This is a genomic window from Colwellia psychrerythraea, assembly GCF_000764225.1.
Classification (GTDB): Bacteria; Pseudomonadota; Gammaproteobacteria; order Enterobacterales; family Alteromonadaceae; genus Colwellia; species Colwellia psychrerythraea_D.
Window position 1 is genome coordinate 346030 of the sequence record NZ_JQED01000015.1, and the last position, 86162, is coordinate 432191.

Genomic DNA, 86162 nt, shown 5'->3' on the forward strand with positions numbered 1-86162 from the left:
TAATTATATGGAAAATTGCGGCTACTGCCGCAAGTTCAGTATCGAGACCCAATAATAAAGTAATCAAACCCAAATGGCTGATAGTTGAATAGGCTAACAAGCCTTTTAAATCATGCTTAAATAAGGCGATATAGGCGCCAAATAATAAGGTCGATAGCCCGGTTAAACTGACCAGAAGAAACCATAGTTCTGTACCGGCTAAAGCGGGATAAAAACGTGCTAATAAAAAGATACCTGCCTTTACCATTGTAGCTGAGTGTAGATAAGCACTAACTGGCGTTGGCGCAGCCATCGCATGTGGTAACCAAAAATGAAAAGGGAATTGCGCTGACTTAGTGAATGCACCAAGTAATATTAAGATTAAGGTAACTTCATACCAAGCATGGGCTTGTATAATTTCTCTACTCGCTAAAATAATATCTAAATTATAACTTCCAACGATATTCCCCAATAAGAGCAAACCAGCAAGTAAAGCTAAACCTCCGCCTCCCGTAATGGTTAAGGCCATTATTGCGCCCTTACGAGCTTCAGCTTTTTGCCACCAATAGCTAATCAATAAAAACGAGCTAATACTGGTCAGTTCCCAAAAAAACCACAGCTGTATGACATTGTTTGACATAACGATACCCAGCATCGCAGTCATGAATAACATTAAATAAGCATAAAGTTTCGGCATAGAATCATTACTGCTTAGATAATAACGAGCATAAAAAATAACTAATATACCAATGCCTAATATCATGAAAACAAACAGAAGGGCTAAACCATCCAAACGAAATGCGATATCTACACCGAGTAAAGGGATCCAAGAAATGGTTTCACGTATAGCATCACCAGAGAAAACTGCCGGAGCGAAGCTAATAGCCAAACCTAATGCAATGATCGGCGTTATCAATGTCAAGGCAGTCGATTGATTACGTGATAATTTACCCGTCATTGAGGAGATAATACTGCCAAGTAAGGATAACAGGGGTATCCAAAGCAAAGTCATAGAGTAAACCTTTTTATTTTTATAATGAGAAGTAATCGTATTGAGAGATATAGCCATAATATGTCAGATTACATAGTACTGGCAAACATTATCAACGTGAAAATTTGTAACGACTTTATCACGATATAACACAACTTTCTCGACTAAAGTCTAAAATTAATTCGGATAATTTAAAAATTAACGTCAAAAATTCAAATAATCTGATTATTTCACTAGTCTCAACACCTGTATTAAGTGTACTATTTAACCTAATGAAGCGGCAATAAATTTACAGGTGACAAATGAAGAAGCTCGATAGCATCGATTTACAAGTATTAACCATATTATATGATGATGCAGATATTACAAATAAGGAACTTGCAGCCAAAATAGGAATTGCCCCATCAACTTGTTTAGAGCGAGTTAAGCGCTTGAAGCTTAGTGGTGTTATTAAAGGCGCATTTATCGATGTAAACTTACAAACTATTGGCGGTAATATAGAAGCTATTGCAGCAATTCGTTTACAACCTTATTCAGAAGAGATTGTAAATGGCCTGCGTGATGACTTATTAAAACATCCTGAGATATTAAATTTGTATCATATGGGAGGCAGCTATGATTACTACATACATATGTCAGTTAAAGATAGCGAGCATTTACGCCAGTTTGTTTTTAAAAATATAACCTCTCGTGATGAAGTCACAACAGTTGAAACATCACTGGTATTTGAACACAGCCGCAGCGGTATTTTACCCAATTTCGACGAGTAATTTTTCTTACGAGCTCTAACAAATAAACTGTAAATCACAGTCATAAAAAATCCCGCAGTTATCGTTAAATAACGCGGGATTTTTGAATCTGACATTAATCAGCTATACGTATTAGCTTTTAAGATCATCAAAGAATTTCTTAACACCATCAAAGAAGCCTGTTTCTTTTGGGCTATGCTTCTTATTACTGCTGGCCATTTTTTCTTCTAATTGACGTAATAAGTCAGCTTGATCACCTGATAGGTTAACTGGTGTTTCAATGACAACTTTACACATCAAGTCACCCGTAGAAGAACTACGTACCGACTTAACACCTTTACCACGTAGGCGGAACATTTTACCTGTCTGGGTTTCTTTAGGCACTTTAAGCTTAACTTTGCCCCCTAAAGTTGGTACTTCAATTTCCCCACCAAGAGCAGCTGTTACAAAACTAATAGGCACTTCACAATATAGGTGGTTTTCATCACGTACAAAGATGTCATGATCTCGTACATTCACTTGAACATATAAATCGCCTGCTGGTGCACCATGCTCGCCGGCTTCACCTTCACCAGACAAACGAATTCTATCGCCAGTATCAACGCCTGCTGGAATTTTAACTGACAACGTTTTCGTCTTCTCAACACGTCCTTGACCACGACATGAAGTACATTTATCAGCAATAACTTTACCTTTACCGCTACACGTAGGACAAGTTTGTTGAACAGCAAATAGCCCTTGGCGCATTTGTACTTGGCCATGACCATGACAAGTGCTACAGGTTTTTGCTGAAGTACCAGGTTTAGCACCAGAGCCATCACAAGGTTCACAGCTTACATAAGTCGGTACTTTGATTTCTAAGCTCTTACCTTTAACCGCATCTTCCAAGGTTAAATCTACGTTATAGCGTAAATCGCTACCGCGTTGCTGACGTTGACGTCCGCGACCACCGCCGCCACCAAAAATATCGCCAAAGATATCACCGAAGTCTTGGCCAAAGCCACCGCCGCCGCCAAATCCACCGCCACCACCGTGACCACCTTGTTCAAAAGCAGCATGACCATATTGGTCGTAAGCAGCACGTTTTTGATCGTCATTGAGCACTTCATAAGCCTCTTTAACTTCTTTAAACGTTTCTTCTTTAGCCTTATCACCTGCAGTACGATCAGGATGATACTTCATGGCTAACTTTTTATAAGCTTTTTTAACTTCTTTCTCAGAGGCGTCTTGGCTAACCCCTAATACTTCATAATAATCACGTTTTGACATAAATTTGTTTCTTTACTTCAAGTTGATTGAGACTAATTTTCTTCATTTTTTAGAAGTAGTCCGAAAAAAATCAAGAAAATCAGCACCAATTTTAAAATTAATTACTGATTTCTTATACACAAAAAGCGCCGAGTAATATCGACGCTTTTCAAAGATGACAAAGTTTAACTTCTTTGAATGCTAAGGTTAGGTTAAATTACTTTAGTTCAAGAAGAAGGTACGGAGCGTATGACTATACGTAAGTACCTTCGACGTAGAAATTAAGTAATATAACGACAGCTTAGCTGTTCAAAAATAATTATTTGTCGTCTTTAACTTCTTCAAACTCTGCATCTACTACGTCATCTGCTGGCGCAGCACCTTCAGCTTCAGGAGCAGCACCTTCTGGCGCGCCTTGAGCTTGTTGCTTAGCTTGAGCAATTTCCATTAATTTAGCTGATGCTTCCATAAGCGCTTGAGTTTTAGCTTCAATTGCTTCTTTATCATCGCCTTTAACAGCTTCTTCAAGCTCTTTAACAGCCGCTTCGATTTTCTCTTTTTCGTCTTCAGGTAACTCATCGCCAGCTTCTTCAACTTGCTTGCGAGTAGCATGAACCATGCCGTCACCTTGGTTACGCGCTTGAACAAGTTCTTCAAACTTAGCATCGGCATCAGCGTTAGCTTCAGCGTCACGTACCATTTGCTCTACTTCATCATCAGATAAACCAGAAGAAGCTTTGATAGTGATTTTTTGCTCTTTACCTGTGTTCTTATCTTTAGCAGTAACATGCAAGATACCATCAGCATCGATATCGAAAGTTACTTCGATTTGAGGCGTACCACGTGGTGCTGGTTCAATACCTTCAAGGTTAAATTGACCTAAAGACTTGTTTGCTGAAGCTTGCTTACGCTCACCTTGACATACATGAACAGTTACAGCAGCTTGATTATCGTCAGCCGTTGAGAATGTTTGAGATTGCTTAGTTGGGATAGTTGTGTTTTTGTCGATAACTTTAGTCATCACACCACCCATAGTCTCGATACCTAATGATAATGGCGTTACATCTAAAAGAAGAACGTCAGTAACATCACCAGAAAGAACACCTGCTTGTACCGCAGCACCAGAAGCAACCGCTTCATCAGGGTTAACATCTTTACGTGGCTCTTTACCGAAGAAATCAGTTACCGCTGATTGAACTAGTGGCATACGAGTTTGACCACCAACTAAGATAACATCATCGATGTCACTTACTGATAAATCAGCATCTTTAAGCGCAACTTTAAGCGGCTCTAATGTCGCTTTAACCATATCTTCTACTAAAGATTCTAACTTAGCACGAGTCACTTTGATGTTCATGTGCTTAGGACCAGAAGCGTCAGCAGTGATGTAAGGTAAGTTAACATCTGTTTGTTGTGCTGAAGAAAGCTCACATTTTGCTTTTTCTGCTGCTTCTTTAAGACGCTGCATCGCAAGAGGATCAGCCGTTAAGTCCATGCCTTGGTCTTTTTTGAATTCAGCTACTAGGTAGTTGATTAGACGGTTATCAAAATCTTCACCACCTAAGTGAGTATCACCGTTAGTCGCTAATACTTCAAACGTGTGCTCACCATCCATCTCATCAATTTCGATGATAGAGATATCAAAAGTACCACCACCTAAATCGTAAACAGCAACAACTTTATCGCCTTTTGCTTTATCCATACCGTAAGCAAGAGCAGCAGCCGTTGGTTCGTTGATGATACGTTTAACATCAAGACCCGCAATACGACCAGCATCTTTAGTTGCTTGACGTTGTGAATCGTTGAAGTAAGCAGGAACCGTAATTACAGCTTCAGTTACTGTTTCACCTAAGAAATCTTCAGCAGTTTTCTTCATTTTCTTAAGAACTTCTGCAGAAACTTGAGGTGGAGCAATTTTTTCGTCTTTAACTTTAACCCAAGCATCACCGTTGTCAGCTTTAACAATACCAAAAGGCATAATTTCGATATCGCGTTGTGTTTCTTTGTCTTCGAAACGACGACCGATTAAACGCTTGATAGCGAATAAAGTATTTTCAGGGTTAGTCACTGATTGACGCTTAGCAGGTTGACCTACTAATGTTTCACCTTCAGCGGTATAACCGATGATAGAAGGAGTTGTACGATCGCCTTCAGCATTTTCAATAACACGTACACTGTCGCCATCTAAAACAGCAACACATGAGTTAGTTGTTCCTAGGTCAATACCAATAATTTTGCCCATCTTGGGAGCTCCTATTCATTATTCTTGCTTACAAAAAGCAAAAAAATATTAATTAAATTGTTTGTTGAATAGTAAGTGGGGTCGGCAAAATGCTTTTCAATAGAAAAATTTAAAAAAATTGGCTTTTTGTTTGGAATAAGCAAAAAACAGTCGAAAAAAGGTAATTTTGCTCGAAAAAATTACCTTTAATACCCGTTTTAAGGAAGGAAGTACTCTTTTTACTTTTTAATAATTTCTTGTAGCGCTAGCTCAAAACGTGGGTCAGCTTTGTCTGAACTCGACGTTTTCCAAATTATTTCATTTTTTCTATTAATAAAGAATGTTGTTGGCGTTCCTCTTACGCCATAACGCCGAGCGACATCTTCTCCCTTCACAGCAGTTAAAAAAGAGTAACCCCTTCGATGTATTTCATCTTGTGGCAAAGCACCTTCGTCTTCATTAAAACTAATTGAGATAAGTTCAACACCTTGTGCTTGATATTTTTTTTGCAACGCGACCAAAGTTGGCTGTAGTTTTTTACAATAAGGACACCACGTTGCCCAAAAATGCAGAATCACTGGCTTATTGGCATATTGCTCTAAACTAATTATTTCACCACTTTGTGTTTTCAATTGCCAAGCTTTTGCCATTTCACTTGCGTTTACCGTAAAACTGGCCGTCATAAAAAGGCTAACAAGAACAACTAGCAGGGGTTTAAAAATATGATGCATGATAGACAAAGAGTGTTTAAAGGAATGGTATTGTAAAAGACCTAGTTTCCACGAAGATATTTCAGAAATAACTGCTTTTTTTCAAACAGCACAAAATTCAGGCAAAAAAAAAGTAAAGAGCTAGGCTCTTTACTTTTTTAGTTAATCACTGTTAGTTTGAGGCGTGTAGTTTATTACGCTGTAGCATCAACACTTGGTGCGGCTTTAGATACCATTACCATTGCAGGTCGAATCAAACGACCATTTAACTCGTAACCTTTTTGCATGACGGCAATAACCGTATTTGGCGCTACACCTGGCACTTCTTGCATTGACATAGCTTGGTGAAGTTCAGGATTAAATGGTTGATCTTGAGGATCTACCGCTTTAACACCAAATTTATCTAAAGAAGTAATTAAACCTTGTAACGTTAATTCAACGCCTTCAATTATACCTTTATTACTTTCATCTTCTTTATCAATATTTTGAAGTGCTCTCTCTAAATTATCAACACTCGTTAGCATTTCACCCGCAAATTTTTCCAAAGCAAATTTACGTGCTTTTTCAACGTCTTGAGCAGCGCGTCGACGAATATTGTCTACTTCTGCTTTAGCACGGATAACGGAGTCTTTTTGATCAGCAACTGTAGACTGTGCTGTAGCTAAGGCTAACTCTAATTCATTGATCTTTTCTTGTTCAGCACTAATCACTTCATGAGCGTGTTCATGCTGCTCTTCTACTTGCTCTTCAGCTTCTTTTACTATGTCATCAGCTAATTGCTCTGCAGATAACTCTTCATTTAACTCTTCATTGTTTTTTGTTGATTCAGTTGTCATGGAAAGACCTTAATTTTATAACTATTGGTGACATTATGGGGACTCTCTAAAATGATTCAAGCATGATTTAAAAACATTTTGTAAAAAGTGAACTTTACAAGTGAACAAATTCCAGCGAAACTGCCCTTAATCCCAGCAAACAAAGTAAATAACCGTTATGGCTCAACACTATAAAACTATTGGCCTTATTGGCAAGCCAAATCATGATGGCGCCAGTGCCACAATCGAAACATTACACAAATATTTATTAGCAAATAAGTATCAAGTTATTGTAGAGGCGTCAGTCGCACAATCACTTGATATAAAAAAGATGAAAACCGGCACATTAACCGATATTGGCGAAATTGCAGACCTAGCCATTGTTATTGGTGGCGATGGTTATATGCTTGGCGCAGCACGCGTTTTGGCTTGTTTTGATATTGGTGTAATTGGCGTAAACCGTGGCAACTTAGGGTTTTTAACCGATCTTTCTCCTTCTGAAATCATTGAGCCGTTAGAGCAAATATTGGCGGGTAAGTCACGCAGTGAACAACGTTTTATTATTGAAGCCGAAGTTTATCGCCATGGAAAACTTAAAAGTTCTAATAGCGCAGTGAACGAAGCCGTACTCCATGCGGGCAAAGTCGCCAGCATGATTGAGTTTGAAGTTTATATTGACGGCATCTTTATGTTTAGTCAGCGCTCTGATGGATTAATCATTTCAACACCAACGGGTTCAACGGCCTACTCAATGTCTGCGGGTGGACCTATTTTAACGCCCAACTTAAATGCATTATCACTGGTACCAATGTTTCCGCATACGTTAACCAGTCGTCCTATTGTTGTTGATGGTAATAGTGAAATTAAGCTAATACTAGCCAACGATAACCACGAGAATTTGCAAGTGAGTTGCGATGGTCATGTTATTTTAACAGTAATGCCTGGTGATGAAGTTATTATCAAAAAGAGTGAATGCAGTATTCGCTTAATTCACCCTTTAGATCATGATTACTTCAATGTTTTACGAAATAAATTAAGCTGGGGTAACAAGCTTTATTAGTCTCGTTATGCTACTTAGTCATAAAAAGTAACCTGTATTAGTCTCAACATATTTGGGTTCCAAGTTTACTTTAAACTAGAACCCAATGATCTACGTGATGCTAGACCAATCAAAGCTAATACAAAAATAGCAAAGGTTGATGGCTCAGGAACGTCAGAGTGATCTGTAAGTATGTCAATATGAAGAAACATATTAGAATTAACTGTTGTTTCTGGTAATGCAAAATGAACACTGTGGTCATTAAATCCTGTTTGAACTCCTGTCATATTGGTAACCACATTTATACCGGTAATGAAACCAGATGGCATACTTACCCAATCTAAATCAGTAAGCCAAAATTCCAAGAAACCTTGCCCGTCACAAGTAAACCAACCACAATAGGGACCATTTTCAAAAGTAACGTCAATAGAGTCAGCGTTGACGTTAATTGATAATGAGTTTTCAAAGCCGAAGTAATCAGGATACTCTATACCAGCACTGACGATAGAAGGAAATGCTCCATTATCTTCACAAAGCTCGTGATCGGAACCAGAACTTTGCATACATGTAAGAAAAACCTCATCTCCTATTAATGATGCGAATGTATTAAAACTAAATAATGTAAATGTTACTAGGATGATCGATATAAATTTACTCATAATGACCTCATAATTATTTAAATAACAAATTAAAAATATAGATTTACCAAGTTTACGTAGCATAATGAATGCCAGAGCATAAATATTAAACAATTTCAAAATGATACATATTCATTTAAACCTGACCATCATAGACTTTGTAAAATAACCCGACATAGCAAATAAAAATAATTACAAATAAACTTGAATAAAAACCAGTTACTGTATAAATTAACAGTTACTGGTTTTTTACTCATGCTTATTGCCAAGGGTTAACTATGCTGCTGCAACTTAACATTCAAAATTTTGCTATTGTCCGTTCATTAGATATTGATTGGCAATCCGGAATGACAACCATTACCGGTGAAACTGGTGCAGGGAAATCAATTGCTATTGATGCACTGGGCTTATGTTTAGGTGATAGGGCAACAACCAATGTTGTTAGACCAAACTGCAAAAAAGCTGATTTAGCCGCAACCTTTGAAATAAAGAAAAACAAAATGGCTCGCGCTTGGTTGAAGCAGCATGAACTTGTTTCTGAACAGGCGAATGAATGCATACTACGCCGTGTTATCTCAGTGGAAGGACGTTCAAAATCTTTTATCAATGGCAGCCAAGTTCCTTTAGTGCAATTAAAAGAGATTGGCCAATTATTAATTAATATCCACGGTCAGCATGATCATCAACTTATCGTTAAAGCCAATCAGCAATGTCGTTTACTAGACAACTATGCCAATCATGCCCCTTTGCTTAGTGCGGTAAAGCACTATGCCCAGCAGTGGAATAAACTTAATAAAGAGTTGGAGATGCTGCATCAAAGTAAACAGCAGCGTGAAGCTGAGCAGCAACTTATTCAGTATCAAGTGACTGAACTTGATGAATTTTCATTACAACCCGATGAGTTTGCTACTCTAGAGAAAGATTATAAACGCCACAGTAATGCACAAGATTTATTAGACTCCACGCTCAGTACATTACAGAGTTTATCTGAAAATGATAATTTTAATATCTTAGATTCACTCAGAGAGTGCAGTGAAAATATTAATTCGATTGCCCGCGTTGATAATCAATTGAGTAATGTTGCTACTATATTGTCAGATACCCTCATCCAATTAGACGAAGCAAATAACGATTTAACGCATTACTATCAACAGTTAGAACTAGACCCTCAAAGTTACGCTATTATTGAAGAGCGATACTCTACCGCAGTACAGTTAGCTAAAAAGCACCAGATTTCACCAGAAAACTTAGTTAACTTCCATAATGAATTAAAACAGCAACTCGCTTCAATATCCTCTGATGAAACGCGAATTAACACAATTATTGAAGAATTGGAGCAGACTAAGCTGCACTACAATGAAAGTGCTGAAGTTTTATCAACGTCACGACAAAAATCAGCTAAAAAATTGAGCAAATTGATTAGTAAAAGCATGCAAGAATTGAATATGCCCCACGGACAATTTGTTATTGATGTCGGCAATAATAAAAAGCAAGACGACAGCAAAGATGTAATCAATACCAATGGCATAGATGCTATTAGCTTTCAAGTCAGTATTAACCCTGGACAAGCCCTTGAGGCAATGCATAAAGTTGCCTCTGGCGGGGAATTATCACGTATTAGCTTAGCAATGCAGGTTATTCTCGCTGATAAAGTGATCACACCAACACTGATATTTGATGAAGTCGACGTCGGTATCAGTGGCCCTACAGCGGCTATGGTCGGTAAAAAACTCAAGCAACTATCGAAAAATACCCAAGTTATTTGTGTTACCCATTTGCCACAAGTGGCATGTAAGGGTCATCAACAACTCTTTGTTAGCAAGTTAACGGATGGTGAACTAACAGAAACCCAAGTAAGTGAACTAAATGAATCTAATCGGGTCAAAGAAATTGCTCGCTTGCTTGCAGGAGATAAAATATCTCAACACAGTTTAGCAAATGCGCAAGAGCTACTAGCCAGTTAGGCTCATTTATATACCATCACTTTAGTAAAAAGGGATCTGAACAGGTGAACCACTTACTTTCATTAAGGTGGTGTAAATAGAGTTTTTTTCACTGATGTAATAAATAGCTTTGAATCCATGCTGGGCTTGGGTATTATCCCTGCTCACACTTTTAGCCTGTTTTATTGAGCTACTTAAAGGTAAATAAATTTTATGTATTTTCGTGTTGCCATTATTATCACTGCCCTATCGTTATCTGCTTGTTCTAGTTGGGTTTTCCGTTACGACGTTCCACAAGGTAATTACCTTGAACAAAAGAGCATTGATAAATTACAAGTAGGTATGACCAAAGAGCAGGTTAAATTTATATTAGGTAGCCCTGTTGTTGTGGATGCTTTTGATAATGATACTTGGAATTATGTTTACAAGTTGAAGTCTGGTCGCAGCAGAGACTTCGACATGAAAAAACAATTTATCATTAACTTTTCTAATGATAAATTAATCTCAGCTTCAGGTGATTTTGATTTATCTGATAAGTTTAACATCCCTTTCAATGCTCCAACGGTTCAAGCTGAACCAGCCAATGCAAATAACGCTGGCGTAGAGCAAAACTCTGAAGTGAAAAAGAAACCTACAGATGGGAAGTAGATAACTCATATCAATTCATAAAAAAACGGCTTTGATGCCGTTTTTTTATGTTCGGTAGAATTAATTGATTTAAGCCTATTTATTTGAATCGACCCTCAAAGGGTTTACTCGCCCACCGGTAGTTTTATCTGCACGACCTTCTAACTTAGCTTTTTCCGCACGACGTTTTCTCACATCTTTAGGGTCAGCTATTAGTGGACGGTATACTTCTATCCTATCTAAATCATTTACGACCTCAGATAGTTTTGCCGCTTTATTCCAAATCCCGACTTTGTTAACCTTTAAATCAATTTCAGGAAACAAATCTATCACGCCAGAGGCTAAAATGGCTTGCTCAACGGTAGAGCCTGCTGCGAGTATTAAGGTGAGTATTTTTTGTTTGTGCGGAACACCATAAACAACCTCAATTGTGACTTTTTCGTCGTTTAACGAACAATCCAATTGATTTAATTCACTGTTATCTGTGGCCATAATTATGCATTAACTCCGTAAATGTCTTTTGCTCGCTGGGTAAAAACCTGCACCAAACTATTACTAAAGTGCCCAAACACTTTACCGAACGCTAAAGAAACGATCTTATTGGAAAACTCATACTCTAGCTCTAAACTCACTTTACAAGCGTCATCAGCTAAAGGCGTTAGTAACCAATAACCTTCTAGTTTTTTAAAAGGACCATCAACAAGCGACAAATGAATCTTTTCATTTGATATCAAGGTGTTTTTGGTAGTAAACCACTTACTCAATCCCCCCTTTGAAACAAGTAACGCGGCAGTTACCGACTGCTCATTTTCGTCTATAACCTTACTGTCATTACAATCTGGCAAGAATGTAGGATAGGCTGGAATATCATTTATTAATTGGTACATCTGATCAACACTGTACATCACTAAAGCACTTCGACTTATGGTTGGCATTACTACTCCACATGTTGCCCCCATTCAATGCCCGACATAATAGCAAAACATCACTAAAAGCGCAGTATTCTGTAAATTTTTATGCTAAATATAATTTTCTTATGCAAAAGCAATTTATTCTCAGTATAATCACCGCGCTTGCTGCTTATTGTGGCAAAGGAATGGATGATAAAGATGGCTAAGAAAAAATCTAAAAACAAATCTAACAGCAATACCATCGCTTTAAATAAAAAGGCTAGGCACAACTATGCACTAACCGAAAAATTTGAAGGCGGCATGAGTTTGCAAGGTTGGGAAATTAAAAGTATCAGAAGTGGCAAAGTTAATATTTCTGATTGTTACGTACATATCAAAGACCGAGAAGCCTATTTACTAGGTGCAGAAATAATGCCGCTTAATGCAGCCTCTAGTCATGTAGTATGTGATCCAAATCGCGATAGAAAATTATTACTTAATCGTAAAGAGCTTGATAAACTTATTGGTGCAGTTGAACGCAATGGTTACTCTATGATTGCAACCGCCATGTATTGGAAGCAATGTTGGGTAAAATTAGAGTTCTATTTAGGTAAAGGTAAAAAAGATCACGATAAACGTGCCGATATTAAAGACCGAGAATGGGCCGTTGATAAAGGCCGCTTAATGAAAAACAAAAATTTAGATCGTTAACTTAGTAGGTAAGTGGTTAAAAAATACCACGTTGTCTAATTAAGGTAAGCGCGGTATAATGCGCTTTATAGGCTTATCGAACTTGTCTATAAGAAAACATAAACTTTGGGGCGGATCTAGGATTCGACAAGATTCACGAAACTCAAGGTGCATGCCCAGGGGCGGTTGGCCTGGTAAAAAGCCGCAAAACTATAATTGCTAACGACGATACGTTCGCACTAGCCGCTTAGGCTAGCCATCACCTTGAAATCTCACCTATTGGTTAGAGGATTGATGGTCACCTCAAATAGGTTAGCGAGGGAAGTTTGCTTGAGACTGAACCGCGAAATAGTATCAAGCTCACCATGACGAAGCCTGTCGCTTGGCGTCTAATTGGTTAAATAAATGAGCGACTAAGCATGTAGTACCGAGAATGTAGGCTTTTTGGACGGGGGTTCGATTCCCCCCCGCTCCACCAAAGAAACCATTTGCAATTCAATAGATTACAAACGAATAATTTATCGATGTCCCATTTACGTCCCTAGCGTATATGGGAATACATAAAAAATAGAGAAAAATAAAAGGATACTTTTGCATCCTTTTTTATTGCCTGAAATAACTCGTGCAGGACACTATTTCAAAGGCGTAGGGTAGGTCAGCCTATAATCTGGAATAGTAAAATACCCAAAAAGTACCTTCTACTATCATAATTTAAGACGAAAGGGGGCTTCTAGGTTATTTGAGAAAGGTTATAGTATTGAAGAGATGGCACAAGTTACAGGCCATAGAAATTTAAATATATTATGGCAAGTATATACTCAATTATTTCCTCATAAGCTTCATGATAAGTTTGACCAATAACGCTTACATAAGCATAAAAAAGCCCCAGTTAGTACTGAGGCTTAATAATAATCTTAATTAAATTTTTAGTGATTAATTTTCTTTTTTCTTGAATAACCTAAACCTACCAAAACAAGACCAAATAATGCTAATGATGTTGGCTCTGGAACTGCATTACTAACTGTATTAAAGGAAGTAAATCTTGTATTACAACCGTTTGATGTATTACAAGACCATCCACGGTTATCAAATGTCATGAAAGCAACATCTGCAGTTCCGTTCCAAGCTATACCGTTCGGAATCCAAGTCTGATTTGCTATATCAATATCACCAATATCAAATAATGTGCTAAGATTGTGGTTGTTACGATTTTCTACAATGCTTGTTAATTCATCAAAACGTAAAAAGCCATCGTTATCTACATCTTCACCAGAAAAGTTTCCTGTAAAGCTGAAATCTCCTCTCCAACCAAACTCAAAAGTTGTATCAACAATTAGACCTGCAGATGCATTAAAAGAAAGAACTAAGCTAAGTAAAAAGAATATTTTTTTCATAAAACCTCAAATCATTATAAAATTATAGTATTCATATAAAGCATAATACATGCCAATCACGTATCGCTTTGTTTTTAATGGCTATTGTTGTTAAGGGAATAGATGAATGTAAATAGTGTAAAAACATTAGACAGCTATTTTAGGAAACGTCTAACAATTTTTTATTGATATTATTCAGTAATATGAATAAAGAGCATATTACTGAATAATCATCCATGAAGTAAATTTTAAGGCGCATAAACTAGTAGAATCGTCACTAGTAATACATGAAGAGGATTATTTTAGTTAAAGCTTATTACGAAAATAATATTTAGTTAATTATCATTAGTAAGAATATTAACCTTCTGAATTAGTAGTGTAAGAGGATAGAAGCAAATTATATTCTGTTGATATATTCCACATCGTTAGAAGTTTATTGAGTTCAACAAGTTCACTATGGGTGGGGGCGCCATTAATAGCTTTTTCTGATAAAAAATTTAAACGTTTAAATTCATCACGACTCATAATAATCATCCTTGATTTGTATTAACTAAAATATAGTAAATTTTCTGTTTTATACAAATATTCATGAGTATTCGCTACGCGATGAAGTACAGAAAAGATTAGAGACTAGAAGTTTAATGAATCGCTCCGCTCGCTTAGTACAGGTAGTTATTTTTTCTTAACGCTTCGCTAAAAAAAAGAACAAACGCAAAACTGACAAATCACTGTAGGCCTTGGCACTTAACGCACACAGAGGAACTCCGAAAAAACTTTACCCCCGTATTACTACACGGGAGTAAATTTCACATTAGAGCTAGTAAAAAATAAACCTACTCAAGTGCTTTCATTGTCCTACCCTACACTGCTACTGCTTGAAAAGTAAGCTCAGCTCACCCCCTTTAAAGCGCCCCAGTTTGATGTAATCGATACCCTGGTTATTTATAAGCACTCAAGCAGTACACTATTTTACTTTGTCGGGTTATAATCCCCCCTTAATTTATAATTTGTTAACAAGGTTTCCTCGGCATGGAAAAACGTTTTATTACCGCGCAAGAATTATTAGAAGATTCTTTTCGTGTAGCCGCTAAAGTATTTGAAGATGGCTTTCGCCCTCAGTTTATTGTTGGTATTTGGCGAGGCGGTGCACCAATTGGTATCGCTGTTCAAGAATATTTCGATTTCAAAAAAATAGAAACCGATCACATTGCTGTTCGTACTTCTTCTTATTACGGTATTAACCAGCAAAGTAAAGAGATTAAAGTACACGGTTTACATTACATCATTGAAAATGCGAACGCTGGTGATGGCTTATTAATCGTGGATGATGTGTTTGATTCAGGTCGCAGTATCGATGCCTTAATTAAGCAGTTAAAGCAAAATATGCGTAACAATATGCCAGAAGATGTACGTGTTGCTTGTCCTTGGTATAAACCACAAAATTCAAAAGTTGATTTTGAGCCTGATTACTTTATTCATACCTCTGATGAATGGTTAGTATTCCCGCATGAATTATCTGGATTAACACCGGATGAAATCATCAACGGCAAAAAAGATTTAGCCAATATTCACGATATATTAGTATAACAATTACATATAATCTGCATTTTGATGAAAAGCATGTCTTGATGACATGCTTTTTTTTGGGGGCTAAAACGCCATGAGTGTCAGCTCTCATTGATTCATAGCACTGACGTTAACTACTGCAATAACGAATGCATATTCACCTTACTTCTTCGAAAACAACAAATATAAAGCAAGAACACTCAGTATGATATTTTTCATACATAGCAAATTCCCCCCCTGCCAATTGATGCTAAATAAAAATTAATACAATTAAAACTTGATCTATATCAATATAAGTTTAAACTTTCAGAAATTACTGAAATTTCAGAACACTTATTATGATACTGACTTCAAAAATAGAATCCTTTGTAATGCATTGTGGCGAAATGGGCAGCCGTTGGGGCTTTAACCGTACTGTTGGTCAAATGTATGGCTTACTCATTATTCATCAAGAGCCGTTAACTGCTGTCGATATTTCTGAAGCACTTAATATTTCTCGTGGCAATGTCAGCATGGGAATTAAAGAGCTGCAATCATGGCGTTTGGTGCAAGTTCAGCACAAGCCTAAAGATAGAAAAGAATACTACTCGCCAGCTGGTTCCATTTGGGAGATGGCGACGCGTGTCTTTGAAGAGCGTCGCAAACGCGAAGTGGATCCTACCCTTTCGCTCTTACGCGATAATTTACTCGATGATCCTGCCAATGACAAAGAAGTGTACGCACAAGAAAAGATGCATGAAATTCATGATCTATTAGAAACTGTCACTCATTGGGCGGGTGAATTACAAAGCATGAGCCCAGACAAGCTCAATACCCTAATGAAGTTAGGTGCAGGGGTGACTAAAGTCATCAACCTGAAAGACAAATTAATTAATAAAAGTTAAGTGAGTGCTTTTCTTTATTACCATCAATTACACAACATTCTCAATTTAAAGCCTAACCTTATAAATCGGTAAGTAGTGGGCTAACGGAGTCCATTATGCTTGAAACGCTAATGCTGTCACGCATTCAGTTTGCCGCTAATATTAGTTTTCATATTCTCTTTCCAACCATCACCATAGCGTTAAGTTGGTTTTTATTTTTTTTCAAATTACGTTTTGATCAAACGGGCAATCCTGTTTGGATGCGCGCTTATCGATTTTGGGTAAAAATATTTGCAATCACCTTTGCCATAGGGGTTGTCACTGGCATTACCATGTCATTTCAGTTTGGTACTAATTGGCCTAAATTCATGGAAACAGTAGGGAATATTGCTGGGCCGCTATTGGGCTATGAAGTATTAACGGCCTTTTTCCTCGAGGCTGGCTTTCTCGGTATTATGTTATTTGGTATGAATAGGGTTTCCGCCAGAGTTCACACTTTATCCACCCTTATCGTCGCCATAGGCACAACCTTATCTGCCTTTTGGATCTTAGCGCTTAATTCGTGGATGCAAACGCCACAGGGTCATGAAATGCGAGATGGTGTTGCCTTTCCTGTTGATTGGTTAGCCATTATTTTTAACCCTTCATTTCCCTATCGATTATCACATATGGTTGTTGCGTCGGGCTTAACCGCTGCCTTTTTAGTTGCTGGTATCAGCGCTTATCGATTACTAAAAGGTGATGATAAAAAAGCGCCAAAACTGACCTTAAAAATAGCATTAACCGTGGCAATGATTCTAACCCCATTGCAAATATTTATTGGTGATATGCACGGACTAAATACCCTTGAGCACCAACCACAAAAAATTGCCGCGATGGAAGGCGTTTGGCATACCGAAAAAGGTGCCCCGCTACTACTTTTCGCAGTGCCAGATGAACAAGAAAAAACCAACCATTTCGAACTAGCAATACCTAATATGGCAAGTTTCATTTTAACCCATGACCTGCAGGGCGAGATCAAAGGCTTAAATGAATTTGAAGGTGATCATCCACCAGTAGCCCCAGTATTTTATGCCTTTCGAATAATGGTTGGCGTTGGTATGTTAATGCTATTTATTTCGTGGACAGGTCGCATACAACTTTGGCGGAATAAACCGTTGCCACGGTGGTTATTAGTAGGGTTAGTTGCCATGAGTTTCTCAGGATGGATTGCAACCCTAGCAGGCTGGTATGTTACTGAAATAGGAAGACAGCCTTGGCTAGTCACGGGGATTTTAACGGTGAAAGATGCCGCTACCGATATTGCACCAGGCAATGTTGCCTTATCACTATCCCTTTATCTTATTTTATATGTCGTGATAATGACTGCTTATTTACACACGCTATTTACCATGGCAAACCGTGCGGTTGAAATTGAAGAAATAACAGAAGACGAAAAAGTTAAAGCTGTGATTAATTCGGTGACAACGAAGGAGAATAATTATGTTTGAAGCTAATTCATTGGCGGTAATTTTTGTTGCATTGATGGGCTTTTCTATCTTGTTATACGCCATTTTAGATGGTTATGACTTGGGTGTTGGCATATTGCTACCTCTGACACAAAAAGACGATAGCGATACAATGATAGCGTCTATAGGGCCTTTTTGGGATGCCAACGAAACTTGGCTCGTATTAGCCATTGGTTTGTTATTAATTGCTTTTCCAGCGGCTCATAGTCATATATTTAAAGAGCTCTATCTACCGACGGCTGTTTTATTAATTAGCTTAGTATTGCGTGGCGTGGCATTTGATTTTAGAGCTAAAGCTGCCTTTAGCCATAAAGCGACATGGAACAAAGTATTTAAAGTGGGTTCATTACTTGCTGCAATGAGTCAAGGTTATATGCTTGGCATGTACGTGATGGGCTTTGAAGATACCTTAGCTGCTTATATTTTTAGCTTACTCAGTGCATTTGGCGTCGCTGCGGCATATGCTTATATCGGTGCTTGTTGGTTGATCATGAAAACAGAGGGCGCCTTACAAGTCCAAGCAGTTAACTGGGCTAAAAAGACCGGTATTTTATGCTTTATTGGCATAGTAGCGGTTTCGGCAGTTAACCCTTTAATTAACCCCGATGTTTACGCTAAATGGTTTGCTTGGCCTACGACCCTATATATTTTACCCTTGCCGATACTGTGTTTTGCCTTATTTATTTACAGCTTGATGCAACTAAAACGTTTACCTGCAAAACATGATAAAGGTTGCTGGCGTCCGTTTGTGGCTGCTGTGGTAATTTTTGCCTTATGCTTCTTCGGTTTAGCTTTTAGCTTCTTCCCTTACATTGTGCCGGGTAAGTTAACTATATGGCAATCTGCTGCAGCACCAGAGTCATTGAGCTTTATTTTTTGGGGAGCGATTATAGTAGTCCCTGTGATAATCAGTTATACCATTTTTTCTTATCGTGTATTTTGGGGAAAGGTGCAAGAGTTAAGATACCATTAACACACAGGTCATTAGAGAATAATATGATGACCTAAGAGAAAAATGAAAATTAAAAAGTGAGTGCATAACCAAGTTATTCAATACTCTTGGTTGTACACTCACTTACTTTCAATGCTCATTTAACAATACAGAGCATTAACTTAATTTAAATTGAGCAACTAACGCTTTCAGATTAACATTAGCATTAGCTAATTCTATCGTTTGATCAAGACTGTTATTACCATTAACCACGAGCTCATTTGCCATATCGCTAATAGCTGTCATATTTCGGGCTATTTCATCAGAAACACAACTTTGCTCTTCAGCCGCTGTAGCAATTTGTAAGTTAAGATCGTTAATTTGGCTTACTGAATCATTAATCGAGCCTAAATCACTCGCAACCACCTCGGTAGATTGAGCAACTTCCAAACAGGTAGATTTAGTTGATCCCATGGTAGAAATGGCAGAACTAGAGCCTTCTCGTAATTGCAATAAGGTCTGTTCTATTTCTGTAGTGCTATCTTGAGTCTTAGCAGCAAGTGCCCTAACCTCATCGGCAACTACCGCAAATCCTCTGCCATATTCCCCAGCCCGGGCAGCTTCAATAGCAGCATTTAAAGCGAGTAAGTTAGTTTGGTCTGCAATGTCACCAATGACTTTTAATACGTTATTAATATCAGAAGTATTTCGTTCAATTTCTGAAATGCTATCAGAGGTATGTTCTACTTCATTAACTAATCTCGCGACTATTGAAGTCGCTTCGCCAACTGACTCTTTCGACTTAGACGCTTGTGCATTGGTTGTTTGCGTAAAGGCCGCCGTATCGTTACTATTTTGCGCAACATCTTTAGCCGTCACACTCATCTCTTCGATAGCAGAAACTATTTGATCTGTTTCCACCATATGCGCATTAAGGATAGTGCCATTCGAATCAACCTCGTCTCTGAGTTTTTTTATACTGTCGTCAATTTCACTGCTAGATTGCTGAACATCAAGCATTAAGCGTTGTAACTTTTCTATAAATAGATTTATATTCTCAGAGATAACTCCAAGATCATCATTGTTCTTAACGGGTAAGCGAGAGGTTAAATCACCATTACCTTTTGACAGGTCAAATACCATTTCTTTAAGTAATAAAATAGGTCGATACAGTGCTTGCAAAATCAATAACAGCACCGCTATTCCAATAATAATCATAACAATAGAGGAGAAAATAGCCTGATTTAATGCCGTATCTAAAGATGCATAAGCAACCGATTTATCAATGCCGACAAACAAATACCACTTTTTACCATTCACCAGCTTTATTGACTTAGTAAAAGCAATTTTATCAACACCATTTAAGGTGTAATCTTGCATCATTTCATCTTGAGACAACATTGCTCTTTCAAGATCTGCCATACCAGCATTGCGAAAAGGTGTGCCCACGACGACCACTTTAGACGTTGAAGCCAATACATTTCCTTTTTCATCTGTAATAACAGATATCGCGCCTGGTTGATTAATGCCTTTTACGGTATCACCTAAAATGGTGAGTTCAATATCTGCTAAAGCGACACCATCATTCATCACCTTAATAATTGATACAACATCATTGCCCGTGGTTGCATCAGGGTAAACTTCAGTGATATCTAATACATTACTGGCTTTTGCTTGACTATACCAAGGGCGCTTTGTTGGATCATATAACTCAAGCTTTGCAACACCATCTACCCAAGCATCACCAACCGACGTAGAATATGCTCTTCCATCATCAAAACCGATATATATGGCGGTAACATCCCCTGCAGTTTTAGCTAATCTTGCAATACCAACAAAGTTATCTTGATACGAACCGTTCACATAATTGTTAGCCAATTCATCAATTAATTTAGCTTTAGACTGGAACCATGTTTCAACTTTATCAGCTTCATAACGGATCATATCTTTCGATAATTCATTGACATCTGCAACTGTGTTATCACGAATTTCATTATAAGACATCCAATTGGACACTAATAAACAGCAGATAATCAAGCCACTCATGGAGGTAATCAACGCACTTCTAAATCCAAGCATTTTTTTCATATTATAACTCTCGGTTAAGTTTTTTTATTAACGACATTCAGGCAGGACGGCAATTTACTCCTGAATGTACTTATTCCATATAGGTTGTAACTTCCCCTTTTTATTCAGTATTGCTAGCTCATTTGCAAACATATCGATGACACAATTCGAGGTATCTTTGTGAAAAACAAAATTAACATCTGAATCATCTTTGAGTAAATAAAGAGAACTAACAGTACTTTTTTCAACGCCTAATTTTTGCAGTTGGTAATAGGTAACATCTTCTGAATACGCAACGGCATCTACACGTTTTCTTAGCAGCATTTCCAACATACTGATAGCAGATATGGTTTCGACCTGCATCGCTGGATTATTCTGTATATTTAATAATTTTTGACCTATATCACCTCTTACCACAGCAATAGTTAGTTCATTAAAAGGTTTATCTTTCAGCGTTTCAACATTGCTCTGCAAAGCCATAATAGATATTTTTGTTGTAATGGGGAGCGGAACAAGCCTAAATTTCTTTTCTCGCTCAGAGGTGGTAACCATAGAAAATGCTGCATAGTCAGCGTAACGTTCCATATACATTATCAACCTAGCCCAAGGTAAAACGATGATGTTATTACCTCTTTTTTTTATCCTAAGTTCATTGTAAATCATCGCTAAAATATCAGGTACCGCCCCAACTAAATGACCAGAGCTATCTAAGTAGTTATAAGGTGGGTAGTCTTCGGTTACCCACTGAAGTTTAGATAAAAACAACTTACTATTACTTTCTGTACAGGCGAAGGTTGATGAGCTAATTAACAGCAGTATTAAACCAGTTAAAAATTTTATCATTTATCATTACCTGTGTGTCATACCCGTCGGACTGATTTATTGATCCATTCGGTAAAAGGTATCTGTAGGCTCAATAAGTGTCCTAGCTAAACAATCAATTGATATCTTATTTTTTCTTTTCTTTAAAATACATCCTAATGTACTAGGCAAAATACAATTGAATCTATAATTTCGAATAAAGTATAGTCAAAGATTACCTATAGTTAAGTATAAATCACCCTATATTCTCTTACGTACCATGAGTGCTAGATCTAATGGTTTTAAGTAGTGGAAACAAAGGTAATGTGAAGTTCTTAAACGTGATTGGTTTAACAGGTATGACAAAAAATCACAGAGTTAAATGATAGATTTCATCTAACTCTGTTAAGGGCATGACTCAAGGTAGGCTAACTGAGTTGCTAACTTGCGCCATTAATTTCAGCCTCTAAAATAGCGTTGCTCAACAAATGGCATTTTTTGAATAAGCATAGGTAATTTTTTACCTCGTACTTCGGCAAAAATCTCAGTATCTAGTACCGCATATTGCGTTTGTACATAACCCATAGCAATAGGAGAGCCTTTTGTTGGGCCCGCAGTACCGCTGGTTACCACACCAATTTCATCTCCATCGGCATTGAATAACTTAGTGCCTTCTCGAACTGGTGCCTTACCTAAACCGACCATGCCAATGCGTTTACGGTTTACATCTTTAGTCGCAATTTGATCCAAAATGATCTCAGCACCGGGGAAGCCACCTGCACGTGCGCCATCAGTACGTCTTATCTTACTAATAGCCCACAATAAACTTGCCTCAACAGGTGTCGTTGTTTGGTCAATATCATGGCCATATAAACATAAACCTGACTCTAACCGAAGAGAATCTCTTGCGCCTAAACCAATCCACTCAACTTCTTCTTCAGCTAACATTAAGCGAGTAATACGCTCAGCGTGTTCACCTGGAATTGAGATTTCAAAGCCATCTTCACCGGTATAACCAGCACGACCTATAATGCATTGAGCGCCAGCAAAATCTACCACACGAGAATCCATAAACACCATATCAGCAGACTCAGGTAATAAACGTTTTAATACCTCACCTGCTTTAGGACCCTGTAAAGCGAGTAAAGCTCGGCCTTCAAGTATTTCTATTTCAACATCTGCAGGGAGATGTTTTTGTATGTGCGCAATATCTTGTGCTTTACATGCGGCATTAACGACAACAAATAAATGTTCACCAAAGTTACTTACCATTAAGTCATCAAGTAAACCGCCTTGATCATTGGTAAATAATGCATAGCGTTGTTTGCCTTGCGGCAAGTCGATAATATCCACTGGCACTAATGTTTCTAGTGCAGCCGCAGCATTTTTACCAACTAATTTCAATTGTCCCATGTGAGAGACATCGAACAATCCTGCTTGAGCACGCGTATGTAAGTGCTCTTTCTTAACACCCATGTCGTACTGTACCGGCATATCATAGCCAGCAAATGGTACCATTTTACCACCAGCTTCAATATGAAGGTCATAACAGGGAGTTTTCAGCAGATCTTGATTTGATTCAGTCATAATATCTCCGTAAACCGCCCAGAAAGGGCGGCCCAAAGTATAGTTTGAAATAGCAGGTAATTAGTCTGCTTGTTTTGTCATTTCAGCAGGAGCTTCGCCGCCACTAACAAAGTATTCACGAGTTAATTTAATAACCATAGGACTTAGTAATACTATAGCGATTAAGTTAGGAATTGCCATTAACGCATTCATCGTATCAGCAAGTAACCAAATGAATTCTAATGAACCAATAGCACCAACTGGTACCACTAAAATCCAAAGAATACGGAAAGGCATAATCGCTTTAACACCAAAGAAGTACTGTACACATTTCTCACCGTATACACTCCAACCTAGAACAGTAGTAAATGCAAAAACAGATAAAGAAATAGCTACGATATAGTTACCGTAAGGTATCGCTGTAGCAAAAGCATTAGATGTTAATTCTGCACCCGTTGAACCCGATGTCCACTCACCAGAAACAACAATCGCTAAACCAGTAATTGAACAAACAACTAAAGTATCAATGAACGTACCTAACATGCCCACAAGACCTTGAGCTACTGGGTTGTTAGTTTTAGCTGCAGCATGAGCAATTGGAGCACTACCTAAACCAGCTTCATTTGAGAATACACCACGTGCCACACCGAAACGAATAGCAGCCCATACAGCAGCACCTGCGAATCCACCTTCAGCAGCGGTTGCCGTAAAGGCACTTTCAAAAATTAACGAAACAGCAGCAGGAAGTTCTGAAGCATGAACGATTAATACAACAACACCACAACTGATGTAGAAAATAGCCATTAGAGGAACAAGCTTACCTGCAACATCACCAATACGTTTAATACCACCCATAAGCACTAAGCCTACAAGAACCATTAATATAATACCGGTAGCAACTGGCGGTACACCAAAACTACTTTCAAGTGCATTGGCAACTGAGTTTGTTTGTACTGTATTACCAATACCGAAAGCGGCAATAGAACCGAACAGTGCGAATGCACCTCCTAACCAGCCCCATCTACTTGATAAACCATTTTTGATGTAGTACATCGGACCACCAATGTGGTTTCCGTTGGCATCTACTTCACGATAGCGTACAGCAAGAACCGCTTCAGCGAATTTAGTTGCCATACCTACTAAAGCAGTACACCACATCCAAAATAGAGCACCTGGGCCACCTAGGAATATAGCAGTTGCAACACCAGCGATGTTACCCGTACCGATTGTTGCTGATAGTGAGGTCATTAGAGCATTAAAAGGGCTTATCTCACCTTTAGCACTTTTATCTTCATCTGGGATACGGCCAGTCCAAAGTAATTTAAAACCTGTACCTAATTTAATAATAGGCATAAATCGTAAGCCGACCATTAAGAATAAACCGACACCAAGTATCAACACTAACATGGGAACACCCCATACCAAGCTATTGAGACTGGAAATTAAACCCGTTAAAAATTCCATAATAATTTCTCTCTGTTGTAATAATTTGTTTATATTTATGTATCAACTAGCGTTGATTTTATTATTTAGTAACTAATCGAAGACTTTCAAAAGAAGAAGAACAAAAGTTTCCAATAGGAAACAAGCTAGCTAATAATATGAGGAATTGCAAGTTTTAAATTGGAATTTATGAGCTTTATTTTTTGTAATTATAGTGACTATAAAATAAAACACTTGTTCTAAATCAATGATTAAAAACAACAAATACAATAGATTACAAAAAATTACATGTTGGATTTAATTGCCTTTACTCGCAGATAAAGGCAATTAAGTTTATCTGGCGCTAAAACGTTATTCGGCAGTAATCCACAATATCAACGCATCCTCTTTACTCGTTGATATGACAAGGTGCCCCATAGTGGCGTCATAGTACGCACTATCCCCCACAACCAAGGTCGCAGGCTCATAAAACTCAGTCAGCAGCTGTACTTCCCCTTCTAAGACTAGCAGAAATTCTTCACCTTCATGGCGAACCCACTCACCAAAGTGTTCAAAGTTTCTCGCGTGAACTCTACTCTTGTATGGCATCATCTTTTTATTGCGAAGTTGAGTAGCTAACAACTCATGCTCGTAGGTTAACGTAGCATGCGGTCTACCTTGCCCGCCTAAGGTTACATCTCGGCGACCAGTGACTTTCGTTTCTTTAGGCTTAGTAAACAATTGAGGTAACTCAATATTAAGTCCTGAAGCCAGTTTTTGCATAACACTAAAGGTTGGTGATATTTGCTCATTTTCAATCTTAGATAAGGTAGAGCGCGCCAACCCCGTGCGTTTGCTCGCTTCTTCAAGCGTCAATTTATTTTCAGTACGAATAGCTTTAAGCTGTACGCCTATACTCGCTTTTTCTACTACTCGTTTATTATTTTCATTGTCCCCAAGAGTCATTGAAGGATACTTATCAACCTGATCTTGTTCACTCATCGTACCACCTAACTAAAATAATTCGTTTAAACAATAGTGGCACATTAACAAGCTATACAGAACTCTTTTAGGCAAAAATCAAGGTGATACCATTATATCGTCCTCATAAAATCGAAAAAAAGTTTCCTATAGGAAACTTTTATTTGCTTTTATAAATTTTGCCTGTTATGTTTTATACGTGTTCGATTTTCAAGCAATAGAAAAATCATTACCAACAAGGCGAAGATAAAAAATAATTTTGATTAACAGACCATGAGGCTCTGTTCGCTAATTATTCAAGCTGTTAGCCGTATTAAATCGGTTAAGCAATCTATTCAAAATGAGCTTTAATGAATAGTTTAGAAAACAAAAATTAAATCGAGTCACTTTGTATGGTTCATGAACATAAATAGATAAAAGGTATAGTACCGACAATATTTCTGCTCTTTGTGACGCAATATCAGATTGCTTCAAACAGGCACAGATATGACAAATAAATATAAAAAATGTCTCAAGGTGGTTTAGCGATAAACGCAGTAACCTATATATGAAGACTATCAAACATAATCATTAGGTTACTGAATGCAAATTCATAACGCTTAACTATTGAGGAATACAACAATGAAAAACACTTACACATCAGGTGAACTAGCGCAATTTTTTTCAAGTGAACTCTCTTCTACTGATGGCGCTGTTCAAATGGCTATTGATCTTGAAGAAGCACGTCAAAACCAACAAATTGAACTTATCGCTTCAGAAAACATTGTTTCAAAAGCTGTTATGGAAGCTCAAGGCACCGTTTTAACGAACAAGTACGCTGAAGGTTACCCTGGTCGTCGTTACTACGGTGGTTGTGAGCATGTAGATCTAGTTGAAACATTAGCCATTGATCGCGCTAAACTTATTTTCAAAGCGGAATACGTTAATGTACAACCTCATTCTGGTGCACAAGCTAATGGCGCAGTAATGCTTGCCTTAGTTAAGCCCGGCGATACTATTTTAGGTATGTCACTTGATGCTGGCGGTCATTTAACTCACGGCGCTAGACCTGCCCAGTCAGGTAAATGGTTTAATGCGATTCATTATGGTGTTCGTAAAGATGACATGCGTATCGACTATGATCAAGTACTAGAACTTGCTAAAGAACATAAGCCCAAAATGATCATTGCGGGTGGTTCAGCAATTCCTCGTCAAATCGATTTTGCTAAGTTCCGTGAAATTGCCGATGAAGTTGGCGCACTATTAATGGTTGATATGGCTCACATTGCAGGTTTAGTTGCTGCTGGTGCACATCAAAACCCACTGCCTTTCGCCGATGTTGTTACTACAACAACACATAAAACATTACGCGGCCCTCGTGGTGGCTTAATTTTGACGAACAATCGCGATGTCGCTAAGAAAATTAACTCGGCAGTATTCCCTGGTTTGCAAGGTGGTCCACTAATGCATGTTATTGCTGCAAAAGCGGTCGCATTAGGTGAAGTACTTGAACCATCTTTTGGTGCTTATATAAAGCAAGTATTAAGTAATGCCAGAGTATTAGCTAGCACACTACAACAACGTGGTTGTGACATTGTTACTGATGGCACTGACACGCATTTAATGTTGGTTGACCTACGTCCTAAAGGACTGAAAGGCAATGCGACAGAAGAAAGTTTAGAGCGAGCAGGTATTACCTGTAACAAAAATGGTATTCCATTCGACTCAGAAAAACCTATGGTTACTTCAGGCATTCGTCTAGGAACGCCCGCAGGTACTAGCCGTGGTTTTGGTAATGAAGAGTTTGAATTAATTGGACAGTGGATTGGTGATGTTCTTGATGGGTTAGTTGCAAACCCAGAAGATAATAGTGCTATAGAAAATGAGGTCTTAGAGAAAGTTCAAGCGCTTTGTCTGAAATTCCCACTTTATAGCTAAATCATCGACAACCTTAACGATTAATAAAGGAACATTATCATGAGCACAGTAGAAAATGATTATCAGTTTGCCCCTAGTCATGAGTGGGTAAAAAATAACAACGACGGTACAGTTACCATCGGTATTTCGAATCATGCACAAGAATTATTAGGCGATGTTGTATTTATTGAATTGCCAGAAGAAGGCGATGAAGTAACCGCAGGCGAGCAATTCACACTAGTAGAGTCCGTTAAAGCGGCTTCAGATGTATATGCACCTGTTTCTGGTGAGATAATTGAAGTTAATGAAGCGTTAGAAGATGCACCCGAGTCAATTAACCAATCAGCATTTGTTGAAGGTTGGATAGCTAAAGTGAAACTTTCAGAGCCTGAACAATTAGAAAGTTTACTCAGTTATGAGGCATATAATGCCGGTATCGAAGATTAATTTGATACCAGTAATGCTTAACAATTACTAGACGTTACACTGGAGTTTTCATGACTAACAACAATTTATTAGCACAACTGAACGATAATGTAGACTTTATTAGTCGACATAATGGTCCTGACCAAGTTCAGCAACAACATATGTTGAAAGCGCTTGGTTTGGATTCAGTCGAACAAATGATTGATAAAACAGTGCCCGATAATATTCGACTTTTGCAGCCAATGGCATTAGCAAAACCGCAAAGCGAAGTTGAAATGTTGTCAACTCTCAAGGGGATAGCGTCAAAAAACAAGGTAAATCGCAGTTATATTGGACAAGGGTATTACGATACCCATGTACCTAACGTTATTTTACGTAATGTCTTTGAAAATCCTGGTTGGTATACCGCTTATACGCCTTATCAACCAGAAATATCACAAGGTCGTTTAGAAGCGTTACTGAATTATCAGCAAATGATTACTGATCTAACCGCAATGGAGTTATCCAATGCGTCCTTGCTTGATGAAGCCACCGCTGCTGCAGAAGCCATGAGCTTGTGTAAGCGTGCCGGTAAAAACAAAAGTAACACCTTCTTTGTCAGTGACGATGTACACCCGCAAACATTAGATGTACTCAAGACCCGAGCAAAATACTTTGCTTTTGATCTTGTTGTCGCGCCCTACTCAGAATTAGAAAATCATGATGTGTTTGGTGCCTTACTGCAATACCCAGGCACAACAGGACAAGTACATAACTTAGAAGCTATAATAGAAAAAGCTCATAGTAAAAAGACCTTGGTGGCTGTAGCTGCTGATTTATTGGCCTTAACTGTCCTAAAAGCTCCCGGCGAAATGGGAGCAGATGTGGTGATCGGTAGCGCGCAACGTTTTGGTGTACCAATGGGTTACGGTGGTCCACACGCTGCTTTCATGGCGACTAAAGAAAAGTATAAACGTACTATCCCTGGTCGAGTTATTGGTGTTTCAATTGACTCAAAGGGTAAACCAGCTTTGCGTATGGCGATGCAAACACGAGAGCAACATATTAGACGAGAAAAAGCCAATTCGAATATTTGTACCGCACAAGCATTGCTTGCCAATATGGCATCATTTTATGCCGTTTATCATGGCCCACAGGGGCTTAGAAAAATAGGTCGACGCGTCAATCGTTTAACTTCAGTGCTTGCAGCAGGCTTACAAAAAGCAGGAATTGAACTGGCGCATAATGATTTCTTTGACACCATTACCTTGCAGACAAATGAACAAACTGATGAGATTTATCAACGCGCACTAGCTGCAGATCTTAATTTACGCTTATTACCAAATCAACTTGGTATCAGTCTAGATGAAACCACTACCTCTGCTGATATTGAAGCATTGTGGTTAGCGATTACTGAACAATCACTAAATGTTGATGATATTGAACAAACCCTTAGTGCTGAATTTTGCAACATACCGACAACCTGCCAACGTACTAGTGATTATTTAAGCCATCCAGTATTTAACAGTTATCATAGTGAAACGCGCATGTTGCGTTATTTAAAAAGTCTTGAAAACAAAGATTTTTCATTAACACACGGCATGATACCACTGGGATCATGCACAATGAAACTGAATGCCACCGCACAAATGATTCCTGTGACTTGGCCAGAATTTTCACAAATGCACCCTTTTGCCCCTAGTGATCAATGTGTCGGGTATGAAGCTTTAGCTGAGAGTTTTAGCGACATGCTTATTGAAGTAACCGGTTATGATGCATTTTCATTACAACCGAACTCTGGTGCACAAGGTGAGTATGCGGGGCTTATCGCCATTCAACGCTATCATGCCTCTCGTGGTGAAGATTATCGTAATATCTGCCTAATCCCTAGTTCTGCTCACGGTACTAACCCTGCCAGTGCTTCAATGGTATCAATGCGCATTGTGCTTGTTAGCTGTGACAAAGAAGGTAATGTTGATATAGAGGACTTGAAGGAAAAAATAAACCTTCATCGTGATCAACTCTCTGCCATGATGATCACCTACCCTTCTACACACGGTGTTTATGAAGAAAGCATCAAAGAGATTTGTGAGCTTATTCATGAAGGTGGTGGTCAAGTGTATCTTGATGGCGCCAATATGAATGCTCAAGTAGGGTTAACTTCACCGGGTTTTATTGGTGCTGATGTTTCTCATCTAAACCTACATAAAACATTTTGTATCCCGCACGGTGGTGGTGGACCAGGTATGGGCCCCATAGGTGTTAAGTCACACTTAGCACCATTTTTACCAGGCCATAGTGTTACTAACACAGAAGGGGCGGTATCAGCGACAGCGTTAGGTAGTGCTTCCATTTTGCCTATTTCTTGGGCTTACATTGCCTTAATGGGCGCCGAAGGACTTAAATCAGCCACAGAGCTCGCTATTTTAAATGCGAACTACATTATGGAAAAACTTAGCCCGCATTACCCTGTTCTATTTAGAGGTGATCAGGGACGTGTTGCTCATGAATGTATTATCGATATTAGACCACTAAAAGAATCATCTGGTATCAGCGAGGAAGATGTGGCTAAACGGTTAATGGACTTTGGTTTTCATGCGCCAACCATGTCATTTCCTGTTGCTGGCACCTTGATGATTGAACCTACCGAAAGTGAGTCGTTAGAAGAATTAGATAAGTTTATTGATGCACTCATTACTATTCGTCATGAGATAGCGAAAGTAGAAGATGGTACTTGGACGCTTGCCGACAACCCATTAGTCAATGCACCTCACACATTAAATGATCTAACGGACAGTGATTGGCCTCGCGCTTATTCACGCTTAACCGCTTGTTATCCGAGTAGTTGCCCAAGCCAAGCTAAATTCTGGCCAACCACTAATCGTATAGACAATGTCTATGGAGATCGAAACCTAATTTGTAGCTGTCCTCCGATTGAGAGCTACCAATCAAATGATACATAAGTATCTATAACAAACTAGCGTTTAATTTATGAAATAAAATTATCCGCTTAAAAAATATAACTACAACAACATGAATACGGGGAAAACCATGAATAACATTAAATTTAAAAAGTCATTAATTACTTTAGCTCTTGTTTTACCAGCCTTTGCTTCTTATGCTGAAACGTCTGAAGAGAGCTTGAAAAAACAGCTTACTGAAATTCAAACGCGTTTAGCACAATTAGAAGAGTCTAAAAAGCCAGCGGCTACTTCAGACAATACTGCTATTAACTTTTACGGTTCTTTACGTCCTACTTTTGGTTTAACAAGCAGCGACTCTAAGGATAGCTGGGATGTTGGTGATGCATTATCACGTATCGGTATCGCTGCAGAGCATAAGTTAAGCAATGGCATGACTGGTTTTGCTAAAGGTGAGTTTAAAGTTCAAATACAAGGTGATGCTCACTTTGGCGATGCACGTAAAGCATATGTTGGGATAAAGGGCGATTTTGGTCGTGTTGCCATCGGTAAACAAGATACTACTCAATATGCCATCATCGGTGATCCAGTAGATATTTTTAACCGCGCGTCAACACCACTTGCCTATGATGACGCTAGCCCATTCCGTCAACAAGAAATGGTTAGCTACAGAAAAAGTTTTGGTAACTTAGAGTTTCGCATTGAAGGTCAATTTAAAGGCGAAACTGATGTTGAAGGTAGTGATTTAGTTAACGGTGGTTTTAAATATACTGGTGATAGTTTTACCGTAGCTGCCGCTTACTTAACTAAAGATCTTGCTGGTACTGATGAAAATACCGTAGGTATATCTGGTTCAAAATCATTTGGTGACTTGTATATTGCTGCAGCATATCAAGATATTGACCGTGGTGGTAATGGCCAAGATAGAACCACTATTGATATTGCAGGCGCATATAAAATTAATAATACCTACAAAGTTAAAATGGGCTACTCTGTATTTTCAGACGATTTAATGCCTGTAGACAGTACTGAAATCACGCGTATCAATGCCACAGTTGAATGGCATGGTAGCCCAGATTTCTACTTATTTGCTGAAGTTCAAAACAACAACTATGAAGATGAAATTGAAGGTAGCAGAGAAGACAACAATCAATTTACCGTTGGTATGCGTTACAACTTTGATTACAGCTTCTAAGTTAGTTTAAGCAGTCTTATGCTATAACTTAATAATTAGCTAGCTTATTAAATACCTCTGTTTTAGTAAGCTAACTAATCAATAAAGCTCTGTCATAAAAAAAGTCATTGTTAAGTTACATTAACATTGACTTTTTTTATACTTATCTTGGGTAGGAGACACTACCTCATACAATAAACGCTACCGAACAGCTTAATCTATTGCTAACAATTCAACATCAAAAATTAATAATGAACCTGGTCCAATCTTACCTGCGGCGCTATCACCATAAGCTAAATTTGATGGAATATAAAAACGTGTTTTTTCACCAACAACCATCAATTGAACACCTTCAGTCCAGCCTTTGATAACTTGATTCAAGCCAAAGCCGATGGGTTTGCCTCTATCTACAGAGCTATCAAAAACAGTGCCGTCAAGTAAAGTCCCATGGTAATGCACTGTAACTTTCGAAGAAGCACTTGGATGCTCAGCGCCACTGCCCTCAGTTAAGACCTTATATTGTAAGCCAGAAGCAGTTTCTAAAACTCCTTCTTCACTTTTATTCGCGACAAGAAATTCACTTCCTAATATTGCATTTAATTCGGCCGCCTTTTTGTTGCTATTTTGTCGCATGAAGGAGAACACAACAATACCAACAACGATTGCCAATAATATAAATTTACTCATTTAATAACACCTTTATTACTCCTTTATTAACTCCTTTATAGAGTCACTTATGTAAGATGCATGCTACTGAATTCTTCGCTAATTTACTAGTTCAAAGGCAAACAAGTTTCCTTATTAACTTGTTTGCTTTTCTATTGATTAAGGTCAACCTTAGTCGTTTGCTTAATACTGCAAGATGCCCTAAATTAATGGGCTTAAATGTAAGGTTTTAATGGATTAAATAAGATGAAGTATAAAATGATTACACTGATGGTAACGTTATTATTCAGTTGTAGCAGCCCCCCTAATGTTCCTAGGATAGATGACCCTAGCCTTGAGTTAATAAGTATCAAAAAACAGTATGCTGATGAATTAACCAATATACACGTGGGTGATTACATCGACTATGTTGCAAAGCAATTTCCCGAGATGTTTGTCGCTTCAGACAATATGAAAAATACGATTTATGAGTTTACTTATCAGCAGCAATACCTTTTAGCGGCTAATAATGATGTTGAAACAAAAACCTATACCCAAACATTGCGTTTTTATTTTATCAATCAAAAGCTTGTGCATTGGAAGGTAAAATAGTCGAAAAATCAAAGCCATAAATAGCAAGTATTCTCTTGACTCTTTATGGCGTTAAATTGGCTTAACTGTGTAACGTTAATTAGAATTGATATTGCTCTGCAACAGCTAATAATTTTTTAGCCGTTAATTTACTGTTGGCGCAATCATTAATATCTTTTTTATTAAATACGAGTATTCTATCTTTGAAACCTCGGCCCTGTTGTTTGCCAGCACCTTTAATGATGAAACTAACGTACTCTTCTTTCGGCACATCTCTTAATCCCTTACCGTATAGGCATAATGTTTCAACTAACGCATTATTAACGGCCAAAAAATGTTGCTTTCGCGCTTTGCTTTGAGCTATTTTTTGCGTTTCTCGCTGTTTATTTAATTTAGTCACTTTTTGCTCAAGCTTAATTTTATTTTTATTGAGAGAGACGCGCTCAAGCTCAAGTTCTTTCAGCTCCGCTTTTAGTTCCTCTTTGTTTTTTTTCTCTGCATGTTGTAATTGGTACTCAATATCTTTACGTTGTCGGTCAATGTCACGTATTTCGTAAGCAATTTCTCTTTGCTCACTCCGAAGCTCTCGTGCGCCTTCACGTTGTTGCTCAAAAACTTCAATGACTCGTTCAATTTCATTTTCATGTTGTTCAAAATCAACAACCAAATCATCCTCATTTGAAATAATAACTCTTTCAACTTCACTCAATGGTGCTAAAGCATCTAGTTCGGCTAAAGGATCTAAAGCAGCTATTGGATCCAATGGCCTCACAGTTTGAAAAAACTGGCGATGTGAAGAGCCTCCATGAGCTGACTTGATAGTAAAAATAGCCCCCTGGCCTCGCAAATATACACTTTCAATTGAACGAATTAATGATTGATTAGCATGTTTAGTCGATTTAGCCGATGACAGAATAATGTCATTCATTATCGTTAATTGCTTGTGCAAATTATCATAATTTTTTTCAGTGCTATGCGCGCCAAAAGCAATGAATAAGGCAGTGCTTATAGCTGCAATTTTTACTGTTAGGTTTGCTACATTGCTTCGAAATTTTGACGCGGGAAAAACTATTGTTGATGTTTTCATAAATTGCCTCTCTATAGATAGTACTTATATCTGTTTTATATCCCTTAGTTGGCCAAAGCTAACTTAGTTCTAATGAACGATAACTTTATAAATCAAACCCTTACCCCAATAACATTACAAGGTACGGGCTTGAAGTTACCTAACCTTTTGTTTTCACTGGTGTAGTTAAGTTATTATTAACCCTGCTCTTTTGCTCTAGACCAATATTTTGAAAACTAATTTCTCGTTCAAGTTGCTGGAATTTAATTTTCTGTGCTAATTGCTCGTCTTGTCGCTGCGCATTAATAAAGTTGATAAAGTCACTCATGTCTTCTTTACGTTCCTTTCTCGACGCGTCAATTACGTAGCCAGCCAAGGCAAGGTTATTACTTTGTTGTTGCTGACTAATATCGGTTCGGTAATTGGCTAATATTACTTGTTGTTCAGCAGCAAATTCACGTAACTTCAAATTCACTAACCTTTCGATGTCGCTGTTATCTCTGTTTGCTAAACTACTGGTTAATTGGGCAGCTACTTTTTGCTTAACTTGTTGATCAATCAAAGCTGTTACTTGCTTATCAAACGCTTGCTGGTCAAAGCCTTTATCCTGCATAAAAGTCATTACCATGGTAATCGCAAATACTGAACACGCCATTGATAAAGAAGGTACTCCCAACCACAGCCCCCAATTAATTGAAGGAGCTTTAGTGCTGATATTTTCCGCGTCAAAATGCTGTTCAAAGGCTTCTGTTCTATGCCAATCGGGTACTTCTTGCTCAATTTCAACACTGACTTGATGAGCAATATTTTCACAAAATGATGCTCGTTCATCTTCATTCATTCGAACATCTATTACTGTTGGTTTAGACATACTCCACCTCTACCTTGCTAATAGGATCATCGACCAATTGCAGTTTTAATTTATCGAGTGCGCTATAAAGTTGTGATTTTGCCGTATTTGTTGAGATACCTAACTGCTGACTAATATCTTCGAAGGTACATTCTTGAAAAAATTTCAACTCTACGACTAATTTCTGTTTGATCGGTAAATGCTGCATAGCTTCTAACAAAGCACTACTTTGTTGCTGAATTTGTATATTCCTTTCTAAACATACTGACTCAACATCTTCTTGCTCGGGTACATCATCTAGTGACTGCATCGGCCTTTTTCGTCGATAAAACTCGAGACAACGATAATGCGCAATTTTAAAAAGCCAATTTTTAAAAGGGCATTCACCGCGAAACTTAGATAAATTTCGAAATAATGCGATAAAGATATCCTGCATCAAATCCATAGCATCCGTTGGATTATTCACCATACGTAAAGCGTAGTTATAAAGGTTTTTCTCATAACGCTTTACCAATGTTAGCCATGCAGACTTTTTACCTTTTAGCGCTTGCGCTATGAGCGTTTCATCGCTTCTTTCAAACACAAAGGCTCCTATTTATCGTTATTATTAGCATTTTGCTTATGTCATCATCGTAAACATAAACTTCATTCTTACTTGAGTACAACTATAAGGTAGTGTTGGAAAGTAAAATAGTTTGAAAAAGTAGAATTATTTTTGATAATATTTTTTAATCGTTCTTTTTAAATTGTTTCTTACTCAAATAAAGTAGATTCCTATCAAAGCTATAGCATCAAACGCTGCACATAAAAAAGCCCTTTTCCGTTTTGTCGGTAAAGGGCTATAGCAGTTACTGTTAGTATTAATTGTGAAACTTTTGGAAAGTTACAACTTCATCACCACTCGACCATTGATCTCACCATTTAACATTTCATCAAAAATATCATTGATATCTTCAAGAGACTTTTCAATCGTAATGGCTTTTACTTTTCCGCGGGCTGCAAAATCTAAACATTCTACTAAATCTTTGCGTGTGCCAACAATAGAGCCAACAACGCTCACGCCATTAAGCACAGTATCAAAAATTGGTAATGGCATATCTTCCGGCGGTAAACCTACTAAAACACACTTACCACCCCGACGGATCACTTTATAGCTTTGCTCAAAACCACTTTTACTCACCGCAGTACAAATACTGGCATGAACGCCAGCAGTTTCCGCGAGAACCTTGGCTACAACATCATCTTGTTTAAAATCAATACAAAGTGAAGCGCCTAAACTTTTAGCAAGCGCTAACTTAGCTGCTCCAGTATCAACTGCAATAACATTTAACCCCATGGCAACAGCATATTGCACAGCTAAATGCCCCAAACCTCCGATACCGAAAATAGCGACCCACTCGCCTGGTTTTGCGGTAGAAACTTTAAGTGCTTTATAAGTAGTAACACCTGCACAAAATAAGGGTGCGGCATCCACGTAATCAATGGCATCTGGAATTTTTACCACATAATTGCCATCGGCTTTGCAATATTCAGCGTAGCTGCCATCAACTGAGTAACCAGCATTTTGTTGTGATAAACACAGGTTTTCATCACCCGTTAAACAGTAATCACAATAACCACATGCGCTATAAAGCCAAGGAATTCCTACGCGATCACCTACTTTACAATGCTTAACCTGGTCTCCAATTTCAACTATCTCTCCAACACCTTCATGACCAGGTACTAAGGGCATTTTAGGCTTTACAGGCCAATCCCCATGACATGCATGTAAATCGGTATGACAGACACCACAAGCATGGATTTTAACTAATACTTCTTGGCTAGAAATCGTCGGTTTATCGAGTTGGGTAATTTCAAGTTTACCCTTAAATTCATGGTTTACTGCAGCTTTCATCGTTGAACTCCTTTTTCAGTAATGATGGTATTTAGCTTCTAATTCATTGTAAAACTCTTACTCAATATGACAAGGATACAGATCAATAAAAACGCGTGAAAATGCGTTATTAGATTATTCAAAATATAGAGACTTTTTCAATAGAGTGCAGGGTTTAACTATTGAAGTTAACACACCATTGGGGATTTAGAGCGGAGGTTGTTAAACTAGCCATCCGTGGCTTAAATAGATACCCAAAATAAAGGAGATTGGGGATATAACAGAGTATTTTGTAATGCCAGTCTTTCTCACAAAGTTACTGGCATAACACTGCCAAGTTCAGGCTTAGAAATAATAGCCGATATTGATGTTCAATCGCTTATTCCAATCATCAGCATTGCCAACGAATGTTCCACCGAGAAATGGCTGATTTTTAGCAATAACAAAATCAACATAAGCGTAGACACCACCTGCACTAATTGCAACGCCTGTTGCATTCATTGTAGTATCGTCTAACCCAGCTGACTTATCGGTTACTAAGTTATAATCGTTGTAGTAAGTCAGGTTAGTAATAGGTCCTAGCGACACTGATTGACTGTAAGATAAGTTAAGGTTATACGCCGTAGCTTCTGTTGGAATTGTGTCATAGAATGCCCAAGCGCCTACAGCTACCGCATCAGAGCCGTTATCTAGGTCATATTCATACTCTGAAGCTTGGAACATAATACCGAAGTTATCGATGTTGCTCTTTACATGAAAAGCGTATGCTGTGTGGTCGCCAACAGAGCCCACACCTGAGCCACCTTCAAGATCACCTGATAATAAAGAAACACCCACTTCCGTATTAGAGAAGAAGTTGTACGTATATCTTAAATTTATAGTATTACTCTCACCCATTTCTTGTGCAGGGGCGCTGTAAATACCTTCGCCACCAGCAAAATCACGGATGCCAACAACATCATAAGAATAGCGATGAGTTTTGTCACCTGAATAACCATCAACACCACCTTTTTCATCATTTAAGAAATAAGCAACACGAATATCATGTTTGTCATACTTACCAGTAAATGACAAACCTGCGTCGTAGTCATCTTCTAAACCAGCGTAATAACCAGAGCTAAAGAAAAAGTTGTTAGAGTTATAGTTTAAGTTACCAAAAGGCACTTGGGTAATACCCACCTTTCCTTCCCAGTTTTCATTGAATTGATAGGCTACATCGGCGTGGTGAATAACATCCATGTATTGATACCAGCGATATTGAGCTGACAGTTTAACATCACCAATACTACCATTTACATCTAAACGAAAGACGTCAAAATCAAAATCTCCACCACGATCTTTATTGTCATCATCATAATCTTCGTAGCTATATTGAAAACGTACTGCACCACCAATTTTAATCTTAGGCGTTAAATCTGTGGTGTTTTTTGTATTGGTATTAACTTCTTTTTTTAACTCAGCCACTTGTTTCTCAAGTTGCTCTAGTCGCTCAATTTTATCATTTTCTGTGGCCGCAAAGGCTGTTGTTGAGCTTGCTAACAATAACCCAAGCATTGGGATAGATGTTTTCATTAGTTATTCTCCAAAAGATAGTTCGCATTTGTTTTTATAATTAGATACGTTTTCATGTTATAAATTCTTAGAACATATTCAGAACGCTTAACAGCGTTAAACTGCCTCAATATGTTTTTGTTAAGTTCGAAAATAATACTAAGGAGATATTAACTAACATTGAAGTCAATTAGCTTAATCACTCAATAAGAGAATCTTATAACGGATAAAGCATTGAATTTAAATAATAGACTATCCCTTTGTTATTATGACTTATTTTTTTACAAATAAGTTACAATTAGCCAATAATAAAGATGAGTAGTATGGAAAAAATTAAGCTAAAAAACCATTTTTTCAGCTGCATTCAACCCATATATTCTTCTTATAACTGAAGCAAAGTAGCCAGCATAGGGTGCTTTAAATTGCTTTATTAATTCAAAGGAATAGAAAGTCAATTACGCGATTTAAAATACTTATCAAGCAGTAATATCTTTTCATTAGACGACAGAAAAAGAATCATGAATACTGAATAGATCTGCTAAAGAGTACAGTCTTAAAAACGCTCTTTCAAATGTTTACCAGCAAATATACATACCTCAATCATGTTAAATAAAAATATGCACTCGATAAATTATCGTCATGTTCATTGACCCCTCAGTGCTAATAGTGGCATTAATTGCCGTTGTAGCAGGATCTGCACTGCAAAGTATGTCTGGCTTCGGATTAGCCGTCATCGCCTCCCCTGTCTTGGTCATCATTAACCCTAATTTTTTGCCAGGACCTATACTGGCTTTAGGCTGTATTTTGTCCTTACTAAACTGTATTCGTTATCGCCAGCAGTTGCATTTTGGCAATATAAAACTAGCGCTGCTAGCACGCGTTCCTGGCTCTATACTGGGCATTTTATTGTTAGCAATATTGCCGCCAGCTTTCTTTGCTGTGGGTTTCTCCCTGTTGATCATAACTTCTGTACTACTGACTTATCAACGGCTCGATATCCATCATGGAAAGAAAAACTTAGTGATAGCAGGTTTTTTTTCAGGACTCATGGGCACCACTACATCCGTAGGTGGTCCACCCATTGCGCTGGTTTACCAAAATAGTAACCTAAGCACGCTAAGAGCAGAGCTTGGGCTTTTTTTTCTGATTGGTACACTGGTATCCCTGGCAATGTTATTCGCTTCAGGTAATATAAATTATGCTCATGTACAACTGACCTTACCTTTGGTGCCCGCAATATTTGTCGGATTTGGCATATCATTTTATTTGGATAAATATCTAGGTCAACGCTATTTAAAACCCATAATTGCTGCAATTTCGCTCACGTCTTGTGGCATTATCTTACTGAAAGCTTTCTTTTACTAACACGTGAAGTGCCGATGTTTTTCAACAGAATTACTGTAAAAACAGTAATTCTGCTTCCATTGAATAACTAAAACGCTGTCCCTTAATACTAATGAGTAGTTACTCAATATAATAATCTTAAGGCTGTATTACGTAGGTAATGAGGCACAGTGATTCCTGAGAATAAGCTCTGGCATCATCCAGCGGCAGTCATTGGTCATCATTTCTTTTGCTTGAGTACTTATTTCATCTAGTGCCAAGATACCTCCTGTTAGTTTAATGAATAGGCCATTACCGCTAATAGTGGAAAGTACTGTAGTTGAAACTAAAAAATGGAGAGTCATGCAAGCGTAAAGCAGTTCAAAACATAAATTAGTTTATGGAACTTCAGCCTACGACTTTTTCTGCATATGAATCTTCTTTTTACGTTGATTGCTTTTTTAAAAGAGATTAAGAATGACATGGTTATTAAATGAATAAAAAACCGGCAAGGTGCCGGTTTTTTTGTAGAATCTACCTACGATTAAAGAGACTCATCGCACTATTACTAATAGTGCTTATTGTGGTACCGCCGCATAAGCAACAACTTCACACAACATTTCTTCACGCGCTAAACCAGCAACAATCATGGCGGCTCTATTAGGGTATGGCGCTTGAAAATATTCAGCGTACACTTTATTAAATACTGGCAATTGATCGCGAGCAGTAACATAAATCAGAACTTGTGTAACATCATCCATTGTCAATTCAGCCGCTTCAATGGTGTGCTTAAAGTTTTCCATTGTTTGGCGTGCTTGCGCTTCAATACCACCTTCAACTACTTGGCCCTCTGCATTAATTGGGATCTGTGCAGTGGATAAGGTGTTGTTAGCAATAATTGCCCATTCTAATGGTGCTTTCGAAGCAAATAATTCAGTTTTTACAGGTGTTTTCATAATGTTTTCTCTAGGGTAAAGTAATCAAAAAAATTAAATTGAAGTTGAATCTGAGGGTATAACCATCTACTAAGCACCATTTATCTATACTGTGCTTAGCAGATGTAGGGATGACTTAAAGCCCTTGCTCATCGGCCATCTTGCGAGCAATTTGCGGTGCGTTCCATAAGGATGGTAATAAAACTAAAGATACAGGCACGGCCGTCACAACAATAAAGGATTGCAGTGCCGATATTCCCCCTGAGCCAATCGAGATAAGCACAGCAGCCATAACACCCATCATAATACCCCAGAATACACGTAAAGAGCTCTGCGGAGAATCAGTACCAGTCATGACCATAGACACTGAGAATGTCATTGAGTCACCCGTTGTTGCAACAAAGATAGTCGTTAATATTAAGAATAAAAACGAGATTATCCAGCCATATGGCAACTGATCTGTAATAGCTAATAATGCTGCTGGTAAATTAAAACCAGTAAAAGGTTCTGAAATAACACCCGGCGTTGCTAACTCAAAAGCTAAACCACTACCACCGACAATAGTGAACCAGAAGCAGGTGATAACTGGTGCAACAACTGAAATAGTTAAAATCATCTCACGAATAGTACGGCCACGAGAAATACGCGCAACAAACATAGCCATTAATGGGCCATAACCTAAGAACCATCCCCAAAAGAAGACTGTCCACCAATCAAGCCATGCAGTATTGGCGCGGTATGTCGCCATCGGAATAAAGTTATTGAGGTAAAGGCCAAAAGAGTGTAAGTAACTATCAAAGATAAATGCTGTAGGACCAAAAAGTAAAATGAATATCATCAAGAAAATAGCTAAAACGATATTAATACTACTTAATAGTTGGATACCTTTAGTAACACCACTTACCGCTGATAGGGTATAGATACAAATAAGACCAACTAATATAGCTACTTGAGTAGAGTAGGTATCAGGAATACCAAATAATTTTTCTAAGCCAAAACTGACCTGTAAACCAAGAAATCCAATAGGGCCTACAGTGCCGGCAACTACCGCCAGTACACAACATGCATCAACGATAGTACCAAAAGTCCCCTTCATCACTTTGTCGCCAAAAACCGGATACAATAAAGTACGTGGTTTTAAAGGTAGTCCTTTATCATAATGTAAATGCATAAGCACGACACCAGTCAAACTACCCAGAATAGCCCAAGCTAAAAACCCCCAATGCATAAAGCTCTGCGCTAACGCATTATAAGCAGCCTCAGTTGTGCCTGTTTCACCGCCAAAGTAAGGAGATGGAGAAGTAAAATGTGCCATCGGCTCAGCTGCAGCCCAAAATACACCACCACCGGCAAGTAAGGTACACATGATGATGGAGATCCATTTAAAGGTCGACATTTCTGGTACCTTTAATCCGCCCAATACTACGCCACCAGTACGACTTATCGCCATAAAAATGCCAATTATAAAAGTTAGGAGCAGGAGTACTTGCCAGTATGCACCAAACATTTTAGTTGATGCTGCAAAGGTTGAATTTACCCAGCCAGATACCATGTTGATATCATACAATGCTAAGATACAAAATAGCACTAGTGCGCCACCACTGATCAAAAATACGGGTATATCTACCCCTTCTAGGAATTTGATTTTCGGCATTTGAGCCTCACTCTCTTCCGAAATAGCTTTAGAAGTATTCATTATTATAGTCTCCTGATAGATCTCTTATCGTTATAATTTATATGTCACTATCTCTATACTGATTTCATACCAAACAGATTAACGTTACTGCTCGATTGCATATAATTAATCAAGCTGCTTGGTATTACTCAATACAAACTAGTGCCTTTTACACTTGTGGCTTTAACCCTTCATCGAGTAAGTTCAGCCAGTTCATGCCCATGACTTTGGCGATATCTTCCGCCCTAAAGCCTCGGTTTTGTAAACCCTTTGTAATATTTGGAAAGTCACGGCTATCACGAAACCAAGATAATGGACGAGGCCAATCAGCATTCGCTTTTGAGCCTTCCCCATAATCCATTTCCTTTGACCAACGTCCATTTCGCATCCATTCAAGTACAGATAAGGGTTGTTCTTGACACAAATCTGTACCAATACCAATATGATCAATACCCATTAAATCAGCAGTATTTGCCACCATGTCGCAAAAATCATCCAAGCTACAATCAGGGCCATTTTTAAGATGAAATGGGTAAAGGCTAAAGCCTAATAACCCACCTGATTCTCCCAATGCTTTTAGCACTGTGTCTGACTTATTGCGCTTGGCCTGATGAAAACTATTCGGGTTGGCATGTGAGATCACGATAGGACGTTCAGAGATGTCAATTGCTTCTAACGTACTGCGTTCTGCACTGTGGCTCATATCTACCACCATACCTACACGGTTCATTTCTTTGATCACTTGTTTACCAAAGCGAGTAACCCCACTGTCTTCTGCCTCATAACAACCACAAGCCAATAAACTTTGATTGTTATAAGTAAGCTGCATAATCATCAAATTGAGCTCACGCATGATCTCAACCATGCCGATATCATCTTCAATGGGAGAGCAATTTTGCGCGCCAAACATGATGCCAACCTTGCCGAGTTTTTTAGCAAGACGGATATCCGACGCGCTTTTCACTGGCATGATCAAATCATGGTGGAGCTCAAACTGGCGATTCCATTCACCTATTCGCAATAATGTTTCTCTAATTTGTTCATGGTAAACAACAGTGACATGCACCATTGTTACACCACCTTCTTTAAGCTGTTGAAAAATAGCCCGGTTCCAATTTGAGTACTGCAGGCCGTCAATGACAATAAGATCGTTATGCATAGTGACTACTCGATTTATGAACGGATATAAGTGGTTTTTACGATGGTGTAGAATTCTTTTGCGTAACTACCCATCTCACGTGAACCAAAACTAGAATCTTTACGGCCACCAAAAGGTACGTGATAATCAGTACCCGCAGTTGGTAAATTAACCATGGCACAGCCCGTTTGAGCATTGCGCTTGAAGTGCGTTGCCGCTTTTAGCGATTGTGTACAAATACCGCCAACTAAACCGTAATTAGTGTCATTTAGTGTGGCTAATGCTTCGTCATAATCTTTCACTTTAATCACACAAGCGATAGGTGCAAAAGCTTCTTCACGGTTGATAGTCATCGCATTAGTTGTTTCAGTGAATAAAGCTGGCGTCAGGTAATAACCTTCCGTTTCTTCGGTAATAACATCGCCACCACTGACTAACTTGCCGCCTTCATTTTTGGCAATTTCAAGGTAGTTAAGGTTTTGTTTCATTTGTCGAGCATCAGCAACTGCGCCAATGTGAACACCTTCACGTAATGGATGGCCAACAACAAGTTGCTTCATTCTCGCCACAACGGCATCAACAAAACGATCATGAATACCTTCGGTAACAATTAAACGTGATGACGCGGTACATTTTTGTCCTGTTCCAAAGAAAGCACCACCAACTGCACACTCAACTGCGTTATCTAAATCAGCATCATCAAGTACGATTAGCGCATTTTTACTGCCCATTTCTAATTGACATTTTACTAGGTTCGCCGCTGTTGCAATGGCAACTTTACGACCTGTTTCTAATGAACCAGTAAAGGTTAGTGCGTTAATCTTTTTAGAATTAATTAACAAGTCACCTACTTCAGCACCTGGGCCCATAACTAGGTTAAAGGTACCCGCAGGCAAACCTTGACGAGAGATGATTTCAGTTAATGCCCATGCGCTGGCAGGTACTTGGTTAGCAGGCTTTAATACAACGGCATTACCAAACGCTAAAGCTGGTGCAATTTTCCAAGCAGCGGTTGCTGTTGGGAAGTTCCACGGCGTAATAATACCAACAACACCAACTGGCTCTCTGCGCGTTTCAATTTCAATACCAGGGCGAACTGAATCGGCAGTTTCTCCCATTTGGCGTAAAACTTCAGCAGCATAATAATGGAAAAATTGACCCGAACGATAAATTTCGCCAGCGCCTTCAGGTAAAGTTTTACCTTCTTCACGTGCTAATAATTTACCCAATTCATCTTTACGGGCAATCAGTTCATCACCAATAGCCATTAATACTGAGTAGCGTTGTTCTAAGCCACTTTCTTGCCATTCAAGTTGGCCTTTAGTCGCTGCGTCTAGCGCCGATTCTGCTTGTTCTTGGTTCGCTTGGGCATAGTGACCAATAACATCGCTGGTATCAGCTGGACTGATATTAGCAAGTGAACTTGCCCCTTCTACCCATTCACCGTTGATGTAATTGCAAAAAATTGATTCAGACATAAATACCTCCATTAAATAATTGAATCCATTATAGGTAGTATGTTTTAATAATAAAAATTAATAAAAAATATCTACTGATAAGGATTCCTTATGTCACTACCTGAATTTAAAATAGCTCAGTTACGTCACTTCGTTTGGGTAGCGGAATTAAAGGGCTTCCATAGCGCAGCAGAAAAAGCGTGTCGTACTCAGCCGGCCATCTCTTTATCGATTCGAGATTTAGAAAATAAACTAGGCACGGTATTGTTTGAAAAAAGAAATTCGAAGACATCAAATACAGAGTTGACACCCTTTGGTCGTTATTTTCTTCCTAAAGCCAAAGAGCTTATCGCTCATCATGACAATGTTGCTCAAGATATGGCTTTGATGAGTGAACATAAAACCGGACATTTACGCCTGGCCTCAGTTCCTTCCATTGCCTGCAGGATGTTACCTGAGCTGTTATCAAAATTTATTGCAGATGTGCCAGAACTTCACATCAGTTTTTACGATGATAACTCTGAGGCTGTATTAAGAAAGGTTGAAAAACAACAAGTAGATATTGGTATCGCCAGTTTGCCTCACGGGCATGAACATGCTGACATCACCTTTATTCCAGTTTGGGAAGATCAGCTAGGCGTAGTTTGTCGTGAGGATCACCCCTTTGCTGAGGCCACTGAACTGCATTGGAAAGAGTTACGAAAACAGCGATTGATTCGAAATGGTACTTCTCGTCTGCTCGAAGATACAGAAGCCGAGCCATTATTAAGTGACTCTCAATTCCTCATCTCTAATATGCTGTCTTTAATTGCTATGTTAGAAGAGGGCCTTGGTATCACCACATTGCCTTGGTTCGCCTTCCCAAAAAATAATAGCAAACTTCGCTTTATTCCACTGACATCCCCAAAAATTGTGCGCCATATTGGCATCGTTCAACTCAAGAACAAAGCGTTATCTCCAGCAGCTGAGGCATTGGCAAAATTCATTTTAACTGAAACGGCTAAAAATAAAGCTATTGGCGTGAAACCAGAGTAAATGAAAAGGAATTGAAGCGAGGATTTAATAAGGATAAATAAAGCACAACAGCCAAAAAACACCACATTGACTATCGGTAATATTAAGAAATAAATAACGATATTTTACAGAAAATAGCTCTAGCCTATTAACATTCAAAGCAAGGACGCCTTTGAGTTTTTCTTTTCTCAACTATGTTCAATTTGAGATTAACCACGTTACCCATCAAACAAACCTCTCACGGTTAAAACAAACAGACATTCACGAAACTTTACATTTGCAAACGTGCAACTCTCAAAATTACTGCTACATTATAGTTTTAGCAGTACTTCTGTTATCAGTAATAGTATTATTTAAGGGACTATCAAATGACTATTAAAGTTCGATTAACTGCAATTTTAATTGTAATGATTATTTTACTTGCTACAGCGATAACTTCACAAAAAATTGCCACAAACAAAAATAAACATCAAACCCTAAGTAGCGATACTCGTTATCTTTCCTATTTAATAGCAGATGAATTTAGACAGAGCTCGATAGACTTAACCCGCCTTTGCCGTCTGTTTGTCGCTACTGGCGAACAAAAATATTGGGATGCTTATTGGCACATCGTTAATTGGCGTAATGGCAAGGTTGAGCGTCCTCATAATGTTGATAAAAATTTATATCCAGATCAGCGCATCAAACAAAGTACCATCATGAAAGAATTAAATTTCTCCGAAAATGAATTTTCTTTATTACAAAAAGCGAATAGTTACTCTAACACCCTGATTGCTACAGAAGAGCAAGCAATGCAAACAATTAAGAACGGCAAAGTTGCGCAAGGTCCGTTCCAAATATCCCCTAATGAAAGTATCAATGATTTTGCTTTACGTTTAGTTTTCAGTGATGCATACCAGCAAGATGTCAAAAAAATAATGACCCCCGTAAACCAGTTTTTTAATGATTTAGATAAGCGTACCGCAGATGATTTACTTCGCTCACAACACGAGGCAGATTTTTGGTTGAGTAATAGCTTAATCGTACAAGTAATTGTCGCCATAATATTACTTTCACTGATGTTTTTTATGAAGATCACCCTATTTAAACCATTAGAGCATGTCATTAATGCTATGAATAATATAGGTGGCGGCGATGGAGATTTGAGCCAACGCTTACATGAGCACGGCCAAGATGAATTATCTTCTCTCGGCAAAGGTTTTAACCTATTTGCCAGCTATATTCAAACAGTCGTAATTGAACTACGTAGTTCAATAGGTGAAATTTCTAGCTCATCTGCACAATTAAACACAACAGCCAATTTAACCGAGCAGTCTGTTACCGAGCAAAAAGTTGGCATTGAACAGGTACTTATTGCTATAGAAGAAATGATTCCTGCGGTTCAGGAAGTTTCCGTTAATGCTTCGCAAGGGCTTGAACAAGTACAGCTTTCTGATGAAGCAGCCAGAAAAGGCTTACAAGTGGTTGATGAAGCAAATAATAATATCAACTTATTAGAAGTAGATATTGATAATGCATCAGAAGTAATTAATAAACTTGCGCAAGATACTAACAATATTGGCTCAGTATTAGATGTTATCCGTGGCATTGCCGAACAAACCAACTTATTGGCCTTAAATGCTGCCATTGAAGCAGCGCGTGCCGGCGAGCAAGGGCGAGGTTTTGCTGTGGTAGCTGATGAAGTTAGAACTTTAGCTAAGCGCACACAAGATTCAACATCTGAAATTCAACAAATGATTGAGAAACTACAAGTTGGTGCTAAGGACGCTGTAAATGTCATAGTGCAAAGTAAAAATCGCACTATTGATTGCGTTGAAAATACAGGGCAAGCTGCTCACTCGTTATCAAAAATCTCCTCATCTGTTGGAGAAATTACCGGTGTTAATAGCCAAATCGCCTCAGCAACTGAAGAGTTAAATGCTAGCATAGAGGAAATTCGCCGTACTGTTGATAATATCAATCAACATGTTGAACTCACCGCTAAGGGCTCCCAAGAAACAGCCAATAAAAGTGACTATACCACTCAACTTACCAGTCAAATGCAGCTATTAATTGAGCGCTTTAAAACGGAATAATACTGTTAGGCTGCTAGTTTTAAATTGGCAGCCAAACCATTGTCATTTCAAAGCTATTAAGACTCTCTCACTCCGTGAAAATTAACAAAAGTTAATTAACAATAAGATACCTAACTGATTTATAAAGATTCAATCAAAATAAAATTCATATTTTCTTTAAGTAATATCAGTTATAACCGCGAACATAACTCGCTGTACTGACATCATTACAAGGTGCTTGTTCATGCTTTCTTCCATGCTGTGATGTATTGTTATTAGTCGGGTGTTTATTTTCGCTAACAGCCACTTCGTTATGCTCTAACCCTGTTGCGTTAAAATAATTACTTTCGTCATGTGTTAGTGAATTCATGATGCACCTCAATCAATTTATGCGGTTTAATAAGTATCCAATTGGATATGCAATGATTATAGATAGCATCTTTCGATAATAAAAATTAATAAATAATATCTAGTGATAAAATAAACTTATATAAAACATTCACCCTTCTCCATTTGCTCTTCAGTGCTTTAAAGCTATTAATAACTCACATGATTACCCTGGTAAAAAACACAAAGAACTCTAAATAAAAAACTATGCCAACACAAAACAAAAACCAATAAATAGCATTATTATTCAATTAGTTAATAGTCACGTATAAGTTTTACTTATCAGCTGATAGACCTTATTACCTTGTATAAAACACCATAATTGGCCAAAAATAACAATACATTCAGTGAGGTCATTTTTTAGACTTCCTTTATATCTAGGTTGATTTATTAAAGCTTCAACGAGTTAATGTTTGAGTTTGCTTCTGTCTCAGGATAAGAACAACAAGAAAATTGAAGTCAATTCAGATAACATATTTTGTATAGCAAATGAGGATCAGTAAATGACAACAAATGCAGCTATCCAGTCATCACTTTGGGGTGAAAACTCACTACCCCTTCGCCCTGCGAGTCAAGTGATGAAGCTGGAACGCCTTGGGGCTTATCATCAAAGTCGCTTAAGTTTTATGCGTACTTTGGTACGTCGAATATTTCGTGAACGCTGGAAGATTGAACCCGCCCTTTTTAATCTAGATCATGAGGGCTACGGCACTGTTGTCTATGAAGTGCAAGCTCCCCACGGCCTATTCAGCTTTGTTCTTTTTTCAGATTACCTTTCTCCTGACGAGCGTAATGATCGTGTTATCGCGACCAAATGGGACCTTACTATGGCCCTAGTTGAGGGTAAGGTTGATCAAGAGTACATTGAAAAATTACGAGAAAATGTTCCAAAACAGGAAGCAGGACGCGTTGATGCACGTGTTTTTGTGCTATCTCGAGCCAACCGCAGTGCCCGCAACTTTGATTATGTGGTTAATCAACTTGCTGCAGGTGAGCAACCTGATGTGGCAAAAATTGTTGAAGTAGGTTACTTATATCGCACCACAGCCGTATATGGCAGTGGTAAACTCGGCATGGCTGATTGGGAAAAAGTTAGAGAAAAGCATAAAGATTTTGCTCGTCCATTTGCTGGTGAAATGTTTGTCTGTCTGATGCTTCGTAATTTCAGCCTATTGCAAGTTGAACATATTGCTCGCCATAAATCCCCCGATACATTTAATCCAATGAAGCCAGAGATTAAACGTTATTTTGGCATTGGTAATTCAACCGGTTTAGGCATGGCGCCTTACTTGGTCAATCACCCATTACTTATTAATCAATGGATAGAGATGCGTGAATTGGCATTAGCACGTGTTCGTGTCCTTGGTAGCATTAACCAACAAGTACGTGAAACAATTAGTCAATTGATTGACCGTAGTGCGCAACATACTCTTGAAACACTGACAGAAGATGAATGGCAAACCAATAATAATAAGGCCGTTATTGATGATATGGCCTCTCTAAAAAGCCGTATTGAATGTGGTTTTGATAGATGGGATGAGTTGCTTGAGTACAGCGAACAACATTGCTCATTGCAAGGCCAAGAAATGTTAGTGTCATGCATGTTAGAAATATACCCTGAACTTGTCGACGAATTAGAAGACTTCCACAGTGCTGAAGAGTTTTTAGATCTTGACCCACTTATGCCTGCTGAACAGCTTAAAGATATCATAGAAAACAGTTATGACTGGGCTCTAGCAATAGATTTTGACGCGGAAGGTGCACGTGAAACCTACTGGTATCGTTCAGAAGAAAAGATGGAACCTCGTTTAGGTAGTGTTGCCGATATTGAAGGTAAAAAGAAACAGATGGCACTTGGTGTCGGTTATGCTGTACGCAAATGTTATAACCAATTAATTGAATATATCGCACAAAATCCAGAAGATACCACCGCTCGATTTATGGTTGCGCATCCTAAATTACGCGGGATCGTACGTCGCATTCAAGGCATGAACCGCTGTGTTTATGGCGATATTCAAGCAAACTTGTTAGATCGCGAAGTATTACCTATGCATTTATTACGTGCAAAGTTAGCTTTCTTTGGTGTAAGTAAATTTGATCCTCGTTCTCGTTTATGGGTACGTAATACCATGTTCCAGGGCGCGCCCCTGTTAGAAGAAATTGGCCAAACATTTAATGACGATTGGTTCATGCCACTAGCACCAAAGCAATAGGAGAGTTCCGTGAATATTTCAATGAATGAATTAAAAGCAGCTCTACGTAGATGCTTTGAAGCAAGCGATTACTTTGTCGGTAATTATGAAGACGCAGCCAACATGGTGTTGTGGTTAGAGAAACATGGCTTAAATGGCTTGAGCGAATTTAAGCTAGCTCTGCCTTATATTGGTGAAGATAAAAACAAGCCATTGAGTAATGTTATCTACGAAGATAGCACCTCAGCAACAATTGATGCTCACCATCGCAGTGCGCTAAATTGTATTGCGGCAGCGGTTGACTTAGCGCACGCCAAAGCCTTAGAGAGTGGTATTGCTACTGTCACAGTGCATAATTGTCATAACAGAATATTTATTCTTAAAGCGCTAACTGATCGTGGACGAAGCGGTATTAGTGCAGCAGCTTATTGGCAAAATGGCAGTGACAGTGTGACAGAACATACTGCAGCCATTCGCTCTGGTCAGCGTTATCCTAGTTACAGTGAAGGGGTTACTAACCTAAAAAGCAATGAGAATGACAAACAAGCGCTGACTATTATTTGTAGCTCACGCGTAGATTTAACATCTTCGTTGCAAAATAGCAAAAGTCATTTTATTAGCCCTAAACAAGTAGAAAGCAACAAAGAACATACTGTTGAACATGGTATTGAAATTGACGCAGACGTTTGGGAAGAGATAAATAAAATAGGCTTAGGCGTACTCGTTGAAAATACCGAGCGTTCACGAAGAGATGCCGGTGGTAATTAAAACCAAGCAGTAAGCCTATTAGTTAGTATCGGCAAACACCTAGTGTATGTCGATACTCTCCTTCTATACTATAAAGTTAAAATTCCATTATTTTACAAAACTAAGCCTTAGTGCACCTTTAGCAATAACATAGCAATGACTGAACCTTCTGAGCAAAAACGACACCAAGCACAATTGCTCGAAGTAGCTGTTGCTCTTAGTATCAATGGCATTAGCCAAGCGGTCATGATGGCATCGCCAAAACATCTAAAAGATTTTGCGCTGGGCTTTAGCTTAAGTGAAGGGTTAATTAGCTCAAGAAACGACGTTTTAGATATTGTTGTGCATGCTCATGAATGCGGCTGGCAAGTTGATTTACTCGTTTTAGCAAGAGTTCAACACCAACTTAAGCAACGGCGTAGAACGATGGCAGGACCAAGCGGCTGTGGCCTTTGTGGGCTTGACTCTATCAAAGCAGCCATGTCATTGAACTTACCGCAAGAAAAAAAAGTAGTCAACGCATGTAAAATACCGACTGAGCAGGTGATCATGCAAGCGAAGGATGCCTTACCAGCAATAGTAAAAAGCTCAGGTGGCATAAGAGGAAATCATTGCGCTGCATTCTTTGACTTATCGGCGAATATGCTTGCTTTTCGAGAAGATGTTGGTCGTCATTCAGCACTGGATAAATTGATCGGCTGCTTATCACACAAAAAACAATCGATGAATGAAGGTTTTGCTTTAATAACAAGTCGCTGTAGTCATGATTTAATTGCTAAAGCTGCTCGTTTATCGTTTTCAACATTAGTTACGCTGGCGCAACCAACCGACTTAGCAGTTAGCTCCGCCCGAAAAACACAACTAACCTTGTTTTGCTTCCAATACGGTCAATTAAAACGCTACGCCTAGAAGAGAATTCAAATGTCCACCTCAACAAAAATAAAGTCGTCAAAAAACAGCTCATCAAAAAGAAAATCTGCTTATTCATCAGCCGCAGGCGGTTGGGGGGCACTTAGAAGTTCAGCTAAACATTTAATCCAAAGTGAAAATGCAGCTAAAAGCGTGAAAGCATTACTTAAAGCTAACCAACCTGGTGGCTTTGATTGTCCCGGTTGCGCTTGGGGAGATGCTAAAAGCGCTGGCAAAGTAGACTTTTGTGAAAATGGCGTTAAAGCGATTGCATGGGAAGCGACAAGTAAACGTGTCGACAGCCACTTCTTCAAACAAAACTCTATTTCGCAACTACAACAATGGGATGATCATGCACTGGAAAAAAGTGGTCGTTTAACTGAGCCTATGTATTTTGATGGTGAAAGTGAACATTATCAACCTATTAGTTGGGAAGCCGCTTTTAACATGATTGGTAGTAGTCTTAAGCAACTATCATCACCTAATCAGGCATTATTATATACCTCAGGCAGAGCCAGTAATGAAGTAGCTTATCTATATCAGTTATTTGGCCGAGTGCTGGGGACTAACAACTTTCCTGATTGCTCAAACATGTGCCATGAAGCCTCTGGCATTGGTATGACAAATAGTATTGGTACAGGCAAAGGCACTGTAACTATTGAAGACTTTTCTAAAGCTGATGCCATTTTTGTCTTTGGCCAAAACCCTGGCACCAATCACCCTCGTATGCTGGGAACCTTACGAGAAGCAAGTAAACGCGGCGCTAAAATTGTTTCAATAAACAATTTAAAAGAACGTGGATTACAGAAGTTTTCAGACCCACAAAGCCCGAAGGAAATGATATTTTTAACGGGTACAGATATTAGTCGACACTATTTCACGCCAAGATTAGGCGGTGATATGGCATTATTGCGCGGTGTTGCTAAATGTTTATTCGAGCGATTTGAAGAAGACAAGTCAGTACTTGATACCGATTTCATTCAAAAGCATTGCCACGGTTTTGAAGCATATCAACGCAGCGTGGTATCAACTGATTGGACTACAATTCTTGAGCAATGTAATTTAAGCAAAGAAGAAGTTGAACAAATAGCCACGATATACGCTTGCAATGATAATGTTATATTCACTTGGGCTATGGGGATCACTCAGCACCGTCATTCTGTCAATACCGTACAAGAGCTGCTCAATGTACTCATGCTACGTGGCAATATAGGTAAAGCTGGTGCTGGCGCATGCCCTGTTCGTGGTCATTCAAATGTACAGGGAAATCGTACCGTTGGCATTGATGAAAAACCGCCCATGCTTTTTCTTGATGCATTAGAAAAACGATACTCTTTTAACGTACCTCGTGAGCATGGCTTTAATACCGTCGACTCTATTCATGCCATGCTTGAGGGAAAAGCAAAAGTATTTATTGCCCTAGGAGGCAATTTTGCCGCAGCAACACCCGATACAGAACGTAGTTATCAAGCTTTGCAACAATGTGATTTAACCGTGCAAATTAGCACGAAACTAAACCGAAGCCATTTGATAACAGGAAAACGCGCGTTAATTCTTCCGTGCCTTGGCCGGACAGAAATTGATCATCAAAAAAGCGGCGAACAATGCATTACGGTTGAAGATTCAATGAGTATGGTGCATAGCTCAACAGGGCAAAATGAACCAGCATCTGACCTACTTCGCTCAGAAACAGCCATTGTAGCGGGTATCGCGATGGCCTCGGTTGGCGATAACATAGTAAATTGGCATAAATTAGCCAGTGATTATGCTTTAATACGTCAAGAAATCAGTGTCGTTATTCCTGACTTTGAGCACTACAATGCCCGAATAAAAGAAGGTAGAGGATTCTACCTAAAAAACCCTGCTGCCCAACGGCAATGGCGTACGCCCAAGAAAAAGGCGATATTTTCTGATGCTAAACTGCCTGAGCAACTCGCCCATGAACGTGCGCAATCCCTGACTAATAAACCGATATTTACACTGCAAACATTGCGCTCGCACGATCAATACAATACGACAATTTATGGTATGGATGATCGTTATCGCGGTGTTTACGGAGAGCGAAACGTTATTTTTATGAATGCAGAAGATCTCAGTAAACAGTCACTAAAAAATGGTGATTATGTAAAAATAACTACCGTATCAAACGATGGTATTGAACGCGCACTCACTAATTTCAAAATTATTGAATACTCCATACCTTCAAGCTGCGTCGCTGCTTATTACCCTGAAACTAATCCTTTAGTGCCTTTAGAAAGTGTTGCAGAGAATTGTGGAACGCCCACCTATAAATCAATTGCGGTATCAATCGACAAGATGTGATCTTTTGAAAAAGTACTCTCTTTGTATTTATTAGAGCTACAGCTATCACTGTAGTAATGAAGCAAGCTTCCTTACTCTTAATGCCTTGCTATAAGCTAATTTTAGTCCCCCCCCCCACTAAAGGGTCAGTTAATTCATTACAAGGATGTGGTGAAAAACTCAGTAAAGCTCAGTTATAATATTACAACTAACTATTGATAAGATTGAGTTAGCGCATATCGAAATATATTTAAATAACTTATGCCCCGCATTACGACATAAAAAAATATACTTAATGTGAGCTTTAATAAAGAAAAAGCTCCACTACTGTTTCAATAGAGGAGCTTAAGTTTTCCGTAGAAAGTAAATCAACACCGATTTATTTGCTATTCTTCTGATTGTGTTATTTCTACATCCATGTCATCAGCAACTGAGTTACCACTCAGTATTGCAGTCACAGCCATAATAATTACTGCAAATATCACGGTAGTTAATTTAAACCCTCGTGATGATGAATTATTCATTTTTTTACCTTTGCCACAGCCTGTTATATTTATTATTAAGCTGTACTATTTATGAACAGACAGGGTGACACTAAACTATTAACTTTTTTTTTACAAGGTTTTTATATTTTTTAGAAAAAGAGATTTAGCCATTTAAAAAATATACAGCTAGCTCATCAAATCAAATATTAGTCCTTGTTGAATTTCTTGTTGTTCTTTTGATGAAATAATGACTCGAATAGAGGAGTTAAGCACTCCTACCCCAGAGCTTAACGCACCTAAGGTAGTATCACCTCCGAGTAATTGACTATATTTAATCGCCATCGCCAGTGAAGTACTATCAGCGGCCAAATCACCCGAAGTTCTTTCAATAACCCCATGCTCATTTGTATCCAAAGAAGCGGGGTTTAGTGGTGATAAAGTAAAAAACAAACTTGTATCTGCAAGCTTATGTTTATGTAGTTTGATTGATAAACGAAGTGCATCGACTTTCAGTAAGTGATGCGCACTCTCAATCAAAGCATTGAGTAATTTCTGCATATATAACTCATCACTATTAAGGTAGTGAGGCACACTTTCATCAATCAAGAAGAAAACAGATTTCCCTTCATACGCATTGCTTGCTTTCAATAACGATTCAGTACGCTGTAAAAAACCATGAAAATCAAAACAGTCTTCTTTTGCAGTAATTTTGCCTGACTCAATATCAGATAAATCCATCATAGTATCGAGGAGTAAAGCGACATTACTGCCGGCATGACTTATTCCTGTAACCTGTATATTGTTTATGCCTTTTTTCTTTAACTGTTCAATAAAAGATTTCATTGCTAGCAATGGAACACGCAACTCTTTATTTAGGTTATTTAAGAAGTTACTTTTAGCCAAACTTTTTTCTTCTGAACTTTCTTTCGCTAAAATAAGTGCTCGGGTTTTAATGTCAACTTGTTCCCCTAACTCACTTGAATAAGCCGCCATCATTAATACCAACATTTGAAATAATACTGCGCCAAATGTCCCACCAACAAGTACAGCCCATGCTTGCCAACTTTTATCTTGCCTGAACCAAGGCTCTTTTTCCGCAATACTAATTTGCCAAAGGCGTGAAAAGACCTCGATAGTCATTGTATCTACATGACGATTTACCTTAGGAAAATCATGACCAAATAAAGTAAGAGGTTTATTAGTCGACACATCCTGAATAAAAAAACTCACCTCTTGTTCATTTTGCTCGGCAAGACGCTTAAAAAAGTTATCAAATTGGGCAACGGCTACAACAAAACCTAATAATTTCCCTTTTTTAATTATTGATAGTTTCTGTTTTCCATACTCATCCATAATCCCATTATCTTCTGGAGGTGAGAAAACAGCTTTACTAAACAACATACCTGGCTTGGCTAATTCATCTTGTACTAAAGTGATTGGCGCACTCGCCACCGCCGTTATACTTTTAGTTACTGCCTGCATAGACAAAATATGTGTGGGATTGCTATAAACATCTAACCCCAATGCTGCTTGGTTATTGTATTGAGGATAAATATAATACAAGGGAGCATATTCAGTACGAGAGAGAGCTGGGGTAGGCTTGCCACTTTCGCTACGTTCGCTAATATAAAAGTTTTTTTGTAAAGTTGATGAACTTTTTTGTTCAAAAGTTACTCGCTCATCAAAGGTAACAATCGGTGCCCACTCTAGTGCTCTGACACTTGAACTCTGCTCAAGAATACCTTCACTAAATAAATTAAACTCTGTTAACGAGATATTATCACTAGCTTTAAATAATGCTGCAAGGCTATTAACTTTGTTAGCTACATCATTCACTTCAGCAAGAACTAAACGCTCAACTTCCACTTTCGATTGTTTAAACAGTGCTTCTCTATAGTCTTGTTGTTCGTTTTGAGAGGTTTTAAGCAGTAACAAAATAGCTAACCCACCTAAGATTGAGGTAAAACTAACAAAGAGTCGTTTAGTTAATTTGAACTGCTCAGCATTGTTAACTAATAACAATAAAGGAATAAAAAATACCGCTGCTAACATGCTCGTTGACCAGGTATTCATAAAAGTATAGAAAAAAGTGCCCGTGATGACTTGATTATCGAGTATGGTAATAACTAATACTGAGCTAGCCGAAATTAGACTTGGAATGGGACCAATACGTAATAAAAAGAAAAAGAGTTGCTTCCTTGAAGTTAACCACCTTTTATAGTGGATAAAATGAAACACCAGCTGTTTAGTCCAATAACCTTGTAAAATGATGGCTAACACAGCAATAATCATTACTGCTAAATTTGCATCTAGCTTAAAGTAATAGTCTAGGCCAAAAGCTAAAATTGGACTCACCAGTAATACAGCAATCAGTGGTGTGATCCCCCAAAGCAGTAATAAACCACTAAAAAGTGCTGCCGAAGGGCCGACAAAGTTAACTAACGATTGAGGGTTGATCAGCCATATTGCGCCAAAAGCAACAGCGAGATATAAAAGGCCAGAGATAAAAATACGCGGTAAATGGTGTTGCATCATAGGTAATTATTTAAAGCCGGCAAAGTGAGTCAGTTAATCGATTGATAATTTATCCTCTTGATTATCAATTAATACTAGCACTATCCCCATGACACTTCAAAATACCCTCTCTTCTAGAGTGAGCTACCAGTTTAGGCAAATTATTGAATTTAAAATAATAGTTGTTCAGGAAAATAGGCTCAGATAATTGTTTCCGTAGTTTCTCTTTACACTAATATGGTGTCTTCTCTTTGTAATTAATCAGGGGATGAAAAGCATGTTTAAAGCTGCTCTACTAGGGAAGAGAGAAAACTAAACCCTCATCGTTTTATCTGTTTTAACCGCTCGCTGTTTACTAAAGAAATTCATCTCAATCATAAATTCAGCAAGGCTACTATCGCCCACATTTTGAAATATCATGGGCTTATAGTATCCGAATAATGAATCACCAGACAAAATAATATAAAGAATTGCATAAATTAATTTGCGCTACGTGCGTTGGTGAGCGAAAATACGCACAATTTTTATTTTTTCAAGACTATAAGATCTGGAGCTATATATGTCATCGCGTCAAGAGTTAGCAAATGCTATCCGTGTATTAAGTATGGATGCCGTACAAAAAGCAAAATCAGGGCACCCGGGTGCCCCTATGGGTATGGCCGATATCGCAGAGGTATTATGGCGTGATTTTTTAAAGCATAATCCTACTGACCCAAACTGGGCCGACCGCGATCGCTTTATTTTATCGAACGGCCATGGTTCTATGCTTATTTATTCTTTATTGCATTTATCGGGTTACGATTTATCTATCGAGGATTTAAAAGATTTCCGTCAATTGCATTCTAAAACCCCTGGTCACCCAGAATACGGTTATACACCAGGCGTAGAAACCACTACAGGTCCATTGGGTGCAGGTATTGCCAATGCTGTTGGGATGGCAATTGCTGAAAAAACATTAGCGGCTCAATTTAACCGTGAAGATCATGCAATTGTTGATCACTTCACTTATTGCTTTTTAGGCGATGGCTGTTTAATGGAAGGTATCTCTCACGAGGCTTGTTCACTTGCTGGTACCTTAGGTCTAGGTAAATTAATCGCATTTTGGGATGACAATGGCATTTCAATTGATGGTGAAGTTGAAGGATGGTTTACCGACAACACCCCTGCCCGCTTTGAATCATACGGATGGCATGTTATTTGTGTTGATGGCCATGATTCACAGGCAATAACTCACGCTATCGAAGAAGCAAAATCAGTAACCGATAAACCAAGCATGATTTGTTGTAAAACTATCATTGGTTTTGGTTCACCAAATAAATCAGGTACGCATGACTGTCACGGCGCACCATTAGGTGATGACGAAATTGCAGCAACGCGTGAATTTTTAAACTGGTCTCATGCTCCATTTGATATTCCAGCTGATATTTACGAGCAATGGAATAGAAAAGAGAAAGGTCAAGCGAGCCAAGTTAGCTGGAATGATAAATTTGCCGCATACAAAGCAGCACACCCTGGTCTTGCCAGTGAGTATGAGCGTCGAGTTATTAAAGGCGAATTACCAGCCGAATTTGAAGAAAAAGCAAACGCTTTTATTCAGCAATGTCACGAAAGTAGTGAAAATATTGCTTCACGTAAAGCATCACAAAATGCTATTGAAGCTTTTGGTAGCGTGTTACCAGAAATGTTAGGTGGTTCAGCTGATTTAGCGGGTTCAAATTTAACATTATGGTCTGGCTCAAAAGGTATTCAAGAAGATGCTGCTGGTAACTATATCTTTTACGGTGTTCGTGAATTTGGTATGAGCAGTATCATGAATGGTATTTCTTTACATGGCGGTTTTGTCAACTACGGCGCCACCTTCATGATGTTTATGGAATATGCGCGTAATGCAGTACGCATGTCTGCATTAATGGGTATTCAAAATATCTTTGTTTATACTCACGACTCTATTGGTCAAGGTGAAGATGGTCCAACGCATCAACCTATTGAACAATTAACTAACTTAAGAACTACACCAAATCTTACGACTTGGCGCCCATGTGATGCAACAGAATCTGCTGTTGCGTGGAAATCAGCAGTACAAAATCAAAAAGCACCAACGGCGTTAGTTTTTTCACGTCAAGGTTTACCTGCAATGAGCCGAACTCAAGCACAAGTAAGCGATATTGAAAAAGGCGCTTATATTTTAGTTGATTGTGCTGGAACGCCTGATGTTATTTTATTGGCAACAGGCTCTGAAGTTGCATTAGCGGTAAATGCAGCCGCAGCACTAACTGAGCAAGGTAAATTGGTACGCGTAATTTCTATGCCATCTACCAATGTTTTTGATAAACAAACTAGTGACTACAAAGAATCAATTTTACCAGCCAGCGTAACTAAACGTGTCGCTATTGAAGCTGCGCATGTTGACTTCTGGGCTAAGTATGTCGGCCTAAGCGGTGCGGTTGTTGGTATGACAACATTTGGTGAGTCGGCTCCAGGTAATGTATTGCTTGAGCATTTTGGCTTCACTGTAGATAACGTTGTAAATACTGTAAACGAGCTATAAGGCTTTGAGTTAAGCGAACTACAACAACTAAAAACAAGAGTTGTAGTTCGCATTATCCCATAAGTTATTACTAGCTTATCGATTAACACCATCTATAAATGCAGTAAAATCATGACAATTAGAATTGCCATTAATGGCTTTGGCCGTATCGGTCGCAGCGTAGTTAGAGCGCTATATGAAAGTGGCAAGACAGATTTATTCACTTTAGTTTCAATTAATGAACTAGCACCTGCTTCAGGCATAGCACACCTTTTGAAATATGATAGTACCCATGGTCGATTTCCCTTCAGTGTGAGTGAAAAAGAAAACCAATTAATTATCAATGGTGATGAAGTCGCTTTAACGCATGTTGGCAACTTAAATAGCCTTCCCTGGAAACAGCAAAATATTGATATTGTTCTTGATTGTACAGGTAAATACGGCAATAAAGCTGATGGATTGAGCCATATTAATCGAGGTGCAAAGAAAGTTTTATTCTCTCATCCTGGTAGTCAAGACATTGATGCTACTATCATCTATGGCATCAATCACCAATCACTGACATCTGCCGATCGTGTTGTGTCAAATGGCTCTTGTACAACCAACTGTATCGTGCCGGTTATCAAAGTCATCGATGAAGCATTCGGCGTAGAAAGTGGTAGTATTACCACCATACATTCATCAATGCATGATCAACAAGTCATTGATGCTTATCATAAAGACTTACGTTTATCTCGTGCAGCCAGCCAATCGATCATTCCAGTAGATACTAAACTCGCCGCGGGCATAGAGCGAATATTACCTAAATTTAAGGGCCGCTTTGAGGCGATTGCCGTACGTGTACCTACCGTCAACGTTACCGCAATGGATTTAAGCCTTACGGTTAATCACGATGTCTGTATTTGCGACATCAATAAAGCCATACAAGCCGCAACAAGTAACCATGACTTATATGGCGTATTAGCATATACCGAAGAACCGCTTGTTTCAGTTGATTTTAATCATGACCCTCATTCTTGTATCGTTGATGGAAATCAAACACGTGTCAGCCATAAACGCTTAATTAAGATGCTAGTTTGGTGTGACAATGAATGGGGTTTTGCCAATCGTATGTTAGATACGGCCATGGCAATGCACCAAGCAGAAAATTAAGAACAAGTTAACAAAATTTATAGACAATTATTTCACATAATTCACAGACAGTGAAAACAGGAGACAACAATGTCGATTATCAAAATGGCTGATCTTACATTAGCTAACCAGCGCGTATTAATTCGTGAAGATTTAAATGTGCCTGTAGCTGATGGTAAAATTACTTCAGATGCTCGTTTACGCGCCGCATTACCGACCTTAAAACTTGCGCTAGAAGCTGGCGCAAAAGTCATGGTAATGTCTCACTTAGGTCGCCCAACAGAAGGTGAGCCAGAAGAGAAGTTTTCTCTTAAGCCTGTAACTGATTATTTAAGTGCTGCTTTAAACTATCCTGTACGCTTAGTAACTGATTACCTAGACGGGGTAGATGTTGCTGCTGGCGAATTAGTAATATTTGAAAACATTCGCTTTAACGTAGGCGAAAAGAAAAATGATGATACATTAGCCAAGAAATTAGCTGCTTTATGTGATGTATTCGTTATGGATGCTTTTGGTACTGCTCATCGTGCACAAGCCAGTACACATGGCGTAGCAAAATTTGCTGCAACAGCTTGTGCTGGTCCATTACTTTCTGGAGAATTAGAAGCGTTAGGTAAAGCTTTAGATAATCCAGCGAGACCACTTGTGGCAATTGTTGGTGGTTCTAAAGTATCAACTAAATTAACGGTACTTGATTCTCTAGCAGGCATTGTTGATCAACTTGTTGTGGGTGGAGGTATTGCTAACACTTTCATTGCAGCAAATGGTCATAGCGTCGGAAAATCATTATATGAAGCTGATTTAGTTGAAGAAGCAACTCGCTTAACTAAACAAGCTCAAGCGAATAATGGTGACATCCCTGTGCCAACTGATGTTGTTGTTGCGACTGAATTTTCAGCCTCTGCTTCTGCAACCTTAAAACCTGTCAATGAAGTGACTGCTGATGAGATGATATTTGATATTGGTCCAGACTCCGCAATAGCACTCTCAGAGATTATTGCTAATGCTGGTACTATTGTATGGAATGGCCCTGTAGGGGTATTTGAATTCGATCAATTCGGTGAAGGGACCAAAGTTATTGCACAAGCTATTGCAGATAGCTCAGCCTTCTCAATCGCAGGCGGCGGCGATACCTTAGCCGCTGTTGATAAATACGACATTGCAGATAAAGTTTCTTATATCTCAACGGGTGGCGGCGCCTTCCTTGAGTTCTTAGAAGGTAAAAAGCTTCCCGCTGTAGAAATTTTAGAGCAACGTGCCAAATAGTCACATGACTAATACTCAATAGTCGCTAACGAATAGCAACTATTTGAACTAAAGAAAAAACGAGTCACTTTTTAAGGTACTCGTTTTTTTTTGTCTAAATATCAATATTAAAAGAAAAAGAAAGCAAAACGAAATTCAAACCCAGCAAGCAACTCCAGAACGAAACAAGATCGAAATAAAATCGAAATGAAAACGAAACATCTTGCAATGCCATTGTAGTAAACTTACAATCACTATCTAGGAAATATCACTGATATAGCGTGTAAACTAAGAGCATCTTGTAATATTCGCACAAAATTCAGCTTTTACATCTATTAGTGTTTAAAAATCAACTTTAAGCAAATTATCCTGTCAGATAAAGGGACTATTTGCTATAATTTTGTTATCTAAATAAAAACTTTCAACCTTAGCAACAAAAACTTATCTAGGAGTAAGTAAATGGCTTTAATTTCAATGCGCCAAATGCTCGACCATGCGGCAGAATTTGAATACGGTATTCCAGCATTTAATGTAAACAACTTAGAGCAAGTGCGTGCAATCATGCTTGCCGCTAGTGATACTGATAGCCCTGTCATCATGCAAGCTTCTGCTGGTGCCAGAAAATATGCCGGTGCGCCTTTTTTACGCCACTTAATTTTAGCCGCGATTGAAGAATTTCCACATATTCCAGTGGTAATGCATCAAGATCACGGGACTTCTCCTACGGTTTGTCAACGTTCTATCCAATTAGGTTTCTCATCAGTAATGATGGATGGCTCATTAATGGATGACGGAAAAACACCTAGCACTTATGAATACAATGTTGATGTAACACGTCGCACTGTCGAAATGGCGCACGCTTGTGGTGTTTCTGTTGAAGGTGAATTAGGCTGCTTAGGCTCACTTGAAACGGGTATGGCAGGTGAAGAAGATGGTGTTGGAGCAGAAGGCGTCTTAACAAAAGAACAAATGTTAACAGACCCTGAAGAAGCCGCTGACTTTGTTAGTAAAACCCAAGTAGATGCTCTTGCTATTGCTTGTGGTACCTCTCATGGTGCTTACAAGTTTACCCGTCCACCTACAGGTGATATTTTAGCAATTGATCGCATTAAAGCAATTCATCAACGTATTCCACATACTCATTTAGTAATGCATGGCTCTTCGTCTGTACCACAAGATTGGTTGGCTGTTATTAATGAATTTGGTGGAAAAATCCCTGAAACTTATGGTGTACCGGTTGAACAAATTCAACACGGTATTAAAAATGGTGTACGTAAAATCAATATCGATACTGATTTACGTCTTGCAGCTACGGGCTCTATTCGTCGCTTCTTAGCAGAAAATCCTAGTGAATTTGATCCTCGTAAATTCTTACAAGTATCAACTAATGCTATGTATGATATTTGTAAAGCGCGCTATGAAGCATTTAATACTGTTGGTAATGCCAGCAAAATGAAGCCAATAAGTCTTGATAACATGTTCGACCGTTACCAAAGTGGTGAACTAAAAGCTATCATCAAGTAACATCATTGATACAAAGTAGTTAATTAAAAGGGCTTAGGCCCTTTTTTTATGCTCGAATAAAATAAACTACTTAGGTATAATCGATTTAATATAATTCATGTGTTATTTCTATTAAGTAATTTTTTCAAGATGTTTTCTCGTTTTATTTCTCCCCTCATTTTTATAATTTATTGCGCCTTTCCTAGCCTTTCTTATGCTCAAGAGCAAAAAGTAGAGACAGAATCGGCTAATGCCTCAGATATATTATTTAGCCTTGAAAAAGCTGATGAATCCCAGCAACCTGCCTCTGGCACACTATTTACTGCCTCAGCTCAATTAGGGTTGCTTTATTTAACAGGTAATACTCGCAGTGCCGATATTAAAACAGGTTTAGACTTACGTTTTGAAAGAGGCCTTTGGCGAAGTTTCTTTGTTTTTGATTTGTTAGTGAAAAAAACTGAAACCGAGAATGAAGTGAGTACCGGTGATATTCAAAAAGAATTTGAAACAACGGATCAGAAGTGGAGCATAACATCACAAACTAACTACACGCTTGATGCAATAAAACAGAACTATGTCTATGGCAGTGTCTTTTATGAAGAGAATAGGTTTTCTGGTTTTGACTCACAAGCGTCAATATCAACCGGTTGGGGTCGCCGTTGGTTTGAAAGTAAGGAAGCAAGTTTTGATGCCGATGTGGGTCCTGGTTTTAAAAGAGATATTACCCAAGTTACCCCTGAAGAAATCGAAACAGGTATGACAAATAAAACCCAAGATACTCTTATCTTACAAGCACAAGCGCTATATATTAGAAAAATAAATGAACATATCGAATTTAAACAACTTTTTGTAGTCAAACACGCGATAGAGCAAGGGCAAAACAGTATTTATAAAGCTGAAAGTTCAATTACCAGTAAGTTAATTGATTCATTGCAACTTAAGCTTAATTTCGTTATCGATTACAACTCGAAAGTAGATGATGATAAAGAAAATTTAAACACAGAAACCTCTGCAGTACTTATATATAGTTTTTAATCAAGATAGAACATGAAGCAATAGCTAGCTACCTAGCTCCAGTGATTCTTGTTTAAATTTCTGTAGGTCATCAGCTAAAATCTCTACATTTTGTGCATCAATCATGTAGGTGAAAGTACAAGTCTTCGAAGCACTAAATTCGTAACAAACACTGAGGAAGTCTTGCCCTTGCTTGGTGCTATACAAACCAAATTTGAAAGTAACCCCGTTCATCCATTCCGATACATATTCATTAACGGCTTGAGTGAGTAAATATTTATTAGGTATTGATTGACTTTGCCATTGTCGATACCTATCAATTGCAAACTCAACATCATCAATTTCTGACTCATTTATCCATAAAGGATAGGTAATATTTAAACTACTTTTATCTGTACCTGAAAGAGGCAATGTGACCTGAGCTGCATACAATAATGTATTACCTGATACTAGGCCTGTTTGAACTTCTTTTAAGTTGGTCTGCTTATTAACATAACTATCCGTATCAACATTATATTGTGAAAAATTTACTTGGGTATTCCGGTCAGTTTCGGTGTAAGCACCTATAGTGCCGCAGCCAGATAATGATAAAATGGCAATTGTGAGCATGATATTTGAATTCATTGTATTTTCTTGTGATGGTGCTTGATTGTAAGCATGTCTAATATAATGGCTTTACTTAGACAGGAACTAGGTAGTTAAATTGGGGAGTAGTATATATTCACTGAGGCTGGAAACTGTTGAAAGTCGTAATTAAAACGTTAAGAGAAGTTATGTTATACGACGGTTACATAGGGCAATATAAGCATTAATCTCTCAGCCAATCGAACTTACATACATCTTGGGCAAGTATTGGTGATTAAAAATTATGATTAATGCGTGACAAAATTCTGATTTTTGCTTATGTGCTAGATTAATATAATAAAACAATCATAATTGAGTTCTTTGCCACAGCTTGAACCCTTTTCTTATTTTTTTAATTGTTTCAGTGTTAGTATCAAGGCTTAGCGCCATGCAATGCTCAGCACTTTCATCTTTTGATATTTCTAGGCCTGATATAAGCATCAACGCTTTAGCTCCTAGTAATTCTAAACGATAGTTTAGTGACTCTTGAGATTGTATGACCACATCAACTCGCCCTTTAATTAACTTTTTAATATTCGCTTCTTCATTAGAGGATATATCTAGATTTACTCCCTCTTGAAATCCCTTTTGCAAAAAGTAATTGTGACTGTTATCACCCCGCATGATACCAACCACACTTGTTTTTAATGCTTCTAAAGAATCTATATTGATATCATTCGATGCAAGTTTATATGCATGAATTGGCGTGGACTGATAGATGGGACAAAACCAATGAAATTTGGACTCTCGTTGCTTTGTTTTATAAATAGAATAAATAAGTACATCAGATTTGCTTGTTGCCAAATGAAAGCTTCTTGCCCAAGGGTAAATATCTATCGAATATTTGATATCAGTGTATGACAATATCTCTCTAATATTATGAGTAACGATTCCTGAAACTTTCTTACCTTTTACAATAAACGGAGGCCAATCTTCTGTTACCACGTTAAGCTCTGCTTCGTCAGACTGTACTAAAGAAGAAAAGAGTAAAAAAATAATTAATAGGGAAATTTTCATCGAAATTCTACATCTAGGCTTATGATTAATCACTGAAATTAATATCTTAAATTGTATCACTTCTGTTGTCATCACTATTAAAAGTATTATTGTCATCAACAATATATAACTTGTTCCATAGCAAAATACTGGCAAAATCCCCTCATATTAAGCTATTCAAAGGCGCTTATAGTGGTAAAAACTAAAATCGGTTCAATCACATTTGCTTGCCCTGCTTCTTTAACCTAAAATATCGCAATTATTATTCCCTTCACATAAAAAGGTATCTACATGGCCCAGCCACTACCAGATAAGTTCATCATGTCGATGAATCGAGTTTCTAAAGTAGTTCCACCCAAGCGCACTATTTTAAAAGATATTTCTCTGTCATTTTTCCCTGGCGCTAAAATCGGTGTATTAGGTTTAAACGGCTCAGGTAAGTCGACCTTGCTTCGAATTATGGCCGGCGTTGATAAAGAATTTGAAGGTGATGCCGTTGCCTTAGCCGGTACTAAAATTGGTTATTTGCCACAAGAGCCTCAGCTTGATGAAAATCAAACAGTACGTGAAGCCGTTGAAGAAGCGGTTGCTGAAGTTAAAAATGCCATGGCACGTTTAGACCAAGTCTATAACGAATACGCTGAAGAAGGCGCTGATTTTGATAAGCTAGCAAAAGAGCAAGGCGAGTTAGAAGATATCATCAATGCTAACGATGGTCATAATATTGATAACGTACTTGAGCGTGCTGCTGATGCCTTACGTCTGCCAGAGTGGGATCAAAAAATTGCTGTACTAAGTGGTGGTGAACGTCGTCGTGTTGCCCTTTGTCGCTTATTACTTGAAAAACCAGATATGTTATTACTGGATGAACCAACTAACCATTTAGATGCTGAATCTGTTGCCTGGTTAGAACGCTTCTTACATGACTATACTGGTACTGTAGTAGCAATCACCCATGATAGGTATTTCTTAGACAATGTTGCTGGTTGGATCTTGGAGCTTGATAGAGGTCACGGTATCCCTTATGAAGGTAACTATTCTTCTTGGTTAGAGCAAAAAGATGCCCGTCTTGAGCGTGAAGGTAAAACTGAAAACGCATTACAAAAAACCATCAAGCAAGAGCTAGAGTGGGTACGTTCAAACCCTAAAGCACGTCAATCAAAAAGCAAAGCCCGTATGGCACGTTTTGAAGAGCTTAATAGTCAAGATCATCAAAAACGCAACGAAACCAACGAACTTTACATTCCACCTGGACCACGTTTAGGTGACAGAGTATTAGATGTGAATAACTTAACCAAATCATTTGGCGATAGAGTGCTAATTGATGACTTAAGTTTTAGTGTACCTAAAGGTGCCATCGTCGGTATTATCGGGCCAAATGGCGCGGGTAAATCGACACTATTTAAAATGATGTCGGGCGCTGAACAACCTGACTCAGGTAATGTTGAGCTTGGTGAAACGGTTAAACTTGCTAGTGTTGATCAGTTCCGTGATGACATGGATGACAGTAAAACGGTTTACCAAGAAATTTCTCAAGGCCATGACATTTTGCAAATTGGTAACTTTGAAATTCCAAGTCGTGCTTATTGTTCACGTTTTAACTTTAAAGGTAACGATCAACAAAAGATCATTGGTGAATTATCTGGTGGTGAACGTAACCGTGTGCATTTAGCTAAGTTAGTGCAAACCGGTGGTAACGTATTACTACTTGATGAACCTACCAACGATTTAGATGTTGAGACCTTACGTGCACTTGAAGAAGCGATATTAGAATTCCCAGGCTGTGCCATGGTTATTTCTCATGACCGTTGGTTCCTCGACCGTATTGCTACTCATATCCTAGATTACCGTGATGAAGGTCAAATCAACTTCTTTGAGGGTAACTTTACTGATTATGAAGCATGGTTGAAGAAAACTTTAGGGCCTGCTGCAACAGAGCCACACAGAATTAAATACAAAAAAATAGGCTAAACACTAAATAATATCAGCCGTTGCTGGTACGTTAGTATTTTTGCTGTGATTTGTGATTAAATTTACCGATAAAAGCCAGTTAAACATTGATTTTAATTGGCTTTTTTGTATCTAATAGTTTTTTACTTTTCAATAAAAGAGGGCTATGCTGAAGCTAGACAATCGTAAGAGTTATTAGTCGACTTGGACAATAGACATGGAAAACAGACGGCAATTTACTCGAATTTTATTTTCAATAAAAGCAGAGTTAGAAATTAAGAAGAGTATATACCATGTTTCTATTCATGATATATCACTAAACGGTGCTTTAGTTACCGCGATAGAGAGTGAACAATCATTAACAGGCAAGCAAGGTACTTTACACTTTTTATTATCGGACGATGAGTCAGAAGTAAATATGAACATTACGGTTGTTCACGAAGAAGCAAATGAAACAGGTTTGCAATGTAACGCTATTGATATTGATAGTGCCACCCATTTACGTCGATTGGTAGAACTCAATCTAGGTAATAATGAACAACTTAATAAAGAACTAAGTCAACTTACTCGTATGAATAACAACTAAACAACTAATTAATATTGTATTTTAGTTTTAATTCGATTTAGTAAAGTTTACATTTTTTTACCCAAACCTTCTTAGGAGTCTTAATGAATCATCTAATTATCTCTTGTATTGGTCCAGATAAAACAGGCCTAGTAGACACTTTATCTACAATTATTTCTAAGCATGAAGGCAACTGGCAAGTCAGTAGTTTGCATCATTTATCAGGTTTTTTCGCTGGTGTTATCGAAATAGCAGTGGCAAGTGAAAAAAGTGAAAGTTTGATAACTGAATTAAAAGCAATCAATGGTTTGAGCTGTCAAATTGAAGTGGCTGAGCCCAATTTACCGGAGGTTGTCAGTAACCTAGTATTAGAAATCACTGCTAATGATAGAGCAGGTATTGTGCAAGAAGTATCCTCTGTCATCCACCATCAAAATGGTAACTTGATAAAACTAGTAAGCACAAAAGATAGCGCAGCTTACAGTGGCCAAGATATTTTTAAAGCTAAAGTACAAATAGCTATTGAGGATAAATCAGTTGATCATCTTATTAGTGCCTTAGAGCAAATAGCAGATGATTTGATGGTAGATATTTCTCGTTAGTTTGCTTTTGCAATAATACATAGTCAATTGACTATCCAATTAATCAAAGCTTTAATTTCAACGTTTGTAAATCAAAAACGAGTGCCATTAAGCACTCGTTTTTTATATCTAGCCTTAACTAAATAAAGAATAAAGAAACACCTTAAGACAAACTTTCCAAAAACTTAGCTGCGTTGTTTATATCTCGACTACGTTTCATCTCGGGTAAGCTTTTTAAAAACGTTTCACCATAGGGTTTATTCACTAATCGATCATCGCAAATCACTAATACACCACGATCACTCACATCTCGAATAAGACGACCTACCCCTTGTTTCAAAGCGATAACAGCTTGCGGTAATTGAATTTGACTAAAGGGTTCTCCGCCTTGACGTCTTGCATCTTCACATCGAGCCTGCAATAAAGGATCGTCCGGTGAAGCGAACGGTAGTTTATCAATAATCACACAGGTAAGCTTATCACCACGAACATCAACCCCTTCCCAAAAGCTTGCCGTTGCGAGTAATACAGCACTGTCTTGCTCAACAAACTGCTCAAGCAATTTACGTTTGGCCATTTTTCCTTGTACTAATAATGGGTTATCAATATTTTCAGCCAGAATTTCAGCAACCTGATGCATAACACGATAACTGGTAAAAAGCATAAAACACGCACCTTTACTGGCTTTAATCAGCGGTTGGGCAAGCTCAGCAAGTTTTGATGCACGATTCTTATCATTGGCTTGAGGTAAATAGCGTGGCACTACAAGTTGAGATTGCCTCTGATAATCAAAGGGACTATCGAGCATAAGTTGCTTAGCATTTTGCAAACCTAAATGCTGGGCAAAATGGTCAAAACGATTATTTACCGCTAAAGTTGCCGAAGTAAAAATCCAGCCTGCGCCTGACTCTTTTACCACCTCACTAAACTTATCACTGACCGTTAAGGGCGTTTGGTGCAATACCACACTTCTTGGGGTAGTTTCATACCAAAAACTCATACCATACGCTTCAACATTCGCCATGACATCATATTGGGCAAGTAGGTTTACTGCTCGGTCAAAACAATTATCAATTGCTTCATTTCGTGAAACACAAAGCTTAATCACCTGGTAGAGGAAATCTAAGTCAATTTTTAAGTTTTCAAATTTTTGCTGAAATTGAATTTGTTTATACTTTTCTCGCCAATTACCCCGCTCAGGGTCGTAGTTAAACAATAGACGAAATTCTTGACAGGTTTTCTGCAATTTCTCCGCTGCTAAACCCAATTGTTTTACATCAGTTAAACTACTACGATGGACTTGTAATACGTCAGTACATAAATCAACAAGCTGTTTACTAGAAAAAGCTTCACCAAAGTATTCACTCGCAATATCGCTAATTTGATGCGCTTCATCAAAAATCATCACTTGCGCTTTGGGAATAAGCTCACCAAATCCGGTATCCTTTAACGCCATATCAGCAAAGAACAAATGATGATTCACCACAATAATATCAGCATCACTTGCTTTTTGACGCGCCCTCACTAAATGACATGCTTCATAGTCTGGACAATCTCTAGCTAAACAATTATCCAAGGTACTCGTTACAAAGGGAAAAATACTAGAGTCTTCACTGACATTGACTAACTCACCGATATCACCACTTTGTGTACCATTAGCCCATGTTTTAACTTTAACCAGATCTTGCAACATTTGTGCATCTAGCTGACCTCGACTGTTTTGGTACTGCGCTAACCGATAGTTACATAGATAATTTGCCCGCCCCTTTAATAAAGCGACTTGTGCATTGCTCGCCAGCGCCTTTTTAATTAAAGGGATATCTTTATGAAAGAGTTGTTCCTGAAGATTCTTAGTCCCCGTTGATACAACAATCTTCTTAGGTTTTTTCGCATTCAAAGATAAAAAGGCAGGGATTAAATAAGCAAAGGTCTTTCCAGTCCCCGTACCTGCTTCAACAATCAGCGAGGATTGTTTGTCAATTGCCTGGGCAACATCAAGCGCCATATCCGTTTGCGCCTGACGAGGAGAGAAACCTTTAATGGCTTTAGCTAAAGCACCTTCTTGAGCAAAGGCATGGCTTACTTGGTTAACAGGGTTAATTTTTTTTTCAGTCATGTAAAACGGGGCGACACAAATGAGTATTTATGTCAGAGAGTATACTTAACAACGGCTTAAGCATAAAGGTCTAAGTGTTTAGTATTCCCCTTACCATCATTTGTTTTTTCAGGCTTGACCTCGCCTGTTTTGTGCTCAGCATCGCTTTCAGTATTAATCTTCTCAGCATGTTTTTTCTCTTCCTCCCTTTGCTTGCTCGGGTGGTATTGATCTTCTTCGTTAGTAAAATAATATTCATGGTATTCTACGTGATCGGGATCTTGATGCAGTTTACTATTGGCCGCTTCTTTAAGCAGTGCTTTAACCTTTAAGCTTGTCGGCTTAATAGGTACAGGCACTACACGTGTTAGTTGAGTAGTAAAAATATCCATTCTTAGTTCCTCCTGATTTAAAAGTCGCCATTAAATAGTACAAAACACAGCCTTGTTATCGACCATTGCTTAAAAATCTTTAGCCCACTAATTTAGAGTAATAACTTTAAGCTAGATTCATATAACAAATCATAATAAAAAACTTTTATTTATTACTTGCAGGCCTCTTAATTAAACAGTAGTGTAAACAATATCAAAACACATTATTTTCTACCTGTTAATTTAATTTTAAAGAACTAATAAATTAACAGCAACTGAGCAACTATTAGAGATTTTTTACCATGATTATTAACCTGAATAGCCGACATCACCACCATCATTACAACTAGCCCATTCAGGTTTACTTTATAAGTAGATTACTGAAGGGCAACTGGCCTTTCAGTGGTTTTAAAAAGCATAATACATCCTCTACATAGAAGTAACGTAATTGCTAAACCCCCGAAAGAGTCACAACTCTCTCGGGGGTTTTTCGCATTTTAGCGAATAAGAAATTGTATATACATGACAAATTTAAAGATTAAAAACGATAGGAATTAACATTATGAGCACATCAGAGCCACGTTTACGCATTGCCATGCAAAAGTCAGGACGCCTAAGTGAAGATACCCAAAAACTACTTAAGCTTTGTGGATTAAAGTTAAATCTAAGCGATAGAAGATTATTAGCCCATGTCAGCAATATGCCTATTGATATTATGCGTGTTCGCAGTAGCGATATTCCTGGTTTGGTAATGGACGGCGTTTGTGATTTAGGTATTGTTGGTGATAACACACTCGAAGAAGAAGAGTTAGATCGTCAGTTAAAAGGTAATAAGTCTGAGTACATTCGCACTACTTCATTGGATTTTGGTGGTTGTCGTTTTTCAATTGCCATGCCAGAAGAGTTTGAATACACAGGTTTAGCCTGTTTAGACGGCTTACGTTTTGCCACAACTTACCCACAATTATTAAACCGTTTTGCTAAAGCTAATGGCATAAACGTAGAGTTTTGTTTATTAAAGGGGTCGGTTGAAGTAGCGCCACGTGTTGGTTTAGCAGATGGTATTTGTGATTTAGTATCAACGGGTGCAACGCTTGAAGCGAATGGTTTAAAAGAAGTCGCTGAAGTTTTCCGTTCAAAAGCATCACTGATCCAACGCGCTGATGCATTATGTGAAGAAAAACAAGCTATTTTAGATACCTTATTACCACGTGTGCACGGCGTAATGAAAGCAAAAGAAAGCAAATACATCATGTTGCACGCGCCTAAAGATAAAATAACTGAAGTTAGTAAATTAATGCCTGGTACAGAAACACCAACCGTATTACCGCTAGCTGAACGTGACGATATGGTTGCTGTACACGTAGTCGCAACAGAAACATTCTTCTGGGAGACCATGGAGCAGTTAAAAGGCTTAGGTTGTCACTCAATACTCGTGATGCCAATTGAGAAGATGATGGGCTAAATAAGCAGCATACTTGAAACTTCAGCGGCATTGTCTACGGTGTTCGTTGCCTTCACTTAATAAACTAAGCTCAGGCAACTCACAACTTGACGGCTTTGCTGAAGTCACAATTATTTAGCTTAGTTTCTCAAACAATTACATTGAATATTGAAAATATTAATACCGAGACATAATTATGATAAATCAACTTATCAATTGGCAAGAGCTTTCACCGCAACAAAAAGATTTAGCCCTTGCTCGACCAGCTATTGCTGATAGCGCTTTATTATCAACGCAAGTCGCCAATATTTTATCACAGGTAAAAAGTCAAGGTGACAAAGCTATATTTGCGTTAACAGAGCAGTTTGATGGCATTGCGCTTAACACTTTATCCGTTACTTCAGAGCAAGTTGCTAAAGCGAAACTAGCACTAACAGACAAACGCATGAAAGCGATTAATACAGCCTATCAACAGATAAAATCATTTCACAGCGCTCAAAAAGCCTCTGATATTACGGTTGAAACAACGCCAGGCGTTAAGTGCACGCTCAAAACAGAGGCCATTGAAAGTGTTGGTTTATACATTCCAGCAGGCTCCGCCCCATTACCTTCTACTGTATTGATGTTAGGCGTTCCAGCACAACTTACAGGCTGTCAACGTACTGTACTTGTTTGTCCTCCTGACAAAAATGGTCAATTAGCGGATGAAATATTAGTGGCAGCTGATCTTTGTGGTATTACAGAAATATACACAGTAGGCGGTGCACAAGCGATTGCTGCATTGGCTTACGGCACAGAAACAGTTCCCGCAGTAAATAAAGTGTTTGGTCCTGGAAACCGTTATGTTACTGAAGCTAAAACTCAGCTTTCACAACAAGTTGCCGGTTTTGCTATCGATATGCCAGCAGGTCCTTCTGAAGTATTAGTTATCGCTGATGGGCAAGCAAATCCAGCCTTTATCGCTGCAGATTTATTATCACAAGCTGAGCACGGCGTAGATAGTCAAGTAATATTACTCAGTGATAGTGAGCCTTTAATCGAAAAAGTATCAACTGAGTTAGCAGAGCAACTTGCCTTATTATCTCGCAGTAAAATAGCTGAACAAGCATTAAAGCAGTCTCGTTTAATTCTTACTAAAAATTTAGCGCAAGCGGTGGAAGTATCTAATCAATACGGACCAGAGCACTTAATCATCCAAACAGAAGATGCTTCAGCATTACTCAGTAAGTTACGAAATGCCGGTTCAATCTTTGTCGGTGCTTATACACCAGAATCTGCGGGTGATTACGCCAGTGGTACTAACCACGTTTTGCCTACCTACGGCTACTCTAAAGTAATTTCGAGTTTATCTTTAGCTGATTTCTCTCGTCGCTATACGGTTCAAGAGATCACAAAAACAGGTTTACAAAGTTTAGCCGAATGTATTATTGAGCTTACAGATGCCGAAGGTTTAGATGCACATCAGCGCGCCGTCACCATTCGCTTAGAAGAAGGTATTTAGTTATGACTTCGCCAGTTGATGATACCTTAGCAACAACAGCCTTGATAACTAAGTTAGCGAGAGAGGAGTTGGTAGATATGGTTCCATATCAATCTGCTAGACGCCTTTTTGCCAGTGGTAATAATGAGCAAGCAAATAGCAAAACATGGCTAAATGCCAATGAAGCGCCTGGTCAAGGTCAATATCAATTGCATAGCGAAAACATTAATCGTTATCCTGATTTTCAGCCGCAAGCTCTATTAAATGCTTATAGTAATTATTGTAAATTACCCATTGAAAACATATTAGCAACCCGTGGCGCAGATGAAGGTATTGAATTAATTATTCGTAGTTTCTGTCGTGCTTATCAAGACAATATCCTAATATGTCCGCCGACTTATGGCATGTATGCTATCAGCGCCGAAAATCACGGTGCGGGTATTATTAGTGTACCATTAGTTAATACCCGTGAAGCAAAATGTCAGCTAGATCTAGAAGGGTTGAAACAACAAGTAGGAAAAGTAAAAGTTGTCTTCTTATGCTCACCTGGAAACCCTACAGGTAACACTTTACCCGTAGCGCAAATTCAATCTGCTATCGACATTTTTAAAGACAGCGCAATAGTGGTTGTTGATGAAGCCTATTATGAATATACCAATGAAGAGTTAGGTGCTGAGCAAGTAAATAATAAACTCATTAGCCAATGTGATAATGTGATAATACTAAGAACTTTATCCAAAGCATTTGCTTTAGCCGGTTTACGCTGTGGGTTTACCCTATCAAATACAGACGTTATTACATTGCTAAGTAAGGTTATTGCCCCCTACCCTATTGCAGCACCTGTTGCTGAAATTGCAAGTAAGGCATTAACAAATGATTTAAGCATTATGCAAGCTAGGGTAAATGCTGCTAACCATTTACGTGAGCAGCTGAGTGAATGGCTCAAGCAACAAAAATGGTGTAGCGATGTGTTTGAAAGCGACGCTAACTTTGTACTATTTCGTTGTAATAATACGGATGATAAAAACAACGTTTTTAACTTCTTAGTAGAACATAACATATTAATTCGTGATCAGTCTAAACAGCAACAGCTAGAGAATTGCCTTCGAATAAGTATTGGTAGTGAAGAAGAAGTCACGCGACTTAAGCAGTTATTAGAAACATTATAAGTAGAGTTAATGCTGCCTTAAAGTGTAGCGTAACAAACAAAAATGAAGAGCATTTTATGAGTAATACACAAGAGAAAATATTATTTATCGACCGCGATGGTACTTTAGTGGAAGAGCCTGCTATAGATAAACAACTTGATACGTTAGAGAAGCTTGTATTCGAACCTAATGTCATCGCCGAGTTACTAAAATTGCAAGCAAAAGGCTTTAAACTTGTCATGGTTTCAAATCAAGACGGCCTTGGAACAGAAAGTTTTCCACAAGCAGACTTTGATTTACCTCATAACAAGATGATGGATTTCTTTAGCTCTCAAGGCGTTCATTTTCAAGATGTATTACTTTGCCCACATTTTGATGAAGACAATTGCAATTGCCGTAAGCCAAAACTCGGCTTAGTAAGTGAGTACCTGCAGCAAGGTCGAGTAGATTTCGTTAACTCTTTCGTTATAGGCGATAGAGAAACCGATATGGGACTCGCTGCTAACATGGGCATTATTGGCATCAAATATGACCGCGAGACATTAAACTGGGCACAAGTGAGTGAACAAATAATATCTCAATTAGAGCAACCGAGAATCGCCACTGTTACCCGTACAACCAAAGAAACAGATATTACGGTTACCGTTAACTTGGATAAAGCTGGTGAAAGTAAAATAGATACTGGTTTAGGTTTTTTTGACCACATGTTAGATCAAATATCTACGCACGGCGGCTTTAGCTTGCAATGTAATGTTAGTGGTGATTATCATATTGATGAACATCACAGCGTTGAAGATACCGCACTTGCTTTAGGTCAAGCTTTAAAGCAGGCCTTAGGCAATAAGCGCGGTATTAATCGTTTTGGTTTTACCATACCTATGGATGAGTGTCGTGCTGAATGTGCTATCGACCTTTCTGGTCGTCCATGGTTAGAATTTGATGCTGATTTCACCAGTGCCAATGTCGGTACCATGTCTACCCAAATGGTTCCTCATTTTTTCCGCTCTCTTGCTGATGCAATGTTAATCACCTTACACTTATCAACAAGTAAAGGTAATTGTCATCACCAAGTTGAGAGCTTATTTAAAGTTTTTGGTCGCGCATTAGGTCAAGCTATTAAGGTTGATGGCGATGCAATGCCAAGTTCAAAGGGTACCTTATAATGACAAGGGTAATCACTTCAGCAAAAAATGTCATTGTAGACACTGGTTGTGCAAATTTATCTTCCGTTAAATTTGCTGTTGAGAGACTTGGCTTTGAGGTGACCATTACTGATGATGTCACACTAATTCAGCAAGCTGAAAAAGTTATCTTCCCAGGTGTTGGTAGCGCTAAACATGCTATGAAAAATATTAAAGCTAAAAATTTAGTCGCTGTGTTACAAGGCTTAACTCAACCAGTACTTGGCTTTTGTTTAGGTATGCAATTAATGACAGAGTCTTCTACTGAAGGTAAAAGTGATGACAATACGAGTAGCTCTGTACCCTGTTTAAGCCTGATCCCAACAAACGTTGAACCATTAAAAGCCCAAGGAAATAGACTGCCACATATGGGCTGGAATACACTTACTCAAGTAAGTAACCACCCTGTTTTTAAAGGTATATCTGTAGGTGATTACTTTTACTTTGTGCATAGCTTTGCAGCGCCGGTAAGTGAGTACACTATCGCCAGTTGTGAATATGGCAGTACTTTTTCTGCTGCTATCGCAAAAGATAACTTTATTGGTTGTCAATTTCACCCTGAACGCTCCAGTGCGTTAGGCAGTAAAATTATTCAAAACTTTCTAGAGTTAGACTCTACAGAACTTAACCAGGAGCTTGTAAACTTATGATGATCCCAGCAATTGACCTCATCGGTGGTGAAGTTGTGCGTTTATATCAAGGTGATTACGCTCAAAAAACCAATTATCAATATACAGTACAGGAGCGTCAGCAAGCTTATGCAAACTCTGGTGCGACTGTTATGCACTTTGTTGATTTAGATGGCGCCAAAGATAGCACTCAACGTCAACTTGAAACCTTGAAAACCGTTGTAAAGCACCCTTCTATGATTATTCAAGTTGGCGGCGGCGTGCGTTGTGAAGATGACGTAAAGCAGTTATTAGCACTCGGCGCCGATCGTGTTGTTATTGGCAGTTTAGCTATTAAGGAACCTGAGCTAGTAACACAATGGTTAAAAACTTACGGCTGTGAAAAAATAGTATTAGCCCTAGATATTAAAATTGATGCACAAGGTAATAAAACATTACCGACACATGGCTGGATTGAAGATAGTGGTGTGAATCTAGAAGACTTACTTGCCCAATACCAAGATGCAGGAATAAAACACGTTTTATGTACTGATATTAGTAAAGACGGTACGTTAACAGGTACTAATGTAGATTTATATTCCGAAGTTTGTGCTAAATATCCTGAGATTGATTGGCAAGCTTCTGGCGGCATTGGCAGCCTAGCTGACATTAAAGCGCTTATCCCTACTGGTGTTAGTGGCGTAATTTTAGGTCGTTCATTATTAGAGGGGGAATTTACCCTTGAAGAAGCCATCGATTGTTGGCCAACTAGCTCAGCAAGTAAAGCCTCAAGTAAAGCAGGTGATAAATAATGTTAGCAAGAAGAATTATTCCTTGCCTTGATGTGCGTGATGGCAAAGTAGTCAAAGGTGTACAATTTCGCAATCATGAAATTATCGGTGATATCGTGCCCTTAGCAAAACAATATGCTGAAGCAGGTGCAGATGAATTAGTATTTTATGATATTACGGCTAGCAGTGATGGTCGTGTCGTTGATAAAAGCTGGGTAAGTCGTATCGCTGAAGTTATTGACATTCCCTTCTGTGTTGCTGGCGGAATAAAAAGTGAAGACGACGCCAAAGAGATCTTAATGATGGGTGCTGATAAAATCAGTATAAACTCCCCAGCATTACGTGATCCAGACTTAATCACGCGCTTAGCTGATGTTTTTGGTCAGCAATGTATTGTCGTTGGTATTGATAGCTTTTATAACAAAGACACTCATGAGTATCAGGTGTATCAATTTACCGGTGATGAAAAACGCACTCAACAAACGGGTTGGAATACATTCGACTGGATTGAAAAAGTCGTTAGCTTAGGTGCCGGTGAGATCGTCTTAAACTGCATGAACCAAGATGGTGTACGCCAAGGTTATGATATTGAGCAGTTAAAACAGGCTAGAGCAAAATGTAGTGTGCCTTTAATTGCCTCAGGTGGTGCTGGTGCTATTGAACATTTCAGAGATGTTTATCAACAAGCCGATGTTGATGGTGCTCTCGCTGCATCTGTTTTCCATAAGGGTATTATTCCGATTAACGCGTTAAAAAACTATTTAAAAGAACAAAATATTGAGGTAAGACCATGTTAGTAACTAACGAGAATATAACTGATTTAGCATGGCAGAAAATGGATAACCTTATCCCTGCTATTATTCAGCACGCCTCAACAGGCGCTATATTAATGCAAGGGTATATGAACCAAGCTTCCTTACAAGCAACCTTAACAACAGGAAAAGCAACCTTCTTTAGTCGCTCTAAACAAGCACTGTGGGTTAAAGGTGAAACATCGGGTAACTTTCTAGAAGTAAAGCAAGTATTAACTGATTGTGATAACGATAGTTTACTTATTGCTTGCCAACCGATTGGACCAAGCTGCCATTTAGGGACTGAGTCTTGTTTTCCGGAACAAAATCTTACGCAGCAAAACTTTCTCAGCCAACTGGAACAAGTCATTCAGCAACGTAAAGGTGATGATCCTAAAGAGAGTTACACAGCTCACCTGTTCTCTCGTGGTACCACTAAAATGGCTCAGAAAGTTGGAGAAGAAGGTGTTGAAGTAGCACTTGCTGCTGTTGCTGAAACTAAAGAAGATTTGCTAGGTGAATGTGCAGATTTGTTCTACCACACCCTAGTACTTCTTGCCGATCAGAAAATTGAACTCAGTGAGGTTATGGAAGTATTACAAACCCGCCATAACAAATAACCTCAACACTGCGCTAACGCACTATTAAGTTACTTTGCTAATTATTAGCATCCTTGTTATCTTCATAAAACAAGGATGCTTTTATTCTAACACCAGTTAAGTAAGCTTTATTATGAATAAAATACATTTAGTGCCAGTTAAAAATATTGGTGTTGTGCTTAAAGATTCTCGCCATTTTGTTATCAGTAAAAGACATCCCAAAGGACAAGAAGCTTTTATTGCTATGAACAAAGGACTGAAAATACTCCGATCTCGTGGCGCTATTGTTAAAGCATACCAACAAGCAGGTTTCTTTGTGAATACAAATAAGGTCATCATAATTAACCCTTGAGTATTCATCGAATTCAATCTCAACATGTAGTACTATTCTGGCAAATATAATTATTTATTGAGCCCAAAAGGTTGTGCACAATAATAATTAACAATCTTCATATTTAAGCACTGTAATTAGTAGCTAAAGGATAGCGATGTTAAAGCGAAGAGCAATAAAAAAATATGGAAAGCAATTATTACCTAGACTTCAACAACGTTATGGAGAACAAACCTTCTACAATGCTAGCCAAGTTAGAGCGACAGTTTATCAATGCAACTTCAATCCTAAATACTTGCCGCTTGGTTACCTACTCTTTCTAGATTCTTGCTCATTAAATAAAGTTTCTGCCACTGAATTTCCAGAGCTTTGTATGAAACAATACAAACAAGAAATCAAAGACTACCTTAGTAAACGTAAATATTATGGTAATTTAACACTTTTAAATACTGAACATTATGACTACAAAAACGACTTGGCAAACTAAAACATTTTCAGAGCTATCACTTAATCAATTATATGATGTACTAAAACTACGGGTTGATGTTTTTGTTGTTGAACAAACCTGCTTCTATCCTGATCTAGATAGTGATAAAGATGTGCTTGATAGACACCCTCAAACGTTACACCTACTAGGTTATCAAGAAGAGCAGCTTGTTGCTTATTTACGGATATTGCCAAAGGGACAAAGTTACCCAGGATATATCAGTATTGGACGAGTGGTAACAGCATCTCAAGCAAGAGGAGCAGGCTTAGGACACGAGTTGATGTTAGAAGGTATATCTCGCTGTCAAAAACACTTCCCTAAAGAAGGGATTAAAATCTCAGCACAGCAACATTTAAAAGGCTATTATCAGCAATATGGCTTCATTCAAGCATCAGAAATGTACTTAGAAGATAACATACCTCACATTGCTATGATCCGCCAATTCAGAGACTAAATTGCAAGCCTAAAAACAAAAAAACTCGCTTACGCGAGTTTTTAATTTAAGCTAACAGTTATAATTTAAGCTAATTGAGCAGATAGTAACTCGTTAACTTTTTCAACAGCTTGAGTACCATCAATAGTTAAATAACTACAGTTACCTGATTTAGCTTCTGATTGATAGAAGTCTACCAGTGGTTTAGTTTGCTCGTGATAAATAGCTAAACGCTTACGTACAGTTGCTTCTTCATCATCTGGACGGATAGATAAATCATCACCACTAACATCGTCTTTACCTTCAACCTTTGGCGGGTTGTAAACAAGGTGATAAACACGACCTGAGCCAGAATGTACACGACGGCCAGCCATACGTTCAACTATCACTTCATCTGGTACATCAAATTCAAGAACGTGGTCTACAATGATACCACTTGCTTTCATTGCATCAGCTTGTGGAATAGTACGAGGAAAGCCATCAAGTAAAAAACCAGCTTTACAATCTTCTTGAGCTACTCGCTCTTTAACTAGTCCGATAATTAAATCGTCAGAGACTAACTGTCCAGCATCCATTACAGCTTTGGCTTTGATACCTAACTCCGATCCTGCCTTAATAGCAGCACGAAGCATATCGCCAGTCGAGATTTGTGGAATACCAAATTTAGCCATTAAAAATTGTGCTTGTGTGCCTTTACCAGCGCCTGGAGCACCCAATAAAACAATGCGCATATTATGTAACCTTAATTGATGGTTGAAGTGTGGAAGTAAATATTACCTTTAGTCGATAGCATAAATTTTCATTTGATCGAACAAAGGTAATATTTCTTATCTTAATAATTAAGTCGGCTGACACTATACAAGTTAGGCTATGTGCAAACAAGTGGTGAAAGGCTCGATTGATCAAAAAAGGAGGTGTTTCATGCATGAAACCCTCCTTTTTAAGACTAAAGTACTAGCTAAATATTACATTTAGACTGTATATTTTACTTAGTTAGACTTAGCATCAACTTATTCAAGCGAGAAACGAAGCTTGCTGGATCTTTTAAACTACCGCGCTCAGCTAACATTGCTTGTTCAAATAAAACTTCAACCCATTGATTGAATCTATCATCATCTTGCTCATCTGCTACATGCTTAACTAATGCATGCTCACCATTGATCTCAAAGATAGGTAAAGTATCAGGTACTTCTTGGCCAACCGATGCCATTAGCTTAGCCATTTGGCTACTCATATCGTCTTCATCAGCAACGATACAGGCAGGAGAGTCAGTTAAACGTTGAGATAGCTTAACTTCTTTAACTTTGCCTTCTAAACTCGTTTTAATACGCTTAACAACAGAATCATATTCTTTCTCAAGTTTCTCTTGAGCTTCTTTAGTTTCTGCATCATCCATATCACCTAGATCTAAACCGCCACGGGTAACTGACTGTAATTGCTTACCATCAAACTCTGTTAAATGGCTTACTAACCACTCATCTATGCGATCTGACATTAACAATACTTCAATGCCCTTTTTACGGAAAACTTCCAGATGAGGACTGTTTTTAGCTGCTTCGAAACTATCGGCAACAACAAAATAAATTTTGTCCTGACCTTCTTTCATACGTTCGATATATGAAGCTAGAGATACATTTTGTGTAGATGAGTCTTCTTGCGTAGAAGCAAAACGTAATAAACCTGCAACTTGCTCTTTATTAGCGTGATCTTCAGCCGGACCTTCTTTTAATACTTGACCAAACTCATCCCAAAACCCTTGGTACTTATCTGCATCATTTTTACCTAGCTTCTCAAGCATTTTTAATACACGCTTAGTACAACCTTTACGGATAGCTTGAGTTATCTTGTTATCTTGTAATATTTCACGAGAAACATTTAGAGGTAAATCATTAGAATCTAACAGACCCTTTACAAAACGTAAGTATGTAGGCATGAACTGCTCAGCATCATCCATAATAAATACACGTTGTACAAACAGCTTCAATCCATGCTGTTTTTCACGGTTGTACATATCAAATGGTGCTTTTGTAGGTACATATAAAAGAGAAGTATATTCAGTCTTTCCTTCAACTTTGTTATGTTCCCATAAAAGAGGGTCACCAAAATCATGAGAAACATGTTTATAAAATTCTTTATACTCTTCTTCTGTTACATCTGCTTTTTCTCGCGTCCATAAAGCAGTAGCCTTATTTACAGCTTCCCATAACGCAGGGACAGCATCTACGGCTTCAACAGCAGGAACAGTTACTTTACCTTCTTCATCTTTAACTTCTTCAACTGCCTCTACCGCTGGCACTTCAGCTGTTAACATCTCTACTGAAACTGAAATATGATCTGAGTATTTAGTTACAATAGACTTTAAGCGCCAATCATCTGCATATTCAGATTCATCTTCTTTTAAATGAAGAATAATGTCAGTACCACGATTTAGTTTTTCAATTTTAGCTGTAGTAAACTCACCTTCACCTGCACTTATCCACTCGACACCGTCTGCGGCATTGTCACCCGCTTTACGCGTGCGAACAGTTACTTTATCAGCAACAATAAATGCAGAATAAAAACCAACACCAAATTGGCCGATAAGTTGCGAGTCTGATGCTTGATCACCAGATAATTGAGAAAAGAACTCAGCAGTACCTGATTTAGCAATGGTACCAAGATGCTCAATAACATCTTCATGGTTCATACCGACACCATTATCTGAAATGGTAACCGTGTTATTTTCTTTATCACAACTCACACGAACACGTAAGTCACCATCATTTTCATAAAGAGCATTGTCTGATAATGCTTTGAAGCGTAGCTTGTCTGCGGCATCTGCAGCATTTGATACTAACTCACGTAAAAATATTTCTTTATTTGAATATAGTGAGTGGATCATTAATTGTAATAGTTGTTTTACTTCGGTTTGAAACCCGTGAGTTTCTACTTGATTAGCTTCAGACATGTAAAAATATCTCCTGTAAAAGAATAAAATATACTTTTGTAAAAGTTGTTAGAAAGTATGTGGGGTTGGGGATTTGAAATTCAAGGGAGAACGGTAATTGCTGAACAATTGATAAGAAGAAATTCAATAAACTAATGATTATTCAACTTAATGGCTGATGTTATTAGTTGACTATTTTTTTACACCAAGCAAAATCAAAAGGGTAGTAACAAAAGAATTAAATTCAAAGTTAAAAAGAAAAATGCCGGAGTAGATTAGCCTACTCCGGCAATGAATACTTGCGGCAAATGATTGACAGATCAGGTTTACCAAAAAGTATACAGTTATTAATTTGTTGCTTAGGGAGTAAACCACAATTTATTAACCGACTCACATTAACTTATAGTGTCTGCATTACAAACAGCTTATTTCTCATATACTATTACTATTTAGCATAACTAATCAAGTAAAATGAATATATATTCCCACAACAAAAGACACAAATGCACGTAAGTTACAGTAATATATAGTTTTACTAGCTAAATAATTTTTTAAAAACTGCTTTGTGAATTATATATTTATTAATGAATCCACCAATAAACTGATTAACTATTATGTGTTTAACTTCTATTAATAGAAGTTAAACACTGACCATTTGGGTTTAGATCATATAAGTAAGCTCCATCAGCGCAAAAGCTTTGATATAGTTCTCCGTACATATATAAATACCAGAAAGTGACAATACAGATTTCACATAATTTAGTAGAAAGTGAAGTTTAGCAATGCCCTGCTACGCTCACATGAGCTTTACTGCGACATAAATCACACTGCTCTTACATAAAGAGAAAACACCCACACGCTTATTACAGCACTATTATCTTGTGCGATTGAAATCCCGCCTACTGTAGGCGAGAATTTATTCGCGCATATTCGTTGTTGTTTTAAATCCCAGACAGCAAAAAGCCCGTCACTTTCGAAACGGGCTTCTCTTATTTATTAGAGAGTGAAGTTTAGCAATGTCCTACGCTCACATGGGCTTTACTGCGACATAAGTCACACTTCCCACGCGTATCCACACTGCTCTGACATAAAGCGAAAACACCCATACGCTTATTACAGCGCTATTATCTTGCGCGATTGAAATCCCGCCTACAGTTGGCGGGAATTTATTCGCGCATATTCGTATTGTGTTAAATCCCAGAAAGCAAAAAGCCCGACTCAAATGAGTCGGGCTTCTCATTATTTAGTAGAGAGTGAAGTTTAGCAATGCCCTACGCTCACATGGGCATGTCTAATACAAGTCACACTACCCTTCGCGCATCTGCGATTCACTCACAAGGTTTTAGAAAGTCAGAAAGCAAAAAACCCGTAGCGTAAGCTACGGGTTTCTTTAATTAGAAGTTTAGCAATGTCCTACTCTCACATGGGAACTCCCACACTACCATCGGCGCAACTGCGTTTCACTTCTGAGTTCGGAATGGAGTCAGGTGGGACCACAGCGCTATTGTCGCTAAACAAAAAGGGTACAATCTAGAAAATCGATATAAACAGTATTCAATCTACGTAAAGTATTTCAAGTAACACGTTAAGTACGTGATTTTACATTGTTGTAATTTGTCA

74 protein-coding genes, 1 rRNA gene, 1 other RNA gene and 1 pseudogene (1 of these 77 running past the window's edge) are annotated in these 86162 nt (G+C 38.3%); 42 read left to right on the top strand and 35 right to left on the bottom strand.

Annotated features, from left to right (window positions below):
* Positions 1–991, bottom strand: the 5' end (the start) of a protein-coding gene (locus ND2E_RS13035) for a monovalent cation/H+ antiporter subunit A (RefSeq protein ID WP_033093403.1). The gene continues 1802 nt to the left of window position 1, outside the view; the window shows 991 of its 2793 coding nt (coding positions 1–991); it begins with the start codon at positions 989–991; the stop codon falls past the left edge of the window.
* A 281-nt stretch (positions 992–1272) separates the two neighbouring features.
* On the opposite strand from ND2E_RS13035, the gene ND2E_RS13030 reads away from it, so the two are divergent.
* Positions 1273–1740 (top strand): Lrp/AsnC family transcriptional regulator, encoded by a 468-nt coding sequence (locus ND2E_RS13030; protein ID WP_033093404.1) that lies wholly within the window; start codon positions 1273–1275, stop codon positions 1738–1740.
* A gap of 111 nt (positions 1741–1851) precedes the next feature.
* Here ND2E_RS13030 and dnaJ read toward each other — a convergent pair whose 3' ends face one another.
* The 4 genes from dnaJ to grpE form a co-directional block, all read right to left on the bottom strand.
* Positions 1852–2988, bottom strand: coding sequence for a molecular chaperone DnaJ (dnaJ, locus tag ND2E_RS13025; RefSeq protein ID WP_033093405.1), 1137 nt, complete (start codon positions 2986–2988; stop codon positions 1852–1854).
* A 298-nt stretch (positions 2989–3286) separates the two neighbouring features.
* Positions 3287–5209, bottom strand: a complete 1923-nt coding sequence (gene dnaK, locus ND2E_RS13020) for a molecular chaperone DnaK (protein ID WP_033093406.1) — start codon at positions 5207–5209, stop codon at positions 3287–3289.
* A 218-nt stretch (positions 5210–5427) separates the two neighbouring features.
* Entirely contained in the window at positions 5428–5871 is a 444-nt protein-coding gene (locus tag ND2E_RS13015) for a peroxiredoxin family protein (RefSeq protein ID WP_223303578.1), read from the bottom strand.
* Between the two features lie 221 nt (positions 5872–6092).
* Complete coding sequence (grpE, locus tag ND2E_RS13010; RefSeq protein WP_033093408.1) at positions 6093–6734, bottom strand: nucleotide exchange factor GrpE; 642 nt, start codon at positions 6732–6734, stop codon at positions 6093–6095.
* Positions 6735–6891: 157 nt separating this feature from the next.
* Here grpE and nadK point away from each other — a divergent pair, with 157 nt between their 5' ends.
* A complete protein-coding gene (gene nadK / locus ND2E_RS13005; RefSeq protein ID WP_033093409.1) occupies positions 6892–7773 on the top strand; it encodes an NAD(+) kinase in 882 nt (293 codons plus the stop codon).
* Between the two features lie 65 nt (positions 7774–7838).
* On the opposite strand, the gene ND2E_RS13000 is transcribed toward nadK, so the two are convergent.
* Entirely contained in the window at positions 7839–8315 is a 477-nt protein-coding gene (locus tag ND2E_RS13000; protein ID WP_033093410.1) for a PEP-CTERM sorting domain-containing protein, read from the bottom strand.
* A gap of 353 nt (positions 8316–8668) precedes the next feature.
* Here ND2E_RS13000 and recN point away from each other — a divergent pair, with 353 nt between their 5' ends.
* Both recN and ND2E_RS12990 read left to right on the top strand, forming a co-directional pair.
* Entirely contained in the window at positions 8669–10354 is a 1686-nt protein-coding gene (gene recN, locus ND2E_RS12995) for a DNA repair protein RecN (protein WP_033093411.1), read from the top strand.
* Positions 10355–10546: 192 nt separating this feature from the next.
* On the top strand, positions 10547–10981 hold the full coding sequence (locus ND2E_RS12990; protein ID WP_033093412.1) for an outer membrane protein assembly factor BamE: 435 nt from the start codon (positions 10547–10549) through the stop codon (positions 10979–10981).
* Positions 10982–11056: 75 nt separating this feature from the next.
* Here ND2E_RS12990 and ND2E_RS12985 read toward each other — a convergent pair whose 3' ends face one another.
* Complete coding sequence (locus tag ND2E_RS12985) at positions 11057–11452, bottom strand: RnfH family protein (protein ID WP_052056415.1); 396 nt, start codon at positions 11450–11452, stop codon at positions 11057–11059.
* A gap of 2 nt (positions 11453–11454) precedes the next feature.
* Positions 11455–11895, bottom strand: coding sequence for an SRPBCC family protein (locus tag ND2E_RS12980; RefSeq protein WP_033093413.1), 441 nt, complete (start codon positions 11893–11895; stop codon positions 11455–11457).
* A 174-nt stretch (positions 11896–12069) separates the two neighbouring features.
* On the opposite strand from ND2E_RS12980, the gene smpB reads away from it, so the two are divergent.
* From smpB to ND2E_RS22675, 3 genes and pseudogenes are all read left to right on the top strand, one after another.
* A complete protein-coding gene (gene smpB / locus ND2E_RS12975) occupies positions 12070–12561 on the top strand; it encodes an SsrA-binding protein SmpB (RefSeq protein WP_033093414.1) in 492 nt (163 codons plus the stop codon).
* A 107-nt stretch (positions 12562–12668) separates the two neighbouring features.
* Positions 12669–13018, top strand: a transfer-messenger RNA (tmRNA) gene (gene ssrA / locus ND2E_RS22670).
* 224 nt (positions 13019–13242) lie between these two features.
* A pseudogene (locus ND2E_RS22675) lies at positions 13243–13401 on the top strand (tyrosine-type recombinase/integrase); the annotation flags it as partial.
* A 65-nt stretch (positions 13402–13466) separates the two neighbouring features.
* On the opposite strand, the gene ND2E_RS12970 reads toward ND2E_RS22675, so the two are convergent.
* On the bottom strand, positions 13467–13934 hold the full coding sequence (locus ND2E_RS12970) for a PEP-CTERM sorting domain-containing protein (RefSeq protein ID WP_033093415.1): 468 nt from the start codon (positions 13932–13934) through the stop codon (positions 13467–13469).
* A 336-nt stretch (positions 13935–14270) separates the two neighbouring features.
* Positions 14271–14438: a hypothetical protein gene (locus ND2E_RS23075; protein ID WP_190277818.1), complete on the bottom strand. Its 168-nt coding sequence runs from the start codon at positions 14436–14438 to the stop codon at positions 14271–14273.
* A gap of 504 nt (positions 14439–14942) precedes the next feature.
* On the opposite strand from ND2E_RS23075, the gene ND2E_RS12965 reads away from it, so the two are divergent.
* The 4 genes from ND2E_RS12965 to cydB all read left to right on the top strand — a co-directional run bounded on the left by ND2E_RS12965 (position 14943) and on the right by cydB (position 18823).
* A complete protein-coding gene (locus ND2E_RS12965) occupies positions 14943–15500 on the top strand; it encodes a phosphoribosyltransferase (protein WP_033093416.1) in 558 nt (185 codons plus the stop codon).
* 317 nt (positions 15501–15817) lie between these two features.
* Positions 15818–16363, top strand: a complete 546-nt coding sequence (locus ND2E_RS12960) for a GbsR/MarR family transcriptional regulator (protein ID WP_033093417.1) — start codon at positions 15818–15820, stop codon at positions 16361–16363.
* A 95-nt stretch (positions 16364–16458) separates the two neighbouring features.
* Entirely contained in the window at positions 16459–17832 is a 1374-nt protein-coding gene (locus tag ND2E_RS12955) for a cytochrome ubiquinol oxidase subunit I (protein WP_033093418.1), read from the top strand.
* Complete coding sequence (gene cydB / locus ND2E_RS12950; RefSeq protein WP_033093419.1) at positions 17825–18823, top strand: cytochrome d ubiquinol oxidase subunit II; 999 nt, start codon at positions 17825–17827, stop codon at positions 18821–18823. The genes ND2E_RS12955 and cydB overlap by 8 nt, the downstream gene beginning before the upstream one ends.
* Before the next feature lie 135 nt (positions 18824–18958).
* Here the strand turns inward: cydB and ND2E_RS12945 are convergent, their stop codons facing one another.
* The 5 genes from ND2E_RS12945 to ND2E_RS12925 all read right to left on the bottom strand — a co-directional run bounded on the left by ND2E_RS12945 (position 18959) and on the right by ND2E_RS12925 (position 25639).
* Positions 18959–20869 (bottom strand): methyl-accepting chemotaxis protein, encoded by a 1911-nt coding sequence (locus ND2E_RS12945; protein ID WP_033093420.1) that lies wholly within the window; start codon positions 20867–20869, stop codon positions 18959–18961.
* Between the two features lie 54 nt (positions 20870–20923).
* On the bottom strand, positions 20924–21691 hold the full coding sequence (locus ND2E_RS12940) for a substrate-binding periplasmic protein (protein ID WP_033093421.1): 768 nt from the start codon (positions 21689–21691) through the stop codon (positions 20924–20926).
* A gap of 417 nt (positions 21692–22108) precedes the next feature.
* The gene (gcvT, locus tag ND2E_RS12935) at positions 22109–23236 is read right to left on the bottom strand and encodes a glycine cleavage system aminomethyltransferase GcvT (protein WP_033093422.1); all 1128 of its coding nucleotides are present in this window, start codon (positions 23234–23236) and stop codon (positions 22109–22111) included.
* A 60-nt stretch (positions 23237–23296) separates the two neighbouring features.
* Positions 23297–24679, bottom strand: a complete 1383-nt coding sequence (locus ND2E_RS12930; RefSeq protein ID WP_033093423.1) for an alanine/glycine:cation symporter family protein — start codon at positions 24677–24679, stop codon at positions 23297–23299.
* Between the two features lie 330 nt (positions 24680–25009).
* The gene (locus ND2E_RS12925) at positions 25010–25639 is read right to left on the bottom strand and encodes a helix-turn-helix domain-containing protein (protein WP_033093424.1); all 630 of its coding nucleotides are present in this window, start codon (positions 25637–25639) and stop codon (positions 25010–25012) included.
* A 600-nt stretch (positions 25640–26239) separates the two neighbouring features.
* On the opposite strand from ND2E_RS12925, the gene ND2E_RS12920 reads away from it, so the two are divergent.
* The 4 genes from ND2E_RS12920 to ND2E_RS12905 all read left to right on the top strand — a co-directional run bounded on the left by ND2E_RS12920 (position 26240) and on the right by ND2E_RS12905 (position 32035).
* Positions 26240–27535: a serine hydroxymethyltransferase gene (locus ND2E_RS12920; protein ID WP_033093425.1), complete on the top strand. Its 1296-nt coding sequence runs from the start codon at positions 26240–26242 to the stop codon at positions 27533–27535.
* Between the two features lie 39 nt (positions 27536–27574).
* Complete coding sequence (gcvH, locus tag ND2E_RS12915; RefSeq protein WP_033093426.1) at positions 27575–27961, top strand: glycine cleavage system protein GcvH; 387 nt, start codon at positions 27575–27577, stop codon at positions 27959–27961.
* Between the two features lie 50 nt (positions 27962–28011).
* Complete coding sequence (gcvP, locus tag ND2E_RS12910; RefSeq protein WP_033093427.1) at positions 28012–30882, top strand: aminomethyl-transferring glycine dehydrogenase; 2871 nt, start codon at positions 28012–28014, stop codon at positions 30880–30882.
* 88 nt (positions 30883–30970) lie between these two features.
* The gene (locus tag ND2E_RS12905) at positions 30971–32035 is read left to right on the top strand and encodes a porin (protein ID WP_033093428.1); all 1065 of its coding nucleotides are present in this window, start codon (positions 30971–30973) and stop codon (positions 32033–32035) included.
* A 192-nt stretch (positions 32036–32227) separates the two neighbouring features.
* On the opposite strand, the gene ND2E_RS12900 is transcribed toward ND2E_RS12905, so the two are convergent.
* Positions 32228–32647 carry an FKBP-type peptidyl-prolyl cis-trans isomerase gene (locus tag ND2E_RS12900; protein WP_395858415.1) on the bottom strand — a complete coding sequence of 140 codons (420 nt, stop codon included), beginning with the start codon at positions 32645–32647 and terminating at the stop codon, positions 32228–32230.
* A 279-nt stretch (positions 32648–32926) separates the two neighbouring features.
* Between ND2E_RS12900 and ND2E_RS12895 the strand changes: the two genes are divergently transcribed.
* Positions 32927–33271, top strand: coding sequence for a hypothetical protein (locus tag ND2E_RS12895; RefSeq protein WP_033093430.1), 345 nt, complete (start codon positions 32927–32929; stop codon positions 33269–33271).
* 79 nt (positions 33272–33350) lie between these two features.
* Here the strand turns inward: ND2E_RS12895 and ND2E_RS12890 are convergent, their stop codons facing one another.
* From ND2E_RS12890 to ND2E_RS12870, 5 genes are all read right to left on the bottom strand, one after another.
* A complete protein-coding gene (locus ND2E_RS12890) occupies positions 33351–34337 on the bottom strand; it encodes a hypothetical protein (protein ID WP_033093431.1) in 987 nt (328 codons plus the stop codon).
* Between the two features lie 139 nt (positions 34338–34476).
* The gene (locus tag ND2E_RS12885) at positions 34477–35187 is read right to left on the bottom strand and encodes a hypothetical protein (RefSeq protein ID WP_033093432.1); all 711 of its coding nucleotides are present in this window, start codon (positions 35185–35187) and stop codon (positions 34477–34479) included.
* Positions 35180–35749: an RNA polymerase sigma factor gene (locus ND2E_RS12880; protein ID WP_033093433.1), complete on the bottom strand. Its 570-nt coding sequence runs from the start codon at positions 35747–35749 to the stop codon at positions 35180–35182. The genes ND2E_RS12885 and ND2E_RS12880 overlap by 8 nt, the downstream gene beginning before the upstream one ends.
* Before the next feature lie 300 nt (positions 35750–36049).
* Complete coding sequence (adhP, locus tag ND2E_RS12875) at positions 36050–37060, bottom strand: alcohol dehydrogenase AdhP (protein WP_033093434.1); 1011 nt, start codon at positions 37058–37060, stop codon at positions 36050–36052.
* 324 nt (positions 37061–37384) lie between these two features.
* Positions 37385–38611 carry a porin family protein gene (locus ND2E_RS12870; RefSeq protein ID WP_033093435.1) on the bottom strand — a complete coding sequence of 409 codons (1227 nt, stop codon included), beginning with the start codon at positions 38609–38611 and terminating at the stop codon, positions 37385–37387.
* Between the two features lie 618 nt (positions 38612–39229).
* Here ND2E_RS12870 and ND2E_RS12865 point away from each other — a divergent pair.
* Positions 39230–39955: a sulfite exporter TauE/SafE family protein gene (locus ND2E_RS12865; protein WP_033093436.1), complete on the top strand. Its 726-nt coding sequence runs from the start codon at positions 39230–39232 to the stop codon at positions 39953–39955.
* 536 nt (positions 39956–40491) lie between these two features.
* Here the strand turns inward: ND2E_RS12865 and ND2E_RS12860 are convergent.
* The 4 genes from ND2E_RS12860 to ND2E_RS12845 form a co-directional block, all read right to left on the bottom strand.
* On the bottom strand, positions 40492–40869 hold the full coding sequence (locus ND2E_RS12860) for a RidA family protein (RefSeq protein WP_033093437.1): 378 nt from the start codon (positions 40867–40869) through the stop codon (positions 40492–40494).
* A 115-nt stretch (positions 40870–40984) separates the two neighbouring features.
* Complete coding sequence (locus ND2E_RS12855; protein WP_033093438.1) at positions 40985–42544, bottom strand: BCCT family transporter; 1560 nt, start codon at positions 42542–42544, stop codon at positions 40985–40987.
* A 148-nt stretch (positions 42545–42692) separates the two neighbouring features.
* Positions 42693–43682: a dipeptidase gene (locus ND2E_RS12850; RefSeq protein ID WP_033093439.1), complete on the bottom strand. Its 990-nt coding sequence runs from the start codon at positions 43680–43682 to the stop codon at positions 42693–42695.
* Positions 43683–43696: 14 nt separating this feature from the next.
* On the bottom strand, positions 43697–45139 hold the full coding sequence (locus ND2E_RS12845; RefSeq protein ID WP_033093440.1) for an aldehyde dehydrogenase family protein: 1443 nt from the start codon (positions 45137–45139) through the stop codon (positions 43697–43699).
* Between the two features lie 90 nt (positions 45140–45229).
* Between ND2E_RS12845 and ND2E_RS12840 the strand changes: the two genes are divergently transcribed.
* Both ND2E_RS12840 and ND2E_RS12835 read left to right on the top strand, forming a co-directional pair.
* A complete protein-coding gene (locus ND2E_RS12840; protein WP_033093441.1) occupies positions 45230–46153 on the top strand; it encodes a LysR family transcriptional regulator in 924 nt (307 codons plus the stop codon).
* A 347-nt stretch (positions 46154–46500) separates the two neighbouring features.
* Positions 46501–48207: a methyl-accepting chemotaxis protein gene (locus tag ND2E_RS12835; protein ID WP_033093442.1), complete on the top strand. Its 1707-nt coding sequence runs from the start codon at positions 46501–46503 to the stop codon at positions 48205–48207.
* Positions 48208–48373: 166 nt separating this feature from the next.
* Here the strand turns inward: ND2E_RS12835 and ND2E_RS12830 are convergent, their stop codons facing one another.
* Positions 48374–48556 carry a hypothetical protein gene (locus ND2E_RS12830; RefSeq protein ID WP_033093443.1) on the bottom strand — a complete coding sequence of 61 codons (183 nt, stop codon included), beginning with the start codon at positions 48554–48556 and terminating at the stop codon, positions 48374–48376.
* A gap of 520 nt (positions 48557–49076) precedes the next feature.
* On the opposite strand from ND2E_RS12830, the gene ND2E_RS12825 reads away from it, so the two are divergent.
* The 4 genes from ND2E_RS12825 (at position 49077) to ND2E_RS12810 (ending at position 54743) form a co-directional block, all read left to right on the top strand.
* The gene (locus ND2E_RS12825) at positions 49077–50786 is read left to right on the top strand and encodes a hypothetical protein (RefSeq protein WP_033093444.1); all 1710 of its coding nucleotides are present in this window, start codon (positions 49077–49079) and stop codon (positions 50784–50786) included.
* A 9-nt stretch (positions 50787–50795) separates the two neighbouring features.
* The gene (locus ND2E_RS12820; protein WP_033093445.1) at positions 50796–51533 is read left to right on the top strand and encodes a DUF3726 domain-containing protein; all 738 of its coding nucleotides are present in this window, start codon (positions 50796–50798) and stop codon (positions 51531–51533) included.
* Between the two features lie 135 nt (positions 51534–51668).
* Positions 51669–52421: a formate dehydrogenase accessory sulfurtransferase FdhD gene (gene fdhD / locus ND2E_RS12815; protein ID WP_052056417.1), complete on the top strand. Its 753-nt coding sequence runs from the start codon at positions 51669–51671 to the stop codon at positions 52419–52421.
* Positions 52422–52433: 12 nt separating this feature from the next.
* Complete coding sequence (locus ND2E_RS12810) at positions 52434–54743, top strand: FdhF/YdeP family oxidoreductase (RefSeq protein ID WP_033093446.1); 2310 nt, start codon at positions 52434–52436, stop codon at positions 54741–54743.
* A gap of 365 nt (positions 54744–55108) precedes the next feature.
* On the opposite strand, the gene ND2E_RS23080 is transcribed toward ND2E_RS12810, so the two are convergent.
* The gene (locus ND2E_RS23080) at positions 55109–55246 is read right to left on the bottom strand and encodes a hypothetical protein (protein ID WP_157825856.1); all 138 of its coding nucleotides are present in this window, start codon (positions 55244–55246) and stop codon (positions 55109–55111) included.
* Between the two features lie 147 nt (positions 55247–55393).
* Positions 55394–57742: a CHASE domain-containing protein gene (locus tag ND2E_RS12805; protein WP_033093447.1), complete on the bottom strand. Its 2349-nt coding sequence runs from the start codon at positions 57740–57742 to the stop codon at positions 55394–55396.
* 538 nt (positions 57743–58280) lie between these two features.
* On the opposite strand from ND2E_RS12805, the gene tkt reads away from it, so the two are divergent.
* The 5 genes from tkt to ND2E_RS12780 all read left to right on the top strand — a co-directional run bounded on the left by tkt (position 58281) and on the right by ND2E_RS12780 (position 65162).
* On the top strand, positions 58281–60269 hold the full coding sequence (tkt, locus tag ND2E_RS12800) for a transketolase (RefSeq protein WP_033093448.1): 1989 nt from the start codon (positions 58281–58283) through the stop codon (positions 60267–60269).
* A gap of 111 nt (positions 60270–60380) precedes the next feature.
* The gene (epd, locus tag ND2E_RS12795; protein ID WP_033093449.1) at positions 60381–61400 is read left to right on the top strand and encodes an erythrose-4-phosphate dehydrogenase; all 1020 of its coding nucleotides are present in this window, start codon (positions 60381–60383) and stop codon (positions 61398–61400) included.
* 69 nt (positions 61401–61469) lie between these two features.
* Positions 61470–62645, top strand: a complete 1176-nt coding sequence (locus ND2E_RS12790; protein WP_033093450.1) for a phosphoglycerate kinase — start codon at positions 61470–61472, stop codon at positions 62643–62645.
* 438 nt (positions 62646–63083) lie between these two features.
* Positions 63084–64148 carry a class II fructose-bisphosphate aldolase gene (gene fba, locus ND2E_RS12785; RefSeq protein ID WP_033093451.1) on the top strand — a complete coding sequence of 355 codons (1065 nt, stop codon included), beginning with the start codon at positions 63084–63086 and terminating at the stop codon, positions 64146–64148.
* Positions 64149–64277: 129 nt separating this feature from the next.
* Positions 64278–65162, top strand: a complete 885-nt coding sequence (locus ND2E_RS12780; protein WP_033093452.1) for a DUF481 domain-containing protein — start codon at positions 64278–64280, stop codon at positions 65160–65162.
* Between the two features lie 24 nt (positions 65163–65186).
* Here ND2E_RS12780 and ND2E_RS12775 read toward each other — a convergent pair whose 3' ends face one another.
* A complete protein-coding gene (locus ND2E_RS12775; RefSeq protein WP_033093453.1) occupies positions 65187–65765 on the bottom strand; it encodes a hypothetical protein in 579 nt (192 codons plus the stop codon).
* A gap of 306 nt (positions 65766–66071) precedes the next feature.
* Positions 66072–66782 (bottom strand): substrate-binding periplasmic protein, encoded by a 711-nt coding sequence (locus ND2E_RS12770; RefSeq protein ID WP_190277819.1) that lies wholly within the window; start codon positions 66780–66782, stop codon positions 66072–66074.
* 270 nt (positions 66783–67052) lie between these two features.
* Here ND2E_RS12770 and ettA point away from each other — a divergent pair, with 270 nt between their 5' ends.
* The 3 genes from ettA to ND2E_RS12755 all read left to right on the top strand — a co-directional run bounded on the left by ettA (position 67053) and on the right by ND2E_RS12755 (position 69878).
* Positions 67053–68732 (top strand): energy-dependent translational throttle protein EttA, encoded by a 1680-nt coding sequence (gene ettA / locus ND2E_RS12765; protein WP_033093455.1) that lies wholly within the window; start codon positions 67053–67055, stop codon positions 68730–68732.
* Between the two features lie 196 nt (positions 68733–68928).
* Positions 68929–69297: a PilZ domain-containing protein gene (locus ND2E_RS12760; protein WP_033093456.1), complete on the top strand. Its 369-nt coding sequence runs from the start codon at positions 68929–68931 to the stop codon at positions 69295–69297.
* An 83-nt stretch (positions 69298–69380) separates the two neighbouring features.
* Complete coding sequence (locus ND2E_RS12755; protein WP_033093457.1) at positions 69381–69878, top strand: glycine cleavage system protein R; 498 nt, start codon at positions 69381–69383, stop codon at positions 69876–69878.
* Between the two features lie 142 nt (positions 69879–70020).
* Here the strand turns inward: ND2E_RS12755 and ND2E_RS12750 are convergent, their stop codons facing one another.
* Both ND2E_RS12750 and ND2E_RS12745 read right to left on the bottom strand, forming a co-directional pair.
* Positions 70021–71973: an ATP-dependent DNA helicase gene (locus ND2E_RS12750; RefSeq protein WP_033093458.1), complete on the bottom strand. Its 1953-nt coding sequence runs from the start codon at positions 71971–71973 to the stop codon at positions 70021–70023.
* A gap of 56 nt (positions 71974–72029) precedes the next feature.
* Positions 72030–72344: a hypothetical protein gene (locus ND2E_RS12745; RefSeq protein WP_033093459.1), complete on the bottom strand. Its 315-nt coding sequence runs from the start codon at positions 72342–72344 to the stop codon at positions 72030–72032.
* A gap of 541 nt (positions 72345–72885) precedes the next feature.
* On the opposite strand from ND2E_RS12745, the gene hisG reads away from it, so the two are divergent.
* The 11 genes from hisG (at position 72886) to ND2E_RS12690 (ending at position 81637) form a co-directional block, all read left to right on the top strand.
* Positions 72886–73788 (top strand): ATP phosphoribosyltransferase, encoded by a 903-nt coding sequence (gene hisG / locus ND2E_RS12740; RefSeq protein WP_033093460.1) that lies wholly within the window; start codon positions 72886–72888, stop codon positions 73786–73788.
* A 175-nt stretch (positions 73789–73963) separates the two neighbouring features.
* Positions 73964–75268 (top strand): histidinol dehydrogenase, encoded by a 1305-nt coding sequence (hisD, locus tag ND2E_RS12735; RefSeq protein ID WP_033093461.1) that lies wholly within the window; start codon positions 73964–73966, stop codon positions 75266–75268.
* A gap of 2 nt (positions 75269–75270) precedes the next feature.
* A complete protein-coding gene (gene hisC / locus ND2E_RS12730) occupies positions 75271–76416 on the top strand; it encodes a histidinol-phosphate transaminase (RefSeq protein WP_033093462.1) in 1146 nt (381 codons plus the stop codon).
* A gap of 56 nt (positions 76417–76472) precedes the next feature.
* Positions 76473–77558, top strand: coding sequence for a bifunctional histidinol-phosphatase/imidazoleglycerol-phosphate dehydratase HisB (hisB, locus tag ND2E_RS12725; RefSeq protein WP_033093463.1), 1086 nt, complete (start codon positions 76473–76475; stop codon positions 77556–77558).
* Positions 77558–78226 carry an imidazole glycerol phosphate synthase subunit HisH gene (hisH, locus tag ND2E_RS12720; protein ID WP_033093464.1) on the top strand — a complete coding sequence of 223 codons (669 nt, stop codon included), beginning with the start codon at positions 77558–77560 and terminating at the stop codon, positions 78224–78226. The genes hisB and hisH overlap by 1 nt, the downstream gene beginning before the upstream one ends.
* Positions 78223–78996 carry a 1-(5-phosphoribosyl)-5-[(5-phosphoribosylamino)methylideneamino]imidazole-4-carboxamide isomerase gene (gene hisA / locus ND2E_RS12715; RefSeq protein ID WP_033093465.1) on the top strand — a complete coding sequence of 258 codons (774 nt, stop codon included), beginning with the start codon at positions 78223–78225 and terminating at the stop codon, positions 78994–78996. The genes hisH and hisA overlap by 4 nt, the downstream gene beginning before the upstream one ends.
* Positions 78996–79772 (top strand): imidazole glycerol phosphate synthase subunit HisF, encoded by a 777-nt coding sequence (gene hisF / locus ND2E_RS12710; RefSeq protein ID WP_033093466.1) that lies wholly within the window; start codon positions 78996–78998, stop codon positions 79770–79772. The genes hisA and hisF overlap by 1 nt, the downstream gene beginning before the upstream one ends.
* Complete coding sequence (gene hisIE / locus ND2E_RS12705) at positions 79766–80386, top strand: bifunctional phosphoribosyl-AMP cyclohydrolase/phosphoribosyl-ATP diphosphatase HisIE (RefSeq protein ID WP_033093467.1); 621 nt, start codon at positions 79766–79768, stop codon at positions 80384–80386. Before hisF ends, hisIE begins: the two co-directional genes overlap by 7 nt.
* Positions 80387–80498: 112 nt before the next feature.
* Positions 80499–80717: a hypothetical protein gene (locus ND2E_RS12700; RefSeq protein ID WP_033093468.1), complete on the top strand. Its 219-nt coding sequence runs from the start codon at positions 80499–80501 to the stop codon at positions 80715–80717.
* Positions 80718–80853: 136 nt separating this feature from the next.
* On the top strand, positions 80854–81183 hold the full coding sequence (locus ND2E_RS12695) for a DUF6559 family protein (protein ID WP_033093469.1): 330 nt from the start codon (positions 80854–80856) through the stop codon (positions 81181–81183).
* Entirely contained in the window at positions 81155–81637 is a 483-nt protein-coding gene (locus ND2E_RS12690) for a GNAT family N-acetyltransferase (protein ID WP_033093470.1), read from the top strand. The genes ND2E_RS12695 and ND2E_RS12690 overlap by 29 nt, the downstream gene beginning before the upstream one ends.
* 65 nt (positions 81638–81702) lie before the next feature.
* Here the strand turns inward: ND2E_RS12690 and adk are convergent, their stop codons facing one another.
* The 3 genes from adk to rrf all read right to left on the bottom strand — a co-directional run bounded on the left by adk (position 81703) and on the right by rrf (position 86057).
* Positions 81703–82347: an adenylate kinase gene (gene adk, locus ND2E_RS12685; RefSeq protein ID WP_033093471.1), complete on the bottom strand. Its 645-nt coding sequence runs from the start codon at positions 82345–82347 to the stop codon at positions 81703–81705.
* A gap of 254 nt (positions 82348–82601) precedes the next feature.
* Positions 82602–84563 carry a molecular chaperone HtpG gene (gene htpG / locus ND2E_RS12680; protein WP_033093472.1) on the bottom strand — a complete coding sequence of 654 codons (1962 nt, stop codon included), beginning with the start codon at positions 84561–84563 and terminating at the stop codon, positions 82602–82604.
* Positions 84564–85942: 1379 nt separating this feature from the next.
* Positions 85943–86057, bottom strand: a 5S ribosomal RNA gene (rrf, locus tag ND2E_RS12675).
* Positions 86058–86162 lie beyond the last annotated feature (105 nt).

What these genes read in the sequence shown, in the direction of transcription:
- ND2E_RS13030 (WP_033093404.1), top strand. Translation starts at nt 1,273, where the DNA reads ATGAAGAAGCTCGATAGCATCGATTTACAAGTATTAACCATATTATAT.
- dnaJ (WP_033093405.1), bottom strand. Translation starts at nt 2,988, where the DNA reads ATGTCAAAACGTGATTATTATGAAGTATTAGGGGTTAGCCAAGACGCC.
- dnaK (WP_033093406.1), bottom strand. Translation starts at nt 5,209, where the DNA reads ATGGGCAAAATTATTGGTATTGACCTAGGAACAACTAACTCATGTGTT.
- ND2E_RS13015 (WP_223303578.1), bottom strand. Translation starts at nt 5,871, where the DNA reads ATGACGGCCAGTTTTACGGTAAACGCAAGTGAAATGGCAAAAGCTTGG.
- grpE (WP_033093408.1), bottom strand. Translation starts at nt 6,734, where the DNA reads ATGACAACTGAATCAACAAAAAACAATGAAGAGTTAAATGAAGAGTTA.
- nadK (WP_033093409.1), top strand. Translation starts at nt 6,892, where the DNA reads ATGGCTCAACACTATAAAACTATTGGCCTTATTGGCAAGCCAAATCAT.
- ND2E_RS13000 (WP_033093410.1), bottom strand. Translation starts at nt 8,315, where the DNA reads ATGCAAAGTTCTGGTTCCGATCACGAGCTTTGTGAAGATAATGGAGCA.
- recN (WP_033093411.1), top strand. Translation starts at nt 8,669, where the DNA reads ATGCTGCTGCAACTTAACATTCAAAATTTTGCTATTGTCCGTTCATTA.
- ND2E_RS12990 (WP_033093412.1), top strand. Translation starts at nt 10,547, where the DNA reads ATGTATTTTCGTGTTGCCATTATTATCACTGCCCTATCGTTATCTGCT.
- ND2E_RS12985 (WP_052056415.1), bottom strand. Translation starts at nt 11,452, where the DNA reads ATGGCCACAGATAACAGTGAATTAAATCAATTGGATTGTTCGTTAAAC.
- ND2E_RS12980 (WP_033093413.1), bottom strand. Translation starts at nt 11,895, where the DNA reads ATGCCAACCATAAGTCGAAGTGCTTTAGTGATGTACAGTGTTGATCAG.
- smpB (WP_033093414.1), top strand. Translation starts at nt 12,070, where the DNA reads ATGGCTAAGAAAAAATCTAAAAACAAATCTAACAGCAATACCATCGCT.
- ND2E_RS12970 (WP_033093415.1), bottom strand. Translation starts at nt 13,934, where the DNA reads ATGAAAAAAATATTCTTTTTACTTAGCTTAGTTCTTTCTTTTAATGCA.
- ND2E_RS23075 (WP_190277818.1), bottom strand. Translation starts at nt 14,438, where the DNA reads ATGAGTCGTGATGAATTTAAACGTTTAAATTTTTTATCAGAAAAAGCT.
- ND2E_RS12965 (WP_033093416.1), top strand. Translation starts at nt 14,943, where the DNA reads ATGGAAAAACGTTTTATTACCGCGCAAGAATTATTAGAAGATTCTTTT.
- ND2E_RS12960 (WP_033093417.1), top strand. Translation starts at nt 15,818, where the DNA reads ATGATACTGACTTCAAAAATAGAATCCTTTGTAATGCATTGTGGCGAA.
- ND2E_RS12955 (WP_033093418.1), top strand. Translation starts at nt 16,459, where the DNA reads ATGCTTGAAACGCTAATGCTGTCACGCATTCAGTTTGCCGCTAATATT.
- cydB (WP_033093419.1), top strand. Translation starts at nt 17,825, where the DNA reads ATGTTTGAAGCTAATTCATTGGCGGTAATTTTTGTTGCATTGATGGGC.
- ND2E_RS12945 (WP_033093420.1), bottom strand. Translation starts at nt 20,869, where the DNA reads ATGAAAAAAATGCTTGGATTTAGAAGTGCGTTGATTACCTCCATGAGT.
- ND2E_RS12940 (WP_033093421.1), bottom strand. Translation starts at nt 21,691, where the DNA reads ATGATAAAATTTTTAACTGGTTTAATACTGCTGTTAATTAGCTCATCA.
- gcvT (WP_033093422.1), bottom strand. Translation starts at nt 23,236, where the DNA reads ATGACTGAATCAAATCAAGATCTGCTGAAAACTCCCTGTTATGACCTT.
- ND2E_RS12930 (WP_033093423.1), bottom strand. Translation starts at nt 24,679, where the DNA reads ATGGAATTTTTAACGGGTTTAATTTCCAGTCTCAATAGCTTGGTATGG.
- ND2E_RS12925 (WP_033093424.1), bottom strand. Translation starts at nt 25,639, where the DNA reads ATGAGTGAACAAGATCAGGTTGATAAGTATCCTTCAATGACTCTTGGG.
- ND2E_RS12920 (WP_033093425.1), top strand. Translation starts at nt 26,240, where the DNA reads ATGAAAAACACTTACACATCAGGTGAACTAGCGCAATTTTTTTCAAGT.
- gcvH (WP_033093426.1), top strand. Translation starts at nt 27,575, where the DNA reads ATGAGCACAGTAGAAAATGATTATCAGTTTGCCCCTAGTCATGAGTGG.
- gcvP (WP_033093427.1), top strand. Translation starts at nt 28,012, where the DNA reads ATGACTAACAACAATTTATTAGCACAACTGAACGATAATGTAGACTTT.
- ND2E_RS12905 (WP_033093428.1), top strand. Translation starts at nt 30,971, where the DNA reads ATGAATAACATTAAATTTAAAAAGTCATTAATTACTTTAGCTCTTGTT.
- ND2E_RS12900 (WP_395858415.1), bottom strand. Translation starts at nt 32,647, where the DNA reads ATGCGACAAAATAGCAACAAAAAGGCGGCCGAATTAAATGCAATATTA.
- ND2E_RS12895 (WP_033093430.1), top strand. Translation starts at nt 32,927, where the DNA reads ATGAAGTATAAAATGATTACACTGATGGTAACGTTATTATTCAGTTGT.
- ND2E_RS12890 (WP_033093431.1), bottom strand. Translation starts at nt 34,337, where the DNA reads ATGAAAACATCAACAATAGTTTTTCCCGCGTCAAAATTTCGAAGCAAT.
- ND2E_RS12885 (WP_033093432.1), bottom strand. Translation starts at nt 35,187, where the DNA reads ATGTCTAAACCAACAGTAATAGATGTTCGAATGAATGAAGATGAACGA.
- adhP (WP_033093434.1), bottom strand. Translation starts at nt 37,060, where the DNA reads ATGAAAGCTGCAGTAAACCATGAATTTAAGGGTAAACTTGAAATTACC.
- ND2E_RS12870 (WP_033093435.1), bottom strand. Translation starts at nt 38,611, where the DNA reads ATGAAAACATCTATCCCAATGCTTGGGTTATTGTTAGCAAGCTCAACA.
- ND2E_RS12865 (WP_033093436.1), top strand. Translation starts at nt 39,230, where the DNA reads ATGTTCATTGACCCCTCAGTGCTAATAGTGGCATTAATTGCCGTTGTA.
- ND2E_RS12860 (WP_033093437.1), bottom strand. Translation starts at nt 40,869, where the DNA reads ATGAAAACACCTGTAAAAACTGAATTATTTGCTTCGAAAGCACCATTA.
- ND2E_RS12855 (WP_033093438.1), bottom strand. Translation starts at nt 42,544, where the DNA reads ATGAATACTTCTAAAGCTATTTCGGAAGAGAGTGAGGCTCAAATGCCG.
- ND2E_RS12850 (WP_033093439.1), bottom strand. Translation starts at nt 43,682, where the DNA reads ATGCATAACGATCTTATTGTCATTGACGGCCTGCAGTACTCAAATTGG.
- ND2E_RS12845 (WP_033093440.1), bottom strand. Translation starts at nt 45,139, where the DNA reads ATGTCTGAATCAATTTTTTGCAATTACATCAACGGTGAATGGGTAGAA.
- ND2E_RS12840 (WP_033093441.1), top strand. Translation starts at nt 45,230, where the DNA reads ATGTCACTACCTGAATTTAAAATAGCTCAGTTACGTCACTTCGTTTGG.
- ND2E_RS12835 (WP_033093442.1), top strand. Translation starts at nt 46,501, where the DNA reads ATGACTATTAAAGTTCGATTAACTGCAATTTTAATTGTAATGATTATT.
- ND2E_RS12830 (WP_033093443.1), bottom strand. Translation starts at nt 48,556, where the DNA reads ATGAATTCACTAACACATGACGAAAGTAATTATTTTAACGCAACAGGG.
- ND2E_RS12825 (WP_033093444.1), top strand. Translation starts at nt 49,077, where the DNA reads ATGACAACAAATGCAGCTATCCAGTCATCACTTTGGGGTGAAAACTCA.
- fdhD (WP_052056417.1), top strand. Translation starts at nt 51,669, where the DNA reads ATGACTGAACCTTCTGAGCAAAAACGACACCAAGCACAATTGCTCGAA.
- ND2E_RS12810 (WP_033093446.1), top strand. Translation starts at nt 52,434, where the DNA reads ATGTCCACCTCAACAAAAATAAAGTCGTCAAAAAACAGCTCATCAAAA.
- ND2E_RS23080 (WP_157825856.1), bottom strand. Translation starts at nt 55,246, where the DNA reads ATGAATAATTCATCATCACGAGGGTTTAAATTAACTACCGTGATATTT.
- ND2E_RS12805 (WP_033093447.1), bottom strand. Translation starts at nt 57,742, where the DNA reads ATGATGCAACACCATTTACCGCGTATTTTTATCTCTGGCCTTTTATAT.
- tkt (WP_033093448.1), top strand. Translation starts at nt 58,281, where the DNA reads ATGTCATCGCGTCAAGAGTTAGCAAATGCTATCCGTGTATTAAGTATG.
- epd (WP_033093449.1), top strand. Translation starts at nt 60,381, where the DNA reads ATGACAATTAGAATTGCCATTAATGGCTTTGGCCGTATCGGTCGCAGC.
- ND2E_RS12790 (WP_033093450.1), top strand. Translation starts at nt 61,470, where the DNA reads ATGTCGATTATCAAAATGGCTGATCTTACATTAGCTAACCAGCGCGTA.
- fba (WP_033093451.1), top strand. Translation starts at nt 63,084, where the DNA reads ATGGCTTTAATTTCAATGCGCCAAATGCTCGACCATGCGGCAGAATTT.
- ND2E_RS12780 (WP_033093452.1), top strand. Translation starts at nt 64,278, where the DNA reads ATGTTTTCTCGTTTTATTTCTCCCCTCATTTTTATAATTTATTGCGCC.
- ND2E_RS12775 (WP_033093453.1), bottom strand. Translation starts at nt 65,765, where the DNA reads ATGAATTCAAATATCATGCTCACAATTGCCATTTTATCATTATCTGGC.
- ND2E_RS12770 (WP_190277819.1), bottom strand. Translation starts at nt 66,782, where the DNA reads ATGAAAATTTCCCTATTAATTATTTTTTTACTCTTTTCTTCTTTAGTA.
- ettA (WP_033093455.1), top strand. Translation starts at nt 67,053, where the DNA reads ATGGCCCAGCCACTACCAGATAAGTTCATCATGTCGATGAATCGAGTT.
- ND2E_RS12760 (WP_033093456.1), top strand. Translation starts at nt 68,929, where the DNA reads ATGGAAAACAGACGGCAATTTACTCGAATTTTATTTTCAATAAAAGCA.
- ND2E_RS12755 (WP_033093457.1), top strand. Translation starts at nt 69,381, where the DNA reads ATGAATCATCTAATTATCTCTTGTATTGGTCCAGATAAAACAGGCCTA.
- ND2E_RS12750 (WP_033093458.1), bottom strand. Translation starts at nt 71,973, where the DNA reads ATGACTGAAAAAAAAATTAACCCTGTTAACCAAGTAAGCCATGCCTTT.
- ND2E_RS12745 (WP_033093459.1), bottom strand. Translation starts at nt 72,344, where the DNA reads ATGGATATTTTTACTACTCAACTAACACGTGTAGTGCCTGTACCTATT.
- hisG (WP_033093460.1), top strand. Translation starts at nt 72,886, where the DNA reads ATGAGCACATCAGAGCCACGTTTACGCATTGCCATGCAAAAGTCAGGA.
- hisD (WP_033093461.1), top strand. Translation starts at nt 73,964, where the DNA reads ATGATAAATCAACTTATCAATTGGCAAGAGCTTTCACCGCAACAAAAA.
- hisC (WP_033093462.1), top strand. Translation starts at nt 75,271, where the DNA reads ATGACTTCGCCAGTTGATGATACCTTAGCAACAACAGCCTTGATAACT.
- hisB (WP_033093463.1), top strand. Translation starts at nt 76,473, where the DNA reads ATGAGTAATACACAAGAGAAAATATTATTTATCGACCGCGATGGTACT.
- hisH (WP_033093464.1), top strand. Translation starts at nt 77,558, where the DNA reads ATGACAAGGGTAATCACTTCAGCAAAAAATGTCATTGTAGACACTGGT.
- hisA (WP_033093465.1), top strand. Translation starts at nt 78,223, where the DNA reads ATGATGATCCCAGCAATTGACCTCATCGGTGGTGAAGTTGTGCGTTTA.
- hisF (WP_033093466.1), top strand. Translation starts at nt 78,996, where the DNA reads ATGTTAGCAAGAAGAATTATTCCTTGCCTTGATGTGCGTGATGGCAAA.
- hisIE (WP_033093467.1), top strand. Translation starts at nt 79,766, where the DNA reads ATGTTAGTAACTAACGAGAATATAACTGATTTAGCATGGCAGAAAATG.
- ND2E_RS12700 (WP_033093468.1), top strand. Translation starts at nt 80,499, where the DNA reads ATGAATAAAATACATTTAGTGCCAGTTAAAAATATTGGTGTTGTGCTT.
- ND2E_RS12695 (WP_033093469.1), top strand. Translation starts at nt 80,854, where the DNA reads ATGTTAAAGCGAAGAGCAATAAAAAAATATGGAAAGCAATTATTACCT.
- ND2E_RS12690 (WP_033093470.1), top strand. Translation starts at nt 81,155, where the DNA reads ATGACTACAAAAACGACTTGGCAAACTAAAACATTTTCAGAGCTATCA.
- adk (WP_033093471.1), bottom strand. Translation starts at nt 82,347, where the DNA reads ATGCGCATTGTTTTATTGGGTGCTCCAGGCGCTGGTAAAGGCACACAA.
- htpG (WP_033093472.1), bottom strand. Translation starts at nt 84,563, where the DNA reads ATGTCTGAAGCTAATCAAGTAGAAACTCACGGGTTTCAAACCGAAGTA.